Here is an 88,055-nt window from a genome sequence, read left to right as displayed (position 1 = left end):
GAGCCAGAACCAGAGCCAGAGCCAGAGCCAGAGCCAGAACCAGAACCAGAACCAGAACCAACTTCAACTTCAGTATCTTTATTACCTGCGGATCCTGGATTACGGCTTAGGAATCCATCAAGTCCATATCCCCTAGCCTCATTATATAACTTCGAGATTTCTTCTTTCCCCATCTATATTACCTCCTTTTTAATTAAGTCCTTAAAAATAAGGTTACGGTATTTTATGTTGTTCTATTTTTAATGGTTCTCCATATTGCTTAATAAAATCATTATCAAGCGCACAATTTTGTTCATATGATAAGGATAATATGTGGGGGAGGCAATGATTTAGATGCAATTAAATGAAATACCTACAATAAAAATTTCGATAGAACCTAAATTACTACAATCCCTGGAAAACAATATTTGGCAGGAAGAACCTATTCCTTCCAAAATAGAAGTAAACAACCATACTTATGATATAGGAATAACCTACCGTGGCAATCATACGAGGAAATTCAACAAAAAGTCTTATCGAATTATTTTTAATGAATGGAATAAAGAATTTGTAGCGCGTGAAGTTCATCTTAATGCAGAATTTTGTGATCCTTCATTAATTCGAAATAAGCTATCCTTTGAATTTTTCAAGAAAATTGGGAGTATGGCACCTGACTCCAAGCATGTTTTCCTCGAGGTTAATGGTGAGCCTGCAGGCATTTATTTGCTACTCGAATCAGTAGATGATTTGTTTTTGCAAAACAGAGAGCTTCCCTATGGACCAATCTATTACGCAACAAATCATAAAACTAATTTTTCTTTATTAACCACAAAGGGGAAGCTGAAAGACTCCCTGATCTCAGGGTATTTACGTAAGTTAGGAGACGATAAAGACGACCTGGATTTGGAGAGGTTTATAGCAAAAGTAAACACCATTCCGCGCCATGTTTTTGGGGAGGAAATAGTGAAGTACTTGGACGTGAAAAAATACTTGAATTGGCTTTGCGGGGTGATTTGTACACAGAACTATGATGCATTCATTCAAAATTATGCGCTTTATCGAAATGGTCAAACAGGATTATATGAAATGATTCCTTGGGATTTTGATGCCACGTTCGGTAGGAATTGGAACGGAAAAGTGATGAAATGTGATAAGGTGCCGATTGAAGGATTTAATACACTTACAGCAAGACTTCTTGATGTTAAGGAGTTTCGGAATCAATATCAATTACGTATAAACGAAATATTAGACACACACTTTACTGCTTCAGAATTAGAACCACTCATCACCAATCTCCACAGCAAACTAGGTTCATACCTATCACATGATCCCTACAAAAAAGATACAGTCGAGTTATTTGATCAAGAGCCAGAATTTATGATGAATTTTATTTTAAATCGAAATCAATATCTTCGGAATCACCTGAAGGACCTGGAATAAAAGCTTGTTCTAAACTCCCGGGATCGATCGAATGAAGGCACTGAAAAACTGATAACGTAAAGTTTTTTATGTTTCCTAGCTGGTGATTGTAGCAAAAGGCGAAGACTCCTGAGGGAGCTAGCGCTAGGTGGAGACCCCGCAGGCGTAGCCGAGGAGGCTCCAGCAGTGCCCCTAGGAAAGCGAAGCCATTTGCGGAAATCACCAGCGGTGTCAAAAGAACATCTTAAATCAGAGACTTTTTCAGTGGCCTCCAGCAAATGCCAGGAGTATTTTTTTTGTCAATCTGCCTCTCAAGCCCATTTTACACAGCGTACTCATCCTCCTTTCACGTTTCGGACGAAGCAAAATAGGATATAAAAACACATCCATTTTCCTTCTATATAGACAAACAAGGAAGGATGACGGTGAAACTACTTTCCTAACTTCGTAGAAAGCTATATAACTTCATTATATTATTGGGGTGGCTAGACAAATGAGAATTATTGTGACGGGAGCTGCTGGTTTTATCGGCTCCCATTTATGTGAGCGGTTATTAAAAGAAAAAGAGAATGTAGTTATTGGTATCGATGGCTTCATTGATCCTGCTTTGAAACCGATAAAGCGGAGAAATATAAAAAACCTGTTGAACCATCCACGTTTTCAATTTTTAAATAAAAATTTACTAGAGTTGGATTGGAGTAAGGTTTTATATAAAGACGATGTTATCTTTCATCTGGCAGCTGTACCAGGTGTTCGTTCAAGCTGGGGAAACAACTTTCGATTGTATGTAGAAAATAATATTCTTGTGACACAACGATTGCTGGAAGCGTGTAAAACGATTCCTATTAAGAAGTTGATTTATGCCTCCACTTCTTCTGTTTACGGGGAGAAAATAGGGAGGGTTTCTGAAGATAGTGTACCTTTTCCACTCTCCCCTTATGGTGTAACGAAACTTACAGGAGAGTATTTGTGTAAGGTGTATAGTGAAAATGATGGAATACCGATAACCATGCTTCGCTATTTTACCGTGTATGGACCAAGACAGCGTTCTGATATGGCCTTTCATAAATTTATTGAATGCATCATTAAAAAGAAACCCATTCCCATATACGGAGATGGAAAGCAAACGCGTGATTTTACGTATATAGGAGATTGTGTGGAAGGAACAGTTTCCGTGCTCCATGCGGACCATGTTATTGGGGAAACGATTAACATAGGGGGCAAGGAACGGAAATCTATTTTGGAAGTTGTTGAAATACTAGAAGAGATTACCGGTCAAAAAACTACGCTAGATTTTATTGGAAAACCGCGCGGGGAACCAAGACATACATGGGCTGATATTACAAAAGCAGAAAAGCTACTACACTATTCACCAACTGTGTCCTTAAAAGAAGGGCTTCAATATGAGTTAAAGGATTTACTAGATTTATATAAGGAGGTGTAGGATGAAACTTGCCTATATTTGTACAGAAAAATTACCTTCCCCGGCTGTGAGGGGAGGGGCAATTCAGATGATGATTGACGGTGTGGCACCGTTTCTCCGTGAAAAATATCAATTAACCATTTTCTCTGTAAACGATGAAGCCCTTCCAGATCAAGAGACACGTGATGGGGTGGAATACATCCGTCTTCCCCAACAGGATTATGAAGTACATGTTGCACAAAAATTGAGGGAAAATACGTACCACATGATTCATGTCTTTAACCGGCCATTAAACATCCCGCTTTATAAAAAAGCTTCTCCTTCTAGCCAATTTATTCTAGGACTTCATAATGATATGCTCGCTGAAGAGAAAGTCCCCCATGAAAAGGGACAGGAGATTGTAAGTTCTGTAAAACGGATTGTGACCGTGAGTAATTATATAAAACAAACCGTGTTAGCACGATTTCCGGAAGCTGAATCAAAAATCAAAGTGGTTTACTCCGGTGTCAATTTAAATGAATATCCCCCCGTATGGACAAAAGAAGGCCAGAAAATTAGAAATAAATATCGAAAAAAATACAAGATCGAGAATAAAAAGGCTATTTTATTTGCAGGGAGGATAACGAAAGGGAAGGGCGCTCATTATCTTATCGAAGCCTTTAAAGCGATAGCTAAAAGACATTCTGACGCTGTTCTTGTGATTGCAGGAGGAAAATGGTTTAGTGATAATGGGGTTAATAATTATGTTCGATATGTGAGAAAATTAGCTGAACCGCTAGGGGATAAAGTGATTTTCACGAACTTTATCCCAGCAAATGAAATTCCAAACATCTTTATAATGAGTGATATTTTTGTATGTCCTTCACAATGGCAAGAGCCACTAGCACGGGTACACTATGAAGCATTCGCTGCTGGAATTCCTGTTATCACTACTAACAGAGGGGGAAATGCAGAAGTCGTATCTCATCAGAAAACGGGATATGTTATTGATGAGTATGATCAAGTGAGGGAGTTTGCCAAAGGGATTCAATTTTATTTAAAAAATAAGCAAGAGGCAGAACGAGTGACGAAAAACGCTAGAGAATTAGTGGAATCGAATTTCCAATTCCATCACGTTGCTGACCGATTAATGAACGTATATGATGAACTAACTCCGAAAAAAGAGGAACCGTTATTTAATCGAATGTTTGGTGGAATGTAATCGCCGATACAAATAATGAGGATGAGAAAAAGGTAACCAGTCAACCTTTTTTCTCATCCTCATTTTGTGTTTTTTAAGCCATTACTTGAAAACCGTTTATTTTCTCTTTTCTACAATCACTTCTTTATTAATCCAAGGTTTAGACTCACTAGGTTTCTTCCTCACTTTTTTCTTCGGTGGTCTTGGCACTTCTTCTTCAATAGGAGAAGTTTTCTCTTCTTTATTATCAGGAGATACGGGTTTAGTTGCCTCTCGTTTCTCTTCTTTCTCCATTTCCTCTTCCATTTCCTCCATTATGACAATAGACTGTTCTATCTCTTCATCTAATGATAAATCAATATCTGAAAAGAAGGGGTTTCTTCTGTTCATAAAAAACATGTAATTGAAATATTCGGCTACTGTTCTCGGTTGTCTTGGTTTCGGTGCTTCTTCCTTCTCTTGGATCTCTATCTCTTTCTCTTCTAGAACGATAGCGCTATCTTCCGTTTCTTCTTTATCTTTAGGAAGATCTTGGTTGGGTAGCTCTAGACTTTCCAGCTCCTCATCGGTTACTTCAAGGGCAATATTATGTTTGATTTTGTATTCAATTTCACTCCAAACCGCAGATATATCGCTGATCACACGGTCCCAATTGTGATTTTCTTCAGCGAATTGTCGGCCATATTCGCCCATCTTTTTACAGAGGGAAGGGTTGGAAAGTAACTTAGAGATATGAGTGACAAATTCTTGAGAATCTTCCGGTGTTTCAACGATGTAACCATTTTTTCCAACTTCGATAACTTCAGGGTTTCCTCCTCGAGCTGTCGTCACAATCGGTAGCCCTGCTGCCATCGCTTCATAGTGGACACGGGCTAACGGTTCTTCCCACTGCGATGGACATACAAATATATCTGCCGTAGCAAACCAGTCTTGAATTTGGTCTGGCTGAACAAATCCGGTAGTGATTACTGGTATAGGAAGCCTGTCAGCAATCGATTTGATATAGGCAATATAATCGCTCATTCGATTATCACTAAAGCCTTTGGCTCCCATTAGAACTAACGCGATGTCTGGGAATTTTTTGGATAAGTCCTCCATGGATCGTAGGAGTATATCTGCCCCTTTGTTTGCAGAAAGCCTGCCGGCAAACAAAATGACCTTTTTAGATCCGAGCTGATGTTGTTGACGCATGGATGCTCGAATATTTCTCCCTTTATTAGAATAAACAGGAACAAAGCGATCTAGGTCAACACCTGAATAGATCGTTTTTACTTTATTTTCAGCCTCTGGAAATAGCTTGACAATCTCCTCTCCGATATAATTGCTGATGGTAATGATTTTATCTAATTGTGCAATGGCTTCCTTGCCTTCCTCAGGCGAAATTTTCTCTCGTTTAAACATGTCATTGTGCATACTCAAGATGATTCTTGATTTCGGTGCTACTTCCCGGATGGGTAAAACAAGGCGGGGACGATTAAAAATATGAATTAAGTCAAAAGACTGGTCTTTGATGTATTCGACTACTCCTGCCCGATAAGTCTCTAATAGTCCTCCTGGAACTCTTACATACTGAATTCCATCTTTTGTTTCCTTATCAGGCAAGGTTTCATCTTGCCGTCCTAGTATCGTAATCGAATGATTTTGTTTTAAGCTTGGAACAGCTCCTGATATATATGTTTGAATCGCACCGCCTTTTACTGGTGGGACTGGAAGCTTTTCCGTACTAACGATGAGTACCTTCATTTTCTTTTTCCCCCTCTCCATTCTGCGCGTAATTGTTCCAGCACAGGCCACTTGGTTTGATCGATTTCAACGATTCTATTTACGACAGCATCAAGTTCGCTACTTAAGGCGATGGTTGGCTCAAATAAGATATCTTTTACATTCTTGTAAAAAAGGTTAGGAAGGGAGAACTCGACTAATAGGATTTCGAATAATTCATCTGTAATCGGGTTGGCCTCATCGTATGCATCCAACATGGCAACAATCCAGTTAATATCCCATTTACCGAGATCATCCATCGATCCGCCGATTAATTTTCGTAAATCTCGAATCGGGATATCATACGCCACTCCATCCAGGTCAATAATCCACATTCCTCCTGGACCCATTTGGCCATTCGACCATCCGTAATCTTGGTGAACTAATCCCCATTCTTCATTGCCCAAAGCGACTAGCTGTTGATAAGGCGATTCTTCCAACTTTGTTATGGCGTTCTTAGCCTGCTCTTCAAACATATCAACTGTGTTCAAAATGGTCTTGCTTGCAGGCATTTCCGAATATAACTTGGCAATATCTCGGAACCATGTCATTTTTTTCATCACTTTTTGATACGTTTTTGGCCAACGGTAAAGCCTTGAAGCGACCTCTGCTCCTTTAGGTGGAACATATCCTTTTGAAAGTTGATGAAATTCTCCGATTGCATTGCTCAATAGCTTTGCCCCTTCTATGTCTGCAGAAACTGGTTGAAGCGGTTCGATCCATTCAGCTACAAACCAAATCTTCCCCCCCATTTCTACGACATTACTATCACTTTTTGTCTTGATAATCGCAGGCACTCGAGCATTCTTATCGTTCACTAAATATTCCTGTGCCCCTATACTAAATAAACTCCGTGTCGGTCTTCGATGGAGTATTTTCAAGCTTTTTGGACCTTTGTTTGTTTCCATTTTCCATATTAGTCCGCCTTTATCTGCCTTCGTGGTAATAACTACCCTACTACTCACGGTGAAATCATAATGCTTAATGACTTCGTCTGCCATTTGCTCTATATATGGCGGAACATAAAATTCACCTAAGGTTTCATCAGCATCATCCCACGGCATAATGAGTTCTTCCAAGCTGCTCATTCCCTTCTCTGAGTATATTGTCTATCTATAGTATTCATTGGGATAGAAACAGGATAGTCATTTGTCCATTATTAAGAAATAATAGGTAAACGTTTAGAAGGAAGTTCATAATGGTACTTTGAACGTGCCAAAATGATCCTAGTGAAAGGTAAATAAAGGCATGTAAAAAAGGTTATCGGGTCAGTGTGCCCGTCCCCTAGAATCCCTCTTGACATCCTTATCGTTTTAAGGTAATTTAAATATAAATTTATATTCGAGAGATTTTATTTTTCCTTTTTACTGTTACCTAGAGGGCTTTAGCAGGCTGTTAAACGATTGTTTGACAGGATGAAAAAGTATTTCTTAAGAGATAAAAGGCAAATATAAGATAAATCGGTGTATTTCTTAAGTATAGGCTTAAGGGATGCACCGATTTTTTGTTCAGGGGGGAAGCGTGATGATCATAAAAAAATCAAAAGGTGCTATGGAATCAGATATAAGCAAAGCAATTACGCAATGGGAAAAGGATTATCTTGGACGTGGGTCTGTGTCTGTTAAAGCAGATATATTACGGGATATGATCATTGTTAATTTGAATGGGGTTTTAACACCTGCTGAGTATTCCGTGTGTGAAACAAAAGAGGGAATGTTGACAATTAAGAAAACTCGTTCAGAGTTAGTAGAATCAGGATTGGGTAATCTGAAGGATATTATTTTTACAATCACGGGGGAAAAGGTGAAAAGCTTTCATACAGACATTAGTTCTCGTACAGGTGAACGTGTCATGGTCTTTAAGTTATATGAAGATTTGGAGAAGAAAATGTAATATCCACTATAAAGGGAGATCTTTAAAAAGCCTTAGGGCGTGTTGAAGGTAAACCGACATTTCAGTAGCAGTGGTTTGTTTTGTACCACTTGTATGCTGATGATGTCGGTTTTTTTTATGGTGGAAAAATGGATGGGAGGAAGTTGGATGAATGACATAATTGTTCAAAATTTGTTATCACCTGTGGTGTTGTTTTTTGTATTAGGCATTATTGCTGCCATTTTTAAATCTGATTTGAAATTTCCAACGGGTTTAAGTGAAGGATTAAGCATTTACCTGTTAATTGCAATTGGGATAAAAGGGGGAATGGAGCTTTCGAACTACTCCATCGAAACGGTGTGGGCACCCATACTTGGCACCTTATTTTTAGGAATCGTCATTCCTTTTCTAACCTTGTTTATCATGAAAATGATCAAAATGGATCTGAAAAACTCGATTGGATTGGCCGCGACTTACGGGTCAGTAAGTATTGTGACGTATGGAGCTGCCATTTCATTTTTAGATAAAAGCGGTACATCGTACGAAGGGTTTATGAATGCATTAGTGGTGTTAATGGAGAGTCCGGCCATTTTAGTTTCGTTTCTTTTATTAAAAATCTTAGAAAATAAAAAGGATTATCCGATCTATTCGACACAGAGCATGGGGTTTCTTCCGGCATCCGCTAATTTATTTGATAAAGACATGTTGAGGGAAAGTATATTCGGCAAAAGCATTCTACTCCTCCTTGGCAGTTTAATCATAGGCTGGATCGTTGGGGAACAGGCAATCCCGATGGTGAAACCTTTGTTCATTGACTTATACGGCAGCGTGTTAATTCTTTTCCTCTTAAATATGGGATTGATGGTAGGCCAGCGCTTACCAGAGGTGAAAAAGCACGGGCTGCCCTTGCTGTTATTTGGTTTAGTTACGCCCCTTTTATTTGGTGCTTTAGGAGTTCTTGTAGGAAACTTTGTAGGTTTATCGTTAGGGGGAGTGACATTGATGGGCGTATTAGCTGGAAGTGCTTCGTACATTGCCGCACCTGCAGCGCTGAAAACCTCGGTTCCAGAGGCCAACCCATCAATCTATTTAGGCTTATCTTTAGGAGTTACGTTTCCTTTTAACTTAATCATAGGAATACCTATTTATTACGAAATGGCAAAATGGGTACAATAAGGGAGGAATAAAAATGTCCAATGTAGTAGGTTCATTAACGAAAAAAACAATTGTTATTTCTAGTATCAATCAAGATATGCAGCCTTTACTTCCGATCATAACCAATAGACAGGAAAAGGATTTGTTGGTGTTGAATAGCTTTGGGGCTGTCATTTCCCAACCTTATGGCTGTTTGATCAGAAATGTTATTTTGGCATTGTACAGTGAAAATGTTGATGAAATCTATCTTATCGGGGAACAAGACAGGAAAGTAGGCAGCCTGGATAAAGAGGAATTATTAAGTAAGATGAAGCAAGCAGGTGTATCACAAGGAACAATCAACACCCTTAATTATATTGATGTAGTCAATCATGATGTCTTGGATTGGTTGGTCGGTCCATCAAAAGTGCAGGATGTCATGGAGAAAAACAAAAAATTCCTGAAAGGTCATCCGTTCATTCCCAATGACATACCTATCCATGCTTATATCGCTGATGTAGAAACGGGAGAATATTATTCAGTCTAGAGGTTATGGTATCCTTAGGGAAATCACCATAAGGAGAATGTATATGAGCGCAAATTTACAGGACTTTGTCCAACATACAATAGACAGGATGGAACATTTTGATCAGCAAAATGTCGATTGCATCAAAAAACTGGTGAAAGAAGCCATTTATTTTTATAAACTTAATTCTTTTCAAGAAGTGGAAGAAACAAAAGAAGGTACCACAGAATTTTTATATATACACTCGATGATGGAGGAAAACCTTCTGTCTAAAGTAGTGGAACTCTCTATGGGAATGGACAAAGGTTTGGACATAGAGGAGGTTTATAAAGGCTGTGTCATAAGAGAATATTAGATAGAAAATGTGGGCTCTCAGACATTATTGTTGTCGGAGTCCCTTTTTTATAAGGCTCCACAAAAGATATTGTTGCAGCTTATTATGCTTTTATAGTTCCATTTGCCGTGTTTAAGAATCAGGAGTAAAATGGATGTAAATTTAGGCGGGCAAAACGACTCTACATTTTTTTAGTGTTGAGTCGTTTTTGTTTGAATTATGGTATACCATGGAGACCGCAATACATTTTTCATTTAGCAGTAATTCCAAATACTAGTGTTTGAAAATTAGGGAGGAAGCATGTTATAAAGTTATTTAGTGTGAAATTTTTGAACGGGTATTAGAAGTTGCAATTATGACGAGAGGATTTGAGCTTGATATGATAGATAATTTTTGGCGTGATTTACCGAAGCCGTTTTTTGTGCTGGCGCCGATGGAAGATGTGACAGATGTAGTTTTTCGCACGGTGGTAAGGAAAGCTGGGCGACCGGATGTATTTTTTACAGAGTTCACAAACTCTGACAGCTATTGTCATCCAGAAGGCAAAGACAGCGTACGCGGGCGCTTGCTTTTCACGGAAGAGGAACAACCAATGGTGGCACATATTTGGGGAGATAATCCAGAATACTTCCGTCAAATGAGTATCGGGATGGCGGAGCTAGGTTTTAAAGGAATCGATATTAACATGGGTTGTCCTGTACCGAATGTGGCGACAAGGGGAAAAGGGAGCGGCCTAATCCAAAGACCGGATGTAGCAGCCGAACTAATTCAGGCAGCAAAAGCGGGCGGACTTCCTGTCAGCGTCAAAACACGACTAGGCTTTACAGAAGTAGATGAGTGGAAGGAATGGTTAAAACATATCCTAGAACAGGACATCGCGAACCTTTCTATTCATCTGCGTACGCGAAAAGAAATGAGTGAAGTCGATGCGCATTGGGAGCTGATTCCAGAAATTAAAGAACTGCGTGACCGCATTGCACCAGATACGCTGCTAACCATCAATGGAGATATTCCTGACCGTCAAAAGGGCCAGGAGCTTGCCGAGAAATATGGCATTGACGGCGTCATGATTGGACGAGGCATCTTCAAAAATCCTTTTGCTTTTGAAAAAGAGCCGAAAGAGCACAGTAGCAAAGAGTACCTCGATCTTTTGAGGCTACAGCTAGACCTTCAAGATCATTATGCTGAGATAGTACCACGTTCCATTTCAAAGCTTCACCGCTTCTTCAAAATTTACGTGAAAGGATTCCGTGGAGCCGGAGAACTGAGAAATCAACTCATGAACACCAAATCAACGGATGAAGTACGTGCGTTGCTGGATGCGTTTGAGAAAGAGAATGAGTTGTAGGGTACACCTCGATCCACTATCCAAAAAAAATTAGACAATGTGAAAAGCCGAGAATATATGCTATTCTCGGCTTTTGTGCGCTTAAATGATGAAAATACGGGTCAGCGTGCCTGTTCCCGCGACGCATCTCTCTGATCCAAATAATAACTTAAAAACGTCAGAAGACTCGCACCAACCGCAACAACACCGCCAACCCAAGTGACATGAATAAGGCCAACATTATGGTACACGACTCCGCCTAGGGCTGACCCAAACGCGATGCCGACGTTACTTGCCACTGGCATGAGGGAAGCGGCCAGTCCAGTTGCTGTTGGTTGATAAATTTTGGCTAGGTCAATCAGGTAAAGCTGGGTGGATGTAGTTAAAAGAATGGCCATTAACGACATCAATCCAAGGTTGACAAGTCCCAATCCAAAATGATGAATGGTCCAAAATAAGCTGATCAATACAGCTGCCTGTACAAGAAACACAAATCGAAGGCGACCGATTGCATTATGGCTGGCTATTTTACCTGCCAGGATATTGCTGAAAATCGAGATGAAACCGTACACGAAAAGAATCAAACTGATGGAATAGCTTGGTGCGCCCATTCCCTCCAGGATAGGAACAAGATAGGTGAAAACGACATAGGTTGCTCCAAATCCGAGCGCCGGAATGAAAAAGGCGATCAATATTCTCGGGTTGGTCAGCAACGAGAACTGATCTTTGATTGAGCTTCGAACTTGGCTGAGCTTGCTGGGCAGGACGAAATAGGAAGCCAGGAACGCCAATACTCCCAGTATGGTGGTCAGCATGAAAGTGGAATTCCATCCAAACCAGGATGCCACGACTGTCCCGATCGGCACTCCGATGACGTTCGCAAGGGTAAAACCACCGAACACAAATGATATCGCAAGTCCGCGCTTTGCTGCGGGCATGGTTTCACTTGCTACAATCATGGCCAAAGAAATTAGAACTCCTGTGACAATGGCCGTTAGAATCCTAAAAGCAAGCAGCATCGTGTAGGACGTAGAAACAGCACATAATGCGTTGAAAATAATGAACGCTCCAATCAACACCAACATCCATTTACGCTTTGGAAAATGACTGGTTGCAGACATCACAATCGGTGTGGCGATGGCAAACGTAATCGCAAACGCAGAAACCAGCGTACCAGCTTTTGCATTAGACATAGCAAGGCTTGAGGAAATATCCGTCAAGATCCCCACTATAACAAACTCACTTGTACCAAGAACAAATGTTAATAAAGAAAGGGTTAAGATGAGCAACCAATGTTGCCTCGTTAATTTTTCAGATTGCATAAATACCTCTTTTCTAAGCTGTATGTGCATGTGTAGGATGGTAGATAAATAACTTAAATATCATAACATAATGAATGGACTTTTAAGAAATTTTCTAGAATGAAAAAAAGCCGAGAATCCCTGGGATTCTCGACTTTCCTGCGTATGTGTAAGGGGAAAGGGGGCGGCGTGCCTGTCCCCTCACCCCATACATTCACTCTCCACAATGTCTACTAAAGCTTTCAACTGGCTCACACTAGTGTCCAAGGTTAACGAATAATAGCGCATGGTTCCTTTTTGTTCCATCTGCACCAATCGGTTGTCTTTTAAAATTTTTAAATGATGAGAAATTGCTGGTCGAGAAAGGGAGGACGTGTTGGCGATTTCTCCGACACTAAGGCTTTCGTGTTCTGCCAATAGTAATATGATATCTTGCCTGGCAGGATCACTTAATGTGGTAAACAACGGGATACAGGACCGAAAAACATCTATTGCTTTTTGTGTCATGGATGTGGCCTCATTTATAGTTTTAGTTTTCTTTCATGACAAGCTTCGCAACTTTAGCTGCCGTTTTTCTCGGCAAAAATTTTGCGGCCAATGCCCCAACTTTATTAAATCCACCCGTTATCACCACACCTTTTCCTTGCATTAAAGCATGATACCCTTGTTGTGCTACAACATCAGAAGACATCGCATTGCTAAACATTTTCGTGTTTTCTACTTTTGCAACAGAGCTAAAATTTGTTTTGGTTGCGCCAGGACATAGAGTAGTCACTGTGATGTTATCTTCTTTTAACTCCTCCGCCAATGCTTCTGAAAAGGATAGAACAAAAGCTTTTGTTGCGTAGTAGACGGCCATGTTAGGTCCTGGTTGGAATGCTGCAGTACTTGCTACGTTTAATATTTTTCCAGAATAACTCTCTTTCAAATCTGGAAGCAAATGATAGGTTAATTCGGTTAAGGAGGAAACATTGAGCTGGATCATATTCAATTGCTGCTCTATATTTAAGCTTTCAAAGGATCCCAATAAACCAAAACCGGCGTTATTTACTAATACATCCACTGAGATTTTCTGTGTTTTTATTTCATCTACAATTTCTTTTATTGCACCAGGCTTGCTTAAGTCCTTAGGAATTACTGTAACGTTCACGTTTGGAAAATCTCTTTTTATTTCTAGAAGCTTTTCTTCATTGCGTGCTATCACTACTAAGTTATAGCCATCATTTGCAAATAATTTTACAAAGTCCAATCCAAGTCCGCTAGATGCGCCTGTGATTACAGCTGTTTTCGTCATATATAAATTACCTTCCTTTTTGTTAAAGTATTTAAATGTTTAAGTGTTTAAACATATAATACAAAATGTGTTTTACTTCTGTCAATTGTTTTTTAATAAATGTGTAAGGTAAAATTTGTATTGAATTACGGCTTCTCTTTTAATCTAGTGGTAGCTCCATATTTATTGTGAACGTATTGTGCTTGCCTGAAGCTCTATGTAGCGTTTGCCTGTCTCTTTCTCCAATTTCTCTCTGAGGGGAAATCTTAAGGTTCCTTAAGGAATAGAGAGAAAGGGGCATAAAGAAGAGTAAAAAGCCGAGAACACTTGATATTCTCGGCTTTCGGGCTTATTTAAACATTATATTGGTCAGCGTGCCTATCCCCAAACTGACTCCAAAAAGTACACAATTTCTTCATTGATTACATATATCTTGATCATGTTACCATTGTAGTCGGGTGCTTTTTTTGTTTCCACAAGCCTTTGAAGTAAAGCGTTTTTTTCTTGATCTGATAAAGTATCCAGCTCATCTTCTAACCAAGTAGAATGCAAGTGAAACGTCTTCCAGTCATCCTTAGAGTTTAACCAGGGTGGTAAAGATGGTTCCTTTTTTTCGTTGTGGAACCGCTCTTTATATACTTCCATTTTGTCATCTATTGCTAAAATTATTTCAGAATTAAAGATGTTTTGGGAGTGAATATGAAGCCTTATGTAGAATTCATCCAGTTCCGCCGCAGCTTGTTCTTTCCACACTTTATACAGTTCTAGCATGGAGGAGACTACTTTCTTTTTATACCATGCAGGGACAAGGTGAATATCATGATAGGAGAACAACTTTAAGTTATCCACTTTATACTCCGTTAATTGTTGGATATCAAAAGAAGAATGAGTTTCTATAAGTTTATCCAACTGACGAACTCTTCTTTTCCAGCCTCTAGTTTTTTTCATTTTGATGCACCTCTTTGTTCAATGATGACTTAATTATAAATTGATTTTTCTACCGTTGACAGCGGGTTTATACATTTCTCCTGTCAAAGGATCCATACTACCTAGATGGTTTCCCTTGTGATCGTAAACTTCTATATCATTATGAGTGTTATCCCATTCATAATATCGTTTTTTCTTACCTGAACCGCTTGTCTTAGTTTTTCCACGGAAACTACTGAATTTTTTCCAAACGGGACTATCTGCTTTAGTCATATTTTTAGCAATTTCTCTTAATGTGTTTTTTCCAAAATGTTGTATTGCTTTTTGTACACCAGCTCTCGCGATAAATGCTACTATAATGGGAATTGCGGGTAGGATGGATGCATTAACCTCTTTGCTGTTATATACGTAATCTTCACCTGTTGCTTTATCATGAAATATTGCTACAAAATGTTCATCTTTTGATTCTATAACCGTAACATCAAAGTGAACATCAATAATGTCTCCACTAGTTTCAATAACATTCCCAAATACCTCTATTGTTTCTGATTCAACGAATAGGTGGACATCAACACTAGCTTTAAAATTTTGAGTATTTAGCTTACTATTTACCACTATTTGTTGATCGGTTTCTTTCGTAACTTCTGTGTGTAAAGTATCAGTAAGTATGCTAGAATTTTCTGATGTTCTTTGAACAGGAGTAACTTCTTCTGCATTACTTTTCATTGGTAAAGTGCTTAGCACCATTGTAAATACCATAATCTTTATCAAAAGTTTCCTCATAGGTTATTCTCTCCCCTTATGGTTCATATTTGTTTCTGCAAAATTAAAGTGTTTTTTTAACGACTGTAGAACGTTATCAATACTTACTTTGGAGGAGCTGTGAGATAAAATGGAAGCGGTGAATCCAGTTATAAAAGGTGTAGCAAACGAAGTCCCCTCAAATAATTGATATTCTCCATTGCTCGAAGTAGAGAGGATGTTTTGTCCAGGGGCTACAAAATCAATTTTTCCACTTGTAGCTGAATAGGTAGAATGAAGATTTTCATCTATGGAAGAAATGGAAAGTACTCCTTCATACTTAGCTGGGTACTGCACATACAACCCATATGTATTTCCGGCTGCTGCAACAATAATTATGTCACTAGAAATTGCTTTTTTAATAACTGCGTGCAACTCTTCTGAGTCATTCTCTACACCGAGGCTAATGTTTATTATGTCAACACCCTCATCAATACTCCATTGGATACCTCTAATTAGAGAATCAATCGTTCCTTTCCCTTTTTCATCCAACACTTTTACATCATAAATGCTCACACTCTGTGTAATCCCTACAATACCAATATCGTTGTGGTTTCCCGAGATAATGCCTGCAACTGCTGTGCCGTGGCCAAAGTCATCTTTTACTTTTTCTGATGGGTGAATGGCATTAAATTTTTTCACAACTTTACCCTTCAAATCTTCATGATTATCATTTATTCCACTATCGAGTACGGCCACTTTAACATCCTTCCCGGTGGAATAATCTACACCAACTAACTTTTGTCCCCATGGTACAATTTGATTATTTTTAGATTGTAGCTTTTCTAAATCATTCTCATATACATGTAGATCAGTTGAAAAGAATACACAACATATAAAAAATATAGTTACAACCCCGCAATTTACTTTCATAATCCCCTCCATTGAACTCGTCACAAAAACACCTTTCTATCTTATATATTGAAAATAAACAGAACCTTAACAAATCCTTAAATTAACCTTAAATATTAGATAAGAAAGTGTAAGTAAAAGTAAGCAGAGTTAGAGTGATTAGAATAATAGTATGAAAATTGATAAAAGGATTAATTAGTTATAAAGAGAATATTCTTTGTTATAAGGGGGAATTAAGAGCGGAGAATAAAACTTGAAAAATGTCTATACGAACCTAAGTAGATGTTTATAACATCTTTCATGAAATATACTAGTAAAATGGTTTCACAGAAAAAATGGGTCAGGTCCCATTACCCAAGGCCCAAAGGAGTGTTTGCATGAGTACCGAATTTCAGTTGGAGCAAGAACGTGTAGACGATGTGATGGAGACCATTACAAAGGAGATCGGGAAGCTTGAAAAGGAAACTTCCAGACGTAAAGATGAAGTCATTCATATTCGCAAACACTTTTGGGATGAAGTTAAGGTTAGTACGGATTCTTTTGATGATTATTTGGAAACAATCATTGGCTTGAGGCAGGAGGCGCAAGCGTTGTCAGTGAGCCAGAGCTCGCATAGGCATTCCTCGAAACGGTTAATTACGCTCCGTAAAATGCAAGATATTCCTTATTTCGGCCGGATTGATTTTAAAGAGGACGAAACAATGGAAGAAGAGCAAATCTATATTGGGATCTCAGCCCTTATGGATCAAAGTGGGGAGGAATTCCTGATTTATGATTGGCGGGCACCGATTTCAAGCGTCTACTATGATTACCAACCGGGTCGGGCGAAGTACACAACTCCCGGCGGAGAAATAGAGGGAACCTTAGAAAAAAAGTGGCAGTACTTAATCCGAAACGGTGATCTGGAGTCCATGTTTGATACAAGTCTCACCATTGGGGATGAAATTTTACAAAAGGTACTTGGTAAAGCGACTGCAGATAACTACATGCATAATATCGTCGCCACTATTCAGCAAGAGCAGAATCGGATTATCCGACATGACAGCGGTAGACTCTTAATTGTCCATGGTGCGGCAGGTAGCGGAAAGACATCAGCGGCTCTGCAACGGATTGCCTATTTGCTTTATAAATATAGAGATAACCTGGATGCCGACCAAATCCTTTTATTTTCCCCGAATTCCATGTTCAAGAGCTATGTGTCCAATGTCTTGCCAGAGCTTGGTGAGGAAAGCATGGAACAGGTTACCTTTCAAGAGTATCTCGATCACCGTCTTTCTAAAGCGTTCCAGGTGGAAAATCCTTATGAACAGTTGGAATATGTATTGACGGAGAATGGTTCGCCTGGCTATAGCGCAAGGCTTGCTGGTATAAAATTTAAGGCGTCCCTTCGTTTTTATGAGGCCATCCAATCTTATATTGATTCGTTAGCCGCGGAAGGAATGACGTTTAAGGACATCACTTTTAGAGGCGAAACGATTGTAACGGCTCAGCAAATTTCGGATCGATTTTATCAGCATGAAACGTCCCTTAGCTTGTCCAACCGACTGGAAAAGTTGAAGGAATGGCTGATTAAAGAGTTGAAATTCATTCAGAAGACGGAAAGTGATAAAGCCTGGGTTCAAGAGGAGATGGAGCTTCTTAGTAACGAAGAATACCATGAAGTACGGGCGTTTTTGGCGAAAAAGAAAGGCTTTGAGAGGGAAGAGGTTGCGGATTATGAAGTAGATCCAAGGGCACTTGCGCGTTTGCTGGTGCACAAGAAGATGAAGCCTTTGCGACAACGTGTTCGCAGCTACCAATTTATCGATTTCAAAAGTCTATATCAGCAGATTTTTGCGGAGTCAGCTAGGGTTAGGCAGTGGCTGGAAGGGGAGCCGCCTGAAGAGTGGCCGGCAATCTGCCAGGGTACCAATGAAGCGCTGAGTGCAGATAAACTGTGGTATGAGGATGCGACGCCTTTTTTACTCTTAAAAGAATTGATTCTTGGCTTTCAAATCAACAGTTCCATCAAGCATATTGTGGTGGACGAAGCGCAGGATTATTCTCCGTTTCAATTTGAGTTTATGAAGCGCCTTTTCCCTGCAGCCAGAATGACCGTTCTTGGTGACTTTAACCAGGCGATCTTTGCCCATGCAAGTGAAGCGGTTAACTTTGATGTGCTAAAGAAGCTTTATGGACCGGAGAAAACGGAGATCATCAATATTACGCGGAGTTACCGATCTACCCGACCAATTATCGAGTTTACGAGAAAACTTGTTTCAAATGGAGATAAAATAATCCCGTTTGACCGAGACGGCGAGGAGCCGGTGGTGACGGAAGTGGATGATTTTGAAAGCTTGCATGCTACGATCGCGGAGAGGGTGGAGGAGTTAAAGGCTCGAGGTTATCACAGCATAGCCATCATTTGCAAGTCGAGTGAAGAAAGTGGGAGTGCGTTTGAAGCACTCTCTCCAAGGGTTGATAATTTGAAGCTGTTGAAAATGAACTCGATGGAGTATGAACAAGGCGTGGTCGTTGTGCCGTCTTACTTGTCCAAGGGCATCGAGTTTGATGCCGTCATTATTTATAATGCGTCAGATGAAGTGTATGGCGATGAGAGCTTGAGAAGGGTGTTTTATACAGCGTGTACTAGGGCAATGCATTATTTGGAGATTTGTAGTGTGGGGACAGATTCCTTGACCCATTTGTGTGTTAATGGATTGAAATCTAAATAGTGAGAAGAAACCAAGTCTGTGATGATGGACTTGGTTTTCTTTTTAACAGAATGGAATCAACTCAAGCACCACTTGATATACATATTGGCAGAAAAATCTTACAATTGAACTATCAAAAGCAAAGAGGTGATGGAAGTGTTTGATATGAGGAGAATTGGAGTGCAGATTGTCAATTGGCGTAAAGAGAAGAAGTTGACGCAGATGAATTTGGCGGATCAACTAGGGGTGAGTTATCAGGCGGTGAGTAATTGGGAGCGTGGCGAGACGATGCCAGATATTGCAAAGCTACCTGAACTTGCGACCATCTTAGAGGTAAGTATTGATGAACTTTTGAATCATGAAAAAGGAAGTGCTCTGATTCAGCAGATTATAGCTGGGGAAGAGAAGAATTATAAAGCTTCTGCTGAGGAGTTTTCCAATGTGGCACCGCTCCTTGATTCCCAAAAAGCAGATGGAGTTTTTAAAAGTCTATCAGATACTTTCACCATGAAAGATTTGGCGACATTTGCACCGTTTATCAGTCAAGATCTGCTTGATGATTGTGCCAAAAAGAAATTTGATGAAGAAGGAATAAAACCATTAGCAGGCATTGCCCCATTTGTAAGTCGTGAACTACTGGATGAATTCGCGGAAAAATCAGTGAGCCATCAGGGGATTAAATCCATCGCCCCAATTGCCCCGTTCATAAGCCGGGACAAGCTGGGACTCTTTGCAGAAAGAGAATATGATGCACAAGGTTTGAAGCAAATAAGCGTGATTGCTCCATTTCTAAAACAAGAAGTGCTAACTTCACTTGCAAAGCAAGGTTTTGAAAAAGAAGGAATCCGTTCTATTGTTCCGCTCTGCCCATTTATCAATAAAGAAGTGTTGAATGAACTTGCACTAAAAGCTATTTCAGAAAAAGGATTAAAAGAAATCATTCCAGTCATGCCTTTTATTGATCAGGGAGTACTTAATGGTTATGTGAAGGAAAGTGGGGGTGTATAAAATCGGGCCCTCATCCGATTTTTACCCTTTATGAATAAGGCTATCTCTCTAAAAGTACGTTTGAAAATGAAAAAAAAGCAAAATTTTGATAATAATGGTGAATGAGCCAGACTTGCCTCCAACCAACATATTCACTTTCTTTAGCACAGGTATAGCTTCTATCCTATAGGTTAGGATAAGCACGTACGAAATTTTTTCAGAAGGAAGTGTTATGGTGTTTTTTCATGTAAAAGAACTTCAATATAGAGCAAAGCCAGATAGACCTGACCCAGTTTATGCAAAAAAACTTCAAGAAGTTCTAGGTGGACAATATGGCGAAATTTCCGTCATGATGCAATATCTTTTCCAAGGATGGAACTGCCGAGGGGAACAAAAATATAGAGATATGCTCCTGGACATTGGAACAGAAGAAATCGCGCACGTAGAGATGCTAGCTACCATGATAGCTCAGCTCCTGGACAAAGCGCCTTTGGAAGAGCAAGAAGAAGCGGCTAAAGATCCTGTTATTAAAAGCATTATGGGTGGAATGAATCCTCAACATGCAATAGTTAACGGATTGGGTGCTAGTCCTAATGATAGTGTTGGGTATCCTTGGACTGCAAGATATACAGTAGCAAGTGGGAATCTACTTGCCGATTTTCGTGCTAATTTAAATGCAGAAACACAGGGAAGACTACAGGTCTGCCGGCTTTATGAAATGACAGACGATCCTGGAGTAAGAGATATGCTGTCTTTCCTGATAGCAAGAGATACAATGCACCAAAATCAGTGGGCAGCTGCGATCGAAGAACTTCAACAAAAAGAGGGGTTTGTTGTACCTTCTACGTTCAACAAAGAATATGAATTGCAGGATGTATCGCATCAATTCCTCAATTGCTCTCAAGGGACCGAAAGTAAGCTTGGGCGTTGGGCAAGTGGGCCATCCATAGATGGGAAGGGTGAATTCACCTATGTTGAAGATCCAAAGCCAGCAGGCCAGGCACCTATATTAGAACCTGCACCTGGATATATACATGGGACGCCCATGAATCCTAACTAAATTCTTTTAACGGAGCTATTGGCCAGCATGAACAAGCCAGTGGCTCTATTTCGCTTCTTTTTAACATTAGGATACTGAAATAAACACTTATTAATCATGAAAAATGAGTTGAAAAAAGCTCGTTTAGACATTGATGCCTTAAAAGCTTTATTAAGACAAAAAATGTATTTTCCATGAAAGATGTAGATTACACGATTTTTGAAACAGTTGGCCAACTATCTGTCTTGAAAAAGGAATCAGAGCAACCTCTAACAAAATATCGATGGTGGGAAACAGATATCCAAACCCCATGTTTACCCTATTGCTACAGAGGTAATAAATGACGGAAAATTAAATGTATCGAACTTAGAAAAGCTAAACTTAAACGCGGAGTGGATAGACCTGCAATTTCGGTCATTCGGAATTAACTCAATCTCTGAAGTACAAAAAGACGGCACTTTTTATATCGATAAAAATGAAAGGCTTATCAAGACTGAATTGATGTTCTATCCTCAGTTTTAGTTCCGTTCAAATTGTTATAATTATAATACATCTTTATTAGTCGTCCAGGGGAGTATATTTATTGTGCTACAAACTTGAAAGGTGGCGCAGTATGCATATTTTTAGGAGGATGGTTATGGGTATATTAAGTGGAAATCCACAAGATGAACCAATGCATTATGGTGAAGTATTTGGAACTTGGAACTACTTGTTAACAGCAAAAAGCACAATCGCGGGATATCAGATGCAACTAAATCATGCAGGAGATGAAGACCTTAAGAAACTCTTGAAGGATAGCATAGAAGGTGGACAAGAAGAAATCAAACAGATCGAAACACTTCTCAAGGAAAATGGAATCGGCTTACCACCAACTCCACCTGAACCACCTCATGCGTGTTTAGACGACATTCCAGTAGGAGCTCGCATGCCGGACCCTGCCATTGCAGCAGCATTATCGGCTAATGTTGCTTCTGGATTAGTAGCATGTAGCACAGCTATGGGCCAAAGTATCCGTGAAGATATCGCAATGATGTTCGGACAATTTCATATGCAAAAAGCTCAACTGGGAGCAAAAGCTTTAAGATTGAATAAAGAGAAGGGATGGCTCATTCCGCCTCCCCTGCATAAAAATAAAAATGAACATTGCGAATAAAAATATTAACTAAATTTTTAGTCAATTAACACGTGGGGTAAAGGGACAGGCACGATTACCCTTGGTAGGTCGGCGTCCCTGTCCCTTAAACTCCTAAAATTCTTCCTTAAGATTCTCCCAACCATAAACAACTTCACTAAGTTTCTTTCCAGCAATCTGAACTTCAAGTTCATCTAATTTCTTGCCGCCTAGCGCTTCATAAAACAAACGCGACTCATTATCTTTTAAAACTAGAACAAGCATGGTGGATAATCCCATTCCTATGATTTCGTCAACGATTGGTTGAACAAGTGCTTTTCCAACCCCTTGGCCCTGATACTCCTTTAAAATATAGATGGCGTATAATTCCCCATCATAACCATCATACTTACCACTTCGTTCTTTCCCGCCGGATGAAAAACCAACTATTTCCCCTCCATTATCTTCTGCTACATATACTCCTCCGATAGGAATGCTGTTTATCCATATTTGTTCCCGGCTTTCATAAGTTAAATTGTTCAAGTATTCATCCGGTACAATTTTGGCATATGTAGTTTTCCAACTTTCAACGTGTACTCTAGCTATCCCTTTTGTATCTGATAAAGTTGCTTTTCTAATTTTAAAAACCTTATTATCCATTTGCTTACCTCCGTCAAAATATCACTTTAAATCCTCTTACAAGTGGCAGATTGTCTACTAGCTTCTACGGTCCTTCGGCAATTTAGTTTCACAAAAGACACGAGATACTGGTAAAATAATACTAAAACATTAGAACGGTGAACTGAATGCAACTAAAAATGTTTAAAGATATAGATATAACCAACCCAGAGCCACCTTACTTTCAAGTGAATGATAGTCAAAGAATACGGTTTTTATGGACGGTGCTTGAAGAGACTCCAGGAACGCTTAAGAGAATTTTTAAAAGTCTGAAGCTAGAAAAACGATCAAGGGTGGATTGCACCTTTCTTTCTGGCTATGAGTCGGATAGGTTCAAGCAAAAAGAAATCCTTCATTTAGGGAGAAGGTTTTCCATCACAAATTGGAGAGAAAATCGGTTCTGGAGTGATGATTTAGACTGTACATGTGTTTATACGACCATCACAGATTTAACCACGGAAAGTTTATACCGATACATAGTTGCGCTAATGAGAGGGCATCAAAGGTCGTTACATATTTGCTTTTATAATGAAGCATACCTTTTATATGCAAGCTCGGATGTACTTGATATTGTCTCGAGTGAAACGAATATTAGCAATTTTAAAGAAGCTTTTAGGAAGGATTATGACAAATATCATGAAGAGGAAAACAATAATGTTTAAGAAACTGTTCATTTTTGTAGGTCTCCTAGCTATCTTAGCTGCCTGCTCAGCTCAAAAAACAGTGGAGGACCCAATAAGCGAAGGAGAAGTGGTAGAAGTATTAACAGAGCAAGGTTTTATATTAGAGAAATCTAAAAAATACCCAACGAATAACGTTTTTACTCAAGTGCTAAAAGGTGTTACACCCGACGTGTACCTGCTAGATGGTAACTTGATATCAATATATGTTTTTTCAACCTCAAAAGAGAGAGCAGAGGCGGTTGTAGAATTTGAGGAGAAAACTGCAACAATGGAACTGATAGATCACCAAATTTATGGGTTAAATAACGTATTGGTGTTTTATGTGAGTGCAGAAGAAAGATTGCAAAAAGATTTGTTTGAAGCATTAATGTTATTGGATACTCCAGAATGAATAATGAAGGAGGCAAAAAATGAACGACCTCACAAAAGAAACCTACAACAAACTAGCCCAAACCTACCAAAATGACACGGACGAAGGAAGTCTTTATAACGCTTACTACGAACGGCCGGCAATGATGGCTGCTTTGCCGGCTGACTTGAAAGGTAAAAAAGTGTTGGATGCCGGTTGCTCGGCTGGCTGGTACAGTGCTCAATTGGTGCATCGCGGTGCCGAAGTTACGGGAATTGACCTAAGTCCGGACATGATAAAAGCGGCAAAAGAGAGGGTGGGGGACGATGCGACGTTTCTTTGCCGCGATCTCCAAGAGCCACTGCCGTTTGAGGATGATTCCTTTGATGTGATTGTCAGCTCCCTTACGCTTCACTATTTGAAGAATTGGACCTCGACATTCAAGGAATTTAGCCGTGTTTTGAAACAAGGCGGGACCTTTTTATTTTCGGTTCACCATCCGTTCATGGACTATACGAACTTCCAGTGTAAAGATTACTTCGAAACACAGCTACTAACAGATACTTGGCAAAAGCCGACCATCACAATTGAAGTCAGTTTTTACAGGAGGCCGATGGAGGATATCGTCAATCAAACTACTCAATTTTTCATGCTCGATAAACTGATGGAACCAAAGCCTCACGAGAAAATGAGAGACATTAAAGAAAAGGCTTATCACTATCTCATGACAAGTCCTCATTTCCTTATAGTGAAAGCAATGTCTAAAAAAATGCCCAAGGAATAAGATCTCTGGGCAATTGTGCATTTAATTAGGTGGATGGGGAGCCCCAGGTGGATTATATGGTGGTGGCACTCTTAACCAACCTCTGGCTTTCATTAAATTTTTCAGTGGTGCAGCAAATTTCATTAAATTAACCTGTATGGAAAAAAACAAAAGCCCCACATCGGTTCGAACTGTTTTTGACATAGCTTGGGCACAGAAGGTTACGGAGGCCGCAACTTTTACAGAAATAAGATTGGCAATCTCATCATCGGTTAATCTAACACCCTCGGGAACAGCACTTGGTTCGGAGGCTGGTTTATTTGGATAAATAAGGGGCAGTGGCACTCCTTCTTTAATCAGGAATTCCTCTATCTTTTTCGTATCAGCGAAGCTGCCTTCCAGCGCCTCTTCCAAAACGGGCTTCAAGTCAGTGTCAGTGGTAGTGTTGAGTGCAATCTGATAAAGAGTATGCGCTTCCTTAAAAGCTGTAAAAGCTGTCCAAAGATCCATAACTTCGCCAACATGTAAAGGGAATTTAGGCTCTTCATCTGTGAAATTTTTAATGATGGCTGCTATGGCTTCTATTGCGCTAGTCATTGTGAAACCTCCATATCCTGAATACTTTTTCTAAAAAAGTAGTTCTCTCTAATCTTTTAGTATGGCGGTTTACGTTGAATTTATTACAGTTTTTTTGAATTATAGGGGAAGGACATAGAGGGATAAGGAGGAGGGGAGGCCTCGAACCCTTAAAAATCGAAGCGATTCTTAATAGCCCTTGCGACATCCTCCGCGCTCCTATTCGTATTATCAATCTTAATGTAATTCTCAAATGGTATCTCTCCATCCAATGAGTTCAACCGATGCTTCTCCAACGTCTCCAACAAATCGTTCTCCGACCACTCCAAATCTCGCTTTTTCGGCTTGTGCTCCAGGCGGTTTGGCGTTTTATTTCGCTCCAGCCGCTCGTCTAGATCTGCTTCCAATTCGACATAGTAAACTGTCGCACCTCTGGACTCAAACAACTGGGTGAGGTTCTTCACATACTCCCAATCTGACTCCTTATCAAACATCCAAACATAAGTGAAAATCATGCCATACAGGTCGCTTTTTGAAACCTCTTCAAAAATCTCCTGCCTAAACAAATTCACTAACCGCTTTGCTTCCTTTGTGCTGTAGTCAAAAAAATGCCCAACCAAGTCAATCGTCATATGGTTATGAAAAAGCTTTAAATCCGTTATTTTCTCTAACTCTTGGCCAACCGTCATTTTCCCGACTGCTTGGGGGCCGAATATATGTACAAATTTCATGGAGATCGCTCCTTTAAAAGAATTAGGAATATTTTAACATGACTTTTTATAATTGGTTTGAAAAGTATAATATTTCTAAAAAAATATGGATATATATGTTAAATTATAAGTAAAGAGATTTTTCGAGAAGAGGTACTTGGCGAAAGAGGGGGAATCAATTTGTTGTACGAGAATTTAAGTGCTTTGATTTTTGGATTTTTATTTTGGTGGGCATTACTCCTTGTTTTCAAGAGGTTTCCTGGAAGCTATAAGCACAAAAACACTTGGAAAAGAGACATATCCGTTACGTTTATTCAAAGTTTAGTTTTGCTTGCAGCTTTTCAGATTGTCTTTTATTTTCAAAATAGCTGAACACAATTATTAAGCGAAGTAAGAGGGTGTATGGATGATATATAAAGTGCTGTTATTTATGGCAATTGCTATTTTCATTTTCAATTATTTAGTCGGACCGCGGTTCTTAAATATGGAAAGTACTGATAATGGATTATTTGTGGGATTAATGATGTTGTGTATAGTTATCGGGCATATTTTGGAACGAGAAAAATGAGATGAGAGGTAAAATGGGCTTGTGCCTGTCTCCGTGAAATGTTTGGAGGAGAGGTTAAATGAACGATTTCAAATGGTTCAAGATTGTAGCTATTTTGTTGGGCTTGGTTTTCCTTGTATATGGGTTGTTACAATCTTGGGTGTATAGTGGGGAATCTTCCGGAGGAATGGATTATATCTTTGTAGAACGTACTGTCAGGAGTTACGCTTTTATAATGGGTGGAATCATCTTTCTGTTTATTGGAGTTTTTATTTCCGCATTAGAAAAGCGATTACGGATGCTCGAAGCTCTAATTTATGAAAATCGGAAGAAGCTACAATGAAGCTTTTTCGGGACTTTAGCAAGCGTGTTTTATTCATAATTTTATTTGTTGTTTTGGTTGGTTGTACATCAATAGAAGAAAAAACAGATCCAAGTTTGATTATCAATGCCTTGATTCTTGAGGTGAAAGACGGAAGAATGTTAGTGGCAGAGGATGTAACTAGAAGTGAGTACGCTGAGGTTAGTAAAAAAACAATTCAAGAATTAGATGAAGAAAGAATCTCGCTGATTTATTTGAGTTTTGATAAATCAGTTGATGTAAAAGTAGGAGATGAAGTGGCAATTTGGATTGACGGTGGATTGGATCACTCCTATCCCGCTAAAGGTCATGCGAAAAGGGTTGATGTGAAAGAATAATAAATGATAGTGGGTCAGTGTGCCTGTCCCCTAGACCCAAAGGGAGGTTTCTTTCGCTTGAGCAGAGCGGTAGAAACCTCTTTTTTTCGTAAAATTGTAGAACGTTTGCGTGGAAAGGTAGAAGCAGGTTTGGGAAATGTAGAAGGTAACTCGGGAAATGTAGAAGCTGACCGAAAAAAAGTCGAAGGTGACAGGGAAAAGGTACAAGTGTAAGCAAGCAACAAAATGGAGCAACTAGGAAAGATGATTTCTAACTTTACTTTCTGACTCTTGAACAAGGATAAACGCTTATTTACGTGAATCTCTATTATTCTCCCATTTCCCTCGTTAACCTATGTTATTTTATTAATAGAGGTGACATGATGATAAAGAAGCCGATTTATGTAGAAATTCCAATTGAGTCTAGTATAGATGACATCTGGGAGAAAACTCAGACTCCTACATTGCATGAGCAGTGGGATTTACGTTTTTCTTCTATTACCTATTTACCGAAGGAATCAGAGGATAGCCCGCAGTCCTTTTTATATGAAACGAAAATTGGGGGTGGGCTGAAAGTTGCCGGTTGGGGGAAAAGCATCGGTACACATGATAAGAAGGATGGGTCGAAAACGTCTTCTCTTCATTTTGGTACGGATCAAAAGATTTCTCCCATTTCAGAAGGGAAAGGCTATTGGCGATACATACCGACCGATAAAGGAATTACTTTTTTGACCCAGTATGACTATGAGGTGCGTTATGGAGTGATTGGCCGGCTTTTAGATCTATTTTTCCGTCCTGTTATGGGGTGGGCCACAGCTCTTAGCTTTGATGTGCTGAAGCGTTGGGTAGAAAAGGGGGAAACGCCGCGAACACAGTATGTGCGTTTCTTTAGCACCACGCTAATTACTATGCTGTTTTTCTTTGTTTGGTTTTATCAAGGACTTGTCCCGAAATTGCTGGCTAAACATCCGGAGGAAGTGTCCATGTTTTCTAGTTTAAGTTCCATAGAAGGAGCTGCTGCGGTACAAGCTGTGGAGATCATAGGGTTTTTAGAAATCTTATTTGCAGCTCTGTGGCTTTTTTATCGTAAAAAAAGACATTTATTTGCTTTGCAGATTCTGGTTTTTCCTATATTGACCGCCAGTGCCCTAATTGCTAGTCCATCGATGGCACCACATCCGTTTAATCCGGTTACGTTTAATGCTAGTCTTTGGGTCCTTTCCATCATTGGTTATTTACTAGCAAAGGATGTACCGACGGCAACAAGTTGTAAGCGCACAAGAAAGGGCGATTCAAAATGACCATCTATCAAGAACTATTGGGGGAGGATTTTCAGCGGCTTCACCCAAAACTGCAGGATCGTTATGCACTCCCAATGGGAAAACCGTTTTATGGTGTTGGAACGATGTTAAAAGTGAGAGCAGGTTCACCCTGGCTAAAACCCTTTTTAACCTTATCAGCTCGTTGGCAATTTCTTTTCCCCGAAAGCGGGAGAGATGTGCCGTTTACGATTAAAAATACCTGTCGATCATTGCCGTCCGGTGAAGCCGAGATATATTGGGAACGAACCTTTTATTTTGAAAAGATTTCTCGCAATTTTAACGCGTACATGACAATGGATCCGAAGCGGAAAGTGGTGAAGGATTACTTAGGGGAGCCGCACTTATTTTATTCGGATTTAAAGATGAGCGTTACTCCGGAAGGACGAATGCAGATTCGCTCTGGCTCCCAACGGTTTCTGGTAGGTAAACGCGAAATTCCCATTCCTCGGTTATTAGAAGGTGTGGTAGCCGTTGAGGAAGGGTATGATGATGTGCGGGAAGTATTTACGATTCAAGTGGAGATACGAAATCGAATGGTCGGGAGGGTGATGGCTTATGAAGGCGAATTTAAAGCAGCGTCTCTTTAGTCCCATAACCATTGCAGGTATCGTCTTTTTCCTGGCAAGCAGTCTGTTCACAGCTGACTCCTATTTGTTAATGCTGACCGCTGCACAATTGATTTTCGTTCCTCTCATGCTCCAGCTGATAGTGGAAATCAAACGGAAGCATATTATCTTCACGTGGATGACGATGCTAGCTGTCTTTTTATTACCAGTGGTCCCATCCAGCGCAGGGCAAATTGCATTAGCTTTCATCTATCTAATGTTTACTTTTTTTGTGGCGTTATACGGGGTAAAACGGTTCTTCCAGCGGGGCTTTACTAATTGGGCAGAAATTTCGATTGATCTCGGGTTGATGTATTTGTTTGTAGGGGGACTATGGTTCTTTGCGTATATTGCGGGAATTGATACAGGTTTTAGTCCGCTGATTACGTGGCTAACGGCCATTCATTTTCACTACTCTGCCTTTTTATTTCCTATTTCGTTAGGGTTCTTTGGGCGTTTGCACAATTCCAACTGGTATCCTTTTATTGTCGTGAGTATTTTAGCTGGTCCGATGCTTGTTGCTATTGGCATCACGTTTTGGCCATTACTAGAATTTATTTCTGTATTGGTTTACATTTTTGCCATCTATAGCTTGATATTCCTTGCATTTCGAACACGCTTTGCGACCAACCTGCAGGCGCTTTTCATAAGGCTCTCCTACGTTGCACTTGGTATCACCATCGTTTTTTCCTTGCTTTATGCGGCCAATAGCGCGTTTGGAAGTTGGTTTGTTAGCATTGATTTTATGTTGATGTTTCATGGCTTTTTTAATTGTGTGGTTTTTGGATTGGTAGGAGTTCTTGGCTGGGTGATGGCGCCACCGCCTTCCAAACAAGTGAAATGGAACTTTCCGGTGAGTCAGATACGAGGAAAGTTAAAAGGAGCAGGAGAACAACGACCAGGATTAGTAGAAAATCTAAGTGATTTTGTAGATGTAAAAGCTTTACCGTATGCCATCGTTCATTTTTATGAGCAAACAGAACGTTATCAGCTAGTTGCTTCTGTAAAATGGTCGTCTTGGTTTAAACCATTGGCATGGTGTTACAAATGGGTTAGTACACAAATGCAACAATTAAATCTTCCTATCTCGAGTAAACCTACTGAAATGACCTTTAAGATCCGTGCTGTTGATCCAATTCTTGATGGAAGAAAAAATCCCCGTGCCTGGGTTCGTCAGGCTGGAAACAATACTGTATTTGTCGCGATTTATTCTCAGCATGAGACGGAGGGAAGAACCTATATGAATATAGCACTTCCTCTTCCTTATTCGTCTATGATAGGGGTTTTGCAGCTTGATGCTGTGGATGACGGGTCGCTTGTTCTTTCGAGTGAAGGGAAAGGGGATCCGGGGGTTTATTTAGCAGTGGGGGAAACTATATTTAAGTTGCCGTTATCTGAGCACTTTATTATAAAAGAGAAAAGGGCAGGGGTGCTCACTGCTGAGCATTACATGAAGATTTTTGGGGTGCCTTTTTTGAGGGTTGATTATTGGATTGATGAAAAGATAGACTCAGAAAGTGATAAGTTGGCATAGTTGAAGGGACAGGCCCAGAGATACCATCTCTAGGCCTGTCCCTTCAACCCGCCCAGAGATCGGATCTCTGGGTATTTTTTGTGTGATTTAAAATATGTTGAAATACCAATATTTAAACAATCGTTTGTTCAAAAATGAATCCGGTATGGTGAGTTAAGGGTTGAAAAGCATTCGTGATTTTTCAACCATTTTCGCAAGGTATATTAGGATAAGGAATAATGGAGAAGTGTTCTTCCCTCTTTAAAAAACCAATCGTAAATATTACGCTTATAGTGTAAAATTACACAAAAGAGGAAGTGGAGGATGATTATGTCATTTCTAACAATGGCGTGCCTGTCCCCACAAGACAAGGAGGGTAACGTTCGTTGAAATTCAGAGTCCTTGCATGTTTAATTCTGCCCATCCCTAATATTGCCTTTGGAGTAACGTTCAACTTAATTGATTCTTTTAAAGGAAGCCCAGCAACAATGGAAAATTTAATTGTATCTTTGGTGCACTTAGCTGTTTGGATTATTTGTTTTGGGATGGCATTTAAAGCGAAAAATAAAGCTGTACTAAAGTTATATGCTATTTTTTTGGCACTAACTTCAGCTATGGCTGCTTTAACGGCTTACATTAACTATGTGGATACTACTGTTAATTTTGCATGGGCAATTCCTTTTGCTATGTTACTCTTGCCTCAATGGTATGGATTTAACTATTTCATCGAGAGTTATTTTGTTTCATCCATTATACTACTGTTTATATCTTTGGTATTGTTCAGCACCACGGTTTGGAGTTGGAGGAAAATAATTTAAGAAGAATGGGTCAGCGGGTCTGTCCCCATTAACCCTCTAGGCATTCACACATCTTTCTAGGTACAAGTTTATAGACTCATGTCCCTTGAATAGGATGGTAAGGAATAACTTGAGGGAGTGTAGTCTAGTGAACTTTAATCATAATGATCAAAGAAGAATCGTTGGCCGCCCGGGCTTTGGTTTAGGTGGATTCGGTTCTGGCTTTGGTGTCCGTCCGGGTCTAGGATTTGGCCGTCCAGGCTTTGGGTTTGGGTTTCCGTTTGTAACGGGATTGGCAGCAGGCGCTTTATTAACACCAAGACCAAGACCATATCCGTACTATCCATACCCGCCTTACCCATATCAACCTTACCCATATCAACCGTATCCATATTATTAAAATAGGAACATAACAAAAACCACTTCCTAACTCAGGAAGTGGTTTTATGTGTTTAATAAAAAGTGGGTCGGCGTGCCTACCCTCGACTCAAAAATAAACCAAATAAATAATGAAAGCCAACACAATGCGATAAACAGCGAATGGCACAAGCTTGATTTTATTAATTAATTGCAAGAAGAATTTTATAGAAATTAAAGCGAAAATAAACGATGTAATAAAACCGGCAGCAAAGAACGGTAAAGCTTCGATAGTGAAGTACTGCCAATTTTTCAGTAAGGAAAGTCCACTCGCTCCAACCATAATGGGCACTGCCATAATAAATGTAAAATCAGCGGCAGCACGGTGGCTCATTCCGAGGAGGACTCCTCCAGAAATGGTAGAACCCGATCTTGAAAATCCAGGCCATAAAGATAAGCACTGAATCAGTCCGATGGAAAAAGCCTGCTTATAGGTCATTTGATCAACACTCTGCATTTTCGGCTCTTTTGGACCGAATAGGTCAGCGGCAATCATCAAAACAGCTCCGATGACAAGTCCAATCAGAACAGTTTCAAGTGAAAATAAGTGTTCGTCAATATAGTCTTCGAATAGTAGTCCCAAGGCACCTGCGGGAAGCAGCCCCACCATAACATGGGTAAGTTTAAGTTGCTTGGAACCATGCGAGGTAGATTCTCCTACTCGGAATTTCTTTAACCCGAGCAGTTCAATGAATCTGTTCCTGAAAATCACCACTACTGCCAGGATGGACCCAAGCTGTATGACAATTTTAAATGTATTGGCTACATACTTACCAAGGAACTCATTTGATTGCAGCAGCATATCGTCCACAATAATCATATGCCCTGTTGAGGAAACAGGAGCAAACTCCGTCAAACCTTCGACAATCCCTAATATGACTGCTTTTAATATAGTAATAAAGTCCATCGTCTAGCTCCTTTTTATTTGTGCGATAATCTCATTACTATATTACAAATCAATAGTTTTGGAAATATGAAAAATTCAATAGCTTAAGAGAATATAACCTGTCTTAGATAGGCGAGCCTGTTTTTGCGACTCCATGTCTAAAAAAGATGAAAGATAAGCATGTTTTTATTTGAAAGGCGCTGTTATATTTTAATGTTGATAAAGAAGTAAAATTAAAGGAAACCTTAATAATAAATGAGTTTCTTCTATTTTTGTTCAACTTAGGCTGATTAACTTAATAAGAAACTGTTCCATAAGGTTTCATCAACCATAAAAAACCCTTCGTGTGAACATCCAGCCAACATACATTTATCATTATGATAAAACATTAAGTCTTCTGGTAGTTCTGGGCTAATCCAACCAAAAAAAGAACTGCTATATTCCTTCAAAAATAGCCTTGTAGCATTATTCATCTGAAAATAATAAACGTATGCTGTACCACCAGAAAGTTTAGTGGTTTCCCATTTTCGTTGAATTTTCCTTTCGATTAAATGCCCTTTAATATCGATTATCAAATTATCGACATAGGCAAGACGTTCTTCTTCAATATCCATCATCTGTCTATTCTCAACAAATGCGAAACGATTACAATGCTTTGATAATAGGTCTATTAATTGCTTATAGCGTTTACCCTTAACATTTTCCGTTATCATCAGCATATTAATTCCTCCTCACAATCCTTTAACTATCTTACTACACATTGGATTATGACAATCGTAAACCTGTCATATGTGTCAATCATTTCAAAAACAACCATGGGTTCGGTCAAAAAATGAAAATATTTGTTCAACTTGGACAATTGCAAAATCTAACCAACAATACATCACTTATTTTCAACTTAATTTGGTATGATTTATTGTACCGAGGACATGAAAAAGGGGAGAACTTATATGTTATTCATGCTAATCGTCAAAGCCTCAACAAATTCAGAAACAGGAAACCGCCCGAATCCAGAGTTTAATGCAGCAATGGACAGGTATAACGATGAACTAGTGAAAGCAGGCGTGCGAGTCATGGCGAAAGGACTACATCCAAGTTCAAATGGAATGCGTATTTCGTATCCTGAGCCTGGAGGGGAGCCAGTAGTGACGGAGGGTCCGTTTTCTGAACCGAATAATTTGGTTGCGGGGTTCATTTTGATTGATGTCAAGTCGAAAGAAGAAGCTGTCGAGTGGGCGATGCGGATGCCGGATCCTCAAGGATATGGGGAAGGACAGATTGAATTACGTCAAGTGTTCGAATTTTAAGTTATGGAAGAGGGGGAGGCGACAGTGGGTCACCGTGCCTGCCCCCTCAGCCCAACGTTAGCCTCCGTTCACCGTGTCGTTCAACTTCTTCCGATACTTGTCTTTATATGTTTCCGTGTCCTTCACAAGCTCATCGCAGAAAGCTGCCACGTCTTCTCCGGTGAGGTCTGTTACTTTTTTTCCTTCTGCTGCACCTTGTTCGAAAAGTTCAAGCATGCCATCAAAGATACGTTTGTATTCATTCCAGTCAGTAGGGCCACCGGCGGTCCACATATACTTTTGGATTGCATAGTAAGCGTTGCGGTACTCAGTAGGAAGTGCTTTTGCGCGCGCCTCCATCTCTTTCCATTCTCTTTTGTCGTTTAGACTTCCAATGATCTTTTCTAAAAAGCTCATAGTATCTCTCCTTTTGATAAGTCTTTCGTTTTCAGTTCGTTGATCTTACTTGAAACGAATTCCCATTTCCCCCAAAACGTTTTAAGGTGCTCTTTGCCTGCAGTGTTAAGTGTGTAAAATTTTCTCGGAGGTCCCATGGTGGAGGGCTTCTTCTCGATGTTCACCAAATTGTTTTTCTCTAGACGCATCGTGATGGTGTAAACAGTGCCTTCCACCACATCCGTAAAGCCAAGTGCCCGCAGTTGTTGCGTGATTTCATAACCGTACGTTTCACCGCGGCTGATAATCTCCAGCACACAACCCTCCAGAACTCCCTTCAGCATTTCTGTAATATTTTCCAAATCTATCCCTCAATTCAGGTATTCTGTAATACTAAGTACAACTATATAGTAATGCAGAGTAGTGATGGATGTCAATAGGTAGCCGTGGGGACAGGCACCGTCACCCTTGTGACAGAGAGAAGTTTATTGGCAACTTAAATAGGCTGGGAAATGTGGTGCGCCAACGCCATCATTTTGAAACATTCCACTCCTTGAATACGTACTACACAATAGGTGTCAGGGCATATTTTGAAGTGATGTATAGTATAAATGCACTTCTAAGGGGGGATATTTATTCAATTCCAAAAGTTGTTGGTGATAGTAGGGATGGTTTTGTTACTAACAGCATGTAATGAAGCCACAGTTGAAAACCCCACTGCAAAAGAAATTTTATCTGAAAATAGTGATGCAGACATTCTCCAATTGAACGGTTTCATTTATTCAAGGACTGTAGATGAAAAGAACGAGAGTGGTTATGTCAAAAGAGAAAAGATAGGGGAGATCAAGGAGCAATCAACAAGCACTTGGTGGTTCCGGGATCTTTATGCTAGTAAACTGTCAAAAGGAACAGAAATTTTTTCAACAGATGTGGTCGCAGATATACCAACTGTAATTCTAGTGGAAATAGACGGGGAATTAGTAGAATATCATGTGCTAATTGAAGGATAGTTAGGGACGTTGATAGGGAAAAGTGGGGCGGCGTGCCTGTCCCCTTGACTCAAAAGGAGCAAATAAACGATGAATACTATTATTTTTGTAATGCTATTAATAGGGCTATTAGTAGTAATGATTTTTTCTAAAGAGAGACGGTGGAAGGTTGGTCTAGTAGTTTTGGTACTGACGGTCTCCGCTTTGTTCGTCATGGGATTCCGTTTTACCGCGGGCAGTGTATTACCTATAGGCTCTGAGGTGATTAGAACGATTGATACCGATTATGGAAAAGTTGTACTTTATGAGGATAGCACCGATACCACGTTTGGGTTAGCAGAAGTTAATAGAACGCTTGGGCTACTATATTATTATGGAGGAGGGACAAATGCCTACAGTGCGGAAGAGGGAGTGCCGTTCCAAGCTGCAGGGTTCGGGAATGACGAAAGTTTTATGGTAGGGATTAGGACGAATGATCCTTCTATAAAGTATATAGTAATCGGGAGTCATCTCGAAGATCTCCAAGAAATGGAGAACGAAGCCTTTTCTATGGATAACGTAAAAAAACACCCTGATAGCTACATTGTTCAAGAAGTAAAAGAACAGTATGTCTTTCTCGTATTAGACGAGTATTCCTACTCAACCTGGACATTCAGGGCCATTGATGAAAATGAAAAACTTATTGGCGAAAAATTGTATGGTGATGGAGAAGCACGGTATGTGGAGGAATCAGAGGGACAGGCACCGTGACCCATTTGTGGGAAAGAAGAATCTCCACCTTAATAAATAGTCAAAGTAAATGGTTTCTTTCGGAGTATGTGCCTTCCCATCAACCCGCTAAAACGCTAATAGAAAAGCCACACCCCAGCTGCCAATAAAAAAGATCAAGCTTGAAACGAAATATAAACTCATTTCTTGAGAACTTACCGCTTCATACTGATGTTCATAATCATTGTTGGTAAGGAACTTAGTGAAGGTACCATGTGAATTTGTGTTTGCCTTCCTTGTAATATTGGTAAGCCAGCCTAATCCGAAAAAACATAGACTTGAAAAGAAAATGGTATCGATAAATTTCCAGTTTCCTAGGAGGCTGATTACATAAGAGCCGTTTACCATTAAGGAAAGTAGAATAAGGATGATAGTGATCTTCAGATATTTAGGGTTAATGCGTTTCTCTAAAACCTTGCTGATGAAATCTATTGCAAAAGCAGCTATCGTAAAAAGGATTAAAAGTATTATCGTAAAAGCAACGCTATAGTAATAATTCATTATCATGCCTCCAATGGAATTACACATCGTTTACCTTTTGTACGTCTAGAAATGAAAAAAGTTCCAACAATCATCTTATATAAGAAAATAAAGCTTAAAATAGGTAACTGGGTCACCGTGCCTGTCCCTCAACACATGTTTGCGGGAAGGAGGACTTTCCATCCACCTTCTAGAAGTATATCCCTATTAACAAAATAGGTAGGTGATAATATGAAAGCATTATTAGTCATTGATGTTCAAAATGGTATTGTTAATTTTGGTGATTTTAAAGAAGAACTTTTAATGATGGAAAATGTGATAAAAGATTTCAAGGATAGCAAAAGCCCTGTCATCTTTATGAGACATGTGGATGACATGGAAGAGAGCCCTTTATATAAAGATTCCGTTGGTTCTGAACTGCATGCTTCATTAAAGGACTATGCTGACCAGGTAATAGAGAAGCAAACTCCAAGTTCATTCGTGAATACTAGCCTCTCTGAAACACTAGAAAAGTTAGGCGTAGAGCATCTTTTCATTACAGGCTTCAACACAGAGTACTGTTGTATGTTTACCGCCATCGCAGCCTTTGATAGAGGATATAAAGTGACATTCATTGAGGAGGCCACTGGAACGGTCAATAACGATGAAACTTACGAAATGCCAGGCTTGGACATAAAGGACTTTGTTGGAACTGTTTTGCATTGGTCCAACGCCATTGAAGTATTAGATTATGAAGAGTACGTGAAAGAATATAAAGTGTTGAGATAAAAAAATGCAGGTAATCACATAGATTACCTGCATTTTGTTTGTTTTTATTACTTTCTTAGAATAACTAAAATTAAACAAACGTTTGTAGAAACGAAAATTAAAAGTTGTATTGTAAGCTCTCAAAACCATACGACAAACCTCAACCATTTTCGCATTCTATATCAAAATAACTTCCGTCCAACAACAGAAGTGAAGCAGCGCGAAAAACTGGGTCACCGTGCCTGTCCCCTCAGTCCAAACCCTCTTGCACAACTATGTCACACCATGATATAGTCATACTATGACATATATCACGTCACGACATAATTGTAAGAACTGAGGTGCCCACATTGGAACTATCTAAAATCATCAAAAAATACATACCCATGACCGAAACGGCATTCTACATCTTGCTCTCATTAACAGAACCACGCCATGGCTATGGCATCATCAAACACGTCGAAGAAATTTCAAACAATAGAATCCGTCTTGGTTCGGGAACCATCTACGGAACGCTGACAAAAATGCAAAAGGATGGAGTCATTACGGTGTTTGCAGACGCAGAACGTAAAACAGTATACGAAATTACCGATAGCGGGAAAGAGCTGATTACCGCAGAGATCGAACGATTGAAGGAGCTTCACGGAAATGCATTGAAGTACGAGGGGGAATTTAAATGAAAACCTACACGAAACCACTATGGAGCTATGATGTGCAGAAAACAGAGCAATGGCTCACCGACCAGGCAAAGGCAGGCTTTCACCTAAAAGAGCTGCACCGTTTTAAACGAGGCTTCACATTTGAAAAGGGCCAGCCAAAGGACGTCACCTACCGAATTGCCTACGATAAAATAAAACCTGCAACACTTTCCAACACGATGCGCAATGACGGTTGGGAAAAAGTATCCCAAAGCGGCAAGTGGTATGTGATTGCAAACGAAAGACCGCAGGCAGAAGTGACCACTTCCACCAGCCGCGACGCCATCATCAAGCGCAACAATTTTATCTTTTACGCTTTCATGGCCATACTCATCTACATAACAGGCGCAACCTTGGCAAACGTGGCACTCATCACCACCGCCACCATCGCAAGCGACGGCAACGTGGAAGTAGTGGAAAGCCCACTCTGGATCATCACTTACACTGGCGCAGCACTAGTAACCGCCTTTTACCTATTCATGATCTACTCTGTTTGGAAAATAAAGAAGACAAACAAAGCGCTCTCAACCGAGAATCCATCAACATACATGGCACCACACACCATAGAGAAGAAAAACCTGACCAAAGCAGAAGAAAAACAACTGAAGCGTGAAGGCATCCTCATCAAACGCCGCAAGTTCGGCTGGATGTACTCACCGGACAAACTGGAAAAATGGCTGGAACAAATGGCAGCAGAAGGGAACCGCCTCCACCGTGTCAACAGACTAGGCACCACCTTCTACTTCCGAAAAGGGGAACCGCATCATATCAAGTATAGCGCCGACTACCAAAATCTATCGAATGACAGCTATTTCGAGATTCATAGACAAGCAGGTTGGAAGGAAGAATTCAGTTCAAAGGGAGCCCTCCAAAAATGGACAATCTGGAGCAAGGAATACGAAGCTGGCGAAACAGCACCGGCCCTGTACAGCGAACAAACGCATAAGCTCAAGCAAGCCAAGAAAGTCGCCCTTTCCTATACCGCGTTGTTCTTACCACTGGTTCTTATGTACATCTACATTGCGAGTTTTAACACCTTCTATATTTTCCGAAACGGTGGGGAGTGGTCCATCGTAAATTCAAACACCATTATGTTTTTCATCTGTATCCTCCTATTCGGGACATTTATCACAAAAACTTGGATGTATTATTTTAGGCTACGGAGAGCTTAAGGCTTTTAAATGAAGAAAGGACCATTAGAACCCAGACGGTTTTAATGGTCATTTTTATAGATGTTATTCCTTTTTTATCAAAATTCATTCTTGCTTTTTTCCGGTGTTAATCCCCATATCAACCCAATTGTGTTTGGTGGAACGCTTGCAAGCAAGAACCACCAGATGCCGGTAGCAATAGAGAGAACCAAAAAGATAAGTAGGGATACAGCCACAATCGCTATCCCCATTTTGACTCTAGATGGTTTCAAGGGCTCTGACATGCTCATATTGATCGATAAAATTACACCTGTAATTCCCCAGCTCGCCATATGAACTAGCATGATGACTCCAAGAACCATCCCGGCCCTTAACTCCATATCGAACATGATTAAAGTGAATAGAATGTACATGGAAGCAAGGCTGAAGAACCAAGAAATTGCCCGTGCCTTTTGCCAAATATGGTCATGCAGTTCATCCAATCCACCTTGCTTTTTAGCCATACGGCGTCCAAACCACCAAGCTAATATTCCAATCACAGCTCCTCCATATAATCCGAGCAACCCGCCAATTTGTACCTCCATTATTTCTCTCCCCCTTCATCTAATAGAAATACCTCTTCGATGATGCAATCGAATACTTTTGAGATATTGTATGCTAGTTCAAGTGATGGATTATACTTTCCCGATTCAATCGCAATGATAGACTGTCTCGAGACGCCTACCTTTACAGCTAGGTCCTCTTGCGTCATCTTTGCAGCTTTGCGCAGATCTTTAATCTTATTTTTCAACTTCTCCACACCTCCGATTATTTTTGTAAAGCTAGCTTTACAATCGGTTGTAAGTAAAGCGTACTTTACATTCGGTGAAATGTCAAGGGTGCTTTACAAAAAAAGGCGTTGACGAAAAAGAAGACTAAGCTATAATTATGGTTATTATTGGATATAGAATAGGGGGACAATATGAAGAAAAAAATCATCATCGGACTTTTAATGGTAGCCGTAATTTCCGTCGTATCTTTTAATCTATTTCAGAACTCCACAAGCAACATAAATGAAGGCGTATTAAAAGATTTAGAAGGAACGATCTATTTTACTGAAAGGGTGGATGGGGTTCTTACCTTGTTCAAATCAGACGCTAACCTGCAAAATAAAACATTAGTGTATAGCCATAAAGGGAAGGGAAATGATGGTTTAGGGAATTATAATGATAATATAATAGATTTTCATTATGATAAGGTCGAGGAAACAGTCTATTTCATCGCGATGGATAACGGATCTTGGAGTTTGTTCTCCTTAAGTGAAGGGGAAGAGACACCGACTGTATTGCAAAAAGAAGTGATGGAAACAGAGACAGATTATTTAAAGAACAAATATGAAAACCAGACGGCTACTTCCAAGAAAGGCACCCTTTATCTCTTGAGCGAAGGAAACGAAAAAATTATTAAGAAATTCCATGGCCTGTATGACGAGAAGTTCACCGGATACCGCCCAACTGGATTCTCCCCAGACGGACAGCACTTAGTCTATCATTCCATGGAACACGCAACCCCACTCGGAACGATCTTGAAGGGGATGGTTGCGGATTCAGTTGGGAACACGTATGTGATGGACTTATCAACATTGGAGAGTGCGGAGTTTGTTGATGCTCATAAGATTCAGTGGGTGGAGGAGTAGATGGGGAGAGGTACGAGCAATAAAAAACAGTGGCGGTACACTTAACTGCGCCACTGTCTATATTTTATTCAACGGGACACCCTGCCTGTCTCCTCTACTCCCTCGAAAACACATGCTTAAAAACAGACCGAAGTACTAACACAACCACTACTAACACAACCCCGGTTAATACAATTGCAAAATTCATTCCAATAGGTTTAAACCAACCTTCATTAGGAGGAGTAATAAACGCTGTCCCCAACCAAACGGAAACAATAATAGTGATCAAGTTTACTAGAATTATAAGCCCAACCTTAACTTTCAAAGACAAGAAACCAACCAATCCAGCAAATAATAAGATACCTATGAATAAGAAATCAGCACGCTCTGGATGCTGTGAAATTTCGTAGTAATGAAACAGAAACGGCATAGGAATTAACGAAACAACAATCCACAAATGTCTAATAAAAACTCCCCCTCTTAATTCGAAGAACGTGGGTCGGCGTACTGTCCCGTCAGCCCATTTCTTAAAAATACATTAGCATAAATTTCCTTTTTAATATACGATTAATACATAATATTTACAGATACATAGAATAAAAGGGGGCTTCATATTGTATTTATTACTGTCGATTTTATTGTCTACCATATTAGGTTATCTATTACTCATGATGGGACCTTTGGTTGGGGGGTTCCTGGCTTTTGGAATATTCGCAGGCATCTTGTTTAGAGGACTGTATCTCCTAAACGACATCCACAAAAGGCTCACCAAAGATGAACCAAAATATGATCCAGTCAAAGAAGCTTATGAAAACTATTTAAAAGAGAAAGAAAGCAAAGTTCAAGGGTAAAAGGTATGCACGGCAAAATGGGTCACGGTGTCTGTCCCCATGGATCTGGTAAAGAAATTGGAGACTAATTAAGTTCATATGGGGGAATTTTGATTGCGGAGTTTAATTATAGGTTGGTCACTTGTTTTAATATTCCTAGGAAGCTGCTCATCTCCCGAAATAAGTGAAGAACACTTAAGGTATTTGAATGACAATGGATGGACAGTAAGTCGTGTGTTGGAAAAAGAACCTTTTTCACTTCCAGATAATGAAGAATTGTTAAATGAACTCCGTGAACAAGGTCTTAATCCGGATGAATTAGTAAAGCAAGAGACCTTATACATCCAAGTCGTACTATTAAAAGAGCGATGTGAGGGTAAATTAAAAGGCTTAATTTATAGTAATCAAGACAATGATATAGTTGGTGCTCAAATAGTAATAGAAGATGTAAGTCCAGGTGTATCAAAACTTGTTGATACTAGCACTTATATGAGCAGGTGCAAAGAATAAGACATTTATTATTTTTTCAAGATACACTGCGAGACCACTTCATCACCAGCACACAATTAGAACATCAATTTTGGACAATGGCCTATACGCAGGAAAAGTGGCCTGTTGCTTTGGATTATATGAAGGTTTAATGATATAAAGGCTAATTTATACAAAAAATGCAGGCAATCATAATGATTACCTGCATTTTGTCGTCTATGTTTCATTATTGCAGTGCGGCTTGATCCATGTAAAAGAGTTCCCAAAGATGACCGTCTAAATCCTGAAAACTCCAACCATACATAAAGCCGTGATCCTGTGGTTCTTTGGACGGCTTTCCACCAGCTTCCAAAGCAGCATGGACAATTTTATCCACTGTTTCCCTACTATCGACAGATAAAGCGATGATTGCTTCTGTGGATACGGTAGAATCCGCAATTTCCTTACCGGTAAACGTCTTAAAATGGTCCTCCGTTAATAACATCGCATAACTATGATCATTGATAACCATACAAGCTGCTAGTTCATTTGTGAACTGTTGATTAAATTCAAAACCAAGACCAGAGAAAAATTCTTTGGATTTGCTCAAATCTTTCACTGCCATATTAACGAAAATTTTTTCAACTTGCAGACCCATAATTTTCACCTCATTATTAGAATATTTGCAATTCTAAATTTCGTTAGCCTATCCTCCAAGTCCTTTGAAAAAAATTGAACTTAATATATTTGTAATAATATTGTTAGGAGGCTCCTAATTTAGGGTTCAATAGTGCTATGTAACAAGGATTAGCACTTGTTCTATATACCTACCTAAATGAAGAATATCTTATTGTAGGAATTTATAAATTATGAAATAATTGGTATTAATTAACCTGACTAATGACATTTAATCCATAATATTTGCAGATACATAGAATAATAGGAGGCTTTAGGTTGTACATAATACAATCCATTTTTTTTGACCATATTTTTAGGATGTGGTTCTCATAAGCTTTTTTAAGATGGAGGTGTCTATGAAAAAATACGGTTTGTCCTTTATTACATTCTTCGCTTTAGCATATATCGTTTTAGTTGTGTTGGGAGTCGGGGAAACTTTCACAAAAGGGATTCATGTTTTCATCTTATCTATTATTATTACCATCATTCACTGGATGTGGGATAACTCCCAAAAACCATTCAAAAAGAAAAGGTCTGAATAGAGGAGTTTATGAATGAGTTGGTGGAGAAGGCTAGAAATTGGGGAGCGAATAATAAATGATATCCGTAGACATATAGGCGTCATTATAATACCTTACTCAATTATCCTGGAGAGAATACAGAAATAATGAAGGGGATTTATGGAATAAGGTGGTGAAAAAGGGGGCGCTAACTGAAGGGTGTATTAAGTTACACTCTGTTAATTATTATTATGGGCTTCGGACTATTTGGTTGTGATAGAGAAGAAAAAGTAAGAAGTGAATCATATGTAAAAAATGATTCTCATCAAGTAGACGACTTTAAAGTTTTAATAAATGTAGAAAATAAGGAACAAAAAAGAGGTGTGAATTTGAATTTTATGAATAATTACTGGAGGGGATTAACTTGTATTATGAAAGTATCACTTCTGCACTTTACACAATTATTTTTTGGTGGCTAATTTTTCTCATATTCCAAAGAATAAACAACCGTTACCCAGAAAGGAACTCTTGGAAAAAAGATATTACAATTACTTTTTTTCAAAGCGTAATTATTTCCTTATTAGTAGCACCTATTGCTTTCTTACTTATTAAATAAGCAAACAAGCCACACGTTATACTATTAATTTCAATTAGCCTGTTTTATTTTGGATGTGATTTTCAAAAAATTTGGAGATAAGATACATATTTTAATTAGCTCTCTTATTCAATTAGCTATGTTAAATAACTCTGGTGATATTTGTATATGCATAAAGGAGGGATTTTATTGGGTGCAGGAACCATTTATAAAGGTGAAGGGAAAACACTTATTACTCAACATTACGATAATTATCTAAAGTCGTTTGATTTTGATGTCGAGCAGATATATGTTGATACAAGTTATGGTAAAACACATATTCTTGTAGCAGGACCACCGGAAGGAAAACCTATATTTATATTTCAGGGTGGTAATTGCATAAATCCAATGACTTTATCTTGGTTTTTACCGTTAGTAGATAAATATAGAGTTTATGCACCAGATACTATTGGTCATCCAGGATACAGTGGTGAAAGTAGAATTTCTGCGAAGGACAATAGTTTTGCCCAGTGGATAAAGGAACTAATGGATTACTTTAATATAGAAAGTAGTGCTTTTGTTGGTCCGTCCTACGGCGCAGGTATTATTTTGAGATTAGCGACATTTATGCCAGACAAAATTGACTGTTCTGTTTTGGTATCACCAGCAGGAATAAGATTAGGTTCTAAGATTAGAATGATTAAAGAAATTTTACTTCCTTTAGTCTTATTTAATGGTACTTCATCACAAAAACATCTTAATAAAATCACTGATACTATGTCAGATAATAGTATGAGAGAAATAGATAAAAAAATTATTGGAGATGTATTTAAATATATTAGACTTGAACAAGAAATGCCTAAATTAACTACGAAGGAAGAATTAACACATTATAATTCTCCTACTTTAATCATAGCAGGTAAAAAAGATATCTTTTTTCCAGAAAGTAGATTAAATAAAGTAGCTAGAGAAATCATTCCAAATTTAATTGCATTTAAGACTTACGATATGGGTCATTTCCCGTCTGAAGAACACCTGATAAAAATTAACAATGATATTGTAGAGTTTTTAAAGAATTATTTTTAACCCAGTGCCTTTTTTAACTTATGGAGCTTTAATATATGGGGTTTACATTAATGTTTTTAATAAAAATATTATCCTTTATCATAGCTATTCAATTAAATAGGTTCATCGAGTTGCACCTAATGTTTATTCCATTGCAGAGTCTAGTGTTCCAGCTATTGTTACATCAAAACGGATAGATGTAACCAAAAGGTCCAATATGCATCATCATGACAACCATCACCACCATTCCTCAAGCGCACATACCAGCTATTATGTTACATTCGAGTTCGAAAGTGGAGACCGTTCGGAGTTTCATGTTGCTGGTAAGGAGTATGGGTTACTTTCCGAAGATGACAATGGAGTATTAAGTTTTCAAGGGACTCGGTATTTAGGCTTTGAGCGGAACAAAGTGAGTATTTCGGGAGGAGAGGAGTACCAAGGTGACTACAAGTGAAAAAGAAATTCTACTGATGAATAGTGAGATTAACTTTAATAGATTACTTGAAATTATTGAATCCGTACCAATCAGAAAAAGAGGCCTCTCCATTGAAACGCAAGAAAGAAATAAGAATTTTCGTGATGTCATCATTCACCTGTATGAATGGCATGCCATGCTGGAGCGATGGTACAGGGAAGGCATGGCTGGAGATACCCCGTCTATGCCGGCACCGGGTTATAAATTTAGCAAGATCGGGCTACTCAATATGCGAAGATGGGAAAACTACCAAGACGTAACATTAAATCAAGCAATGAAGAAATTGAAGCTAAGCCATGAGCGGGTGATGGAACTAATTAGATCCCATACCAATGAAGAAATCATGACAAAAAAGCACTATAAATGGACGAAAACAAGTAATTTATACAGCTATTTTGCAGCGAACACTTCGGACCATTATATATGGGGGATAAAGAAATGTGAGGGGATTGCAAAGTCAATAAATGGGGTGAAAGAGGAGCGGGTTGTGAAATAGAGAATTAAGAAAAGGTGGGTTTGGGAATGAGTTTAAGAAGACTAGGAGTAGGTGGCTGCTTTAAATGAATAACTCGGAAGCAAATAAACTCTACATATTAAAACTAGGGGGCTTAGCTTCTATTATGTAGAAATTACTCTTGAACTTTCTTTTCTTTACCAAAAACATCACTCATTAGGCGGTCGTAGAGTTTTGAATCTTTCGGGATACTGTAAAGTTCCGAATTGCCATCTAACTTAAAGCGAAGGTAGCCCTTCTCAGCGTCCAACCAAAAACGATAGTTTCCCTCTTTGTATAAGTGTTTACTCTCTTGCATATTATTCACTTCCTTTCTTCTTATATGATAATACTATTCTAAATTTTTACAAGTAACTAGTCAAAAAAGAAAATCACCTTACATGTTACCCTAGATAATCATTTAACTCTAATATTGGTGGTAATAAGTTATAATAGGGATAATTAGAAATTTGACAACGTGAATGATAGTTAGTTTTTTCGCGCGCAGCTTATTACATACTGAACGCTAAAGAGAATATATTGTGATTTGGAGGTTATTATGAAATTAGAAGAATTATTGAGTGAAATAGATAAAATTAAACTCCATAAACAAAAAATGATAGGAGCATCTTTGAAGAAGCCACTCTTATTATTACTTTTAATTTCTCGAATTGAAGAGGGGAAGGGCGAAAATAACCAATTTAGGTTTACTGAGATAGAGAAAGATCTTGATTTACTTATAAGAAATTTTGGCGGCCGTAATGTAAATAAAAGCGGTCCGGAACAACCTTTTCATCATTTGAATAGTTCAGTTATATGGGATGTGAAAGTCCCTTACGGCGTGGAATTTGATAACAAAAGAACGTTATCTAAAAGTATTCTAAGGGATCCTGAAACATATGGGTATTTCGAACCGACAATATTCTCTCTTCTACAATCTGATGAGCAGTCAAGAGCAAGAATAGGAGCTTATATATTAGAGAAGTTTTGGCCAGAAACAATACAAGCAGACATCAGGGATTACTTACAATTATCAGTAGGAATAGCCCAACCAACGAAAAAAAGAAATCAATTATTTGCAAAAGAAGTATTAGCTAATTATAGATATAGATGTGGTGTATGTGGGTTCTCTTCTGTGTTTAATAGTATTCCTTTTGGAATTGATGCTGCGCATGTATTTTGGCACGCATACGGAGGGCCAGATGACGTGAGTAATGGTATTGCTCTTTGTAAGACCCATCATTGGGCGCTGGATAGAGGGGTAATTACAATAAAACCTAAAACTTTTGAGATTGTAGTTTCTCCAAGATTTGTTGCTCAAGAAAATAATAGTATAGCTGTTCTAGAGCAACTAAATGGAAGTTTTCTCTCTGGCATTAGGGAGACTCCCCCAAGTGATTATTTTCTAGAATGGCATAATGAAAACGTATATGTAAGGTAGAAAGGGAATTGGATTTTATCCAGTCCCCTCAATTATTTATAGTTCCTTAAAAACTTCTAGATCTTCCTTGGAAATTAAACTTGATAAAGAAAATCTTAAAGTAGATCTCACTTCCTCCAAAGACAACCCAATCGCATTTAATACATGAGAAGGCTTACTAGAACTGCAAGCAGAACCAGTAGATACAGCTATAACAGGAGCTAATCCTTTAACAAGTAACTCGTTGTTCACACCTTCAAATTGAACACTAAGTACACCTGGTATTTTATTCTGATTATCGTGATTAAAAATGATTTGACCAGAAAACTTATCTCTCAGAATAGATGTTAAATAACCTTCTAGCAAGTTAAGCTTTTCAACATTTGTGGCCAAGTTACTCTTTGCGATTTCAGCCGCCTTACCAAGCCCAACAATATTATGAACAGCTAGGGTTCCGCTTCTAATTCCTAATTCCTGTCCACCACCATGCAACAATGGAGTTATTTTTGTTAATATCTCGTATCTATCTTTCCTAATAAAAGTAGCGCCGATTCCTTTGGGACCATGAAACTTATGAGCCGAACAAGATAAGAAAGTAATGCCTGGACACTCTTTTAGATCTATATCTACTTTCCCAATAACTTGCGTAGCATCTGTGTGGAAAAAAATATTTTTCTCAAGACATACCTCAGAGATTGCTTTTAAGTCATTTAGAGAACCTAATTCATTATTTCCCCAAATTATTGTTACCAGAATGGTGTTTTCTTTTATAGAAGCTTTTAAATCTCCAAGATCTATCCTACCGAACTTATCCACGTTTAAGTAGGTAACCTCATACCCTTTAGTTTCTAAGTACCTACAAGTTTCTAGAACAGAAGGATGTTCAACTTTTGTAGTAATGATATGGTTTCCTTTAGAAGAATAATGGTCAGCAACTCCTTTAATAACCATGTTATTACTCTCAGTCGAACCACTGGTGAAAATAACTTCACCATCTTGACACCCAAGTAAAGAGGCAACAGTCTCTCTGGCATCTTTTACTGCGTTTTTAGCATTTTCTGCAACCGAATAATATTTACTAGATGGGTTTCCGAATTCCTCCATCAGGTAAGGAAGCATCGCCTCTTTAACATCGGGATGAATAGGGGTGGTTGCACTATTATCTAAATAAAGCATAGTTCTTCACCTAATTCTCCATTTTTAGTAGGTTAGTAAGTAACTTTTCATAGTTCCCTGCATGTTTGTATTCATTTTCTAACAATGCAATGCCTCTTTCTAAATGGGCATTAAAGAGATCAGGGAAGTACTCTTCATCAGGTACATTCCTTTTCGCGTGCTGTCTAATCAATGCTTTGTAAACATAGTCATTTTCACCTGTCATTGCATTACGATGAATCTCTACACCTGATTTATTTTCAACTAAGTCAGGGATTAAAGGGTCGTTTAAAGATAGAGAGACAGCAATTCTAGAAAGAATATTCCATGTTAAGCCTGTGGTACTTTGAAGAAATACTAATCGATCTCCAGTTTCTTCTGATGTTTTTAATCTAAAATTCATACTCTCACCTCTGAACCTTTAAAAGGGAAATATTGCATCAGGATGTTTGTTTCTTTTCTAGCAACATTAAAGTCTAACATATATTCCTTTGAGATATAGTCTTTTAATAGCATATAGTGGTCTTCATCAATTTCTGTATCAGTTGATAAGATGATTGCTTGTTTACCGCAGTTAGGAATGAATTCTTTTAATAAAGCTGCTTTATGTGTTTTATCAAGTCTTCCTAACAGGGTATCAAAAATAAATGGTACTTTCCTTCCAGAACATTTGAAGATAGCCCATATTATCGAAATCAACAGTATCTGCTTTTCACCTGCAGACAATGTTGTTTTCTCAATTTGTTCCTTATTAGAATCTAACAGGACTACATTATATGTTTCTGGCTCAATAATGATAGAAGTGACGTAATTATGCTTTCTGAAAATCCTCTTTAACATATTAGATGATTCTATTTGTACTTCTTGAAGTTTTTTCTTTAATTGGATTTCCCTAAAGCGTCTACTCAAGGCAATTATTTTTTGAGATTCCAAGAAGGAACTCTTTGTTTTATCGTCATCTCTTAGAGTGCTTTGTATTTTTTCAATTGATATTAATGTAGCTTCTAATTTTGTTTTATTCTCTAGAAGATTCTGTTCTAGCTGATTTATTTTATTGTCAAGAATAACAATTTTCCCTTGAATAGTTTCCATGTTTGTAATCATGTCACTAAACTCATTCGTTGTATCATTGACTTTTAATTTTTCTCTTAAGGCTTGAAGCTCATTAAGCTTATTTTTGTTATCTTCAATTATGTTTTGACATGATTCTTTGCGATCGCTGCTAACTTTATGGTACATGTTTTCAATTAAACTACTCTCTGAAAAGGAAGAACCGTGAATAGGAGTAACCTCGTGCTCAGGTTTCATTAGACTTAATAGGTTATTCCTTAATTCATCACTTCGCGAAGTATCGATAGTGACAGATTCGAGAATCTTATCTAGGTTATCCTGCGTTAATTTTTTATCTAATTGTTTATAGAGTTGTAGTGATTCTTCATCTTTAATTTGTTCACGAGTATTGGATATTAAACTTTTGGTTAAGTAGAAAGGAAGAAGGTTTGAAACAAAATCTCTAATCTTCTCTTGATTTTGTTTTCTCTCCATCTCTAAATTATTCATCGTTCTAAGAATTTCTTCTCGTTCAGACTTAACTAAACCACCGTATTTTTCGAAATCGATTTTCAGACGATTATATTCATCTTCAAGTTCAGTTTTTTCTTCATACATTTGTTTAAGTTTATCGTTTTGGTTTAGTAGGTTAGTTTTAAATTCTCGTTCCACTTTGTTTAACTCATAAAGTTCCTGTTCAATGGACGCCATTTTTTTCATATCTAATGTTTGACTTGCATAAGACTCTAAATCTGACTCTAAAGTTTCGAATAGATCAAGGTTAAATACAATCCTTGATAACTTCTTCAGGTAGTCGGATAGTAAATCTTCATTAACAATCCTTGCAATTTCCTCTCCGTCAAAAAGACAAAGATCTAATAACTGGGGAGGCATAATTTCTTTAAGTTTCGATTGAAATAAGTCAGTTTCATATTCTGATAGATGCTTGCCATTCGCAATTAAATCGAACGATTCTTTTAAACTTTTATTTGTAAACTTCCAGTAACGGTGTAAAACATAATCAGTGCGTTCAAACTCATCTACCAAACTAAATTCAAGCTTAATCCTAAAATTATCTTCATTTAATCTTTTCGCATTTTGGTTTAGGATGCTTTGAACTCTTTTATAGTACTCAGCACTCTCTGTCTTATATCCATATCCATAAGAACCAAAAAGCCCTAGTTTAATGGCGTTTAATAAAGTTGTCTTCCCAGCACCATTTTCTCCGCCTACTAGGATAACATTTTTATTGTTATCAGGTCTGAAGTCAAAGTAGTTTTTTCCTCTATACGCACCAATATTCGTTAATTGGATATCATTTATTATCATGATAAAACCTCATTTTCCTTAATCATAAGTGTAAATAGTCTTGCTTTAATGCTCGAGATAAATCATCCATTAATCCTCTACGAACTTTATATCCTGCATAATCTTTCTCAATCGAAACTAATTTTTTTAGCACTTTAATATCAACCTTATATTGATCACATAATAGTTCAAGATCAGAAATTTGGTCTTTGTCAAATAAAGGACGATCATCCATTTCCCAATCTACTGAGTTTCCAATAATGTTTTGATAGATGGTAGGAATTTGATCCTCCCAATCACCGTGTTTAAACCATATCTTCCTTATAGCCTTTAACTCATCTACACTTATTAACTCATAATAGGGATCATCGGGATGGTTCAAATTCTTTTGGACCTCAAGTAATTTTGATAAAATCTCTTTTCTAGTCTCTAATGTGAATGGGCCTAAGCCTAATTGTGCGTGTTTGGTGATAACCTGGCCATCAAGAGTTTCTTCTTTATATTTGACTAAGATATTACGTCCGCCCTCTGGTGAACTTAAGTCAATATTGTATTTAGCAACATATTCTCTTAGTTCATCTCTTTCAATAACTATATATTTATCCAGAGAAACATACTCCTTCTCTCTACTTGATTTTTTGGGGATAAACACATGTGGTACCCCATCAATCTCTTCAATTTTTACATCTCTAAAATAGATTTGGCCGTTCATACGATACTTCATTCTTCTAGTACGGTCATCCCTAATTGATGCTAGCCAATTTCTGAAATCAAGGAGAGGCTTCATCCAGTCGTGTCCACTTTGAATAAACCCATTTAATGCTTTATCTTCGTTAACAACGGTACAAACCCAGCATCCAAAACGACTATTTCCACATGATCCTGCACTCTCTTTAATATTCTTATCAATGACAAGAGGACATTCACCACTATTAGAATCTTGATAGAGTCTGTGAAGTTCGTGGTTATCGTCACCCCATGGAGAAGCGTGATTTAACAAATACTCCCATACATCGTCTAGTGAAAAAGATCTTATTGGTGCATATACAAATGCATTAGATAACGTAGAATGTCTCATGAATGTTTTACCTTCTACGGTGTGTGAACGAATTACATTCCCACGAGTTGCACTTTCATCTTCACGCACACCAAGTACCATGATAACTTCTCCAAATGAAGAGACCTTATCCATAACAAATTGGTTAGCTGGATCTATTTTAAGACGATCGGTACACCATCTGAATTGTTGGTTAGGTGAAGGGTAACCTTTACCAATAATATTTACCCAGAAAGACTGTTTAATCTGTGGTTTCACTTTATGAGTTTCAATAGGTAGGTTACGATTTAACGCCTCATCTTGAATTCTTCTTAATGTCTTGGTTATGGAGTTAATAATTAAAGGTGTTTCAACTAGTGTATCGGACGAAATTACATATACCTTCTTATGAAGTTCTTCTTGAGGCATCTCACTTAATGCTTCAAACACTAATTGGACAACAACTGTAGAATCTTTTCCACCACTATAACCAACTACCCAAGGGTGACTGTCTTCTTTGTAGGCAGCTTTAATATGTTCCTTAGCCGCTTCTACATAAGGCATTTGTTTAGATAACATGTTACTGATTATTCCATTCATTTCAAACTACTCCTTGGAAAAATTTATCTTCTAGTGCTAACTCTGCTTCTGTTAAAGGGAGGTCTATTAACTGTTTAATTTTGATGGCTGTAAGTTGAATAGTATGAGTAGTCTTTTGAATTCTACCATTATGATTAAATGCTCTTCCTAGCCAATCGGCTGTATTGCTGCGATTCCAATCTATTTTTTCAAGTTTACTAATGTAGTTCTTCCAATCTCCATCATGATAAGTTCTCAAATAATTACCAACAAGGCCAATTGCTTCTATAAATACGCCATGACCAACAATAAATGTTGCACGTAAATCTCTAGTAGTTATTTCCTTTTGCATAACATAATTCCATTCCATGATAGAATTACATAAAACTAGCCAGAATTCTTTTAAGAACTCTTCATCGCTGTCAGTGATCTTATCACCTTTGCTTTTCCCTAGAAGTCTTAAATTAGTATTAAATATATGATTTAAAGCTAATATTTTTGGAGAGTTTTTAGATAGAGAAACTCTCTCTTTATCTGTATATCTAGCTAATAAAGGTGTGTTAGCGATAATGTCTTTTGTTATTAATGCTAATTTATCTCGATGGTCATACAAAATACCAATGGAAGACGTAGTATTCACCGCATGTCTATTTAAGTCAGAGAAAATTTGTTGGGATTTTTGCAAATCTTTATCATGGAAAAATACGACTGATATTGTTTCGTTACCTAGTTCAGGTGATATCTTTAAGGCTTCCTCGATTGCTGCTCTTCTATGTTGACCGTCGTTTATAAGGAAACGAGCATCTAAAGCAATCTTTAGCTGTCCGAGATCCTTAGAGCTAGATTCATGGTCATAAGGGACAAACTCAATTTCTCCGTCAATGGAAGCAGTAATAGATGAAAATACATAATCTTTTTCATTTTCAATTATGTAATTTGTAAGTTCTGGAATTCTAGATTTGTTTAAAATTCGCTGTGCTCTATGTTCAGGTGGGATCTCCTCTTCGTCAAATAAGAATATTTTAGGAATAATTCTAAGTGGGCACATAGCAACAAAGTACTCTTTACCTGCCTGAATACCTTTTATAGAAGGGAAACTATAACAAAAAGTGGCGTCCATAGCCAAACCTCCTTATTACGTACGTAATATTATACTTTGATTATAGGACAAACCTGGGAAAATTTCAATAAAAAAGCGAACTTTCATTCGTATTAAGTGGGTATTTTACCTTTCTAAATTTAATTGAGATAGTTATTTATAATGGAATTATTATGGTAAAATTATATAAAGAAGATTAAAGAAATCGGAGGCACGAGCATGGTTTCAAATAGTGAGTATTTAATGAGTTTTCTAGAAGGTGCAAATTCAGTTGCCGCTCAAACTGCTAAGAAAATGGAAGATCTGATGTTTGAAGATCCAAGTAGTTCCATTGTCAAAGCAAGAGTTTTTATAGAAGAAATACTTAAGGAAGTATTTAAGAAGGAAGATGAAGCACCATATTTAACAAGTTTGTACGATAAGATCTCCTACCTGGCTAAGGAAGGAGTAATTAAGAGAGATATTCAGCAATCTTTTGATACGATCCGATTGTCCGGAAACAAAGCGGCTCATAACGCAAAGTTCAACGATATTACGGAAGCCTACAAGCTTCATAAAGAAATGTACAAAATTGCGGTTTGGTTTTATGAAGTGTATTCGTCTGCACAAACAAAGGTACCTTTATATGACATTCCTAAGCCACGTCAGAAAGATAACATAGAAGACTTGGTAAGAAAACAAATTTTAGAAATGCTAGGAACAGGTAGCATTGAAGTGAGTCAACTTCAGCCTAATATTCCATCCATAGTTGAAGAACCTAAGGGGGATACAGGGTTATTATTAAAAGACTTAGGCGAAAGGGAAAGTTACTTATTAAGAGAATTAACTCGATTGAAAGACTCTTCCCAAGAAGCAATTGAAAATGCAAATCAATTTAGTAGTTTTAAAAATTATCTTCATGTCGATAGAAAGATACAATTAGACCTTGAGAGAATACTCGCAGCAAACAAAGAGCGTCAAGGCGGAAGTTTAATACTTTTATGCGGAAGTGTAGGAGACGGAAAATCACATTTACTTGCTTATTTAAAGAAGAACAAACCAGAACTTATGGATGATTATACAATTTTTAATGATGCTACGGAGAGTTTTTCTCCAAATAAGAACGCTATGGAAACATTGGAAGAAGTATTAAAAAACTTCTCTGACCAAAAATTAAAAGATTGTAATGACAATATTATACTTGCCATAAATATGGGAGTTTTACACAACTTTATAAATACAGAACATAACAAGTATTCCTATGAATCATTAAAAGTATTTGTGGAAGAGAGTGAGTTGTTTTCTCAAAAAATCACTACTCATTACAGCAAAGATAAGTTTGATTTGTTAAGTTTTGGAGACTACCATTCTTATGAGTTAACTGCCAACGGTACCATCTCAACTTTTTATTCTACACTATTGAAAAAGGTATGTGCCAAGACTGATCAAAATCCTTTCAACTTAGCTTTACGAGAAGATGGGAAAAAAAATATAAACACGATGGTTCATGAAAACTACAAGTTCCTCCAAAATGAATTTGTGCAAGAGCAAGTAGTCCAATTAATTATCAGAACTATTATTCAACACAAACTAGTTATTTCAGCTAGAGCTTTCTTAAACTTAATTGCGGATATTCTGATACCAGATGAAGTAATTAATAAAAACCTTATAAATGAATTTGATGTCTTAGACCATGCCCTACCAAATCTTATATTTAATAGAAAAGAAAGATCTGAAATATTAAAGGCATTGAGTAGTTTAGATCCTATACATCTTAGATCTAAATACATCGATGAAACTATTGTCGATTTAAATACCTTAAGTAATTGGTCTACAATTATTAGCGGGAATGTTCTCGACGAAATAGGGAGTAACTGGTTTTCATCGTTCAATTCGAAAAGTGATATATCGGGACATACCTTTAACGTATTCTTTGAGTCATTCTTAAGAATAACTTATTTAACCAATAAAGAATTTGTAGGGAAAATAAAAGATAAGAGCTATACCGAGTTTATAAAAAATCTATATGGTTTTAACACAGCAGACAAAAAAACTATTAGGAACTTCTATGATGAAATGAAAAACACTATTCATAAGTGGAAGGGCACTCCGAAAAAGGATTATGTTTATCTAGACCAAGCTGCTAATAAATATCGTTTAGCACAAAAACTGAATCTGAGACCAACCATTGATCATCTACACGAAAGTACAACAGAAGTGTTAGATACTTTTAAGTCATCAATCGTTGTGGGTTATAGAGACGAAAATAATAAATTGTTACTAGAAATTGATTATAAGTTATATCAACTGTTGATGAAAGTTCAAGAAGGATATAGGCCTAACAAAAAAGATGAAGAAGATGCAATTAATTTCGTGGAATTTGTGGACAAACTTATGAATTTCGGAGATAAGAAGAAAGAATTGCTTGTCCATTTTCCGAAAGATAATCGTTCCTATATATTAAAGCGAGATGAATTTGAGTCCTTTGTATTCGAAAGGGAGAATTGAGTATGGCATTAGCTAATAATAGAATTTATTTGAAGCAACTTTTTGAAACTAAGAAAAAACATGATACAGGTCAGGCGATAGATGTATTACCCTTTCTCACAAAAAGAACAGGTGCAGTCAAAAATCAATTTAACAATATATTAGGCGAATTTACACGAAGCTTAAGCAATTTGACTTTAGATGAGAAAGCTATTAAAAGGCAAGACGAGTTTTATACATCAGAAGAAGAAAACGAAATTAGTGAACAAATTGCTAACAATGTGGAGTTTAAAGAGGAAGATGAGAAGTATGATTTTATTCGTTTTTTAGATCAATATCTATTTAAAGGTGAAAAGATAAATCCAATTCACCCCTTCCTTTTTAACTATATAAAAATCGACAAAAATCATAAAAATGAGTTCGGAAAATATGCTCATTTTATGAAAGATGTACTTGTAGAAGAAAATTCTAAAGTATCCACTATATTTAAAAACAAAGAGGCAGACGATATTCTTACTGAATTAATATTAAGTAAAATGGATGGATTAAAAGAAAACAAAGATACCAATGGTGTTTTACAGTATGAGCAACTTTTAAGACCAATTAGCAGCTTATATCAAGAGGATCTATTGTATTTAAGTAAACATAAAGAATACTTCTTATCTACATTTGCTTTACTAACACATTTTTACGTTTTCATGTACGCTAGCCAGCTCGTACTTAAGTTTGAACAGTTTTCAGAAGCTAACTATGATTCCATACAGCCTCTCTACTTCGCTCTTGACTGGGAGTCAATCAGTAAAAGAAGAAAGGCAGCAGACGACCTTGAAGGTTTTAGATATGTTAAAGGAAAATCGTCTAATCTGTTCCCACATATTCATACTTTGTCCCACCTTAGTCACTTAGTATCTGAAAAAGAAATTACAGGTGAAAAGGGAGAGGTTATTTCATTAAAAACGTATAGTGAAATTACAAAATACATCAGTCAAAAAGGTGAAGAATATGAAGAACTTTTTTTAAGTGAGCTTAATATGTGGATACAGGAATACGCCGACATGTGGAAAATAAAAAATACTACTAAAGCCACTTCTGTTGAAGAAGGATTAAGAGAGCTGTTTACTTGTTTAAAACAAGGAACTAGTGCCGGTGTAGCAGATAAATATGGTAAGAATATTGAAGACTTAGGCTTTAATCAATTTATTAAAAATAGAGGTAGTTTAGGTCACATACTAAATGTAAAACATGATTTTGTTTTACTATTAACCGCAGTATCAGTTAAAGATGAAAGAATTCCTTTGAATGAATTATTTGTAGAGTTCGAGAAAAGAGGGGTTGCCTTAGATCGCTACTCCAAAAAAGAAGTAATAAGTATGTTAGATAGTCAAAATCTTATTGATAAAAAAAGTGATAGTGGGGATGCTCAGTATGTCAAACCAATTTTATAAATATATAGCCTCATTATTAATAAGTTATTTCAAAAAAGAAGGATTAAAGAATGGAGATAGATATTACCTTCAGCTAGATAGTCCTGAAGATGTAATGAATCTGATAAATGCCTTAAATAACATTGATGGTACAAAAGGCTTTAGGTATCAACATGACTTGGGAGAAAGGTATGAGACTTTCTCTATACCGTTTAAAGAAACCAATTTAGTAGTTGCTAATACATCAGATCAAGTTAAACCAGACTTTTTAGTTACTCTTCGGAACTTAGTTGGAGAGCAAAAAGAAGAATGGAAAAATACTGCCCTCTTAAGTATCGTTTCTGAGCAGCTGGATTCCATACAGGGCGGAAGTAGTGATCTTCAAAAAGAAGGAATGCCACTACATCCAAGCTTTATATATAATAAGCTCAAAAACGAAATAGAAAGCAGTGTTTTAACAAAGGTAGAACAAATAATACTACTTGAGAACTTAGATAATTTAATGGAAGACCAATTCTACCAGCAGATAACTTTTTTTGAATTTGAGGATATCTTCTCTACCCTGCAAAAAGGATATATTGATGATAAAGAGTATTACAAGTTTGGTCTCTTTAAAGATCCAGATTTAGATACATTTACAGGTAGGGAGCAAAAAGAAAGAATTACATTAAACCGCGAGCTCTTTGATTTTGTTAAAAAAGTACATGATTATGGATTAGAACAAAATGAATTAGAAAATAAGTTTGTGTTAGATGGTGCAAAAGCGTTATTCGATGAAGGATGGGAACAAACTCTATATCCAAAAGTAAAGAAATTTCATGATGATTTTAATGCTAATAAGAAAAAGGCCAAAGTAGATTTTACTGAGATAAAAGTATCCAATAAACTTAAGGTTTGGAATAGAACCTTAAGTGAAAAAGGAACAGGAAAAAGAAAAAGACATTTCATCATATTTAATCCAGATAACAACGATGAAATAGAGTTACAACTTTCATTTAGCTTTTCGGGAAGTGTTAAGTCTCTTGCGAAGGATTTCTTTAAAGTCCAAAAAGGAGATACAAAAAGTGTGGAATCAGATGTAAAGAAATCTAATATTTCTTTAAAACTGTCCCCGCAGGGTAAGAAACCATTGTTTTTAAAATTCTCCTATAAACATGATAAAAAAATCACTTTAGGAGCAGAATTCTCACTTTCTGTGTTACCAATAGAGCCAATTTATTTAGAAGCTTTTAGCTCAAAATATACAATTGATGCAGAGAATGGTGCGGTAGAGTTAAATTGTGAAGAAGAATTACTGAAATTTGGAAACGGTTATAACAAGAAAACGGTAGAAGTATCTGAAAGCAATCAAATTTTATCTGTAACTGAAGAAGAAACATTGATTGTAAGCCCACTACCTGAAGCATACGATGATAAAGATCAATTAAAAATAAATATCATGTTCGATCAAGTGACCATCCCTTTTAAGTTGACGAATGAGCTCCCTGAGTCCATGCCAATTAGCGGACAAAGGATATCTAAACTTATTAGAGAAACAGGAAAAGACATACAGTGGATAAAGGAAAACAACCGCTTAGTACTTGAGAATAGAGAGTTCTATTTTCACTCTGAGTATAGTGAGTACTTCAATTGGGAGAACGAGTTTATAGAACGCGGATTAAAAAGCGCTAGGTTTGAGTCAGATCAATTATTAGAGGATGACTTGAAAATAAGTGATGAAATGAGAGAAGCATATAGTCGATTCATTACTTATTTTAAAATTAGAAATTCCATTCCGAGTTTATGCACCATAACAGAAGATTTAAAGCAAAGATCTATAGAATATGTTAAAGCTTTTCAGGATGAAGTTAAAACTTTTACAAGTGGTACACCAGCTGGAAAAAGAGGAAGAGATTTATTCAAGTTAGGTACAATTTACTCTAATGGAACCTTTTATTTTACACCGTTTCATCCACTGATGGTTGCATACAAGTTAAAAACATATGAGTTACTTAAAAATGAAGAAGTTGATAATAGTATATTAAACAGGTTAAGCTCAGCTTCTCTAGTTCCATTTATATATGACCAAAAGGAGACCCTTTATAAACCAGAACATCAAAACGCAGCGTTAGAATGGATGCTATTTAAACCAGTTCAAAATGTATCTGTTTCCGATGCAAACCATTACTTGGCTAAAGTTGTTATAGACAAAATATCTCAATTTAAAGAACATTTTTCTTATTTGTTTATAAAAATGTCTAACGCTCCTTTGCAAATAAATGTCTTGAATATAACCAATGACAAAGAAGTATTAAAGGGAATCATAGAGTGGATGTTACTTGAAATAGATAAAGTTGGCGCTGAAAACTTAAAACCGGTTGAAGTAACTTTGTATTCTGAGGAGAATTATGAAAGTATTTTTGACCTATATGCTCTAACTAGTTCAACTGAAGAGCTTGAACAATTAACGGGTGTTAAATTAAAATCAAAAGATTATGAAGCTGACGACCTTTTACGAATAATTAGAGGGAAGCTCTTCTTTTATAAGCAGGATTTTAATGAGGAGTTAAGATATGCTCATATTTCCTTCTATAAAATGAATGCACAAGAACATCATGCTGTGCAACCGGTTAAGGATATGACAACAGGATTATCATTGGAAGGTCTCTATTCTAGCGTACCATCAATGAAAGACCAAGAAAATTATAAGAGTGGATTTGGCACTAAAGCTTATTCTATTAATGATAGTGATTGTTTAGTTTCAACATCATATTATGTAAATGAATTGTCTGCTAACTTACGAAATAATGGAAGTGATGGCTATCGTAAGGGTGAGGCTATATTATCCAGAACAACAACTGCAGATGAGGATACATTAAAAAGAATATTCCATTCATCATATTGGGTAACCTTTGTTGATCCTTCTATTGACTTGGAATTCTTCAATGAATATGAAGGTAATTTAGTTGTTATTCACTATAGTGATCAATATTCTTCTTCAAGCCGATTTGATGCAATTACAGTGACAGATAAATCAGACCAGTATTTTGCAGTTATTAAAGAATTCTTGGCACAAAAAGATGTCCAAGGCTCTGATGAAAATGTCCGAAACACTATAAAAGCTTTCAATACTTTTAACGGTGAATGGTTACTGAGAATTATCGGAAGTAAGGGGCACTTCGATCGAGAGAAATTAAGTATAATTTCTGCTATTAAATATTCGGTCTCTTACTTAGATCACAAAGACATTCTATGGATACCCATCTCATTAGAAGAAGTTCTAAGAGTAGCAGGTGCAGTTAGTTTAAGTAAATCTGAAGGTGTCTTTACTGCCAAGAACTTGCGAGTTAAGGGTAGTCACAGTGATGATTTATTATTAATTGGTCTAGAAGAAAAAGAGGGTAACGTTTCTCTTCATTTTTACCCAGTAGAAGTAAAAATTGGGTTAAATAAAGGAACAGTTATAGAAAAGGCAAAAGAACAAGTTAGAAAAACGAGAGAACTTATTTACAGTGCCTTGACTGGTGAGAATGAACATACTTTTTCAGGAAAGTTTTATCGAAATTTCTTTGCACAACTACTAATATCTAGTGCACAAAAAATTAGACATAGTGAGCTTTGGGATGAGAAAGGGTATGAATTATCCGATAAAGTTATAGAAGTACTTTTGAAGGATAAGTTTAATGTTTCTGATGAATTAAGACCTTATATTGGGGATGGAGCAATACTATCGTTCCAAAAGGATGCATTTCATAGAAGTGCCCATTTAGATGATGAAAACATTTTGTTAGTTAACCTTACGGAAAGAGATGGTTACGAAGGACTAGTATCTTCTTTAGAATCAATGAGAAATTGGATTCAAGAACAGCCCAATGATTTCGTTAAGGAAGACATGCTGTCCTATAAATATAGAAATGCAGATATTCAAATACCATCTACAAACAATGAACCAGTTACTACTGGAAATCCAAGTATTGAATATACTACGGAAACTGAAAGTAATGAGGCGAATGAGAATCATAGTGAGAATGATCATTTTCAACCCGACCAACCTGCTACTCCATTTAAAGACGTTGAAGAACTAGCAGGAACTGATGAAGTAGAGGAAGGTACTACTCCAAGTGAAGTGGTTGAAACAACACCAGTAGAAACTCGTGTTCTTGAAGATATCCGAATAAAAATTGGTACCGCTGAGAAATCTTCACATGAAATATTTTGGGAATACGGTAATAGAGGGCTTGCTAACAGACATTTGTTAATATCCGGGAAATCAGGTCAAGGTAAGACTTATTTTATGCAGTGCTTGCTGTTGGAAAAGTCAAAACTAGGAATTCCAAGTATTGTTATTGATTACACAGAAGGATTTTTACCTAATCAATTAGAACCTGAATTTGTAGAATATTTAGGGGATAAGTTAAAACAAAAAATTGTATATAGTGAGCAACTTCCAATTAACCCATTTCAGAAAAATGTAAGAGATATTGGTGGGATTCAGCTACCGGAATCAAATACAGATGTAGCTGAAAGGATAAAAAGTGTCTTTGCTGCAGTATATAAATCATTAGGTATTCAACAACAAAACGCTATATATGAGGCTGTACTGAATGGTTTAGAACAATTTAATGACGGTATGAACTTGATGAAATTAAAAGATATGCTAGAGGAAGACGGTTCTAGTTATTCAAAAACAGCATTATCTCAAATCCGCCCATTAATTGACCGAAATCCATTTAGTAACGAAAACACAATCAATTGGAAAGATGTTGTAGATAGTAACGGAGATATTTTCATCGTTCAGTTAACAGGCTTTCCACGTGATGTGCAACTAATGATTACAGAGTTTATCCTTTGGGACTTATGGAATTATTCAGTGAGATTTGGAAATAAAAATCGTCCAATGCCAGTAATAATGGATGAAGCACAAAACTTAGATCATACTGAAAAATCTCCATCAGCAAGAATTTTAACAGAAGGAAGAAAATTTGGTTGGTCAGCTTGGTATGCAACACAATTTCTGAAGTCACAACTTGATTCTGATGAACTTGCAAGGCTACAGAATTCATCACAAAAGGTATACTTCTCTCCGCCTGAACAAGAGCTATCTACAATTGCAGGTAGTTTATCAAAAGATAATCAGGAGAAGAAGCATTGGGAGACTAAATTATCCTCACTTAGAAAAGGGCAATGTATTGTTCATGGACCCGTACTTAAACCAAATGGGGAGCTATCACACCCTACGGTAACAGTAGTCGATATTAGTCCTCTATCAGAAAGAATATAGTAAAAGCCCACCTGAAATATGGTGGGCTTTTCTTATAAGATAGTTAAACGAAGATCTTCCATTGAGGTTTTACTATCATGGTCTCCTTTTAACTTTCGAAGGCCTTCCTCAATAAAAGCAATCATATACTTGTGTAACTCGTCTTCAGTCAACGACGTACTAATTTCATTAATTATTAGGTGTTTAAATAGTAAAAATTCTTTGTCCTTAATAATGTTATCGGGAATAGTCCATTTGTTTTTTCCACCATCGAATTCAGTAGTAATAGGACCGTTGGAAGCAGCTAAACCTTTAGAAAGCGCAATTTTCACTGCTGTGGGTCTGTCAACTTCTAAGGCATTAGCTATTAAATCTAAAATTACTTTTCCTTCTTCTGATAACTGCATTCTTCTGTTAGACATATTTCTTATTCACCCTTAACCCTTTGCATATTCAAAATATCCATCTCTGATGATGGTGTACTTCTTTCGTTCATCGTAGTCCAGCATGTATTGCTTGTAAGAGTGACTTTCCATAAGCTCAACATACTCTTTGGTGATCTCTGTATCAGTAGAGAGTATAATCACTTGCTCACTTAACTCTTTATAATAATGGTTTATAAGATGGTTTCTATGATAACTATCTAGTCTTCCTAATGGAGTATCAATCACCATAGGCAGTGCTAAATCTGAAGCTTTAGTTAATGCCCAAATTAATGCAGATGATATCATCTGCATTTCACCAGCAGAACGTTCTTGAATGCTTATTTCCTGCATTTGATCATTATATAAACGTATAGAATAAGTGTTTAAGTCAAATTCTATTTTTCCAAACTCATCTTGTTTTCTAAATAATTTCTTTAGCATAAAGGAGAACTCTTCTTTAATGTAAGTCGCTTTCATTACTGTAACTTCACTTACATATTGTTGCATTGTCTTAATTGTTTTATCAACATCTTCAAGTTGTTGATTCAATTCTTCAAGATTTGAATCTTGACCAGATATACGAGTTAACTTGTTTAATAGACTTGTTCTTTCCTCTACTGCACCATTGTATTTCTTTTGTATAGCTTTTCGTTTGAGATCAAGTTCACCAAGTTTTTTTGTTAGTAAATCTATCTTATTGTTTTCTTTATCAATATTTACAGATTCAGGAGCTTTTCTAATATCACTTTCTAAAGCATCTAACTCTTGTTGCAACTTCTCAATTTTATTAATTAGTTCTGAAACTTGGTATTTATCCTTAATTGCAATATTTGTTAGGAATGTATAGTCTTTGCTAGTAACATCATGAATAAATTCCATATCTAGTTGGACATTACTTATTTTATTTTCTTTAATCCATACCTCTTCCCCGAGAATTCTTAACTGCTCCAATTGCTCGCTTGAAAGAGGAGGATTAATACTTTTATTCAATAATTGATTAATGAAATTTCGGTAAGGAGTAAGGGATGAATCTTGTAGCATTTTCTTTTGAGAAATAGAATGCTCATCTTTTAGCCTTTTTTTCATTTTCTGTATTTTTTCTCTGAGCATGATGTTATACATATTTTCATGTAAGAAGAGATTTAAATCTTTCTTCAACATGTCAAGCTCTGTTGCAACTCGAGATTGTTGTTTAATAATAACTTCTCTAGATTTAGAGTTTTTTGATAAAATCTCATTACGCTCTTGTTTAGCTTCCTTAATTAAGTTTTCATAATGTCTAATCTCTGTCTGTATTTTATTCTTTTTAATTTCTAACTCACTAATTGCTACTTCCTTTTCTTTCAATTGACTTTGAATGTTAGTTAAGGTGGAATGACTAACCGATCGTGCTAGTTTATTTTCTATATTTCCTTTTAAAGTACGTAAGTCAACTAGTAATTGTTTATAAGCTTCCATTCCAGTAATCTTATGAATAGCTTCTTTCATTTCTTCACTATTTTGTCTCAATATTACTTCTTTAACTTCTTCACCATCGAAAATAAAAAATGGAGCAGCATGATAAGGGATAATCTTATCAATATAGCGGTTATAAACTTCAATATTGTCAATTCTGGCATGCTTAGCCATTTTTGAGCCGGCTTTTCGAACATTCAAATTTCTCTCTTCGTGAGTCATCTTTTTAAGCTGGTTAAAATACCACTTAACTTTTAATGTCCATTCTTCTCCTGCATCAGTTTCTATAACAAGGGTAAGAGAACACTCCCGTCCACCTTCATTATAAAATGTATTATTAATAACGTTAGAAAAAAGCCTTTTGTACTCGGTATCAGACATACCTCTCTTACCAAAGAGAACATAAAGTATTGCTTTTAATATTGTTGTCTTACCTGCACCATTAAGTCCACCCAAGAGAATAATGTTTTGGGTTTTTTCATCTCTGACTTCTTTTGGAATATAAAGATCTATTTCTTGAAGACCATAATAGGTTTTGTAATTATCAAAGATTAGCTTTTTTAGAATCATATTTTATCACCATAGTATTTATTTGTTTTTCATTTGGAAATTAATTAACTCTTGGTATTCTGTAACTCTCGTTGAAGCACTAACATTTTCATAAGAATGTTTTTCTGCTGTTTTTATTAGAACTTTTGCCAGCTTTAATGGAACCCCATTTTTGTTACATATCTTAGCCAAAAGCTCAAGCTCTCTTCTTTGTACTTCCTTCATCTATATCACCTTTATTATATAAAATACATACAGTAAATATTTTATCATAGTAAGCTGTGAATTTTACAATATATCACAAAACAATTATTGGGAAGTAATGTATGTGATAATTTTGTAGTAAATTACTAAATTAATATTCTAATGTAATTGTCATACTATTGCATAAACTGTAAAATAATGATAATGATTTTTATATTTATAAATAAAGGAGAGGTTAAATGAGTTTAAAAGAATTAAATATCTCCTATCAATATAGAACTGGACATGAAGAAGGGAATATAATAGAGAATTTTTATATTCCAGTCTTATCGAAAAGCATTTTATATAAGAGAGCAGTTGGTTATTTTTCTAGTGGTTCTCTAATGTTGGCTGCTAAGGGAATTTCAGAGCTAATTGGCAAAGGTGGAAAGATGCAACTTATAGCATCTCCACATTTAGAAGAAGAAGATATTGAGATGATAGAAAGCGGTTACAAATTAAGGGAAAGAGTAATAGAAGAATCTTTGCTCCGTTCTTTAGATATAGAGACTTATACGCCATTGCAACGAGAGAGATTGAATTACTTAGCTTGGCTCATTGCAAATGATAGTTTAGATATTAAAATCGCTGTGATGTCAGATTCAAAAAAATTTGGAATCTATCACGAGAAACTGGGAATTATGGAAGATACTTTTGGAAATAAAGTTGCATTTTCTGGTTCTTCTAATGAAACTGAAGGCGGTCTTTATAATAACTTCGAATCCATTGATGTTTTTTGTTCATGGCTACCTAACGAAAAGATTAGAGTAGAGCAAAAGAACAACGATTTTAATAAGTTGTGGAATAATAAAACAAATTACCTTGAAGTTATGGATTTTCCACAAGCTGTAAAAGAAAAAATTCTTTCTTATAAGATTTCCACATACAAAAAGATTGATCCGGAATTGATCGTGAGAGAAAACCAAGTCAACTATGGAGAAAAATATCCTGTTATTCCTAAGGGTTATCTTATTCGCGATTATCAACAAGAGGCGATTAGATGCTGGTTTAGAAATGAATGCCAAGGTCTCCTGGAAATGGCCACAGGTACAGGGAAAACTATCACAGCCCTTTCTGCAATCTCTAAACTATGGGAAGTATCTAACAGATTAGGAGTCATTATTGTATGCCCCTATACTCACCTAGTAGATCAGTGGGTAGAAGATATAAAGCGATTTAATATGGAACCTATAGTTGCATATAGTTCAAGAAGCTTATGGGAAGAAGATCTTTCCAATAGTATAACTGCCTTCCAGTCAGGAATCACAAAACATTTTTGCTTAATAACGACTAACTCAACTTATTCATCTAAGCATATGCAGCTGTTAATAAAAAGACTAAATGGTGATGTAGTTTTTGTTGCTGATGAAGCGCATCATCTCGGAGCAGAAAATAATAGGAACAAGCTTATTAAATCAATCCCTTATCGCCTCGCACTTTCTGCAACACCCAATCGATGGTTTGATGAAGAAGGTACTACCAAGTTAATAGATTACTTTGGTGGAAAAACCGTGTTTGAGTTTGGACTAGATAAAGCAATTGAAAAAGGTTTCTTAACACAGTACTTCTATTATCCTCATCTAGTTTACTTAGATGAAGATGAGAGTGAATTATATTATGAAATTACAAGAAAACTGGTGAAGATCTTCCCGAAAGATGGAAATGTAAAAGGAGAAGATGCAAAGTCAGCGCAGTCACTATTAATTGAAAGAGCACGTATCCTTAGTAGAGCAAGAAATAAGCTTTCGAAGCTCAAAGAATTAATGAATCAAGAAAAAATTTCAAAACACAATATTGTCTATTGTGGTGATAGTTGGACAGACGGAGAAAAACAGATAGATGCAGTAGTAAAGTTGTTAGGTAACGAATTGGATATGAGAGTACATACTTTTACATCTAGGGAAGATAAACAACAACGAAAACAACTTCTTCAAAAATTTGAAGAAGGAGACCTGCAGGTACTGGTAGCAATAAAATGTTTAGATGAAGGGGTAGATGTACCAGCTACCCAAAGAGCCTATATTCTCTCTAGTAGCACCAATCCTAGAGAATTTATACAGAGGAGGGGTAGGGTGCTACGTAAGCACAAAAGTAAAGAATATTCGTATATTCATGATTTTATTGTCATCCCAAGAAACCTAGACGAGATCCGCCATATTGAACCATCATTATTTAATATGGAGAGGAAAATGGTAATACGAGAACTTAACAGATTTCTAGAATTCGCAGATATAGCAATTAATGGTCCTGTAGCACATGAGAGTATACTGGAATTTAAGAAGGCGTATCATTTGTTAGATGTATAAAAATTAGGAGGGATCAACAATGAGTCAAGAACGAGAGAAAATAGAAGCTCTGCTAGCAGAACTACCAGACACACATACTTTAATCCTAAAGGAAATATTAGAGGCTGAGAAAGCTGTCCTTCATTTAAAGAGCTTTCAAGGCACATCCATTGTAAGTGATATCGTTAATATTGTTAAGGAAAGGATTACAGAATAATGCTAATAGAATCAATTACCTTATATAACTTCCGTCAATATTATCAAAACCAAACAATAAATTTTTCAAAATCTACTACAAGAAATGTCACGGTAATTCATGGGGAGAATGGATCAGGAAAGACGGCTTTGCTAAATGCCTTCAGTTGGTGTTTTTATGGGATTATAAATTTGCCCAATGGAACAAATGTAATTAATGAACACGCCGTTGCGATCGCAGATCCTGGAGAAACTATAGAAGGCTGGGTACGCATTGTTTTTCAAGATAATGGAAGAACGTATACTGCCATTAGAAAGGCAATAGCTAGGAAAGAAACTAATAGTGATATTACCTATTTAGAAACAACAATATCTGTTGACTACAAAGATGAGTTTGGATTATTGAAAGCAATTAATAACCCTACTGTGGAGCTGAATAGAATACTTCCGGAGGATTTAAGAACTTACTTCTTTTTTGATGGGGAAAGAATTGATAACCTTTCGAAAGATAGCGGTTCTGATGATGTAAAAAAAGCAATCAAGAATATTATGGGATTAGAGATTTTAGAAAGAGCAATCAATCATACAGAAAAAGCAAGAGTGAAATTTCGTAATGAGTTAAAAAAACATGGTGACGTCAAAACAGTGTCTATCCTAGATGAATTAGATCAATTAGAAAAGCGAAGAGGAGAACTGCTTCAAGAAGACACATTGCAAAAGAGCAATATCAAAGCGATAAATAAAGAGATCGTAGAAGTTGAGACTAGGATGAAACAAATTGAAGGAGCTAAGCAACTACAGGAACTAAGAGACGCAAAAACTGAAGAGTTAAATAAAGAGCAAGATGCAATAAAAAAAATTAAAAAAGAGACTATTGATCTCCTAAGTAAACAAGGTTATTTAGCCTTTACATTTCCAGCAATCGAAAAGGCAAATGAGATAATTAAAGAAAATAGTGACTCGAAACCGAGCGAAGGTATAAGCAAAGCATTTGTAGAGCATTTAATGAGAGATGGAGTATGTATTTGTGGGGAAAGACTCACTGATGGTTCAACTCATTGGGATCACTTAAAGAACATAATAGATAAAATATCAGAAACTCGTAGCAAATATCAAATAATTGATTTTGCAAGTAACTTAAAGGTAATAAAAGAGAGAAAAGATAACCTGCTTAAAGATATGAAAAGATTAAAGGAAGAAGAGGTTCATAGAAACCAACTAGTTAAAAAACTTAACGAAGAAATTGAAGAAATTAGTGTCCGCCTTACTAGTGAGGACTCTGAAGAAATAGTGAAATTAGAAGAAAAGAGGAAGAAACTAGTAGATCAAAAAAGTTCTATTGACAGAAAGATTGGAGTAATCCATGCAGAATTAGAAAAAACGTTGGAAGAGATTACTGAGAAAAATAATGAGGCGAAAAAGCTGCAATCATTAGAACAAAAAGGAAAGCTTACACAAAAGAGAATGAATACATGCCTTCAACTAGAAAATACGATGCAAGGAATATTAGATGTTCGTGAAAAGCTTGTGAAAGCTCAATTACAAGAAAGAATTACAAGTGTGTATTCACAATTCTTAAGAAAAGGTTATCAAGTACAGCTGGCGGATAATTACGAATTAAATGTTATTAATGATAAAGGAAATATAGTAGGAATGTCACAAGGCGAACGTCAAATTACAAGCTTATCATTCATAGGTGCTATTGTTGATATTGCACGAGAACAATTTAAAAAAGAAAACAAATCTGGTTTTGATGAAGGAGGAATATATCCACTAGTCATGGATTCTCCTTTTGGAGCTTTGGATTCTGATCATAGAGAAAGAATTGCTAAAGGAATCCACAAACTTGCTGATCAAGTAATAGTAATTGTATCTACCTCACAATGGAGGGGCGAGGTTCAGGAACAAATGGCTGGATTAATTGGAAAGGAATATAGACTGTCCTACAATGACCCACGCCAAAACAAAGAGAAACCTTATGAATTTACAGAAGCTATTGAGGTGAACAAAGTCCATGTCTAGAAGAAGAATAAGACGTCCAAAAGAGCAAGAAGATATATATAAAGCATTAACTGACTCCAGTGAATTCGGCATATTTGCTACGTATAAAGATGTATTTATGTTAGCTGGATCTATAGGTTTTATGGAAAAGAAACGCAAACCTTTTACTGGTTCAGCAGAAGGAATTCCTTGGACCGTATTTACTTTGGAAACAGATGAAGCTTTAATAAATGCCATTGCCCTAGCAGAAAGCAATGATATATCTATTTTGAAAGATAATAGTGATGCATTCGATAGAAAAATGACTATTTTTGAAGAATATGCAGCCGGTGGCCTAGAAGTTATAAATAGTAAGCTAATGGAAAACCCAAAACTTGCCCTAAACTCTTACTTTGACATGATTATAAGTATAGAAAATGAAGTTAATGATAAAGATCGTAATCTTAAAGGCATAGCGGATATGCTTTCATTCTAAAAAACTAAATTAAAGGATGTTCTACATGGACATATTGGATATTGTAAATAATGTAGTAAATAAAAATGAAGAAAAATTTATTGATAGTAATATGGAAAGAATTAAAGCTTTTTTGTCTGAGGGTAAAAGTGTTGATGATATTGCGACATTCTTAGATGTTGATTCAGAAATATTATTAAAAAGAATGACTTTTCTGGGTCTTACTAAGAGAACCATTAGCAAAAAAGAGCTGACATCAAATCAAATACAGAACGCTGTACTTAATTTATATAAGGGTATATCAATGAGTAAGGTAGCAAGTGAATTAAAGATAACTTCGGACACTTTAGAGAATGAATTATTAAATAGGAACTACCAAAAGAGATGGGTGGGTTCAAATAATTATAAGGTACCGGTAAATTTAAATGAAATATTACGAGCTCTAAACATCGATAAGAAAAGCGTAGACTCTATTTCTCATGAATTTAATATTGATTCATATGTATTAAACGCGAGTCTCAGAGAGATTTGGGTTCAAGAAACATATAGGGTAGGGACTGACTCCTATACGAAATTATCTGATGAATTGCTCCTTGTGACATCTATAGAAAATGGGGAATTAAAATCTATCATTTATAAAGAGGAAAAATTAATAACTGGGTTAGAAATCAACGAACTGCTAGGAATTAATACAAGATATTACCTTACTCTAGAAAAAAGAAAGTTTGTTGAAACATTACATTTTTATAAAATCGATAAAGGCAAATTATACAAAATTAAATATAAACTTCCTCATCTGGAATACTTGGTAGAAGAGTTATTCTATTCCAAGAAGGGTTTAGAATTATTCACAAAAATAACTAACAAAGAAGGTGTGAATTCCAAAGCCATAACTGAGTATTTCGACAGTATAGAGATACTATCTACTGAATTGATTGAAAAGAAAGAGAATGACAAATCTCAGGAAAAATATAGTGTCTTTTTTGGGCAATCTCATCCAAATGGTGAACTAGGTATAATTCACGACATAGTCACTGAATTAAATAAGGGTTTTACCATCTATGATTACTCACAAAAGTATGCAAAAAGCAGAAAATTCCGTGCTAAATTCTCAGCTAATATGCAAAAAAAAATTGAGGATGCCGGATTTAGATACAGTAGTAAATCTAAAAAATGGGAGAAACAATTCAAGAGGGATGATATTGGAGATGCACAAAACATCAAAGAAAAGGTAAACGAAATCCCAATTATGACAATAGTAAAATTTATTAACGAAATCAATTCTATTTCAAAAGCAGAAAAAGAGTTCGGTATATCATCAATAGAAATTAGACTGTTGTTAAAGGAAAATGGTTTCTCTTACGACAGCTTGTTTAAAAAATGGACATTAAAATCCCGAGAGCAACTCCTTGAGGAAACTTCTAAAGATTTAATATCAGGTAAGATAAACTTTCATGATTTGGAGAAAAATGGGGTAGTTGCCGAAGCTTTAAAGAAGAAATTTGACGAGGTAAATCTACCTTATTCAAAAATTGAAGTGAAGAATAAACCTATTGAGGGAAGCGATGAAGTACTTGGAAGTGATAAACAAAATACAAGCTCTTTTACTGAAAAAGAGATAAAGATTTTAAGAGAATTAATCTCTGAACGTGAGAAAAAAAGTAACTTCATGGAAGAGAAAAACGATGGGAAAATGGAATCAATAGTGCTAATAAACAAATCTTTATTGAGTAAAATTGAAATTTTCTCAGATGTAAAAGAGATGAGCCGATCAAAAGTGATTGAAACGGCACTAATTGAATACTTTGAAAAAAACTCTTTTTAGAATAATCGTTCATATGTTCTTACATAGAGCATACATCCATAAAGTCTGAATAAGTGTCTTTGTATTTTAGGGGGAGCTGAATTATGCCACTATACAATAAACTAGTCCGAGACAATATTCCGAAGATTATTGAAGGAACTGGGAAGAGGTATACCGCTAAAGTTTTGAACGATGACAAGTATATAAAGTATCTTAGGTTAAAAAGCTATGAGGAATTAGATGAGTACTGTGCAGCGGAGACAAATGAGGAAGCTGTAGAGGAGCTTGCTGATTTACTTGAGGTCATTCATGCATTAGCTGGTTACCATGGATCTTCTATAGAAGAGGTAGAGAAGGTTCGTAGGGAAAAGGAAGAGAAGCGTGGTGGGTTTGAGGAGAAGTTATTTTTGGTTGAGGTGGAAGATTAGCTGGTAGGTAAAAAGACATGTTTAGGCATGTCTTTTTATTGTGGAAAATAAAGGATATTGTAGGTTTTTGTAGAATCTTAATATAGCACTACAAATATCTAGGGGGAAAATAAATGGCCTTAATTAAAGGGAACACTATGAAGAAAATAACGAAGGGAAGAAATGCAATTCATAATGAAGTGGATAATACATATACAAGTTTTATAGATAATGAAGGGAATAGAATACTTCAGATAGATACCTATGGATCGAACCAAAGAGAATTCAGGGGAAAAGTTAGTCAATCTATTCAATTTGATAAAGAATCAGCTCGGGAATTTATGACTGTGATTAAGAAAGAATTTAACATTTAAGTTAACTAGAAGGATTTGAATAACATGAATAAACCACACCTCAACCTCATGCAGTTCTTTGAAGGGTTTCTAAAAAACTATCGGAAATTAAATTTAACTACGTTACATAATAGATCCATGTTTACGCAGAAAGAAATTAATTATTTTGCTGACTTAGGAGAGATGCTGGGGTTTGAAAGTTTTATAGAAGATTCAAAGTTTGATAAGTCAAAGAATCGTTCACGTCCTATGGATTTAGCATGGTGGAAGTGGGACAAGCGGGAGGAACCGGAGAATTATCACTATCTTGCACTTCATCTAGAAAGAGAAAGTCTCCCAATGAAGGATGAAGAAACAATCGAAAAGCTGTTTTCTGAGACCGAAGAAGCCTTTATTCCTAATGATGTCGTGGGAATTCTATATGTGGATTCGGAAGAACGTATATCCTATTTAAACAATCTAGTTTTACATAGAAATAAGCAACAGCAATCAAATGCGCTTATGGTGTATAGGTATTTTGATGAAAGCTTACAGACACAGAGAGTATGGGCGTACCACTTTTCAGCAGATGGAATCGTGGAAGAAAGGAAAGCCGTTTGTAAGGAAGATGATTATGGTTATTTTAGTATGATTTTTGAGGAAGAGTTTACAGAGAGTGGATTAGTAGTAAGCTACATTTCATAAAAATCAGCCTGTATAATTCCCATTAAGGAGGCACTCCAATGAAAATCCTCACTTGGAACTGTACCATGTGCTTTAGAGATAAGATAGACCATGTACTGCCTATGAAAGCCGATATTCTTATCATCCCTGAGTGTGAGTCACGGGAAAAGTGGAAAGAGAAAGATAGTGAGAAAGGGATCAGTCAATTCATGTGGTTCGGTGATAATCCTAACAAGGGACTTGGGGTATTAAGTATGAGTGATTCTTTTCAGATTAACCTGCATCCTTCATATAATCACGCCTTCAGATATATTGTACCTTTAGAGGTTTCAGGGCAAGAAAATTTCATTCTCCTCGCAGTATGGGCGCAACTGGCTAATACGAAGTATGAGAGTTATATAGGGCAAATCTTTCATGCTATTAATTATTACGAAGAGTTACTTAAAAAACCATGCTTCATTGTTGGTGATTGGAACAGCAACAAAGTGTTCGACCACATTAAAAGAGTGGGCAACCATACCGCTGTTGTGGACATATTGCAGGCGGCTGATATAGAAAGTGGGTATCACTACTTTTTTAATGAAGAGCATGGGATGGAAACAAAGCCAACTCATTATTATTGGAGGAAGCAAGAGCGACCATTTCATTTGGACTTTATCTTTACCTCACGTAACTATTTGGATAGATTGAAACATTTTGAGGTGGGTAGTTTTGAAGAGTGGATAAAGCTTAGTGACCATATGCCAGTTCTGGTGGAATTCGTTTAATTTTTATATAAAACTATAATTTTTTTTAGGAGGCACTCCATAATGCAAAAAGTCGACCAATTACTAAGTGAACACAACCTATCACACCATAAGTCCGCTATTATGGACAGTTTTAAAAGTGCTATTAAACTCAATAAAATTAATAAAGATGAAACGGACATTCCCGTTGGCTCTTCCAAAATAGGCGGTTCCCCAGACATGCCTGCGGGTTGGGAGTTTCCTCGTTATGAAGATGACTATCTCACTTTTATGCTTCAGGTTAATCTGTCAGAAGCAAAGCCCTGTGACAAAGATAATCTGCTGCCTGAGAGCGGCATCTTGTATTTATTTTATGAGGCGCTGGAGCAACCTTGGGGATTTGAAGAAGATGAGGGATGCTTTAAGGTGCTTTATTTTGATGGAGATTTAGGGGAGTTGGAGAGGAAGGAAAGTCCGAGTAGTAGGACGGAGTTTGTTGCGTTTCCAGCGTTTCAACTTTCTTTTGAGACGATCGTAACATTGCCGGAAAGTCCCGAGCACCTGGATTTTGCAGATGATGATGATGAAACGAATTACTTTGATTTCCGTCAGGAGCTAGTGCAACCAAAGGACAGGGATGGCAAAATGGTACCGGCTCATTATATGTTGGGCGCGCCGTTGAATATTCAGGATGATGTATTGGAGGAGCTTTTTGAAGATGGAAAGGATCCTGTGCTTTTGTTTCAAATAGATTCGGATGAAGAACTGGCAGATGTCATGTGGGGAGATAGTGGCATGTTGTACTTCTGTATGGAGAAAGAGGACTTGATGGAGAAGCGGTTTGATCGGGTGAGATTTACGTTGCAGTGTTTTTAATGTCGGCAAAAACTAACAGAGGTGTAAAATGACATCAATAAAAGGATACACGTGTAGTTGCTGCGGAGAATACCACGATGAACTTCCGATTAGTTACGGAAACGGCGCCCCAGCTTATTATGAAGTTGCCGATGCACAAGAACGGGAAGAAAGGTTCGAACTAAGTGAGGATTTATGCGTGATGGACAATGAACACTTTTTTATCCGGGGTTGTTTAGAAATACCTATAATTGGTATGGATGAAGAGTTTATATGGGGAGCTTGGGTCTCCTTGAGTGAAGCTAATTATAAGAAAGTGAAGGAACACTGGAATAATCCAGAACTACTAGAACCAATGCTTGGTTGGTTTTCTACTGCATTGCCTTGTTATCCTGATACGATTAACTTGAAGGCAAAGGTCCACCACAGAACAGGTGGAATTAGACCATTTATTGAGCTAGAACCAACAGACCATCCTTTGTCTGTGGAAAGTAGAAACGGAATAACAAAAAAACGGATACAAGAAATAGCGGAAGCACTTTGTGTGAATAACGAAGATGGAGAAACAGAACATTAATTTTTTTGTAACCGCTATGGGACCCCACTAAAGAGGTGCAATATGATTACATATATCGGAACACCACAGCTAGAAACAGATCGGCTACTCTTAGAAAAGTTCGAACTCGGTGATGCCCAGAAGGTGTTTGATCACTGGATTTCAGATGAGCGGGTGACAGACAATCGAGTGAGTGCGGCGCATACAGCTGTTTCGCAGACGGTGGAGAGAGTGGCCGATATTGTGTCGCAATATGAGAAGGAAGATTTTTGTTATTGGGCAGTGAAGGTGAAGGATAGTGGAGAGCTGATTGGCGAGATTGATTTGTATGATTTTGATGAGGCAACCGGAAATTGCAAGGTGAGTTATTCCCTCGGTTATCGGTGGTGGAATCAGGGGTATGGCACGGAAGCGTTGCGCGCCGTGATCGATTTTGGCTTTCGGCACATGAATCTTCATAAGATTGCTGCTGCACACAACACCGACAACCCAGCGTCAGGCCGCATCATGAGCAAGGCAGGGATGATGCAAGAGGGGATTGTGAGGGATATGATTCGGAATTCCAAAGGTCAGTATAAAGATTGTGCGATTTATGGGATTTTGGAGGGGGAGTATTTTAGTAGAGGGGATGAATTTTATGTGGGAACAAAGGTTTATTGAAACAGAACGAGGCGCCTTTGAATATTTCACTGCGGGGCAAGGAGATCCATTAGCTACTACACATTTATATATGGCTTTTGATGAACGTGGCAGTTTGTTAGCTAACCCGTACACGGAGCATTATAAAGTTTACTTAATTAATACGAGAGGTGCAGGTAATTCTGTAAAGGCTGAAGTGGAAAATCAGCTTAGTATGAAAGAAGCTGTTAAAGATTTAGAAGCCATCCGGACAGCACTAAGGTTGGAGAGATGGGCATTTGCAGGACATTCAACAGGTGGAATGTTGGCACTGCAATATGGAATTGATGCCCCGCACTCTTTAACAAAACTAATTGCAGGTTGTGCTGCAGCGAGTAAAGAATACGGCGCGCACAAAGATAGTATTTATTGCGCAGAAAACAAGCATTTTCAACGGATAGTTGAGATTATGGATTTATTGAACGATTCAAATACCCCGCGAGAAGAACGTCAAAAGTTAGGATATGAATGGGCCTTGATGTCCTACTACTCAGAGGAAAAATTAAAAGAGGCTATCAATCGTCCAAACAGTGGTCGAACTGTTGGAGAAAACCTCGATTATTTTAGAAAAGTAGAAGTAAAGAACTTTGATCTTCGCTCTCAATTAAAGGATATAAATGTACCAAGTTATATCTATGCATGCAGACACGATGCCCAATGTCCAGTGGATTTTAGTATCGAAATGGCGGAACTCATCCCGCAGTCACAATTATTTATTTTCGAGGAATCAAACCATAATCCTTTTATCGAGGAAGAAGAGAAATTTAGAGAGTTTGTGAAATTAACAGTATAGAGGTGTCCACCATGCAACCGACAAAAGACTGCCTAGGCTGCCGATTAGCCAACAAAAGTGAAACCATCTATATGGTCTACGAAGATGACTATGTCACATGCTTCCTAGATCACGACCCGTTCAACGAAGGACATACCTTAATCCTGCCTAAACAACATTTCCTAGATGTCGACGAACTCGATGACGAAACGGCCAATGCTATTATGAGAGCTTCTATTTTAATATCCAAAGTGTTGAAGCACCTATATTATAATCCAGACGGCATCACCATTAACCAAAATGGAGGAGTGTTTAATGAGTTAAGTCATTATCATATGCATGTGGTGCCGAGTTATAAGGGGCAGTGGTTTGGAGAGTTTTATAGGGAGGAAGATGTGGGAGAAGTGGATGTTTGGGAGTTCGAGCGGGTTCGGGCGAGGATGGTTGAATTGACAGGAAGGTAGATAAAGGTTCTATATATGTGAAATTCCAAAATCAGTTGGGTTTGCTGCATGGAACTATTCTGAATTTTAATATAGAAATAGTTTTTTCTGCTGCTTATTTAGACATATTTTAACTATAATTACAAAAAGCCACTTGGAATATAAATTACTTCCAAGTGGCTTTTTAAATTCCTATAAAATATAGTTTTAAAGCTTTATAGTACCAACTGGAGGGAAAATGGGGTGATCATATGATACAATAATTTCTTTGTGCTTAACATTAAGTTGAGTTTGGTCCAATGTTACAGAGAGTAGTGGAAGGGCGAGAATTAAAACTAGAATAATTTTTTTCATAATAAACTCCTTTTCTTATTAAAATAATATATGGCTCTCTCATAATTATTATCTTCTTCATAGTAAGAACCTAGAATGTTACAAAAATTATGAAAGGTCTCTCTATTTTCTTTACTTTTTTCTAGAAAAGGCAAAGCCCGTTTTTCTAGGTATTTTATTGAGAGTTTACGACCTTTAACTAAATCGAGAAGAAAGTATGTAGATAAAATTTGGTATTTCTTGTTGTTTAATTTTCTTGCAAGATTATTAACTTTAGTGAATCTCTCTACAGCTTGTAGAGAATTTTGAGAAAATAAAAGTTCCCCTATAGCATAGTTTCCAACCATAGAATAATGTAAGTTTTCTTCAGAGTGTTCTAATCCTCTTTGATAGTACTCGATAGCTAGACTGAAATCCCCTTTTTTTCTCATGAGTAAACCTAGATTATGAAAAACTAAAGGTAAAAGAGTAGTGTCTTTTAATATTTCTGTATTTCTCTTTAAATGCGTAAAGCAATCAAAGGCTTCATCGTAGAGGCTAGATTGAGTATAGCTAATCCCCAGAGTCATTAATACATGTAAAATCCTTTTAAAATTATGAGTATCTGTGAAAAATTGCAATGCCTTTTTACCGTATAGAATAGCATATCCTGATTCTTCTAAATTACCTTTTACCAATGCCAAATGATAGAAGAATTCCCCGTTATGAATACCCATATCAACATTGTTATTTAATAAATCTAGTAAAATAGTATCTGCTTCTTTATAACTACCTTTCAGAATGAAGTATACACCATGGAAATATAAAAATAAATGCTCTTCATGTTGGGAAAAATTTTTCTTTTGTTTATTTAACCATTTAATTTGCTCGTAAGCTTTATCCATTTCTTTCTGAAACAAGTAATATCTTAGTTTGTATAATTCGTATATAAAGATATAAGAGGAAAATCCAACAAATTCCGAATAGGGATTCAATTCCTTGAATGTAATGTCTATTTTTTCTTCCTGAAGATAAATAATATTTTCTATTAATTCATCTAGTAAAGATTTAATAGTTTCTTCACTTTTTTTTACATCAACAATATTTATATTTAATTTATTTAATAATAAATTTATTGTATCAATATTAGCTTCTTTTTCATTGTTTTCAATTTTACTTAAATGAGGAATAGAACATATCCCGTCGCATAGATCACTTTGAGTCATTTTTAATTTTGTCCGGTAGTATTTTAGAAGCGAACCCAACCTCAAAATTCAAACCTCCATATTATTCATATAGTGATGTTATTCTAGTATTCTTTAACTATTTTACAACAAAAAAGGTAAAAAATGATAACTTACAGATTTATTTCCTCTCTATTTTTAAAATTTTCCCAATACAATAATTTTTCTTTCTGGGATATGATTAAGTCAACATATAAAACACATCAAAATGAACTTGAAAAAACAATTCATAATTAAAAAGTACTACTTAAAGGTGGGGGGATTTGTTAGTAGGAACTGGTATAGATATTGTTGAACATAAACAAATTGAAAGAATGCTAAAAAGAAACGAATCAAGCTTGCAGAAATTATTATTAAATAAGAAGCAACAAATTGAATTTAATTCTCTTAGTTATAATGATCAAATAAATTTACTAGCTTCTAGTTTAACAATAAAGGAAGCAGCATATAAAGCATTTGGAAGTTATATGGGGAAAGATTTTTCGTTTTTGAAAATAGAAATAGATAATATGAATGGACAAGTAACTATTGATACCAGCAAGCTCGGTTTAAATATTTCTCTGAGTATTACAGTGACAAATTTTTGTAGTTTTACTATAGCCAATGTATTGGCCTTTAACTTGAAAGGAGGTGAGAGAAATGAATATCAAAGCAACTCCAATTAAAACAGAAGAATTAAAGAATCGTGGGGATTTAGTGGTTCGATGTGTTAACGCAACAATTCGTTGTAGCAATATTACTATTCGTTGCTAATTAGATTATTTTAGGAACTTCATATTACTTAATATGAAGTTTCTTTTATTCAAATTACAAGAGGATGATAAATATGGTGTGCATAGAGCATATTTCAACTTACATACCTGAAAATGCTGTTAGTATTGATGAATTGCAGGAATATTTAAACCTTAAAGCATATCAAGTGAAGCTATTTAAGAAAATCCATGGTTTAAAAGAAATAAGAATGGACAACAAAAAAAACTTACTTAACCTATTATTTCCTTCTATTAAAGAGATGTTGGAAGCTACAAACACATTAGAGGAAGAAATAAAATATGTTATTTATTGCCACACCATACAAAACATCTATCCATACCCCAGAAATATCTTTCAGGATATAAAGAAGATTTTCCCTTTTAAAAATGCAATATGTTTTTCCGTTACTCAACAAAATTGCGCTTCTAGTCTTGTTGCCTTAGATATTGCAGAAAGTTTACTTACTAATACCAAAAATAATAGAGAAAAGGTTCTAATACTTACTGGTGAAAAAGTGTTTACCCCAAGTGCTCAACTAATAAATAATACAACTATTATGGGTGAGGCATCTGCAGCAGTACTATTAAGTAAAGACAGCATAAATAACAAAGTGCTGAATACCAAAACTCAAATATTAGGTAAATATGCAGACGGATTAAGTATCTCTGAAGAAAATCAAAAAGATTTTGAGAAAATATATGTGCCTACCTTAGCGAAATTAATTGAAGATACAGTTGCTGAAGCTGATTTGCAAATAGAAGATATTTCATTAATTCTTCCGCATAATGTAAATTATTCTTCCTGGAAAAGTGTTTCTAAAGCATTAAATTATCCAATTAGTAAAATTTATCTAGAAAATGTATCTAGATTAGGTCATTGTTTTTGTTCGGATCCCTTTATAAATTACGAAAGTGCAGTAAGGGATAATATGTTAAGTAAAGACGACTACTATTTAATGGTTTCGGTTGGTCTTGGTGCAACATTTGCTGTAACGCTCATACAACATTAGGGGGAGAAAAAGTGCATATTCTTCAAGATAAACTTTATTTCAATCAAGCATTGAAAAGAGGGTTGATTGGAAGTGAAAAAGCTACTTTCATCTTTATTAATAATTTTGAGGTTGAGGAGCATTGGAGTTTTTCTAATGCTATCAAATTGCCAAGCATAACTATTGGTTCCTCAAAAAAGGTTGTTAATAGAATGGAAGAACTAGGAGTTCTATTAGCATCATCAGAAGATGTTGTGATACTTAAAAGACCATTAGATTCTGATTATTACACGTATCTTAAAGAGCAAACGAACATACCTAGAGTTTGGAATATAACTAATAGTGACCCTTTTAAAAATATTACAGAAGATATTTTAAGCTGTAGTGAAACCATTGAAAAGTTAATTAAGTTAGGCAAGAGTGAAAAAAATGTTTTTCTAATGCCCCTTGGGGTTTCGACTCTAGAAGAGAAATTGTCTTTTATTACAGGTATTCCTCTTGCAGCACCAAAATCAGAGGTATTTGAAAAAATCAATAGTAAAGTGTTTAGTAGAAAGCTTAATGAAAAATTAGGTATTAAACAGATTCCCGGTGGAGAATGTGAATCTATCGAGGAATTGCATTCAAACTTCATGCTTTTGGAAGAAGAGCTTTCTAGAGGTGGGAAATTAGTATTAAAAGAATCCATGGGCGTTTCAGGTAAGGGGATTCAAGTAATTAATTCAGTTGATCGGTTTCAAAAAATAGTAAAATTACTAGAAAATAATTCTAAGTCTGATAATGGTTCAATGTCATATGTATTAGAAAAATGGATAGAAAAGAAATGCGATATAAATTATCAACTATTAATCGACAGGGATGGTAGGGTTAACTTCCTAGGATCAAAAGAAAGTATTGTTGAAAAGGGAATACATAGAGGCCATATAATACCATCACGATTAACAGCAGAGCAAAACGAGTATCTCTATACAACAGGAAATCTTATTGGAAAACAATTATACAAATCTGGGTACTTTGGGATAGTGGGAATAGATGCAATTTTAGATACAAATAATATAATCTGGCCAAATTTAGAGATTAATGCGCGTCTTAATATGTCTACTTATCAAAACCGTATTCAAGAAGAGTGGATTAGCAATGATAGGATGGCATTAGCTAAACATTATGAAATTAAGAAAAAGAATATAATGCCATTTTTAGAGATAAAAAACAAATTAGGGAATTTAGTATTTTCTATTAAGAAAAGAGAAGGATTATTAATAAATAATTTTGCGACTGTTAACGCGGGGTTCACCGAAAATGGTACACCTTTTAAAGGTAGGTTATACGGGATAATTATAGGACAGGACATGGATTCTATCAACAATATGGATAAGCAAATTGAAAGTATTTTAAATAAGGTATAGATTCTGGAGGGCTTTGATATGGATTTTCAAATGCAAGGAATTTCTGTTAAGGATGTTGCGAAAGAATATGGAACTCCATTCTATTGGTATGATAGTGAAGTTCTCAAAACGACTTACAACGACTTGAAAACTTATATGCCTGAAGAAATAGAGTTGTTTTACTCACTTAAAGCTAATCCTAATATTACTATTTATAATTACTTGAAATCTTTAGGTGCGAAGGCGGAGGTATCTTCATTAGCAGAGTTAAAAACAGTTTTATTATCTGGAACAAATCCAGCTGATATAATTTTTTTAGGTCCTGGGAAGAGTGAAGAAGAAATTAAGTGCTGTATTGAAAACTCTATCTATGCAATTGTGTGTGAATCCATACAGGAACTACAATTAATAAATGATATTTCGATAGAGTTTAACAAGAAAACGAGTGTTGCATTAAGAATAAATCCTAGTTTTATTACTAAAGGATCTAAATTAACTATGGGTGGAAAACCTCGGCAATTTGGAATAGATGAAGAATTTATTCTAAGTGATTCCAATTCATTCAAGGGCTTATCTAATATTGACATAATTGGTATTCATGTATATATGGGTACTCGAATTTTAGAACATAGTGAGATTTATCAAAACACAGTTAACATATTACAATTGTCCCAGTTAATAAGTTCAAAACTAGGTTTTAATTTACAGTTTGTTGACATAGGAGGGGGTTTAGGAGTTCCATATTTTGAGAAAGAAAAAGAATTAGATCTTCCAAAGCTTGGGGAAACTCTCCATACTGTCATAAAGGAGTTTAAAAACAAGTTTCCTTACACAAGAATATTTATGGAATTAGGGAGATATTTAGTTGCTAAATCAGGAATATTTGTTTCTAAAGTTAGATATCTGAAGGAATCTAGGGGTGAACTCTTTGCAATTACCGATGGAGGGACAAATTGTCATATGGCGGCAGTTGGGATTAGTTCATTTGTTAAGCGGAATTTTCCAATGAAAAATTTATGTAACTTAGATGGCGTTGACAAACATTTATATAATGTAGCTGGACCTTTATGCACACCTAACGACTTAGTAGGTAAGCTTGTTGAATTGCCAACAGTGTCGGTAGGAGACTTTATCGGTGTGTTTAATTCAGGCGCATATGGACCTAGTGCCTCCCCGGTTTTGTTTTTAAGTCACGGCTATCCGGCTGAGATATTAATGCATAACAGTAAATCATATTTAATTAGAAATAGAGATAATGCTAATGATATTTTAGGAAAACAAACTCTGTATGATTTAGTTCCAGAAAAAGTATAATTTAATGGAGGTTTTTATTATGGAAAAGATATATCAAGTTATCGAAGAGTCGCTAAAGGAGGTCCTTAATATTTCTTCAGAAGTGAAAATCACACCGGAAACGACTTTAGAGTCACTAAATTTAGATTCTACTTCAATTTTAGAACTTTTAATGTTATTAGAAGATAATATAGATAATCTTGAAATTAATCCAGAAGATTTAGAACCGGAGTACTTTGAGACAGTAGGAACCGTTGCAAAGTATATTCTAAACAATACAAAACTGATTGCCCATGAAGTGTAAACTATATATTAACAAAATAGTAGGTAAGACATTCACTAAGAAATCTTCTTATATCCGAAACAACATTAATATTCAGTTTCAAAAAGATTTAGCAAAATCTTATGGTCTTGTAATGGAAGAAAAGCTATTAGAAGAAGGTAGAAACTTGTCTTTTAGCTATATGTGCTCACAAGTGATTGACCCTATAAAGGATTTAGTAGAAGACATTGATTTATTAGTAATTGCACACTGTACACCAAATATTGATCCTGCTGTTTCGACAGTAAATAATCTAATTGAAAAGTATTCTCTTAAGGCAAAAGGTTTTGCTATTTCGGATATAGGAATTATAGCTCCATTTATAGCAATAAAATCAATAAATGATTCTTTTATTTCAGGTAAAAGTAAAAAAGCACTCCTACTTATTGTAGACCAATCAACTTTACCCTATAAAGTATCTGGATTAAAACAAATTGTTGATTCATCAATAGCTTGTATTTTGGAATCAGACAGCAAACCGGGGTCCCTAGGGTTGAAGTCTTGGTCGAATGGAGATTTATCTCAAAAAGCTAACGAATTGATTAAACATACTGAAAAACGAAGTTTAATTTTAAGAAGTTCTATAAAACTTAATCACTTCCGTTTATCAAATGAAAACTGGGATAGCATTGCTTCATCTTCAAGTGGTTATCTTTGTACAGAGCTCTTCTTTGAATTGTCAAAATATATAGAAAAAAACAGGATTTCCTCAGAAATTATTTTAATAGATGGGGAAGAAAAGGATAACTTGTATAAAATGTCATTCATACAAGTCGGTGAATAGAATGAAAATAGGATTAACTAATATAACATCGTATATTCCAGAAAATCGTATGCAAATCGAAGAAATACTTGAACTCGGGGAATTTGAAAGAAAAGAAGCTTTATTATTAAGGCGTGTCTATGGAATTAATCAAGTACCTATTGTCGAGTACAATCAACGGTTGGAGGAAACATTGAAAAATGTAGTTTCAAAAATTCCAGATCTAGAGAATATTGGAATAGATTTCATACTATATGGTCATTCTGTAACTGCTCAAGTTCCTCATGATTATAATTTATTTAGGAAAGTGTTTGAACCCTTAGGGTTGGGTGGTGTAAGCGCCATGGGGGTTTCTCAATTTGCATGTGCCTCATCGTTTTTCGCCCTGCAGTTAGCAGAAATTATGTTAAAAAAGAGGGAAGACATTAGTAAAATCTTATTACTATTAGGTGATCAAACTAATATGTTATCTCAAGGGAGATATATTAAGCGTTCAACCGTAATAGGTGATGCCGCTTCTGCAGTTATCATTGAAAAGAATACTCCAGATAATCAATTGCTGGCTTTGAGTGTTTTAAAGGATACAAGATTTTGTGAGGGGTATTATGCAACAGCAGAACAAATGGCAAAATTTAATGAAGGATATGTTCCATTTATCATTAATGCAATTAGTGAAGTATTAAAAAAAGCAAATATTTCCCTGAAGGATGTTGATTATATCCTTCCCCATAATGTAAATAAAGTGACTTGGAAGTCATTTGTTAAATATACCAATTATCCATTTGAACGTGTAATTTTAGATCTATTATCAGATATTGGTCATACATATACATCGGATTCTTTTCTTATTCTTGATTATCTAATTAAGCAAAGACGTTTAAAAAAAGGTGATAAATTTTTGATGATAAGTGTAGGCATTGGAAGTTTTATAGGAGTTGCACTTTTTCAACATTAGGGGGAGAAAATGAAAAATACTCTATTAACAAGTAAATCGGAATATTACATACAAATCTTAAAGTTAATACGGGAAAAAGGTCTCTATGAAGGTTTAAATTGGATCACCCAATCATTAGAGGAGTCTCATACATACTTTTCAAATGGACATTTCTTAATTGACTTAGAAGGAAATCTATTGAATGAAAGGAAAACCCAATTGTTTTTAGAGGAAAATAAAAATATCTTAATTGAAGATAAATATTTATCTAATGAAAAAATTAAGCTGTATAAATTAACTGAAGAACATAAAAGTGAAGGGCAAAATTTAATAATGACCTGTAATGAGTTCAATGAACTTATTGGCATTGTCCGCTTAGGTATAGCCTATTCGTGTATGGAATTATTAAAAGCTCATTTAACTAAACGAACAACAGGTTCTATACCTATGATTCAGAATCAAATGATAAAAGGTGACTTCGCTGAAATACTAGTTAGATTACAAACAGCACTCTCTTACTATATATATGATGATTCTGAGCCAAGCAGCTTTGTTTCTAGCAGATATGTTCATGAAGAAGTCGATAATGTAATGAACATTCTTATAAATCTTGCAGGTGGCCACGGTTTTAAGAGTGATAGCATCGGAAAGTACGTATACTTATCGTTTGCTTTTCTAAATATATTAAGATGGAGAGAAGTAAATGAATAATGTAGATATATTAGAATATGAAAAATTAATGCAAGTATACGCTAATGATTTTCGGAATATTGGCTTAATTATAGATTGCTATCCAGAGAAAATCTACGAATATTTAGGAGAAGAGAGTTTAAACATTCTATCCAGAATGATGATACCTGCGCCTTATAATGATAGTCCTGTAATAATAAATAATAATAAATACTTTGGACTTACTTGTTTAGAGAGAGTGATTGCAGCAGAATGGCTCGCATATGGTGATGTCGGAGTATTACTTGCCAGTCCAGGTCCATCTCTTTCTGGAATTATAATTAATGACTTAGCGAGTGAAGAACATAAAGATAAATATTACTCGAAACTAATTAATAAGCCCACTTGGACTTTTTTTGCATTGTCAGAGCCAAATAAAGGATCGGATGCTAACCTGATGGAAACTAATCTACTTAAAACATCTGCTGATCAATATATACTAAATGGCGAAAAATACTTTATTGGTAACGGTAGTCGAGGCGAAATAGGAGTCGTTTTTGCTCGTTCTAATCAAGGTCCGCTAGGAATTGATATGGTATTGGTTGAAAAGGAGATGGAAGGCTTTACAACTGAAACAATTGACACATTAGGATTAAGAGGAGCAGAATTAAGCCATTTATCATTTAAAGACTGTCTTATTAATAACAATCAAATTATAGGTCAACATATTCGACCGTTTCAACGAGGCATGACGGGAATAATAAATACATTTAATAAAATGAGACCAAGCGTAGCCGCAATGGCATTAGGGGTATCAAGGGCAATATATGATTATATATTAGATAATCGTACTAGTTTCACTTTGGAAGAGAAGATGAAATTGGAAGGATTTAAATTTAAGATTATTACTACTCAACGATTAATCCGGCAGGCTGCAATAAGTATTGATTCAAATCCTAAATTAGGTTATAAAGCTTCTATTTCTAAGATTAATGCTGCTTCACTAGTAAAGTCGTTATCACAAGAGTCCTTGGTAATGCTGGGAGAGGGAGCTCTTTATGAACACCCTTTATTGAATAAGTGGTTTAGGGATTCGTTTGGGTTTGAATTCATGGAGGGAACTTCAAACATTCAGAAACTCAATTTGTTTCAATCATATATGCAAGGGAAGGTTTCTTATGTTTAAGGATAAAGTAAGAAATCTTTTTATTCACTCTTTTAGTTTGAACGTTGTGGATAAAAAATGGTATGTGGAAGATCAAAAAAAGAATAACGATGATTACAAATTTATAGAGCCTATAATTGAAGTCGATTCCTATTATAAAAATATTCCCGAAAACAAGATTGTTACTGAATCCATTCTAATTAACGGAGAAAGAGTTACTAGTGCTACATTGCTAATTGATTGTCTTAATAAAATCAATGTAAATAAGGATTTATTGAAAGCATTAGTATTAGTACAAAGTTTTCCAGACAGACAATCTGGCAATCCACCCTTGGCCAGAATTTTAGAGTTATCCCAATTAAGCCCTAGTTATTATTATGGTATAACTCACTTGGGTTCTGTAGGGTCCCTGGGAGGATTAGAAATAATAGATTTGTTGTTAGAGGAAAATGAAAATGCCACACTACTTGCTACTGAACAATTGATAATAAAGGATAACAGATATCTTAATCATACATTTAATTCTTATGGAGATGCAGCAGTAGGATTGGAGTTATGGAGACAAGAAGGACCTATTGAGATATTAAAATATGGAATGCAAATTCAAAAGAGTGTGTTAAGTAATTTTAATTTAAATACATTAAAATTTGAGATTCAAGAATTAATAAAACAACTAGATCTATACTCTGATTATATCATTCTCCAAAATTTAGATAAAACAATAAGTGATATTGATTTCCCTAATTTATATAGAAGAAAAAACAACATGTTGTCTGATTTCCAAAGTAGTGATGTATGGTACACGCTAGGAGAATTAATTGATGTATATAATCCTATGAAAGGAAAGACAGTTTTACTTGTTGCAATAAATAG

General features: G+C 36.4%; 95 protein-coding genes and 1 pseudogene (1 of these 96 cut by a window edge). 66 read left to right on the top strand and 30 right to left on the bottom strand.

The window, feature by feature from the left end:
- Positions 1-333: 333 nt before the first annotated feature.
- From HF078_RS11115 to HF078_RS11105, 3 genes are all read left to right on the top strand, one after another.
- The gene (locus HF078_RS11115) at positions 334-1,419 is read left to right on the top strand and encodes a CotH kinase family protein (protein ID WP_169291216.1); all 1,086 of its coding nucleotides are present in this window, start codon (positions 334-336) and stop codon (positions 1,417-1,419) included.
- 472 nt (positions 1,420-1,891) lie between these two features.
- The gene (locus tag HF078_RS11110; protein ID WP_169291215.1) at positions 1,892-2,842 is read left to right on the top strand and encodes an NAD-dependent epimerase/dehydratase family protein; all 951 of its coding nucleotides are present in this window, start codon (positions 1,892-1,894) and stop codon (positions 2,840-2,842) included.
- 1 nt (position 2,843) lies between these two features.
- Positions 2,844-4,022, top strand: a complete 1,179-nt coding sequence (locus HF078_RS11105) for a glycosyltransferase family 4 protein (RefSeq protein WP_169291214.1) — start codon at positions 2,844-2,846, stop codon at positions 4,020-4,022.
- Between the two features lie 96 nt (positions 4,023-4,118).
- On the opposite strand, the gene HF078_RS11100 is transcribed toward HF078_RS11105, so the two are convergent.
- Complete coding sequence (locus HF078_RS11100) at positions 4,119-5,744, bottom strand: glycosyltransferase family 4 protein (protein WP_169291213.1); 1,626 nt, start codon at positions 5,742-5,744, stop codon at positions 4,119-4,121.
- On the bottom strand, positions 5,741-6,826 hold the full coding sequence (locus HF078_RS11095; protein ID WP_481748012.1) for a CotS family spore coat protein: 1,086 nt from the start codon (positions 6,824-6,826) through the stop codon (positions 5,741-5,743). Before HF078_RS11095 ends, HF078_RS11100 begins: the two co-directional genes overlap by 4 nt.
- Positions 6,827-7,292: 466 nt before the next feature.
- Here HF078_RS11095 and HF078_RS11090 point away from each other — a divergent pair, with 466 nt between their 5' ends.
- The 5 genes from HF078_RS11090 to HF078_RS11070 all read left to right on the top strand — a co-directional run bounded on the left by HF078_RS11090 (position 7,293) and on the right by HF078_RS11070 (position 10,976).
- Positions 7,293-7,655, top strand: coding sequence for a Na-translocating system protein MpsC family protein (locus tag HF078_RS11090; RefSeq protein WP_060664385.1), 363 nt, complete (start codon positions 7,293-7,295; stop codon positions 7,653-7,655).
- A gap of 147 nt (positions 7,656-7,802) precedes the next feature.
- On the top strand, positions 7,803-8,810 hold the full coding sequence (locus tag HF078_RS11085; protein ID WP_169291211.1) for a sodium-dependent bicarbonate transport family permease: 1,008 nt from the start codon (positions 7,803-7,805) through the stop codon (positions 8,808-8,810).
- 13 nt (positions 8,811-8,823) lie between these two features.
- Entirely contained in the window at positions 8,824-9,315 is a 492-nt protein-coding gene (locus HF078_RS11080) for a carbonic anhydrase (RefSeq protein WP_169291210.1), read from the top strand.
- A gap of 43 nt (positions 9,316-9,358) precedes the next feature.
- Positions 9,359-9,649, top strand: a complete 291-nt coding sequence (locus HF078_RS11075) for a DUF6407 family protein (RefSeq protein ID WP_169291209.1) — start codon at positions 9,359-9,361, stop codon at positions 9,647-9,649.
- A 358-nt stretch (positions 9,650-10,007) separates the two neighbouring features.
- Positions 10,008-10,976: a tRNA dihydrouridine synthase gene (locus HF078_RS11070; protein WP_169291230.1), complete on the top strand. Its 969-nt coding sequence runs from the start codon at positions 10,008-10,010 to the stop codon at positions 10,974-10,976.
- A 101-nt stretch (positions 10,977-11,077) separates the two neighbouring features.
- On the opposite strand, the gene HF078_RS11065 is transcribed toward HF078_RS11070, so the two are convergent.
- The 6 genes from HF078_RS11065 to HF078_RS11040 all read right to left on the bottom strand — a co-directional run bounded on the left by HF078_RS11065 (position 11,078) and on the right by HF078_RS11040 (position 16,130).
- Positions 11,078-12,277 (bottom strand): MFS transporter, encoded by a 1,200-nt coding sequence (locus tag HF078_RS11065; RefSeq protein WP_169291208.1) that lies wholly within the window; start codon positions 12,275-12,277, stop codon positions 11,078-11,080.
- 180 nt (positions 12,278-12,457) lie between these two features.
- Positions 12,458-12,763 (bottom strand): ArsR/SmtB family transcription factor, encoded by a 306-nt coding sequence (locus HF078_RS11060; protein ID WP_169291207.1) that lies wholly within the window; start codon positions 12,761-12,763, stop codon positions 12,458-12,460.
- 22 nt (positions 12,764-12,785) lie between these two features.
- Complete coding sequence (locus tag HF078_RS11055) at positions 12,786-13,550, bottom strand: SDR family NAD(P)-dependent oxidoreductase (RefSeq protein ID WP_169291206.1); 765 nt, start codon at positions 13,548-13,550, stop codon at positions 12,786-12,788.
- Positions 13,551-13,907: 357 nt separating this feature from the next.
- Entirely contained in the window at positions 13,908-14,477 is a 570-nt protein-coding gene (locus HF078_RS11050; protein ID WP_169291205.1) for a hypothetical protein, read from the bottom strand.
- 33 nt (positions 14,478-14,510) lie between these two features.
- Positions 14,511-15,239 carry an SAR2788 family putative toxin gene (locus HF078_RS11045; RefSeq protein WP_169291204.1) on the bottom strand — a complete coding sequence of 243 codons (729 nt, stop codon included), beginning with the start codon at positions 15,237-15,239 and terminating at the stop codon, positions 14,511-14,513.
- Positions 15,240-15,242: 3 nt separating this feature from the next.
- Positions 15,243-16,130: a S8 family peptidase gene (locus HF078_RS11040; RefSeq protein ID WP_169291203.1), complete on the bottom strand. Its 888-nt coding sequence runs from the start codon at positions 16,128-16,130 to the stop codon at positions 15,243-15,245.
- A 356-nt stretch (positions 16,131-16,486) separates the two neighbouring features.
- Here HF078_RS11040 and helD point away from each other — a divergent pair, with 356 nt between their 5' ends.
- The 6 genes from helD to HF078_RS11010 all read left to right on the top strand — a co-directional run bounded on the left by helD (position 16,487) and on the right by HF078_RS11010 (position 21,981).
- Positions 16,487-18,823 carry an RNA polymerase recycling motor HelD gene (helD, locus tag HF078_RS11035; RefSeq protein ID WP_169291202.1) on the top strand — a complete coding sequence of 779 codons (2,337 nt, stop codon included), beginning with the start codon at positions 16,487-16,489 and terminating at the stop codon, positions 18,821-18,823.
- Positions 18,824-18,967: 144 nt separating this feature from the next.
- On the top strand, positions 18,968-19,810 hold the full coding sequence (locus tag HF078_RS11030) for a helix-turn-helix domain-containing protein (protein ID WP_205831585.1): 843 nt from the start codon (positions 18,968-18,970) through the stop codon (positions 19,808-19,810).
- Positions 19,811-20,024: 214 nt separating this feature from the next.
- On the top strand, positions 20,025-20,849 hold the full coding sequence (locus HF078_RS11025) for a manganese catalase (RefSeq protein ID WP_169291229.1): 825 nt from the start codon (positions 20,025-20,027) through the stop codon (positions 20,847-20,849).
- A gap of 149 nt (positions 20,850-20,998) precedes the next feature.
- Entirely contained in the window at positions 20,999-21,172 is a 174-nt protein-coding gene (locus tag HF078_RS21295) for a YetF domain-containing protein (RefSeq protein ID WP_481748011.1), read from the top strand.
- On the top strand, positions 21,108-21,350 hold the full coding sequence (locus HF078_RS21290) for a YetF domain-containing protein (protein WP_169291228.1): 243 nt from the start codon (positions 21,108-21,110) through the stop codon (positions 21,348-21,350). Before HF078_RS21295 ends, HF078_RS21290 begins: the two co-directional genes overlap by 65 nt.
- Positions 21,351-21,465: 115 nt before the next feature.
- Positions 21,466-21,981, top strand: a complete 516-nt coding sequence (locus HF078_RS11010; protein WP_169291199.1) for a DUF3231 family protein — start codon at positions 21,466-21,468, stop codon at positions 21,979-21,981.
- Between the two features lie 93 nt (positions 21,982-22,074).
- On the opposite strand, the gene HF078_RS11005 is transcribed toward HF078_RS11010, so the two are convergent.
- Entirely contained in the window at positions 22,075-22,599 is a 525-nt protein-coding gene (locus HF078_RS11005; RefSeq protein ID WP_169291198.1) for a GNAT family N-acetyltransferase, read from the bottom strand.
- 146 nt (positions 22,600-22,745) lie between these two features.
- On the opposite strand from HF078_RS11005, the gene HF078_RS11000 reads away from it, so the two are divergent.
- The 3 genes from HF078_RS11000 to HF078_RS10990 are packed head-to-tail and all read left to right on the top strand — an operon-like array spanning position 22,746 to position 24,433.
- On the top strand, positions 22,746-23,279 hold the full coding sequence (locus HF078_RS11000) for a hypothetical protein (RefSeq protein ID WP_169291197.1): 534 nt from the start codon (positions 22,746-22,748) through the stop codon (positions 23,277-23,279).
- The gene (locus HF078_RS10995) at positions 23,272-23,691 is read left to right on the top strand and encodes a hypothetical protein (protein WP_169291196.1); all 420 of its coding nucleotides are present in this window, start codon (positions 23,272-23,274) and stop codon (positions 23,689-23,691) included. Before HF078_RS11000 ends, HF078_RS10995 begins: the two co-directional genes overlap by 8 nt.
- Before the next feature lie 19 nt (positions 23,692-23,710).
- Entirely contained in the window at positions 23,711-24,433 is a 723-nt protein-coding gene (locus HF078_RS10990; protein ID WP_169291195.1) for a class I SAM-dependent methyltransferase, read from the top strand.
- 21 nt (positions 24,434-24,454) lie between these two features.
- Here HF078_RS10990 and HF078_RS10985 read toward each other — a convergent pair whose 3' ends face one another.
- Positions 24,455-25,009 carry a DUF3231 family protein gene (locus HF078_RS10985; protein ID WP_169291194.1) on the bottom strand — a complete coding sequence of 185 codons (555 nt, stop codon included), beginning with the start codon at positions 25,007-25,009 and terminating at the stop codon, positions 24,455-24,457.
- 149 nt (positions 25,010-25,158) lie between these two features.
- Positions 25,159-25,719 (bottom strand): AAA family ATPase, encoded by a 561-nt coding sequence (locus HF078_RS10980; RefSeq protein ID WP_169291193.1) that lies wholly within the window; start codon positions 25,717-25,719, stop codon positions 25,159-25,161.
- Between the two features lie 605 nt (positions 25,720-26,324).
- Here HF078_RS10980 and HF078_RS10975 point away from each other — a divergent pair.
- From HF078_RS10975 to HF078_RS10940, 8 genes are all read left to right on the top strand, one after another.
- Entirely contained in the window at positions 26,325-26,588 is a 264-nt protein-coding gene (locus HF078_RS10975) for a hypothetical protein (RefSeq protein ID WP_169291192.1), read from the top strand.
- Positions 26,585-26,944, top strand: a complete 360-nt coding sequence (locus HF078_RS10970; RefSeq protein WP_169291191.1) for a DUF3221 domain-containing protein — start codon at positions 26,585-26,587, stop codon at positions 26,942-26,944. Before HF078_RS10975 ends, HF078_RS10970 begins: the two co-directional genes overlap by 4 nt.
- Positions 26,945-27,001: 57 nt before the next feature.
- Complete coding sequence (locus HF078_RS10965) at positions 27,002-27,157, top strand: hypothetical protein (protein ID WP_169291190.1); 156 nt, start codon at positions 27,002-27,004, stop codon at positions 27,155-27,157.
- Between the two features lie 149 nt (positions 27,158-27,306).
- On the top strand, positions 27,307-28,224 hold the full coding sequence (locus tag HF078_RS10960) for a DoxX-like family protein (protein WP_169291227.1): 918 nt from the start codon (positions 27,307-27,309) through the stop codon (positions 28,222-28,224).
- The gene (locus HF078_RS10955; RefSeq protein ID WP_169291189.1) at positions 28,221-28,832 is read left to right on the top strand and encodes a DUF4166 domain-containing protein; all 612 of its coding nucleotides are present in this window, start codon (positions 28,221-28,223) and stop codon (positions 28,830-28,832) included. Before HF078_RS10960 ends, HF078_RS10955 begins: the two co-directional genes overlap by 4 nt.
- Positions 28,801-30,384, top strand: coding sequence for a YndJ family protein (locus HF078_RS10950; RefSeq protein ID WP_169291188.1), 1,584 nt, complete (start codon positions 28,801-28,803; stop codon positions 30,382-30,384). The genes HF078_RS10955 and HF078_RS10950 overlap by 32 nt, the downstream gene beginning before the upstream one ends.
- A gap of 365 nt (positions 30,385-30,749) precedes the next feature.
- Positions 30,750-31,181: a hypothetical protein gene (locus tag HF078_RS10945; protein WP_169291187.1), complete on the top strand. Its 432-nt coding sequence runs from the start codon at positions 30,750-30,752 to the stop codon at positions 31,179-31,181.
- 127 nt (positions 31,182-31,308) lie between these two features.
- Positions 31,309-31,560 (top strand): spore coat protein, encoded by a 252-nt coding sequence (locus tag HF078_RS10940; RefSeq protein ID WP_169291186.1) that lies wholly within the window; start codon positions 31,309-31,311, stop codon positions 31,558-31,560.
- Positions 31,561-31,647: 87 nt separating this feature from the next.
- On the opposite strand, the gene HF078_RS10935 is transcribed toward HF078_RS10940, so the two are convergent.
- Positions 31,648-32,484, bottom strand: coding sequence for an undecaprenyl-diphosphate phosphatase (locus tag HF078_RS10935; RefSeq protein WP_169291185.1), 837 nt, complete (start codon positions 32,482-32,484; stop codon positions 31,648-31,650).
- A 269-nt stretch (positions 32,485-32,753) separates the two neighbouring features.
- Positions 32,754-33,182, bottom strand: coding sequence for a stage III sporulation protein AH (locus HF078_RS10930; RefSeq protein WP_240951722.1), 429 nt, complete (start codon positions 33,180-33,182; stop codon positions 32,754-32,756).
- A gap of 231 nt (positions 33,183-33,413) precedes the next feature.
- Here HF078_RS10930 and HF078_RS10925 point away from each other — a divergent pair, with 231 nt between their 5' ends.
- Entirely contained in the window at positions 33,414-33,770 is a 357-nt protein-coding gene (locus tag HF078_RS10925) for a YciI family protein (protein ID WP_169291184.1), read from the top strand.
- Between the two features lie 57 nt (positions 33,771-33,827).
- Here the strand turns inward: HF078_RS10925 and HF078_RS10920 are convergent, their stop codons facing one another.
- Positions 33,828-34,166 carry a DUF1048 domain-containing protein gene (locus tag HF078_RS10920; protein WP_169291183.1) on the bottom strand — a complete coding sequence of 113 codons (339 nt, stop codon included), beginning with the start codon at positions 34,164-34,166 and terminating at the stop codon, positions 33,828-33,830.
- Positions 34,163-34,507 (bottom strand): PadR family transcriptional regulator, encoded by a 345-nt coding sequence (locus HF078_RS10915; RefSeq protein WP_169291182.1) that lies wholly within the window; start codon positions 34,505-34,507, stop codon positions 34,163-34,165. Before HF078_RS10915 ends, HF078_RS10920 begins: the two co-directional genes overlap by 4 nt.
- 312 nt (positions 34,508-34,819) lie before the next feature.
- Here HF078_RS10915 and HF078_RS10910 point away from each other — a divergent pair, with 312 nt between their 5' ends.
- On the top strand, positions 34,820-35,155 hold the full coding sequence (locus tag HF078_RS10910) for a hypothetical protein (protein WP_169291181.1): 336 nt from the start codon (positions 34,820-34,822) through the stop codon (positions 35,153-35,155).
- A gap of 69 nt (positions 35,156-35,224) precedes the next feature.
- The gene (locus HF078_RS10905) at positions 35,225-35,884 is read left to right on the top strand and encodes a hypothetical protein (protein WP_169291180.1); all 660 of its coding nucleotides are present in this window, start codon (positions 35,225-35,227) and stop codon (positions 35,882-35,884) included.
- An 87-nt stretch (positions 35,885-35,971) separates the two neighbouring features.
- Here HF078_RS10905 and HF078_RS10900 read toward each other — a convergent pair whose 3' ends face one another.
- Positions 35,972-36,403: a hypothetical protein gene (locus HF078_RS10900; protein WP_169291179.1), complete on the bottom strand. Its 432-nt coding sequence runs from the start codon at positions 36,401-36,403 to the stop codon at positions 35,972-35,974.
- Between the two features lie 210 nt (positions 36,404-36,613).
- Between HF078_RS10900 and HF078_RS10895 the strand changes: the two genes are divergently transcribed.
- From HF078_RS10895 to HF078_RS10885, 3 genes are all read left to right on the top strand, one after another.
- Positions 36,614-37,150: an isochorismatase family protein gene (locus HF078_RS10895; protein ID WP_169291178.1), complete on the top strand. Its 537-nt coding sequence runs from the start codon at positions 36,614-36,616 to the stop codon at positions 37,148-37,150.
- A 365-nt stretch (positions 37,151-37,515) separates the two neighbouring features.
- Positions 37,516-37,809 (top strand): PadR family transcriptional regulator, encoded by a 294-nt coding sequence (locus tag HF078_RS10890; RefSeq protein WP_168865628.1) that lies wholly within the window; start codon positions 37,516-37,518, stop codon positions 37,807-37,809.
- Positions 37,806-38,999: a DUF2812 domain-containing protein gene (locus tag HF078_RS10885; protein ID WP_169291177.1), complete on the top strand. Its 1,194-nt coding sequence runs from the start codon at positions 37,806-37,808 to the stop codon at positions 38,997-38,999. Before HF078_RS10890 ends, HF078_RS10885 begins: the two co-directional genes overlap by 4 nt.
- A gap of 77 nt (positions 39,000-39,076) precedes the next feature.
- Here the strand turns inward: HF078_RS10885 and HF078_RS10880 are convergent, their stop codons facing one another.
- Together HF078_RS10880 and HF078_RS10875 are read right to left on the bottom strand one after the other, a co-directional pair.
- A complete protein-coding gene (locus tag HF078_RS10880) occupies positions 39,077-39,562 on the bottom strand; it encodes a hypothetical protein (protein WP_169291176.1) in 486 nt (161 codons plus the stop codon).
- Positions 39,562-39,768 (bottom strand): helix-turn-helix transcriptional regulator, encoded by a 207-nt coding sequence (locus HF078_RS10875; RefSeq protein WP_169291175.1) that lies wholly within the window; start codon positions 39,766-39,768, stop codon positions 39,562-39,564. Before HF078_RS10875 ends, HF078_RS10880 begins: the two co-directional genes overlap by 1 nt.
- A gap of 171 nt (positions 39,769-39,939) precedes the next feature.
- Here HF078_RS10875 and HF078_RS10870 point away from each other — a divergent pair, with 171 nt between their 5' ends.
- Positions 39,940-40,653: a hypothetical protein gene (locus tag HF078_RS10870; protein ID WP_169291174.1), complete on the top strand. Its 714-nt coding sequence runs from the start codon at positions 39,940-39,942 to the stop codon at positions 40,651-40,653.
- Between the two features lie 94 nt (positions 40,654-40,747).
- On the opposite strand, the gene HF078_RS10865 is transcribed toward HF078_RS10870, so the two are convergent.
- Positions 40,748-41,089 (bottom strand): hypothetical protein, encoded by a 342-nt coding sequence (locus HF078_RS10865; RefSeq protein WP_169291173.1) that lies wholly within the window; start codon positions 41,087-41,089, stop codon positions 40,748-40,750.
- Between the two features lie 157 nt (positions 41,090-41,246).
- On the opposite strand from HF078_RS10865, the gene HF078_RS10860 reads away from it, so the two are divergent.
- Entirely contained in the window at positions 41,247-41,483 is a 237-nt protein-coding gene (locus tag HF078_RS10860; RefSeq protein WP_169291172.1) for a hypothetical protein, read from the top strand.
- A gap of 93 nt (positions 41,484-41,576) precedes the next feature.
- The gene (locus HF078_RS10855) at positions 41,577-41,972 is read left to right on the top strand and encodes a hypothetical protein (RefSeq protein ID WP_169291171.1); all 396 of its coding nucleotides are present in this window, start codon (positions 41,577-41,579) and stop codon (positions 41,970-41,972) included.
- Between the two features lie 205 nt (positions 41,973-42,177).
- Here the strand turns inward: HF078_RS10855 and HF078_RS10850 are convergent, their stop codons facing one another.
- Entirely contained in the window at positions 42,178-42,588 is a 411-nt protein-coding gene (locus HF078_RS10850; RefSeq protein ID WP_169291170.1) for a VOC family protein, read from the bottom strand.
- A gap of 376 nt (positions 42,589-42,964) precedes the next feature.
- On the opposite strand from HF078_RS10850, the gene HF078_RS10845 reads away from it, so the two are divergent.
- The 4 genes and pseudogenes from HF078_RS10845 (at position 42,965) to HF078_RS10830 (ending at position 45,718) form a co-directional block, all read left to right on the top strand.
- Entirely contained in the window at positions 42,965-43,150 is a 186-nt protein-coding gene (locus tag HF078_RS10845) for a hypothetical protein (RefSeq protein WP_169291169.1), read from the top strand.
- A 742-nt stretch (positions 43,151-43,892) separates the two neighbouring features.
- Positions 43,893-44,768, top strand: coding sequence for an alpha/beta fold hydrolase (locus tag HF078_RS10840; protein WP_169291168.1), 876 nt, complete (start codon positions 43,893-43,895; stop codon positions 44,766-44,768).
- A 142-nt stretch (positions 44,769-44,910) separates the two neighbouring features.
- A pseudogene (locus HF078_RS10835) lies at positions 44,911-45,201 on the top strand (DUF2500 domain-containing protein); the annotation flags it as partial.
- Positions 45,188-45,718: a ClbS/DfsB family four-helix bundle protein gene (locus HF078_RS10830; protein ID WP_169291167.1), complete on the top strand. Its 531-nt coding sequence runs from the start codon at positions 45,188-45,190 to the stop codon at positions 45,716-45,718. The pseudogene HF078_RS10835 and the gene HF078_RS10830, both read left to right, overlap by 14 nt.
- Before the next feature lie 133 nt (positions 45,719-45,851).
- On the opposite strand, the gene HF078_RS10825 is transcribed toward HF078_RS10830, so the two are convergent.
- The gene (locus HF078_RS10825) at positions 45,852-46,034 is read right to left on the bottom strand and encodes a hypothetical protein (protein WP_169291166.1); all 183 of its coding nucleotides are present in this window, start codon (positions 46,032-46,034) and stop codon (positions 45,852-45,854) included.
- Positions 46,035-46,274: 240 nt separating this feature from the next.
- Between HF078_RS10825 and HF078_RS10820 the strand changes: the two genes are divergently transcribed.
- Entirely contained in the window at positions 46,275-47,156 is an 882-nt protein-coding gene (locus HF078_RS10820) for a phosphorothioated DNA-binding restriction endonuclease (RefSeq protein ID WP_169291165.1), read from the top strand.
- Between the two features lie 36 nt (positions 47,157-47,192).
- On the opposite strand, the gene HF078_RS10815 is transcribed toward HF078_RS10820, so the two are convergent.
- The 5 genes from HF078_RS10815 to dndB are packed head-to-tail and all read right to left on the bottom strand — an operon-like array spanning position 47,193 to position 53,383.
- A complete protein-coding gene (locus tag HF078_RS10815; protein WP_169291164.1) occupies positions 47,193-48,311 on the bottom strand; it encodes a cysteine desulfurase family protein in 1,119 nt (372 codons plus the stop codon).
- Positions 48,312-48,321: 10 nt separating this feature from the next.
- On the bottom strand, positions 48,322-48,693 hold the full coding sequence (dndE, locus tag HF078_RS10810; protein ID WP_169291163.1) for a DNA sulfur modification protein DndE: 372 nt from the start codon (positions 48,691-48,693) through the stop codon (positions 48,322-48,324).
- On the bottom strand, positions 48,690-50,669 hold the full coding sequence (gene dndD, locus HF078_RS10805) for a DNA sulfur modification protein DndD (RefSeq protein WP_169291162.1): 1,980 nt from the start codon (positions 50,667-50,669) through the stop codon (positions 48,690-48,692). The genes dndE and dndD (HF078_RS10805) overlap by 4 nt, the downstream gene beginning before the upstream one ends.
- 22 nt (positions 50,670-50,691) lie before the next feature.
- Positions 50,692-52,284 carry a DNA phosphorothioation system sulfurtransferase DndC gene (dndC, locus tag HF078_RS10800; protein WP_169291161.1) on the bottom strand — a complete coding sequence of 531 codons (1,593 nt, stop codon included), beginning with the start codon at positions 52,282-52,284 and terminating at the stop codon, positions 50,692-50,694.
- 1 nt (position 52,285) lies between these two features.
- The gene (gene dndB / locus HF078_RS10795) at positions 52,286-53,383 is read right to left on the bottom strand and encodes a DNA sulfur modification protein DndB (RefSeq protein ID WP_169291160.1); all 1,098 of its coding nucleotides are present in this window, start codon (positions 53,381-53,383) and stop codon (positions 52,286-52,288) included.
- Between the two features lie 198 nt (positions 53,384-53,581).
- On the opposite strand from dndB, the gene dptF reads away from it, so the two are divergent.
- Genes dptF through dptH form a run of 3 tightly spaced genes read left to right on the top strand, consistent with a single transcriptional unit; the run spans position 53,582 to position 62,512 of the window.
- On the top strand, positions 53,582-55,849 hold the full coding sequence (dptF, locus tag HF078_RS10790) for a DNA phosphorothioation-dependent restriction protein DptF (RefSeq protein ID WP_169291159.1): 2,268 nt from the start codon (positions 53,582-53,584) through the stop codon (positions 55,847-55,849).
- A 2-nt stretch (positions 55,850-55,851) separates the two neighbouring features.
- On the top strand, positions 55,852-57,273 hold the full coding sequence (gene dptG, locus HF078_RS10785) for a DNA phosphorothioation-dependent restriction protein DptG (RefSeq protein WP_169291158.1): 1,422 nt from the start codon (positions 55,852-55,854) through the stop codon (positions 57,271-57,273).
- Positions 57,254-62,512, top strand: coding sequence for a DNA phosphorothioation-dependent restriction protein DptH (gene dptH, locus HF078_RS10780; RefSeq protein ID WP_169291157.1), 5,259 nt, complete (start codon positions 57,254-57,256; stop codon positions 62,510-62,512). Before dptG ends, dptH begins: the two co-directional genes overlap by 20 nt.
- Positions 62,513-62,544: 32 nt before the next feature.
- Here dptH and HF078_RS10775 read toward each other — a convergent pair whose 3' ends face one another.
- The 3 genes from HF078_RS10775 to HF078_RS10765 are packed head-to-tail and all read right to left on the bottom strand — an operon-like array spanning position 62,545 to position 65,145.
- On the bottom strand, positions 62,545-62,913 hold the full coding sequence (locus HF078_RS10775) for a hypothetical protein (protein ID WP_169291156.1): 369 nt from the start codon (positions 62,911-62,913) through the stop codon (positions 62,545-62,547).
- 15 nt (positions 62,914-62,928) lie between these two features.
- Positions 62,929-64,941 (bottom strand): DNA sulfur modification protein DndD, encoded by a 2,013-nt coding sequence (gene dndD, locus HF078_RS10770; protein WP_169291155.1) that lies wholly within the window; start codon positions 64,939-64,941, stop codon positions 62,929-62,931.
- Between the two features lie 18 nt (positions 64,942-64,959).
- Positions 64,960-65,145 (bottom strand): DNA modification system-associated small protein, encoded by a 186-nt coding sequence (locus HF078_RS10765; RefSeq protein ID WP_169291154.1) that lies wholly within the window; start codon positions 65,143-65,145, stop codon positions 64,960-64,962.
- A 218-nt stretch (positions 65,146-65,363) separates the two neighbouring features.
- Here HF078_RS10765 and HF078_RS10760 point away from each other — a divergent pair, with 218 nt between their 5' ends.
- The 14 genes from HF078_RS10760 to HF078_RS10695 all read left to right on the top strand — a co-directional run bounded on the left by HF078_RS10760 (position 65,364) and on the right by HF078_RS10695 (position 77,375).
- Positions 65,364-67,469, top strand: a complete 2,106-nt coding sequence (locus tag HF078_RS10760) for a DEAD/DEAH box helicase family protein (protein ID WP_169291153.1) — start codon at positions 65,364-65,366, stop codon at positions 67,467-67,469.
- Between the two features lie 19 nt (positions 67,470-67,488).
- The gene (locus HF078_RS10755) at positions 67,489-67,665 is read left to right on the top strand and encodes a hypothetical protein (RefSeq protein WP_169291152.1); all 177 of its coding nucleotides are present in this window, start codon (positions 67,489-67,491) and stop codon (positions 67,663-67,665) included.
- A complete protein-coding gene (locus HF078_RS10750) occupies positions 67,665-69,665 on the top strand; it encodes an AAA family ATPase (protein ID WP_169291151.1) in 2,001 nt (666 codons plus the stop codon). Before HF078_RS10755 ends, HF078_RS10750 begins: the two co-directional genes overlap by 1 nt.
- Positions 69,658-70,119, top strand: coding sequence for a DNA phosphorothioation-associated protein 4 (locus tag HF078_RS10745; protein WP_169291150.1), 462 nt, complete (start codon positions 69,658-69,660; stop codon positions 70,117-70,119). Before HF078_RS10750 ends, HF078_RS10745 begins: the two co-directional genes overlap by 8 nt.
- 25 nt (positions 70,120-70,144) lie before the next feature.
- Positions 70,145-71,923 carry a hypothetical protein gene (locus tag HF078_RS10740; protein WP_169291149.1) on the top strand — a complete coding sequence of 593 codons (1,779 nt, stop codon included), beginning with the start codon at positions 70,145-70,147 and terminating at the stop codon, positions 71,921-71,923.
- 83 nt (positions 71,924-72,006) lie between these two features.
- Positions 72,007-72,330, top strand: coding sequence for a nucleoside triphosphate pyrophosphohydrolase (locus HF078_RS10735; RefSeq protein WP_169291148.1), 324 nt, complete (start codon positions 72,007-72,009; stop codon positions 72,328-72,330).
- A gap of 113 nt (positions 72,331-72,443) precedes the next feature.
- Positions 72,444-72,683: a methionyl-tRNA formyltransferase gene (locus tag HF078_RS10730; protein ID WP_169291147.1), complete on the top strand. Its 240-nt coding sequence runs from the start codon at positions 72,444-72,446 to the stop codon at positions 72,681-72,683.
- Between the two features lie 24 nt (positions 72,684-72,707).
- Positions 72,708-73,346 carry a hypothetical protein gene (locus HF078_RS10725; RefSeq protein WP_169291146.1) on the top strand — a complete coding sequence of 213 codons (639 nt, stop codon included), beginning with the start codon at positions 72,708-72,710 and terminating at the stop codon, positions 73,344-73,346.
- Between the two features lie 38 nt (positions 73,347-73,384).
- Positions 73,385-74,092, top strand: coding sequence for an exonuclease/endonuclease/phosphatase family protein (locus HF078_RS10720; protein WP_169291145.1), 708 nt, complete (start codon positions 73,385-73,387; stop codon positions 74,090-74,092).
- A gap of 42 nt (positions 74,093-74,134) precedes the next feature.
- Positions 74,135-74,926 carry a YwqG family protein gene (locus tag HF078_RS10715; RefSeq protein WP_169291144.1) on the top strand — a complete coding sequence of 264 codons (792 nt, stop codon included), beginning with the start codon at positions 74,135-74,137 and terminating at the stop codon, positions 74,924-74,926.
- A gap of 28 nt (positions 74,927-74,954) precedes the next feature.
- On the top strand, positions 74,955-75,482 hold the full coding sequence (locus HF078_RS10710; RefSeq protein ID WP_169291143.1) for a DUF2199 domain-containing protein: 528 nt from the start codon (positions 74,955-74,957) through the stop codon (positions 75,480-75,482).
- A 42-nt stretch (positions 75,483-75,524) separates the two neighbouring features.
- Positions 75,525-76,121 (top strand): GNAT family N-acetyltransferase, encoded by a 597-nt coding sequence (locus tag HF078_RS10705; RefSeq protein ID WP_169291142.1) that lies wholly within the window; start codon positions 75,525-75,527, stop codon positions 76,119-76,121.
- Positions 76,099-76,932: an alpha/beta fold hydrolase gene (locus HF078_RS10700; RefSeq protein ID WP_169291141.1), complete on the top strand. Its 834-nt coding sequence runs from the start codon at positions 76,099-76,101 to the stop codon at positions 76,930-76,932. Before HF078_RS10705 ends, HF078_RS10700 begins: the two co-directional genes overlap by 23 nt.
- A gap of 11 nt (positions 76,933-76,943) precedes the next feature.
- Positions 76,944-77,375, top strand: a complete 432-nt coding sequence (locus tag HF078_RS10695) for an HIT family protein (RefSeq protein ID WP_169291140.1) — start codon at positions 76,944-76,946, stop codon at positions 77,373-77,375.
- A gap of 329 nt (positions 77,376-77,704) precedes the next feature.
- Here the strand turns inward: HF078_RS10695 and HF078_RS10690 are convergent, their stop codons facing one another.
- A complete protein-coding gene (locus HF078_RS10690) occupies positions 77,705-78,937 on the bottom strand; it encodes a helix-turn-helix transcriptional regulator (protein WP_169291139.1) in 1,233 nt (410 codons plus the stop codon).
- Between the two features lie 236 nt (positions 78,938-79,173).
- Between HF078_RS10690 and HF078_RS10685 the strand changes: the two genes are divergently transcribed.
- From HF078_RS10685 to HF078_RS10640, 10 genes are all read left to right on the top strand, one after another.
- Positions 79,174-79,575 carry a 4'-phosphopantetheinyl transferase superfamily protein gene (locus tag HF078_RS10685; protein WP_169291138.1) on the top strand — a complete coding sequence of 134 codons (402 nt, stop codon included), beginning with the start codon at positions 79,174-79,176 and terminating at the stop codon, positions 79,573-79,575.
- Between the two features lie 152 nt (positions 79,576-79,727).
- The gene (locus tag HF078_RS10680) at positions 79,728-80,672 is read left to right on the top strand and encodes a 3-oxoacyl-[acyl-carrier-protein] synthase III C-terminal domain-containing protein (protein ID WP_169291137.1); all 945 of its coding nucleotides are present in this window, start codon (positions 79,728-79,730) and stop codon (positions 80,670-80,672) included.
- A gap of 11 nt (positions 80,673-80,683) precedes the next feature.
- Positions 80,684-82,057, top strand: coding sequence for an ATP-binding protein (locus tag HF078_RS10675; RefSeq protein ID WP_169291136.1), 1,374 nt, complete (start codon positions 80,684-80,686; stop codon positions 82,055-82,057).
- An 18-nt stretch (positions 82,058-82,075) separates the two neighbouring features.
- On the top strand, positions 82,076-83,350 hold the full coding sequence (locus HF078_RS10670) for a type III PLP-dependent enzyme (protein WP_169291135.1): 1,275 nt from the start codon (positions 82,076-82,078) through the stop codon (positions 83,348-83,350).
- 19 nt (positions 83,351-83,369) lie between these two features.
- The gene (locus HF078_RS10665; protein ID WP_205831582.1) at positions 83,370-83,633 is read left to right on the top strand and encodes a phosphopantetheine-binding protein; all 264 of its coding nucleotides are present in this window, start codon (positions 83,370-83,372) and stop codon (positions 83,631-83,633) included.
- A 112-nt stretch (positions 83,634-83,745) separates the two neighbouring features.
- Entirely contained in the window at positions 83,746-84,435 is a 690-nt protein-coding gene (locus HF078_RS10660; RefSeq protein ID WP_169291133.1) for a hypothetical protein, read from the top strand.
- 1 nt (position 84,436) lies between these two features.
- Positions 84,437-85,369 carry a 3-oxoacyl-[acyl-carrier-protein] synthase III C-terminal domain-containing protein gene (locus HF078_RS10655; RefSeq protein WP_169291132.1) on the top strand — a complete coding sequence of 311 codons (933 nt, stop codon included), beginning with the start codon at positions 84,437-84,439 and terminating at the stop codon, positions 85,367-85,369.
- A gap of 9 nt (positions 85,370-85,378) precedes the next feature.
- Positions 85,379-86,059: an acyl-CoA dehydrogenase family protein gene (locus HF078_RS10650; protein WP_169291131.1), complete on the top strand. Its 681-nt coding sequence runs from the start codon at positions 85,379-85,381 to the stop codon at positions 86,057-86,059.
- Complete coding sequence (locus tag HF078_RS10645; RefSeq protein ID WP_169291130.1) at positions 86,052-87,203, top strand: acyl-CoA dehydrogenase family protein; 1,152 nt, start codon at positions 86,052-86,054, stop codon at positions 87,201-87,203. The genes HF078_RS10650 and HF078_RS10645 overlap by 8 nt, the downstream gene beginning before the upstream one ends.
- Positions 87,196-88,055: the 5' portion of a hypothetical protein gene (locus HF078_RS10640; protein ID WP_169291129.1), read on the top strand. 70 nt of this gene lie beyond the right edge of the window; only the first 860 of its 930 coding nucleotides appear in the window; its start codon is at positions 87,196-87,198; the stop codon falls past the right edge of the window. Before HF078_RS10645 ends, HF078_RS10640 begins: the two co-directional genes overlap by 8 nt.

Source organism: Bacillus sp. RO2 (genome assembly GCF_012911845.1).
In the GTDB taxonomy this organism is placed as follows: Bacteria; Bacillota; Bacilli; order Bacillales; family Bacillaceae_I; genus Sutcliffiella_A.
This window is presented reverse-complemented; position numbering and strand designations above follow the sequence as displayed.

Excerpts from the sequence above, each read along its gene's own strand:
- HF078_RS11115 (WP_169291216.1), top strand. The coding sequence starts at position 334 with ATGCAATTAAATGAAATACCTACAATAAAAATTTCGATAGAACCTAAA.
- HF078_RS11110 (WP_169291215.1), top strand. The coding sequence starts at position 1,892 with ATGAGAATTATTGTGACGGGAGCTGCTGGTTTTATCGGCTCCCATTTA.
- HF078_RS11105 (WP_169291214.1), top strand. The coding sequence starts at position 2,844 with ATGAAACTTGCCTATATTTGTACAGAAAAATTACCTTCCCCGGCTGTG.
- HF078_RS11100 (WP_169291213.1), bottom strand. The coding sequence starts at position 5,744 with ATGAAGGTACTCATCGTTAGTACGGAAAAGCTTCCAGTCCCACCAGTA.
- HF078_RS11095 (WP_481748012.1), bottom strand. The coding sequence starts at position 6,826 with ATGCCGTGGGATGATGCTGATGAAACCTTAGGTGAATTTTATGTTCCG.
- HF078_RS11085 (WP_169291211.1), top strand. The coding sequence starts at position 7,803 with ATGAATGACATAATTGTTCAAAATTTGTTATCACCTGTGGTGTTGTTT.
- HF078_RS11080 (WP_169291210.1), top strand. The coding sequence starts at position 8,824 with ATGTCCAATGTAGTAGGTTCATTAACGAAAAAAACAATTGTTATTTCT.
- HF078_RS11075 (WP_169291209.1), top strand. The coding sequence starts at position 9,359 with ATGAGCGCAAATTTACAGGACTTTGTCCAACATACAATAGACAGGATG.
- HF078_RS11070 (WP_169291230.1), top strand. The coding sequence starts at position 10,008 with ATGATAGATAATTTTTGGCGTGATTTACCGAAGCCGTTTTTTGTGCTG.
- HF078_RS11065 (WP_169291208.1), bottom strand. The coding sequence starts at position 12,277 with ATGCAATCTGAAAAATTAACGAGGCAACATTGGTTGCTCATCTTAACC.
- HF078_RS11060 (WP_169291207.1), bottom strand. The coding sequence starts at position 12,763 with ATGACACAAAAAGCAATAGATGTTTTTCGGTCCTGTATCCCGTTGTTT.
- HF078_RS11055 (WP_169291206.1), bottom strand. The coding sequence starts at position 13,550 with ATGACGAAAACAGCTGTAATCACAGGCGCATCTAGCGGACTTGGATTG.
- HF078_RS11050 (WP_169291205.1), bottom strand. The coding sequence starts at position 14,477 with ATGAAAAAAACTAGAGGCTGGAAAAGAAGAGTTCGTCAGTTGGATAAA.
- HF078_RS11045 (WP_169291204.1), bottom strand. The coding sequence starts at position 15,239 with ATGAGGAAACTTTTGATAAAGATTATGGTATTTACAATGGTGCTAAGC.
- HF078_RS11040 (WP_169291203.1), bottom strand. The coding sequence starts at position 16,130 with ATGAAAGTAAATTGCGGGGTTGTAACTATATTTTTTATATGTTGTGTA.
- helD (WP_169291202.1), top strand. The coding sequence starts at position 16,487 with ATGAGTACCGAATTTCAGTTGGAGCAAGAACGTGTAGACGATGTGATG.
- HF078_RS11030 (WP_205831585.1), top strand. The coding sequence starts at position 18,968 with ATGAGGAGAATTGGAGTGCAGATTGTCAATTGGCGTAAAGAGAAGAAG.
- HF078_RS11010 (WP_169291199.1), top strand. The coding sequence starts at position 21,466 with ATGGGTATATTAAGTGGAAATCCACAAGATGAACCAATGCATTATGGT.
- HF078_RS11005 (WP_169291198.1), bottom strand. The coding sequence starts at position 22,599 with ATGGATAATAAGGTTTTTAAAATTAGAAAAGCAACTTTATCAGATACA.
- HF078_RS11000 (WP_169291197.1), top strand. The coding sequence starts at position 22,746 with ATGCAACTAAAAATGTTTAAAGATATAGATATAACCAACCCAGAGCCA.
- HF078_RS10995 (WP_169291196.1), top strand. The coding sequence starts at position 23,272 with ATGTTTAAGAAACTGTTCATTTTTGTAGGTCTCCTAGCTATCTTAGCT.
- HF078_RS10990 (WP_169291195.1), top strand. The coding sequence starts at position 23,711 with ATGAACGACCTCACAAAAGAAACCTACAACAAACTAGCCCAAACCTAC.
- HF078_RS10985 (WP_169291194.1), bottom strand. The coding sequence starts at position 25,009 with ATGACTAGCGCAATAGAAGCCATAGCAGCCATCATTAAAAATTTCACA.
- HF078_RS10980 (WP_169291193.1), bottom strand. The coding sequence starts at position 25,719 with ATGAAATTTGTACATATATTCGGCCCCCAAGCAGTCGGGAAAATGACG.
- HF078_RS10975 (WP_169291192.1), top strand. The coding sequence starts at position 26,325 with ATGAACGATTTCAAATGGTTCAAGATTGTAGCTATTTTGTTGGGCTTG.
- HF078_RS10970 (WP_169291191.1), top strand. The coding sequence starts at position 26,585 with ATGAAGCTTTTTCGGGACTTTAGCAAGCGTGTTTTATTCATAATTTTA.
- HF078_RS10960 (WP_169291227.1), top strand. The coding sequence starts at position 27,307 with ATGATAAAGAAGCCGATTTATGTAGAAATTCCAATTGAGTCTAGTATA.
- HF078_RS10955 (WP_169291189.1), top strand. The coding sequence starts at position 28,221 with ATGACCATCTATCAAGAACTATTGGGGGAGGATTTTCAGCGGCTTCAC.
- HF078_RS10950 (WP_169291188.1), top strand. The coding sequence starts at position 28,801 with ATGAAGGCGAATTTAAAGCAGCGTCTCTTTAGTCCCATAACCATTGCA.
- HF078_RS10935 (WP_169291185.1), bottom strand. The coding sequence starts at position 32,484 with ATGGACTTTATTACTATATTAAAAGCAGTCATATTAGGGATTGTCGAA.
- HF078_RS10930 (WP_240951722.1), bottom strand. The coding sequence starts at position 33,182 with ATGCTGATGATAACGGAAAATGTTAAGGGTAAACGCTATAAGCAATTA.
- HF078_RS10925 (WP_169291184.1), top strand. The coding sequence starts at position 33,414 with ATGTTATTCATGCTAATCGTCAAAGCCTCAACAAATTCAGAAACAGGA.
- HF078_RS10920 (WP_169291183.1), bottom strand. The coding sequence starts at position 34,166 with ATGAGCTTTTTAGAAAAGATCATTGGAAGTCTAAACGACAAAAGAGAA.
- HF078_RS10905 (WP_169291180.1), top strand. The coding sequence starts at position 35,225 with ATGAATACTATTATTTTTGTAATGCTATTAATAGGGCTATTAGTAGTA.
- HF078_RS10900 (WP_169291179.1), bottom strand. The coding sequence starts at position 36,403 with ATGAATTATTACTATAGCGTTGCTTTTACGATAATACTTTTAATCCTT.
- HF078_RS10895 (WP_169291178.1), top strand. The coding sequence starts at position 36,614 with ATGAAAGCATTATTAGTCATTGATGTTCAAAATGGTATTGTTAATTTT.
- HF078_RS10890 (WP_168865628.1), top strand. The coding sequence starts at position 37,516 with ATGACCGAAACGGCATTCTACATCTTGCTCTCATTAACAGAACCACGC.
- HF078_RS10885 (WP_169291177.1), top strand. The coding sequence starts at position 37,806 with ATGAAAACCTACACGAAACCACTATGGAGCTATGATGTGCAGAAAACA.
- HF078_RS10880 (WP_169291176.1), bottom strand. The coding sequence starts at position 39,562 with ATGGAGGTACAAATTGGCGGGTTGCTCGGATTATATGGAGGAGCTGTG.
- HF078_RS10870 (WP_169291174.1), top strand. The coding sequence starts at position 39,940 with ATGAAGAAAAAAATCATCATCGGACTTTTAATGGTAGCCGTAATTTCC.
- HF078_RS10850 (WP_169291170.1), bottom strand. The coding sequence starts at position 42,588 with ATGGGTCTGCAAGTTGAAAAAATTTTCGTTAATATGGCAGTGAAAGAT.
- HF078_RS10845 (WP_169291169.1), top strand. The coding sequence starts at position 42,965 with ATGAAAAAATACGGTTTGTCCTTTATTACATTCTTCGCTTTAGCATAT.
- HF078_RS10825 (WP_169291166.1), bottom strand. The coding sequence starts at position 46,034 with ATGCAAGAGAGTAAACACTTATACAAAGAGGGAAACTATCGTTTTTGG.
- HF078_RS10820 (WP_169291165.1), top strand. The coding sequence starts at position 46,275 with ATGAAATTAGAAGAATTATTGAGTGAAATAGATAAAATTAAACTCCAT.
- HF078_RS10815 (WP_169291164.1), bottom strand. The coding sequence starts at position 48,311 with ATGCTTTATTTAGATAATAGTGCAACCACCCCTATTCATCCCGATGTT.
- dndE (WP_169291163.1), bottom strand. The coding sequence starts at position 48,693 with ATGAATTTTAGATTAAAAACATCAGAAGAAACTGGAGATCGATTAGTA.
- dndD (WP_169291162.1), bottom strand. The coding sequence starts at position 50,669 with ATGATAATAAATGATATCCAATTAACGAATATTGGTGCGTATAGAGGA.
- dndC (WP_169291161.1), bottom strand. The coding sequence starts at position 52,284 with ATGAATGGAATAATCAGTAACATGTTATCTAAACAAATGCCTTATGTA.
- dndB (WP_169291160.1), bottom strand. The coding sequence starts at position 53,383 with ATGGACGCCACTTTTTGTTATAGTTTCCCTTCTATAAAAGGTATTCAG.
- dptF (WP_169291159.1), top strand. The coding sequence starts at position 53,582 with ATGGTTTCAAATAGTGAGTATTTAATGAGTTTTCTAGAAGGTGCAAAT.
- dptG (WP_169291158.1), top strand. The coding sequence starts at position 55,852 with ATGGCATTAGCTAATAATAGAATTTATTTGAAGCAACTTTTTGAAACT.
- dptH (WP_169291157.1), top strand. The coding sequence starts at position 57,254 with ATGTCAAACCAATTTTATAAATATATAGCCTCATTATTAATAAGTTAT.
- HF078_RS10775 (WP_169291156.1), bottom strand. The coding sequence starts at position 62,913 with ATGTCTAACAGAAGAATGCAGTTATCAGAAGAAGGAAAAGTAATTTTA.
- dndD (WP_169291155.1), bottom strand. The coding sequence starts at position 64,941 with ATGATTCTAAAAAAGCTAATCTTTGATAATTACAAAACCTATTATGGT.
- HF078_RS10765 (WP_169291154.1), bottom strand. The coding sequence starts at position 65,145 with ATGAAGGAAGTACAAAGAAGAGAGCTTGAGCTTTTGGCTAAGATATGT.
- HF078_RS10760 (WP_169291153.1), top strand. The coding sequence starts at position 65,364 with ATGAGTTTAAAAGAATTAAATATCTCCTATCAATATAGAACTGGACAT.
- HF078_RS10755 (WP_169291152.1), top strand. The coding sequence starts at position 67,489 with ATGAGTCAAGAACGAGAGAAAATAGAAGCTCTGCTAGCAGAACTACCA.
- HF078_RS10750 (WP_169291151.1), top strand. The coding sequence starts at position 67,665 with ATGCTAATAGAATCAATTACCTTATATAACTTCCGTCAATATTATCAA.
- HF078_RS10745 (WP_169291150.1), top strand. The coding sequence starts at position 69,658 with ATGTCTAGAAGAAGAATAAGACGTCCAAAAGAGCAAGAAGATATATAT.
- HF078_RS10740 (WP_169291149.1), top strand. The coding sequence starts at position 70,145 with ATGGACATATTGGATATTGTAAATAATGTAGTAAATAAAAATGAAGAA.
- HF078_RS10735 (WP_169291148.1), top strand. The coding sequence starts at position 72,007 with ATGCCACTATACAATAAACTAGTCCGAGACAATATTCCGAAGATTATT.
- HF078_RS10730 (WP_169291147.1), top strand. The coding sequence starts at position 72,444 with ATGGCCTTAATTAAAGGGAACACTATGAAGAAAATAACGAAGGGAAGA.
- HF078_RS10725 (WP_169291146.1), top strand. The coding sequence starts at position 72,708 with ATGAATAAACCACACCTCAACCTCATGCAGTTCTTTGAAGGGTTTCTA.
- HF078_RS10720 (WP_169291145.1), top strand. The coding sequence starts at position 73,385 with ATGAAAATCCTCACTTGGAACTGTACCATGTGCTTTAGAGATAAGATA.
- HF078_RS10715 (WP_169291144.1), top strand. The coding sequence starts at position 74,135 with ATGCAAAAAGTCGACCAATTACTAAGTGAACACAACCTATCACACCAT.
- HF078_RS10710 (WP_169291143.1), top strand. The coding sequence starts at position 74,955 with ATGACATCAATAAAAGGATACACGTGTAGTTGCTGCGGAGAATACCAC.
- HF078_RS10705 (WP_169291142.1), top strand. The coding sequence starts at position 75,525 with ATGATTACATATATCGGAACACCACAGCTAGAAACAGATCGGCTACTC.
- HF078_RS10700 (WP_169291141.1), top strand. The coding sequence starts at position 76,099 with ATGTGGGAACAAAGGTTTATTGAAACAGAACGAGGCGCCTTTGAATAT.
- HF078_RS10695 (WP_169291140.1), top strand. The coding sequence starts at position 76,944 with ATGCAACCGACAAAAGACTGCCTAGGCTGCCGATTAGCCAACAAAAGT.
- HF078_RS10680 (WP_169291137.1), top strand. The coding sequence starts at position 79,728 with ATGATAAATATGGTGTGCATAGAGCATATTTCAACTTACATACCTGAA.
- HF078_RS10670 (WP_169291135.1), top strand. The coding sequence starts at position 82,076 with ATGGATTTTCAAATGCAAGGAATTTCTGTTAAGGATGTTGCGAAAGAA.
- HF078_RS10665 (WP_205831582.1), top strand. The coding sequence starts at position 83,370 with ATGGAAAAGATATATCAAGTTATCGAAGAGTCGCTAAAGGAGGTCCTT.
- HF078_RS10660 (WP_169291133.1), top strand. The coding sequence starts at position 83,746 with ATGGAAGAAAAGCTATTAGAAGAAGGTAGAAACTTGTCTTTTAGCTAT.
- HF078_RS10655 (WP_169291132.1), top strand. The coding sequence starts at position 84,437 with ATGAAAATAGGATTAACTAATATAACATCGTATATTCCAGAAAATCGT.
- HF078_RS10650 (WP_169291131.1), top strand. The coding sequence starts at position 85,379 with ATGAAAAATACTCTATTAACAAGTAAATCGGAATATTACATACAAATC.
- HF078_RS10645 (WP_169291130.1), top strand. The coding sequence starts at position 86,052 with ATGAATAATGTAGATATATTAGAATATGAAAAATTAATGCAAGTATAC.